Source organism: Chryseobacterium gallinarum, from assembly GCF_001021975.1.
GTDB lineage: Bacteria > Bacteroidota > Bacteroidia > Flavobacteriales > Weeksellaceae > Chryseobacterium > Chryseobacterium gallinarum.
On record NZ_CP009928.1, the window covers coordinates 3,052,058 to 3,167,400 of the forward strand.

At 38.2% G+C, this 115,343-nt stretch carries 95 protein-coding genes, 1 pseudogene and 1 riboswitch (2 of these 97 running past the window's edge); of the genes and pseudogenes, 46 read left to right on the plus strand and 50 right to left on the minus strand.

All coding sequences use genetic code 11. The features are described 5' to 3' along the window. Window positions 1–574: the 5' portion of a nucleotidyltransferase domain-containing protein gene (locus OK18_RS13720; protein WP_053328343.1), read on the minus strand. Its footprint begins 179 nt before the window's first position; 574 of the gene's 753 nt are visible here — the first part of the coding sequence; it begins with the start codon at window positions 572–574; the stop codon falls past the left edge of the window. A gap of 246 nt (window positions 575–820) precedes the next feature. On the opposite strand from OK18_RS13720, the gene cobT reads away from it, so the two are divergent. The 3 genes from cobT to cobC are packed head-to-tail and all read left to right on the plus strand — an operon-like array spanning window position 821 to window position 3,147. Further along, window positions 821–1,825 carry a nicotinate-nucleotide--dimethylbenzimidazole phosphoribosyltransferase gene (gene cobT / locus OK18_RS13725; protein ID WP_050021524.1) on the plus strand — a complete coding sequence of 335 codons (1,005 nt, stop codon included), beginning with the start codon at window positions 821–823 and terminating at the stop codon, window positions 1,823–1,825. Further along, entirely contained in the window at window positions 1,826–2,608 is a 783-nt protein-coding gene (locus OK18_RS13730) for an adenosylcobinamide-GDP ribazoletransferase (protein ID WP_053328344.1), read from the plus strand. Further along, window positions 2,593–3,147, plus strand: a complete 555-nt coding sequence (gene cobC, locus OK18_RS13735) for an alpha-ribazole phosphatase family protein (protein WP_050021522.1) — start codon at window positions 2,593–2,595, stop codon at window positions 3,145–3,147. The genes OK18_RS13730 and cobC overlap by 16 nt, the downstream gene beginning before the upstream one ends. Before the next feature lie 63 nt (window positions 3,148–3,210). Here cobC and OK18_RS13740 read toward each other — a convergent pair whose 3' ends face one another. Together OK18_RS13740 and OK18_RS13745 are read right to left on the minus strand one after the other, a co-directional pair. Continuing rightward, window positions 3,211–4,419: a hypothetical protein gene (locus tag OK18_RS13740; RefSeq protein WP_053328345.1), complete on the minus strand. Its 1,209-nt coding sequence runs from the start codon at window positions 4,417–4,419 to the stop codon at window positions 3,211–3,213. 255 nt (window positions 4,420–4,674) lie between these two features. Beyond that, entirely contained in the window at window positions 4,675–6,057 is a 1,383-nt protein-coding gene (locus OK18_RS13745; RefSeq protein ID WP_053328346.1) for an RtcB family protein, read from the minus strand. 151 nt (window positions 6,058–6,208) lie between these two features. Between OK18_RS13745 and OK18_RS13750 the strand changes: the two genes are divergently transcribed. Both OK18_RS13750 and OK18_RS13755 read left to right on the plus strand, forming a co-directional pair. Then, window positions 6,209–6,544, plus strand: coding sequence for a HopJ type III effector protein (locus OK18_RS13750; protein WP_050021519.1), 336 nt, complete (start codon window positions 6,209–6,211; stop codon window positions 6,542–6,544). Between the two features lie 4 nt (window positions 6,545–6,548). Then, complete coding sequence (locus tag OK18_RS13755) at window positions 6,549–7,568, plus strand: helix-turn-helix transcriptional regulator (protein ID WP_050021518.1); 1,020 nt, start codon at window positions 6,549–6,551, stop codon at window positions 7,566–7,568. 102 nt (window positions 7,569–7,670) lie between these two features. Here the strand turns inward: OK18_RS13755 and OK18_RS21480 are convergent, their stop codons facing one another. The 3 genes from OK18_RS21480 to OK18_RS13765 form a co-directional block, all read right to left on the minus strand. Further along, the gene (locus tag OK18_RS21480) at window positions 7,671–7,808 is read right to left on the minus strand and encodes a hypothetical protein (RefSeq protein ID WP_167336364.1); all 138 of its coding nucleotides are present in this window, start codon (window positions 7,806–7,808) and stop codon (window positions 7,671–7,673) included. 160 nt (window positions 7,809–7,968) lie between these two features. Continuing rightward, window positions 7,969–9,153: a DUF1501 domain-containing protein gene (locus tag OK18_RS13760; RefSeq protein ID WP_053328347.1), complete on the minus strand. Its 1,185-nt coding sequence runs from the start codon at window positions 9,151–9,153 to the stop codon at window positions 7,969–7,971. Window positions 9,154–9,224: 71 nt separating this feature from the next. Further along, window positions 9,225–10,604, minus strand: a complete 1,380-nt coding sequence (locus OK18_RS13765; protein ID WP_053328348.1) for a DUF1800 domain-containing protein — start codon at window positions 10,602–10,604, stop codon at window positions 9,225–9,227. Window positions 10,605–10,942: 338 nt separating this feature from the next. Between OK18_RS13765 and OK18_RS13770 the strand changes: the two genes are divergently transcribed. The 7 genes and pseudogenes from OK18_RS13770 (at window position 10,943) to OK18_RS13800 (ending at window position 17,935) form a co-directional block, all read left to right on the plus strand. Then, the gene (locus OK18_RS13770) at window positions 10,943–11,506 is read left to right on the plus strand and encodes a hypothetical protein (protein ID WP_050021517.1); all 564 of its coding nucleotides are present in this window, start codon (window positions 10,943–10,945) and stop codon (window positions 11,504–11,506) included. Window positions 11,507–11,619: 113 nt separating this feature from the next. Then, a pseudogene (locus tag OK18_RS13775) lies at window positions 11,620–12,668 on the plus strand (glucokinase). Window positions 12,669–12,812: 144 nt separating this feature from the next. After that, window positions 12,813–13,379: a YceI family protein gene (locus OK18_RS13780; RefSeq protein ID WP_053328349.1), complete on the plus strand. Its 567-nt coding sequence runs from the start codon at window positions 12,813–12,815 to the stop codon at window positions 13,377–13,379. Between the two features lie 78 nt (window positions 13,380–13,457). After that, a complete protein-coding gene (locus OK18_RS13785; RefSeq protein ID WP_050021515.1) occupies window positions 13,458–14,087 on the plus strand; it encodes a YceI family protein in 630 nt (209 codons plus the stop codon). A 183-nt stretch (window positions 14,088–14,270) separates the two neighbouring features. After that, a complete protein-coding gene (locus OK18_RS13790) occupies window positions 14,271–14,918 on the plus strand; it encodes an alpha/beta hydrolase (RefSeq protein ID WP_050021514.1) in 648 nt (215 codons plus the stop codon). A gap of 101 nt (window positions 14,919–15,019) precedes the next feature. Continuing rightward, window positions 15,020–16,366 carry an ammonium transporter gene (locus tag OK18_RS13795; protein WP_050021513.1) on the plus strand — a complete coding sequence of 449 codons (1,347 nt, stop codon included), beginning with the start codon at window positions 15,020–15,022 and terminating at the stop codon, window positions 16,364–16,366. 150 nt (window positions 16,367–16,516) lie between these two features. Continuing rightward, window positions 16,517–17,935, plus strand: a complete 1,419-nt coding sequence (locus tag OK18_RS13800) for an L-serine ammonia-lyase (protein WP_053328350.1) — start codon at window positions 16,517–16,519, stop codon at window positions 17,933–17,935. A gap of 62 nt (window positions 17,936–17,997) precedes the next feature. Here OK18_RS13800 and OK18_RS13805 read toward each other — a convergent pair whose 3' ends face one another. The 11 genes from OK18_RS13805 to tsaE form a co-directional block, all read right to left on the minus strand. After that, window positions 17,998–18,840, minus strand: a complete 843-nt coding sequence (locus OK18_RS13805; RefSeq protein ID WP_050021512.1) for a prephenate dehydrogenase — start codon at window positions 18,838–18,840, stop codon at window positions 17,998–18,000. A 175-nt stretch (window positions 18,841–19,015) separates the two neighbouring features. Further along, a complete protein-coding gene (locus OK18_RS13810) occupies window positions 19,016–19,651 on the minus strand; it encodes a hypothetical protein (protein WP_053328351.1) in 636 nt (211 codons plus the stop codon). Next, window positions 19,644–20,066, minus strand: a complete 423-nt coding sequence (locus OK18_RS13815; protein ID WP_053328352.1) for a hypothetical protein — start codon at window positions 20,064–20,066, stop codon at window positions 19,644–19,646. The genes OK18_RS13810 and OK18_RS13815 overlap by 8 nt, the downstream gene beginning before the upstream one ends. Then, window positions 20,066–20,590 (minus strand): hypothetical protein, encoded by a 525-nt coding sequence (locus tag OK18_RS13820; RefSeq protein ID WP_316932797.1) that lies wholly within the window; start codon window positions 20,588–20,590, stop codon window positions 20,066–20,068. The genes OK18_RS13815 and OK18_RS13820 overlap by 1 nt, the downstream gene beginning before the upstream one ends. 39 nt (window positions 20,591–20,629) lie before the next feature. Then, the gene (locus OK18_RS21705; RefSeq protein ID WP_228377617.1) at window positions 20,630–20,884 is read right to left on the minus strand and encodes a hypothetical protein; all 255 of its coding nucleotides are present in this window, start codon (window positions 20,882–20,884) and stop codon (window positions 20,630–20,632) included. Window positions 20,885–21,214: 330 nt separating this feature from the next. Further along, window positions 21,215–23,497, minus strand: coding sequence for a cation:proton antiporter (locus OK18_RS13830; protein WP_053328354.1), 2,283 nt, complete (start codon window positions 23,495–23,497; stop codon window positions 21,215–21,217). A gap of 317 nt (window positions 23,498–23,814) precedes the next feature. Further along, window positions 23,815–24,522 carry a LytR/AlgR family response regulator transcription factor gene (locus OK18_RS13835; RefSeq protein ID WP_050021505.1) on the minus strand — a complete coding sequence of 236 codons (708 nt, stop codon included), beginning with the start codon at window positions 24,520–24,522 and terminating at the stop codon, window positions 23,815–23,817. Then, on the minus strand, window positions 24,497–25,270 hold the full coding sequence (locus OK18_RS13840) for a histidine kinase (RefSeq protein WP_082129196.1): 774 nt from the start codon (window positions 25,268–25,270) through the stop codon (window positions 24,497–24,499). Before OK18_RS13840 ends, OK18_RS13835 begins: the two co-directional genes overlap by 26 nt. Window positions 25,271–25,293: 23 nt before the next feature. Continuing rightward, window positions 25,294–25,665 (minus strand): hypothetical protein, encoded by a 372-nt coding sequence (locus OK18_RS13845; protein WP_050021504.1) that lies wholly within the window; start codon window positions 25,663–25,665, stop codon window positions 25,294–25,296. Beyond that, window positions 25,665–26,855 (minus strand): alanine dehydrogenase, encoded by a 1,191-nt coding sequence (locus tag OK18_RS13850; RefSeq protein WP_053328355.1) that lies wholly within the window; start codon window positions 26,853–26,855, stop codon window positions 25,665–25,667. Before OK18_RS13850 ends, OK18_RS13845 begins: the two co-directional genes overlap by 1 nt. Before the next feature lie 68 nt (window positions 26,856–26,923). Next, entirely contained in the window at window positions 26,924–27,331 is a 408-nt protein-coding gene (gene tsaE, locus OK18_RS13855; protein ID WP_053328356.1) for a tRNA (adenosine(37)-N6)-threonylcarbamoyltransferase complex ATPase subunit type 1 TsaE, read from the minus strand. A gap of 229 nt (window positions 27,332–27,560) precedes the next feature. Here tsaE and dnaG point away from each other — a divergent pair, with 229 nt between their 5' ends. Next, window positions 27,561–29,543, plus strand: coding sequence for a DNA primase (gene dnaG / locus OK18_RS13860; protein ID WP_050021503.1), 1,983 nt, complete (start codon window positions 27,561–27,563; stop codon window positions 29,541–29,543). A 114-nt stretch (window positions 29,544–29,657) separates the two neighbouring features. After that, window positions 29,658–30,344, plus strand: a complete 687-nt coding sequence (gene clpP / locus OK18_RS13865) for an ATP-dependent Clp endopeptidase proteolytic subunit ClpP (protein WP_050021502.1) — start codon at window positions 29,658–29,660, stop codon at window positions 30,342–30,344. 56 nt (window positions 30,345–30,400) lie between these two features. On the opposite strand, the gene OK18_RS13870 is transcribed toward clpP, so the two are convergent. Both OK18_RS13870 and OK18_RS13875 read right to left on the minus strand, forming a co-directional pair. Continuing rightward, window positions 30,401–31,525 carry a T9SS type A sorting domain-containing protein gene (locus tag OK18_RS13870; RefSeq protein WP_053328357.1) on the minus strand — a complete coding sequence of 375 codons (1,125 nt, stop codon included), beginning with the start codon at window positions 31,523–31,525 and terminating at the stop codon, window positions 30,401–30,403. A gap of 8 nt (window positions 31,526–31,533) precedes the next feature. Next, window positions 31,534–32,814, minus strand: coding sequence for a YncE family protein (locus OK18_RS13875; RefSeq protein WP_053328358.1), 1,281 nt, complete (start codon window positions 32,812–32,814; stop codon window positions 31,534–31,536). A 53-nt stretch (window positions 32,815–32,867) separates the two neighbouring features. Next, window positions 32,868–33,055: riboswitch (cobalamin riboswitch) on the minus strand. 256 nt (window positions 33,056–33,311) lie between these two features. On the opposite strand from OK18_RS13875, the gene OK18_RS13880 reads away from it, so the two are divergent. Further along, a complete protein-coding gene (locus OK18_RS13880; RefSeq protein WP_053328359.1) occupies window positions 33,312–34,577 on the plus strand; it encodes an esterase-like activity of phytase family protein in 1,266 nt (421 codons plus the stop codon). A gap of 203 nt (window positions 34,578–34,780) precedes the next feature. Here the strand turns inward: OK18_RS13880 and tpiA are convergent, their stop codons facing one another. The 7 genes from tpiA to OK18_RS13915 form a co-directional block, all read right to left on the minus strand. Next, the gene (gene tpiA / locus OK18_RS13885) at window positions 34,781–35,539 is read right to left on the minus strand and encodes a triose-phosphate isomerase (protein ID WP_050021499.1); all 759 of its coding nucleotides are present in this window, start codon (window positions 35,537–35,539) and stop codon (window positions 34,781–34,783) included. Window positions 35,540–35,646: 107 nt separating this feature from the next. Next, window positions 35,647–36,024 (minus strand): GxxExxY protein, encoded by a 378-nt coding sequence (locus OK18_RS13890; protein WP_053328360.1) that lies wholly within the window; start codon window positions 36,022–36,024, stop codon window positions 35,647–35,649. Between the two features lie 48 nt (window positions 36,025–36,072). Further along, entirely contained in the window at window positions 36,073–38,199 is a 2,127-nt protein-coding gene (locus OK18_RS13895; RefSeq protein ID WP_053328361.1) for a S9 family peptidase, read from the minus strand. Window positions 38,200–38,230: 31 nt separating this feature from the next. Then, complete coding sequence (locus tag OK18_RS13900; protein WP_050021497.1) at window positions 38,231–38,578, minus strand: TerB family tellurite resistance protein; 348 nt, start codon at window positions 38,576–38,578, stop codon at window positions 38,231–38,233. Between the two features lie 7 nt (window positions 38,579–38,585). Further along, a complete protein-coding gene (locus tag OK18_RS13905; RefSeq protein ID WP_128572408.1) occupies window positions 38,586–39,266 on the minus strand; it encodes a DUF6058 family natural product biosynthesis protein in 681 nt (226 codons plus the stop codon). A 9-nt stretch (window positions 39,267–39,275) separates the two neighbouring features. Then, entirely contained in the window at window positions 39,276–40,391 is a 1,116-nt protein-coding gene (locus tag OK18_RS13910) for a BT_3928 family protein (RefSeq protein WP_053328362.1), read from the minus strand. Between the two features lies 1 nt (window position 40,392). After that, window positions 40,393–40,959 carry a DUF1599 domain-containing protein gene (locus tag OK18_RS13915; protein WP_053328363.1) on the minus strand — a complete coding sequence of 189 codons (567 nt, stop codon included), beginning with the start codon at window positions 40,957–40,959 and terminating at the stop codon, window positions 40,393–40,395. Between the two features lie 237 nt (window positions 40,960–41,196). On the opposite strand from OK18_RS13915, the gene folP reads away from it, so the two are divergent. The 7 genes from folP (at window position 41,197) to ilvA (ending at window position 49,859) form a co-directional block, all read left to right on the plus strand. Next, window positions 41,197–42,045, plus strand: coding sequence for a dihydropteroate synthase (folP, locus tag OK18_RS13920; RefSeq protein ID WP_053329376.1), 849 nt, complete (start codon window positions 41,197–41,199; stop codon window positions 42,043–42,045). A 358-nt stretch (window positions 42,046–42,403) separates the two neighbouring features. Further along, window positions 42,404–43,276 carry a branched-chain-amino-acid transaminase gene (gene ilvE, locus OK18_RS13925; protein WP_053328364.1) on the plus strand — a complete coding sequence of 291 codons (873 nt, stop codon included), beginning with the start codon at window positions 42,404–42,406 and terminating at the stop codon, window positions 43,274–43,276. Window positions 43,277–43,642: 366 nt separating this feature from the next. Beyond that, window positions 43,643–45,322 (plus strand): dihydroxy-acid dehydratase, encoded by a 1,680-nt coding sequence (ilvD, locus tag OK18_RS13930; RefSeq protein ID WP_053328365.1) that lies wholly within the window; start codon window positions 43,643–43,645, stop codon window positions 45,320–45,322. 8 nt (window positions 45,323–45,330) lie between these two features. Next, window positions 45,331–47,055: a biosynthetic-type acetolactate synthase large subunit gene (gene ilvB, locus OK18_RS13935; protein ID WP_053328366.1), complete on the plus strand. Its 1,725-nt coding sequence runs from the start codon at window positions 45,331–45,333 to the stop codon at window positions 47,053–47,055. A 16-nt stretch (window positions 47,056–47,071) separates the two neighbouring features. Next, window positions 47,072–47,353, plus strand: coding sequence for an ACT domain-containing protein (locus OK18_RS13940; protein WP_053328367.1), 282 nt, complete (start codon window positions 47,072–47,074; stop codon window positions 47,351–47,353). 186 nt (window positions 47,354–47,539) lie between these two features. Further along, window positions 47,540–48,586, plus strand: coding sequence for a ketol-acid reductoisomerase (gene ilvC / locus OK18_RS13945; protein ID WP_053328368.1), 1,047 nt, complete (start codon window positions 47,540–47,542; stop codon window positions 48,584–48,586). A gap of 10 nt (window positions 48,587–48,596) precedes the next feature. Further along, entirely contained in the window at window positions 48,597–49,859 is a 1,263-nt protein-coding gene (gene ilvA / locus OK18_RS13950; protein WP_053328369.1) for a threonine ammonia-lyase, read from the plus strand. A 186-nt stretch (window positions 49,860–50,045) separates the two neighbouring features. On the opposite strand, the gene OK18_RS13955 is transcribed toward ilvA, so the two are convergent. The 6 genes from OK18_RS13955 to alaS all read right to left on the minus strand — a co-directional run bounded on the left by OK18_RS13955 (window position 50,046) and on the right by alaS (window position 60,681). After that, window positions 50,046–51,515 (minus strand): M20/M25/M40 family metallo-hydrolase, encoded by a 1,470-nt coding sequence (locus OK18_RS13955; RefSeq protein ID WP_053328370.1) that lies wholly within the window; start codon window positions 51,513–51,515, stop codon window positions 50,046–50,048. A 9-nt stretch (window positions 51,516–51,524) separates the two neighbouring features. Next, a complete protein-coding gene (locus OK18_RS13960) occupies window positions 51,525–51,761 on the minus strand; it encodes a hypothetical protein (protein ID WP_050021486.1) in 237 nt (78 codons plus the stop codon). A gap of 75 nt (window positions 51,762–51,836) precedes the next feature. After that, window positions 51,837–54,233, minus strand: coding sequence for a peptidase associated and DUF5686 domain-containing protein (locus OK18_RS13965; protein WP_053328371.1), 2,397 nt, complete (start codon window positions 54,231–54,233; stop codon window positions 51,837–51,839). A gap of 212 nt (window positions 54,234–54,445) precedes the next feature. Further along, complete coding sequence (locus tag OK18_RS13970; RefSeq protein WP_053328372.1) at window positions 54,446–56,260, minus strand: cytochrome-c peroxidase; 1,815 nt, start codon at window positions 56,258–56,260, stop codon at window positions 54,446–54,448. 66 nt (window positions 56,261–56,326) lie between these two features. Continuing rightward, entirely contained in the window at window positions 56,327–57,805 is a 1,479-nt protein-coding gene (locus OK18_RS13975; protein WP_053328373.1) for an alkaline phosphatase PhoX, read from the minus strand. Window positions 57,806–58,077: 272 nt separating this feature from the next. Continuing rightward, on the minus strand, window positions 58,078–60,681 hold the full coding sequence (gene alaS, locus OK18_RS13980; protein WP_053328374.1) for an alanine--tRNA ligase: 2,604 nt from the start codon (window positions 60,679–60,681) through the stop codon (window positions 58,078–58,080). Between the two features lie 313 nt (window positions 60,682–60,994). Here alaS and OK18_RS13985 point away from each other — a divergent pair, with 313 nt between their 5' ends. The 3 genes from OK18_RS13985 (at window position 60,995) to msrB (ending at window position 63,466) form a co-directional block, all read left to right on the plus strand. Beyond that, window positions 60,995–61,546: a sigma-70 family RNA polymerase sigma factor gene (locus OK18_RS13985; protein WP_174441961.1), complete on the plus strand. Its 552-nt coding sequence runs from the start codon at window positions 60,995–60,997 to the stop codon at window positions 61,544–61,546. Between the two features lie 358 nt (window positions 61,547–61,904). Then, window positions 61,905–62,354, plus strand: coding sequence for a DUF417 family protein (locus tag OK18_RS13995; protein ID WP_053328376.1), 450 nt, complete (start codon window positions 61,905–61,907; stop codon window positions 62,352–62,354). A 14-nt stretch (window positions 62,355–62,368) separates the two neighbouring features. Continuing rightward, window positions 62,369–63,466 (plus strand): peptide-methionine (R)-S-oxide reductase MsrB, encoded by a 1,098-nt coding sequence (msrB, locus tag OK18_RS14000; RefSeq protein ID WP_053329378.1) that lies wholly within the window; start codon window positions 62,369–62,371, stop codon window positions 63,464–63,466. A gap of 122 nt (window positions 63,467–63,588) precedes the next feature. Here msrB and OK18_RS14005 read toward each other — a convergent pair whose 3' ends face one another. Both OK18_RS14005 and OK18_RS14010 read right to left on the minus strand, forming a co-directional pair. Continuing rightward, complete coding sequence (locus OK18_RS14005) at window positions 63,589–64,434, minus strand: ABC transporter permease (protein WP_050021479.1); 846 nt, start codon at window positions 64,432–64,434, stop codon at window positions 63,589–63,591. Between the two features lie 2 nt (window positions 64,435–64,436). Beyond that, complete coding sequence (locus OK18_RS14010; protein ID WP_050021478.1) at window positions 64,437–65,339, minus strand: ABC transporter ATP-binding protein; 903 nt, start codon at window positions 65,337–65,339, stop codon at window positions 64,437–64,439. Window positions 65,340–65,456: 117 nt separating this feature from the next. Here OK18_RS14010 and OK18_RS14015 point away from each other — a divergent pair, with 117 nt between their 5' ends. The 3 genes from OK18_RS14015 (at window position 65,457) to OK18_RS14025 (ending at window position 68,907) form a co-directional block, all read left to right on the plus strand. Continuing rightward, the gene (locus OK18_RS14015; RefSeq protein ID WP_053328377.1) at window positions 65,457–66,809 is read left to right on the plus strand and encodes an ATP-binding protein; all 1,353 of its coding nucleotides are present in this window, start codon (window positions 65,457–65,459) and stop codon (window positions 66,807–66,809) included. Between the two features lie 204 nt (window positions 66,810–67,013). Then, window positions 67,014–68,126 (plus strand): peptide chain release factor 2, encoded by a 1,113-nt coding sequence (prfB, locus tag OK18_RS14020; protein ID WP_050021477.1) that lies wholly within the window; start codon window positions 67,014–67,016, stop codon window positions 68,124–68,126. Between the two features lie 85 nt (window positions 68,127–68,211). Further along, window positions 68,212–68,907 (plus strand): DedA family protein, encoded by a 696-nt coding sequence (locus OK18_RS14025; protein WP_050021476.1) that lies wholly within the window; start codon window positions 68,212–68,214, stop codon window positions 68,905–68,907. A gap of 39 nt (window positions 68,908–68,946) precedes the next feature. Here OK18_RS14025 and OK18_RS14030 read toward each other — a convergent pair whose 3' ends face one another. Next, window positions 68,947–69,816 (minus strand): alpha/beta hydrolase, encoded by an 870-nt coding sequence (locus OK18_RS14030; RefSeq protein ID WP_053328378.1) that lies wholly within the window; start codon window positions 69,814–69,816, stop codon window positions 68,947–68,949. A gap of 343 nt (window positions 69,817–70,159) precedes the next feature. Here OK18_RS14030 and OK18_RS14035 point away from each other — a divergent pair, with 343 nt between their 5' ends. Continuing rightward, the gene (locus tag OK18_RS14035; protein WP_053328379.1) at window positions 70,160–71,041 is read left to right on the plus strand and encodes a DUF808 family protein; all 882 of its coding nucleotides are present in this window, start codon (window positions 70,160–70,162) and stop codon (window positions 71,039–71,041) included. A gap of 97 nt (window positions 71,042–71,138) precedes the next feature. Here OK18_RS14035 and dnaJ read toward each other — a convergent pair whose 3' ends face one another. The 5 genes from dnaJ to proS all read right to left on the minus strand — a co-directional run bounded on the left by dnaJ (window position 71,139) and on the right by proS (window position 77,451). Further along, complete coding sequence (dnaJ, locus tag OK18_RS14040; protein WP_050021473.1) at window positions 71,139–72,254, minus strand: molecular chaperone DnaJ; 1,116 nt, start codon at window positions 72,252–72,254, stop codon at window positions 71,139–71,141. A gap of 109 nt (window positions 72,255–72,363) precedes the next feature. Next, window positions 72,364–72,900 (minus strand): nucleotide exchange factor GrpE, encoded by a 537-nt coding sequence (locus tag OK18_RS14045; protein WP_053328380.1) that lies wholly within the window; start codon window positions 72,898–72,900, stop codon window positions 72,364–72,366. 176 nt (window positions 72,901–73,076) lie between these two features. Next, window positions 73,077–74,414 (minus strand): Nramp family divalent metal transporter, encoded by a 1,338-nt coding sequence (locus OK18_RS14050; protein WP_050021472.1) that lies wholly within the window; start codon window positions 74,412–74,414, stop codon window positions 73,077–73,079. A 110-nt stretch (window positions 74,415–74,524) separates the two neighbouring features. Then, the gene (locus OK18_RS14055; RefSeq protein WP_053328381.1) at window positions 74,525–75,856 is read right to left on the minus strand and encodes an OmpA family protein; all 1,332 of its coding nucleotides are present in this window, start codon (window positions 75,854–75,856) and stop codon (window positions 74,525–74,527) included. A gap of 119 nt (window positions 75,857–75,975) precedes the next feature. Further along, window positions 75,976–77,451, minus strand: coding sequence for a proline--tRNA ligase (gene proS / locus OK18_RS14060; RefSeq protein WP_053328382.1), 1,476 nt, complete (start codon window positions 77,449–77,451; stop codon window positions 75,976–75,978). Between the two features lie 144 nt (window positions 77,452–77,595). On the opposite strand from proS, the gene OK18_RS14065 reads away from it, so the two are divergent. Next, window positions 77,596–78,711 carry a prolyl-tRNA synthetase gene (locus OK18_RS14065; protein ID WP_082129197.1) on the plus strand — a complete coding sequence of 372 codons (1,116 nt, stop codon included), beginning with the start codon at window positions 77,596–77,598 and terminating at the stop codon, window positions 78,709–78,711. Between the two features lie 29 nt (window positions 78,712–78,740). Then, the gene (locus OK18_RS14070) at window positions 78,741–80,141 is read left to right on the plus strand and encodes an OmpP1/FadL family transporter (protein WP_050021469.1); all 1,401 of its coding nucleotides are present in this window, start codon (window positions 78,741–78,743) and stop codon (window positions 80,139–80,141) included. 62 nt (window positions 80,142–80,203) lie between these two features. Here OK18_RS14070 and OK18_RS14075 read toward each other — a convergent pair whose 3' ends face one another. Both OK18_RS14075 and OK18_RS14080 read right to left on the minus strand, forming a co-directional pair. Then, on the minus strand, window positions 80,204–80,908 hold the full coding sequence (locus OK18_RS14075; RefSeq protein ID WP_050021581.1) for a ZIP family metal transporter: 705 nt from the start codon (window positions 80,906–80,908) through the stop codon (window positions 80,204–80,206). 2 nt (window positions 80,909–80,910) lie between these two features. Further along, window positions 80,911–81,636: a class I SAM-dependent DNA methyltransferase gene (locus OK18_RS14080; RefSeq protein WP_050021468.1), complete on the minus strand. Its 726-nt coding sequence runs from the start codon at window positions 81,634–81,636 to the stop codon at window positions 80,911–80,913. A gap of 137 nt (window positions 81,637–81,773) precedes the next feature. On the opposite strand from OK18_RS14080, the gene OK18_RS14085 reads away from it, so the two are divergent. The 3 genes from OK18_RS14085 (at window position 81,774) to OK18_RS14090 (ending at window position 84,355) form a co-directional block, all read left to right on the plus strand. Next, entirely contained in the window at window positions 81,774–82,940 is a 1,167-nt protein-coding gene (locus OK18_RS14085; protein WP_053328383.1) for a THUMP domain-containing class I SAM-dependent RNA methyltransferase, read from the plus strand. A 20-nt stretch (window positions 82,941–82,960) separates the two neighbouring features. Then, entirely contained in the window at window positions 82,961–83,119 is a 159-nt protein-coding gene (locus OK18_RS21275; protein ID WP_156173290.1) for a hypothetical protein, read from the plus strand. Between the two features lie 231 nt (window positions 83,120–83,350). Beyond that, window positions 83,351–84,355 (plus strand): glycosyltransferase, encoded by a 1,005-nt coding sequence (locus tag OK18_RS14090; protein WP_053328384.1) that lies wholly within the window; start codon window positions 83,351–83,353, stop codon window positions 84,353–84,355. A gap of 132 nt (window positions 84,356–84,487) precedes the next feature. On the opposite strand, the gene OK18_RS14095 is transcribed toward OK18_RS14090, so the two are convergent. After that, window positions 84,488–85,714 carry an aminotransferase class I/II-fold pyridoxal phosphate-dependent enzyme gene (locus tag OK18_RS14095; RefSeq protein ID WP_053329380.1) on the minus strand — a complete coding sequence of 409 codons (1,227 nt, stop codon included), beginning with the start codon at window positions 85,712–85,714 and terminating at the stop codon, window positions 84,488–84,490. Between the two features lie 157 nt (window positions 85,715–85,871). Between OK18_RS14095 and OK18_RS14100 the strand changes: the two genes are divergently transcribed. Beyond that, the gene (locus tag OK18_RS14100; protein ID WP_050021465.1) at window positions 85,872–86,330 is read left to right on the plus strand and encodes an Lrp/AsnC family transcriptional regulator; all 459 of its coding nucleotides are present in this window, start codon (window positions 85,872–85,874) and stop codon (window positions 86,328–86,330) included. Window positions 86,331–86,383: 53 nt separating this feature from the next. Here the strand turns inward: OK18_RS14100 and OK18_RS14105 are convergent, their stop codons facing one another. The 3 genes from OK18_RS14105 to OK18_RS14115 form a co-directional block, all read right to left on the minus strand. Continuing rightward, complete coding sequence (locus OK18_RS14105) at window positions 86,384–87,415, minus strand: bestrophin family protein (protein WP_053328385.1); 1,032 nt, start codon at window positions 87,413–87,415, stop codon at window positions 86,384–86,386. A gap of 206 nt (window positions 87,416–87,621) precedes the next feature. Next, entirely contained in the window at window positions 87,622–89,694 is a 2,073-nt protein-coding gene (locus tag OK18_RS14110; protein WP_053328386.1) for an alpha-ketoacid dehydrogenase subunit alpha/beta, read from the minus strand. 75 nt (window positions 89,695–89,769) lie between these two features. Further along, window positions 89,770–91,896, minus strand: coding sequence for a S8 family peptidase (locus tag OK18_RS14115; protein ID WP_053328387.1), 2,127 nt, complete (start codon window positions 91,894–91,896; stop codon window positions 89,770–89,772). A 267-nt stretch (window positions 91,897–92,163) separates the two neighbouring features. On the opposite strand from OK18_RS14115, the gene dnaE reads away from it, so the two are divergent. The 3 genes from dnaE (at window position 92,164) to OK18_RS14130 (ending at window position 102,464) form a co-directional block, all read left to right on the plus strand. Beyond that, window positions 92,164–96,831, plus strand: coding sequence for a DNA polymerase III subunit alpha (gene dnaE / locus OK18_RS14120; protein WP_053328388.1), 4,668 nt, complete (start codon window positions 92,164–92,166; stop codon window positions 96,829–96,831). Window positions 96,832–97,150: 319 nt separating this feature from the next. Then, the gene (locus OK18_RS14125; protein WP_053328389.1) at window positions 97,151–100,696 is read left to right on the plus strand and encodes a T9SS type A sorting domain-containing protein; all 3,546 of its coding nucleotides are present in this window, start codon (window positions 97,151–97,153) and stop codon (window positions 100,694–100,696) included. A gap of 187 nt (window positions 100,697–100,883) precedes the next feature. Next, entirely contained in the window at window positions 100,884–102,464 is a 1,581-nt protein-coding gene (locus tag OK18_RS14130; protein WP_053328390.1) for a GEVED domain-containing protein, read from the plus strand. A 258-nt stretch (window positions 102,465–102,722) separates the two neighbouring features. Here the strand turns inward: OK18_RS14130 and OK18_RS14135 are convergent, their stop codons facing one another. Then, entirely contained in the window at window positions 102,723–103,550 is an 828-nt protein-coding gene (locus tag OK18_RS14135; RefSeq protein WP_050021459.1) for an ion transporter, read from the minus strand. Between the two features lie 61 nt (window positions 103,551–103,611). Between OK18_RS14135 and OK18_RS14140 the strand changes: the two genes are divergently transcribed. Beyond that, window positions 103,612–104,709, plus strand: coding sequence for a Nif3-like dinuclear metal center hexameric protein (locus OK18_RS14140; RefSeq protein WP_053328391.1), 1,098 nt, complete (start codon window positions 103,612–103,614; stop codon window positions 104,707–104,709). Window positions 104,710–104,711: 2 nt separating this feature from the next. Then, window positions 104,712–105,488, plus strand: coding sequence for a zinc ribbon domain-containing protein (locus tag OK18_RS14145; protein WP_050021458.1), 777 nt, complete (start codon window positions 104,712–104,714; stop codon window positions 105,486–105,488). 147 nt (window positions 105,489–105,635) lie between these two features. On the opposite strand, the gene OK18_RS14150 is transcribed toward OK18_RS14145, so the two are convergent. Further along, the gene (locus OK18_RS14150; protein ID WP_053328392.1) at window positions 105,636–107,414 is read right to left on the minus strand and encodes an AMP-dependent synthetase/ligase; all 1,779 of its coding nucleotides are present in this window, start codon (window positions 107,412–107,414) and stop codon (window positions 105,636–105,638) included. Between the two features lie 198 nt (window positions 107,415–107,612). Here OK18_RS14150 and OK18_RS14155 point away from each other — a divergent pair, with 198 nt between their 5' ends. Continuing rightward, on the plus strand, window positions 107,613–108,752 hold the full coding sequence (locus tag OK18_RS14155) for an acyl-CoA dehydrogenase (protein WP_053328393.1): 1,140 nt from the start codon (window positions 107,613–107,615) through the stop codon (window positions 108,750–108,752). Window positions 108,753–108,776: 24 nt separating this feature from the next. Beyond that, on the plus strand, window positions 108,777–109,142 hold the full coding sequence (locus OK18_RS14160) for a hypothetical protein (protein WP_050021455.1): 366 nt from the start codon (window positions 108,777–108,779) through the stop codon (window positions 109,140–109,142). A gap of 289 nt (window positions 109,143–109,431) precedes the next feature. Here the strand turns inward: OK18_RS14160 and OK18_RS14165 are convergent, their stop codons facing one another. Both OK18_RS14165 and OK18_RS14170 read right to left on the minus strand, forming a co-directional pair. Beyond that, window positions 109,432–110,379, minus strand: coding sequence for a DUF4349 domain-containing protein (locus tag OK18_RS14165; RefSeq protein ID WP_053329381.1), 948 nt, complete (start codon window positions 110,377–110,379; stop codon window positions 109,432–109,434). 331 nt (window positions 110,380–110,710) lie between these two features. Continuing rightward, window positions 110,711–112,306, minus strand: coding sequence for a peptide chain release factor 3 (locus OK18_RS14170; RefSeq protein WP_053328394.1), 1,596 nt, complete (start codon window positions 112,304–112,306; stop codon window positions 110,711–110,713). 221 nt (window positions 112,307–112,527) lie between these two features. On the opposite strand from OK18_RS14170, the gene OK18_RS14175 reads away from it, so the two are divergent. The 4 genes from OK18_RS14175 to OK18_RS14190 form a co-directional block, all read left to right on the plus strand. After that, window positions 112,528–113,358, plus strand: a complete 831-nt coding sequence (locus OK18_RS14175; RefSeq protein ID WP_053328395.1) for a CPBP family intramembrane glutamic endopeptidase — start codon at window positions 112,528–112,530, stop codon at window positions 113,356–113,358. A 42-nt stretch (window positions 113,359–113,400) separates the two neighbouring features. Next, window positions 113,401–113,976 carry an RdgB/HAM1 family non-canonical purine NTP pyrophosphatase gene (gene rdgB, locus OK18_RS14180; protein ID WP_394331959.1) on the plus strand — a complete coding sequence of 192 codons (576 nt, stop codon included), beginning with the start codon at window positions 113,401–113,403 and terminating at the stop codon, window positions 113,974–113,976. A gap of 68 nt (window positions 113,977–114,044) precedes the next feature. Further along, window positions 114,045–114,959, plus strand: coding sequence for a ribonuclease Z (locus OK18_RS14185; RefSeq protein WP_050021450.1), 915 nt, complete (start codon window positions 114,045–114,047; stop codon window positions 114,957–114,959). A gap of 7 nt (window positions 114,960–114,966) precedes the next feature. Further along, window positions 114,967–115,343, plus strand: partial view of a TIGR02757 family protein gene (locus tag OK18_RS14190; protein WP_053329383.1) — the beginning only. It continues 394 nt past the right edge of the window; the window shows 377 of its 771 coding nt (coding positions 1–377); its start codon is at window positions 114,967–114,969; the stop codon falls past the right edge of the window.

Consider the following 115,343-nt stretch of genomic DNA (forward strand, 5'->3'; position numbering starts at 1 on the left):
GATCTTCTATTTTTCGCCTGATTGTATCATCTGTCAGAACAAGCAGATCACTGAACAAAACCGGTGGAACGGTTCCTTTTTCTATGATCCATTTTCCAGTGAGTGTGGTTCTCAGGCAATAAAAATAACTTTTTAATTTAACTTCATCACTTCTGCAGGCTTCAAGGTATTTTTTACTCATGCTTAAATAATGATAGGAAACGGCTATCGGAGAAAAGCAGGCATCAGCCAATGGCCTGAAAAGCGCTGTGAATTTTGTGTTTTCCTTGTATACGACAGGAGAATAAAACCAACTCAATAAGGCTGCGTTCGATTTCAGTAAAAGATGAAAAGTCTTGCGGAGATCCCATCCCGAACCATCCAGATCATCTTCCGTTATGAATTCTATCGTTTCATCTTTATCCCATGGGGAAAGATACCAGTCTTTTTCATGCCGGTATATGGACCGTATATCATAATCGCTGTCAGGAGAAGCAAAACCCCACGCCCTGCTCCCGGATTCAACGGCAAGAAGTACTTCTACTCCCCGTATTTCTTCTACTTCTTTTATCTTTTTCAGTATTGTTGGTGACATTGTTTTTTTTATTGATAATGCAAAGTAATGATGAAAGTGCGCGATGTTTTTGCGTAGATTTTATATTTTGTAAGGTCTGAAAGTTCCAGAGGTAAGAGGTAGCATTGCAATATTGTATTTTAAGCTTCAGGTCTCTCGTTTATGATTATCTATCTATTCCCTTCATATTTTCCATGAATCCTTTGTATGAAAATCCCTATTTCACTAATATTGCACTTTCTCTATCCACATAACTATTTTACATTCATGTTATCATCAGAATTACAGCACAAAATTGATTTCAAAACAAAACCTTTAGGAGCATTGGGACAGCTTGAATATCTGGCCCACAAAATCGGAATGGTTCAGAAGACCACTTCACCCGGATTGGTAAAACCCCATATGGTTGTTTTTGCAGCCGACCATGGAATTGCTACAGCGGGAGTGAGTGCCTATCCGCAGGAAGTAACATACCAGATGGTGATGAATTTTTTGAGTGGTGGAGCAGCGATTAATGTTTTCTGTAAACAAAACGGTATTGAAATTACAATTGTAGATGCCGGAGTTAATTTTGATTTTCCTCAGGGACTGCCTTTACAAGATAAAAAAGTAAGAAAATCCAGTCGTAACATTCTAGAAGAACCTGCCATGACTTCTGAAGAATATCTTCAGTCCCTTGAAAATGGCCGGCAGGTAGTGAGAGAAATTGCAGGAAGTGGTTGTAATATTATTGGCTTTGGAGAGATGGGGATCGGGAATACTTCCGCTTCTTCACTGATGATGAGTCAATTGTTTAACCTGCCTATAGTGAGCTGTATCGGGCGTGGTACCGGGTTGAATGATGATCAGTTACAGAATAAAATCAATATTTTAACGGCGGCGATAGAAAAGTATCCGGATCTAGCAGCTCCAGATGAAATTGCCAGGACTTTTGGCGGGCTTGAAATTGCCCAGATGATCGGTGCAATGGAAGAGGCCTTTCATCAGGATATGCTGATAATGGTAGACGGTTTTATTGCAACCATTGCGATTGCTACTGCATGGAAAAAGAATTCTCAAATCCTTAATAACTGTATTTTCTGCCATGTAAGCGATGAAAATGCCCATCTTCAGCTGATAGAACTGCTGGGACAGAAAGCTTTACTCAATCTGAATTTGCGTTTGGGAGAAGGAACAGGCTGTGCACTGGCGTATCCGTTACTTCAAAGTGCTGTTAATTTCCTGAATGAAATGTCAAGTTTTGAAGATGCCCATGTTTCAAATAAAGAATAGATGAAAACCATAAAGAATGAATTGATTTACTTTGCGACAGCATTAATGTTTTTCACCAGAATTCCGGTTCCGTTTACCATTCCGTATTCCGGTGAAATCATGAATAAATCTCAAAAATATTTTGCCTGGGTCGGATTATTGGTCGGATTGATCAATGCGGTATTTCTTTATCTTTTTACGCAGCTTTTTAACCTGGAAATAGGGATTGTGCTAATGATGATTAGTAGTGTTTTACTGACGGGGGCATTCCACGAAGATGGCTTCACAGATATGTGCGACAGCTTTGGAGGCGGATACGGGAAAGAAAAAATTCTTACCATTATGAAAGATAGCAGGGTAGGAGCTTACGGAACCATTGGAATTATCCTGTTGTTTGCTTTGAAATTTTTCAGTATTCAGGCTCTGGGAACGGTTGATCTGATGAAGACTCTGTCAATTGTTATCCTGGCACATACTTCAAGCCGTTTTATTTCAGGAACGATGATTTATACCCACCAGTATGTGACGGATATAGATGTCAGCAAATCAAAACCTTTGGCGAATAAACCATTGGATGGGATGGCATTACTGGTTGGCTTTATCAGTGTTTTAATTTCTTTTGTCCTGATCCCTGACTGGCGCTTGGTGCTGGCTTTCGCACTCGCTTATTTGGGGAAGATGAGCATGGGCTGGTATTTTAAAAAGCATATCGGTGGCTATACCGGAGACTGCCTGGGGTCGGTACAGCAGGTGTGCGAAGTTTTATTTTATCTCGGAACAATTATCGCATGGAAATTCATCTGATTCGGCATACAGCTGTAGATAATCCTGAAAACCTCTGTTATGGTTTTGCTGAAATGCCTTTGCGTGGAAACTATACTAAAGATTGTGAAAAGCTTGACCTGGATGAAGAGTTTGATCTTGTCATTTCAAGTCCTTCGCTGCGGTGCCGCCTTCTTGCTGATTATTTCAAATTTGATTATACGACAGATGCTCGGTTGAGGGAGATGAACTTCGGAAACTGGGAGCTGAAAAAATGGACTGAAATCCCTGAAGAAGAAATCAATCCCTGGTATCAGGACTTTGTTAATGTAAAAGCTTCGGGAGGAGAAAATTTGCTTGAAATGCAGACCCGTGTGCTTAGCTTTTGGAATGAATTGATTAAGAAAAAGAATACCGGGAAAGTCCTGATTATTACCCATGCAGGGGCCATCCGCCTGATACTTCAGTCAATTTTGCAATTTCCGCTCGAAAATATGTTCAGCATACAGATTGATTATGGAAAGAAGGTAATTATTAAAGCAGAAGGATCGTTATTTTCAGTTTATAAAGTAAATAGTTAGACTGTTCAACACTTAAAATAAAAAACCACCGGCATACCGGCGGTTTCATAATATAAAGTATTTTTAGAACCTTCTGAAAGGCCTTACCCTGACCATGTTGTAATCTTTGGAATAATTCCAGATATGGCCCACATACCCATCCAGAATTCTGGCTTCATTGATGCCCGGCATTTCTGTAGAGCTCCAGTAGTATTTTTGTGACACATCATTCCATGGATTTGATGCAATATTGTAGACGTTTTTGGAACTTTTATAGAATGCCATTAATTCCTCTTCTGATGGCAAGAACCAGCCTGTGAGGCCGTTTATAGTATAATTAGCACATAACCTTGCCGCGCAGTTTGCATCTGAACACTGGGAAATAATTCTTGCTGTATTAGCAGGACCTGATCCCATTACTGCCTGGGTCTGATTAACAACATCAAACGGGCACCCCCATTTGATTTTATCTGATCCGTTATAAGTGAGATTGGCAGGAGCAGCCTCAAGATATCTCCATCCATCTGTAAATTCTCCTTTGTCATAAAAAACATATCCACCCGAAGCTCCTATGGCTCCTGCAGTTTTAAATGTTTTTTCAGGTGAATAATATACCTGCGCTCCCTCTTTTACATAAGATTTTACGTAATAGGTAGTGTTGGGCTGTAATGCTGTCGCTTCCAGTTCATATGCCGAATACGTATTCGGATTTGATATTTTAATGGTTTGTCCGTTTGTGATATCTACGCCGGCACTGGTTCTGTAGCAGAATCCTTTTTCATCAGGAAGGAAAGCTTCAAGATAATGTACGGCAATATTTTCTGTAACCAGGGTAGCAGAGGTTGTGTACACGTTTTTGGCCATTTTAAATGTAATGTCCATTTTTGCAGGTGTAACAAACGATACATTATCTCCGTAAATAACATCTCCATTATAAGCCTGAACATAAGCCCTTACATAATACGTAGTTGATTTGTCAAAATCTGTACTGTATGTTGCCATAAGAAGATAATCTCCTGTAGTATTGGTATACTCCTCAATATATTTGGAATTACCAATGGTAGGGTTGATATTCTTACTCCAGCAAAACCCGCGTTTTGAATATCCGGATCCGGCAGAAGTGACTGTTCCTGTAAATTTAAATTCTGCGTTGGCGATAATAGGAGTACCCGTTACAACTTTTGGCGCTGCATTGACATTGTTGTTGGTACCATTGTCATTATCTCTGTTGCCGTCCGAACCGCATGAAGCGAGTGTAAGAACTGATAGAAATATGAAAAATATTTTCTTCATGATTAAAGTTTTTAGTTTTATAAATAAGGTCGGCAAATATAAAGAAAAAGATCATTACTTTTTTAAATATTTGATAGACTTATTATTAGATTTGCTGAAATACCGGAGATCATAAAATAAAAACGCCATTCAATTGAATTAAATGGCGGGATACTATTTGAAAAATCCTGGTAAAACTATTCCTTTTACCTATAATTTTTAATAACTCAGCAGGTTTTCAGGAGCCTGCAAGGTTCATATAAAATCAGAATTATATTATGCTTTTCTATATTTCTTCTTTTTCTTCCATGGTGCGTTTTTCTGAACATCACCAGCCATAATGCATCCGTAAGGCATTACTTCATCCAGGACTTCACACAATCCGTATTCCTCAATCTGTGCTCTTACGTTTTTTGCGCTTTTATAAGCACTCGGCAGTTCGGAAATATCAATTTCATTGGAATAGAAACGGATATCAAGTCCTTGCGTTTCTTCATTGAAGATTTCCTCAGTCGTTTTATGAGCCAGTGACTTCTTATGCTGGCTTCTGCTGAAATTTCTTCCAGCACCATGGGGAGCAAATCCAAGGTTTCTCTCATTGGTTGTCCCCCGGACAATTAATACCGGTTCTGCCATATTCAATGGAATCAATCTAGGCCCTGTAATATCAGGCATAAACTTATCATCCAGCGGAGTAGCTCCTTTAGCGTGATAAAACAAATCCCCGTCTTTGAAAACAAAGTTATGTTCATTCCAATACCTGTTTTCTTTTACCATATCAAGCCTGGTCAGCACGGCATCATGAATAGAAGTATGATTCTCTTTGGTCCATTTTCTTATCAGCTGAAGGGCCTCCCAATAGGATTGTCCCTCTTCCGTATCATAAGGAATCCAGGCATTTTCTTTCAGGGTTTCCGGAGAAATATCTCTCCTGAAACGGTTTGCAACTTTCATCCCTTTATCATAAAGAGCTGCACCCGGAGCTCTGGAACCATGATGGGTAACCAGCATGGTATTTCCTGTGTTTCTGGAAATCCCTACAAACAGGAAATGATTCCCGTCTCCCTGTGTTCCCATATGTGAACGCGCAATACTGATCAGCTTTTCATCATTTAAAAAATCATTTTTCCTGAAGGCATCCATAAGCTCCTGAGACATTGGCATCTGTTCACCTCTTGGTCTTCCGCCGTATCCGAAATGAGTCACTGAATGGGCGGCGTCCAGAACGTCTTTAGGATCAGCTTTTCCAAAATCAGTCAGCATAACGGAACAGCAGATATCTGCACTATGGAAACCCGGGTGGATGGCATTTTTTGCAATGACCACACCTCCTACCGGGATCTGACCTTCAGGTCCTGTAGGACATGCATCCGGCATAACTGCTCCCCCCATCAATGTAGGGGTTTTCATCAGGACTTCCATTGTTTTGATTACCTTTTCCACATTATCATGCTCAGATTCATGTTCAGCTCTGATATTGATGACAAAATCTTTAGCGGTTTCATGAAGAGGGATAAGTTCCGGTTGCCTGAACTGTTCAAGATACTCTTTGACCTGAATCTCATCCAGATTATTTTCATTGATATAGGTAATGGCATCTTTAAACCATTTATCTGGTCTATATCCCAATTCGATTAAGTGATTTCCATTAAATTCCATTTGTTTTCATTTTTGATGATGCAAAGTAAAAAGCTTGTTGCGCAATAGTTTTGCGTAGTTTGTTATTTTTTGATTATTTTTACAAAAAATAAAGCAAAGTAGATTATTTGCTGATTTTAACGATAAACAATACCATATAAGATCAACACCTATGCAATTATTAGAACAAGTAAAGCATTTCCCTGAAACCGTTCAGTTCCATGATGTCATCGCTTATATTGATTCTCATTTTGACTTTACCCCGGCAGCATTTAAAAATGGAAATATCAGAAATGAAGAAGGGCAGAACAGCGGATCATGTAAGATTTTTGGCTTCGCTTCATACTATGGACTTCCTGAAGATCAGACCCTGCATCTTTTCGGAGAATTTTACAGGGAAGACGTATTAAAACACCCTAATGGAAACGATCATCAGAATATCAGAAACTTTATGGAATTTGGTTGGGATGGTGTAATTTTTGAAAGTGACCCGCTGAAAGAGAAATAATCACATGTCATCCAATAAAAATGCCCTGATTCGCTATAAAACATTAGATAAATGCCTGAAAAACAAATACCGGAAATATACCCTGGAAGATCTTATTGATGAATGTTCTGAAGCTTTATTTGAATTTGAGGGAAAAGAATCTTATGTAAGCAAGCGTACAATCCAGCTCGATCTTCAGAATATGCGCAGTGAAAAATTCGGGTACGAGGCTCCTATAGAGGTATATGAAAGAAAATATTACCGCTATAGCGATCCGGACTATAGTATTCATAATATTTCGGTGAACGAAAGTGACCTGAAGGCGATGAACAATGCTATTCAGATTTTAAAACAGTTTAAAGATTTTTCGATGTTTAAAGAAATGAATGGAGTAATCCAGAAACTGGAAGATTCTATTCATTCTACCAGCCAGAAATCTATTATCCATCTGGACAAAAATGAGCAGCTGAGAGGTTTGGAGCATATTGATATTCTTTATGAAAGTATCGTCAATAAAAAGGTTTTAAAAATCCTCTATAAAAGCTTTACCGCAAGAGAGTCCAATATATATACCGTTCATCCCCAGTTGCTGAAGGAGTATAACAACCGCTGGTTTCTGATCTGCCTTTATAAACAGAAAATGTATAATCTTGCGCTGGACAGGATGGAAAGCATCGAGGTGGATGAGAGTCTCTCTTATATAGATAAAGAACTGGATGGCGATGAATATTTTAAAGATATTGTAGGCGTTACTGTCTCGGATTCATTGGCTCCAAGAAATGTTGTTTTCTTTGTAGATGCAGCCAATGCTCCTTATATTAAAACCAAGCCTTTACATAAAAGCCAGGAAATTATACATGAAACAAAACAGGGGACCCTGTTTAAAGTCTGTGTGCAGATTAATTTTGAATTAGAAAGATTATTGCTGGGCTTCGGGGATGCTCTTACCGTTCACAAACCCCGTAAGCTGCGATTAAGAATGGAGGAAAAATTCAAAATGGGGTTTGAAAATTATCAGAACCTTGAAATTCCGGATGTCCATTAATGTAAATATTAATTTGTATTCTTCAATTTCAGAAAAGAAAAAGAGACGGCCTCATTATGGGCTGTCTCTTTTCACTAATTTTAAATCTAACTACTTTTACGTTTATGCAGTAATCTGCTTTTTTTCTTTTTCCTTTTCATCTACTTTTTTGTCTATCTTTTCAGATATTTTTTTTACGATATATTCTATCGCCAGTGGTGCTATAATTGCAATTAGTGCTTTAAATATTCTTGATTTCATAGTGTGATTTTATAAAATATATACAATTTCCAAGCCAAGATAAACGGACGGATTAATCAGAAAAGAAAAATTCTTTTTTTTCTTTCCGTAAAAGGATTAAAACAATATCGATAAATTTACTGTTTCATGGCACCGGCGAAAAATTTTTATGCCAATGGGTTTAAATAAAGTCATAGATCCCGTTTTTCCATCCCAGTACTTTAGAAGAATCGGCTTTAAGCCAGTTTTTTAAAATAGTAGCATATACTTTTCGGAAATCTTCAGTATACACAAGGTCACCCTCGTTGAGGTTCCGGAGATCGGGAAGGGCATTTAAGAGACCTTTCTTTTTAAGGTTTCCGCTGATGAAAAACATCTGATTGGCGGTACCATGATCGGTACCGTTGCTGGCATTCTGGGCCACACGCCGGCCAAATTCGGAAAAAGTCATCAGAAGGATGTTTTTAAACAGCCCATTACTTTTCATATCGGCTACAAAAGACTTTACAGCTTCATTAATATCGCTGAATAATTTCTTTTGTCGTTCATTCTGGTTAACGTGCGTATCAAAGCTTCCGACAGAAAGGTAATACACCTGGGTATTAATGTCGGATTTTATTAAAGAAGCCACTGTTTTGAAGTCTTTTCCTAATTGAGAATTAGGATAGGCCTGTTCTGTTTTCTTTGCTTTGCTTTTTTCAAAAATATAACCGGCATTATTGATAGTGGAACCGAGTGTCTGATAAAGATAAGATACGGTCTCATCATCATGATGGTGATCATAAAGAGATTTAAAGTACTTTTCCTGGCTGGTCTGATACAGTCTTTTAGGATCTTTAAAAGCAAACGCTTTATTATTTTCTCCCTTGAGAGCGAGACTGAGCATGTCGTCTACTTCCAGGGCCTGGGTGGGATGTTCACAACGATAACATTCCTCATCCAGAAAACGGCCAAGCCAGCCTGTTTCCAGAAATTCATCACTCCGGCTTGCAGATTGCCAGATATCCATGCTCCGGAAATGGGATTTGTCAGGGTTGGGATACCCCACATTGTTCATAACAGAAAGTTCTCCGTTATCAAAAAGCTCTTTGAAATAGGAAAGGGAAGGATTGATACCGGCTTCATCACTAAGGGATAATGAATCCTGGATGGCCAGGGTTTTTCTTTCCCTGAAATAAATATCATTTTTGGCGGGAATAATGGTATTCAATCCATCATTTCCTCCTGTAAACTGAAGAACGATCAGTATATTCTGGCTTGGACCCAGAGCATCATCCAATGCCATGGCTTTTAGAAAATTAGGCATCAACAGGGAAGCGGTGGCCAGCGAACTTATTTTAAGGAATTCTCTTCTTTTAATTAACATAGTTTGAAGGTTTTGGGTTGCATATAATGATAAAGCAGTATTCAGGAGAGCTGCGATCTGTTATTTATATTTTACATCAGCTGGTATTCCGGGGTAGACATGAGATTGATAATGGTCATTTTTGTACTTTTATCCGAGAAGTTTTTTACCGAATTGATGTCTAGTGTCTGGGTGTTCTGAATAAGATAATCTTCAGTCTTTTTATTTTCAAAAATTTTTTCTACCCGATTCCAGTCGATGGTGATATTCGGGTTTTTAAAACTTTTGTTCAACGCTGTTTCCGGAGACTTCATCCCCATATCGATATCATCGTCCTGCCGGGGGCTGTATTCCAGCGGCCTGAGCCCGGACCAGATCTGAGGAACCTGGAGCCTCAGCATCAATGTAGAACTGTCAATCCATGATCTTCCGTTCGGCCAGCCCGATACATTGGGAGGATACAGCAACATTTGTCCCAGCAATTTTTGGTATACAATAAGGTTTTCCGGATTCTGGATATGCATGGGAAGAATGCGCATGATTCCTGCCATCAGCTCTATAGGAGATTTTATCCGGTTTCCAATGTTTTTCTGGTCGTAAAACCATGTACTGGAAAATATTCCAGTCATAAGCTTTTTGATATCGTAACCGGAATTGTAAAAATTATTGCTTAATGTATCAATAATATCCTGGTCTGTTTTTTCATTGACAAAAAACTTATACACCTTGGTGGTAATGAACCGGGACGTAGCTTTTTGTTCCAGAATAAGATTAAGGATATCAGCGCCTGAAAAGTTTCCTGTCTTCCCTAAAAAAGTTTTGGAGCCTTCATCATGCAGGTTTTTTCTTTCTTTAAAATTTCCTTCTTTATCATATCCCCAGCCTGTAAAAGCCCTGGCTGCTTCCCTGACATCCTTTTCCGTATAGTTTCCTCTTCCCATGGTAAACAGTTCCATAACCTCCCGGGCAAAATTTTCATTAGGATGGTCTTTTTTATTCTGTTGGTTATTGAGAAAGCCCAGCATGGCAGGGGCCTGGCTCACTTCAAAGAGCAGGTCCCTGAAATTTCCCAATGCATTTTTCCGTATTGTATTTAAAAGCTGTTTGTTGAACCTGGGGTTAACCACCCTGGAAGCAAAATGTCCATGCCAGAAAAAGGCCATCTTTTCTCTCATTTGCTCTTTGCTGTTGACCATTTTATCCAGAAAATTGAGGTTAAGCTCGTTATTTTGTTCCCTGTTAATCCGTTGCATTTCTTTTTTTTTATCGGCAGGGGATGAGCTGTTCATATAAGCTGCTGCAGGATCTATATCAGGCGTATCATAAGTAATTTCCGTAAAGGGATCTTCTTTAAATAATTCATTGAGGAGCGTTCTGGTGTTATTATTTTTCAGGTCGGTAACCTGATTGATTCCCACACCGAAGCCCGCACGCCAAAGGAGATGTTTGTTTTTTAATAATGAATCAGCCATAGGTTTATTTTTTTGATATCTTTATAGGAATAAGGTTAAAATAACAACAGGTTAAGAATTGTTAATAGTATCAAAGAGGGCTGATAAGAGATAAAAGTAGAAGTCATATCCTGAAAAATTTAATTTTCATTTTAAAATATAAGGTTCATTTTTACCTTAATTCACTTTTTAAGATTCTTTTTACATAAATTTTGTTAAACAAACATTTAAATTTTGTTAAAAATAATTCATTGGAAATCATTTGTTTATGGTTTCTGTAAATGTTAAAAACAATCAATTAGCCTTGCTTGGCACGATTTTTACATCTTATTAGCTTAGTAAAATTAAAAATTAGAGTTATGAAAATGTTTAAACAGGCAATAGTGCTGGCTGGAATTTTAACAGCAGGTATAGCAAGCGCTCAAAGTGCACAAATGAACAATATGATCAAAGTAGGCGCAAATGTTGGTTTAGCAGTTCCCGCAGATAACCTTTCTGCAGCCGTTGGAGTAGATGTTGCTTATCAGAACCTTATTACTCCCGGATTTGGATTAGGTATCGCTTCAGGATATACTCATTATTTCGGAAAAGAAAACAATGGTTATAAAAACAATGATGTAGGAGTGGTTCCTGTAGCTGCCTTAATCAGGATTTATCCTAAACAGACAGGTTTCTATTTCGGGACAGATTTAGGATACGGATTCCTGGTAGGTGACAAGCAGGTGGCTTCCAACACGAATGTGGAAAGAGCTGGCGGAGGATTTTACCTGAAACCGGAAATCGGATACCACAACAGAGACTGGAACTTTTTCGTACAATACCAGAAGGTTTTTGTAGGAACAAAAGGTGATTTGCCAGGACAGGACTATAATGTGGGGAATATCGGAGTTGGATTCGGTTATAATATTCCATTAGGAAAGTAGTTAGATTTAATATAAACAATTATTAACCAAACCTTTTCACGAAAGTGGAAAGGTTTTTTTCTTCTCTGCAGGATTTACAAAAACAATTATTATATTTGGTAAAATTTGAGGTTATGATTCTGAATCCAAAATTTCCACTTTATTTACCAGGAGTAGAGAACAGTAATAATGATAATGTTTCTATCATTGGAGCAAGTCTCCGTGAAGACACCACAATCTTGGGCTATTTTGTTTCCGGTAACAAAGGTCTTGAGATAAAAATCCAAAATACATATAATACCAAAGAATATTCTTCTTTTGCTGATATTTTAAGGAAGTTTATTCAGGATAATCAGCTGGAAAATGTAAAACGTCTGGGAATGGCCGTGCCGGGTCCGGTTCTTAACGGAAAAAGCAGCCCTGCACGATTAGGCTGGAATTTAGATATCGAAGAGTATAAAAAAGATTTCGGGTTTGAGAAAGCAGATATGCTGAATGACCTTGAAGCTTCTGCCTATGGAATGGCTCTTCTGGAAGATAATGATCTTGAAGCCATTTATACCAGTGGCCACCTGGAAAAAGGAAATGTGGCTATTCTTGCCCCGGGGAACGGGCTTGGAGAAGCAGGGTATTTCTTCGACGGAAAAAATTTAAGGCCTTTTGCTACAGAAGGAGGGCATTCTGAGTTTTCACCGAGAACCAATGTAGAAGTTGAATTTTACCAGTTTCTGAATAATATCTACGGAATTGTAAGCTGGAAAATGTACTTTCAAAATCAGGATTGTTTAATATCTATAGATTTTTAAGAGACGTAAAAAGACATCCTGAGCCTGAATGGCTGGGAGAGCGTCTTGCCGGCGGAAATTTCGCAGAAGAACTTTACAAGGCTGCTGTAGAAGAAAATGTATTGATCTGTAAAATTGCATTGGACACTTTCCTTGAATTCTTAGCAAGAGAAGCAAATAACCTGACATTGAAGCTAAAAGCCACCGGAGGTCTGCTGATTGCAGGAGATATCCCTCAGTTGGTCATCCAATACATTGATAAGGATAAATTCTATGAAAAATTCAAGATCAGTGACAAAATGGAAGAAATGCTGAAAAATATTCCGATATATCTGGTGAAACAAAACCATACCGCATTAAAAGGAGTGGCGCTCTATACGGCTTACTACCAAGATTAGCATACAAACTCCGGTTTATCCGGAGTTTTTTTATGACCTGATATTATTCATAAAAATAATTGAAATTCTTGATATACATCAATGAAATCTATTGTGTAAGTTGGCTACCTTTGTGTTGTTAAAATAAATAAACAATTCTATTCAATGAAAAAAATATTTTTACTGGCAGTGTTAGCTGGTGGTTTAGCTTTCGGACAGACTAAAAAAGTGGTAGCATCTGATATTCACTGGTGGGGATACAAAGTAGCAAAATCTGAGGCAAGCTCTCATGACGGAACTATTAAAGTAAAATCAGGAGACATGGTGATGAAAGGAAATCAATTAGTAGGGGGAAGCTTTGTTTTGGATATGACTTCTATCAATGCAACTGACCTTACAGGGGAATATCAGCAAAAATTAAACGGGCACCTTAAAAACGGTGATTTCTTTGAAGTGGAGAAGTACCCGACTGCTACTTTCAAAATTACCGGTGTAAAGAAAAACAACGATAAGACCTATAATTCTTTAGTAACAGGAAACCTTACCGTAAAAGGAAAAACAAATCCAGTTACTTTCCCTGCAAAAATTGCTTACAGCAAAGGAGTAGTAAGTTTAGTATCCAACAAATTCTCTTTCGACAGACAGAAATTTGATGTAGCATACAAGTCTACTATGCAGGATGTTTTTGTGAAAGATGATATTGATATGGTAGTAAAGGTGACTGCTCAATAAATTAATCAAAAAAAGATTGTTAAAAGTGTAGAAGTTCTACACTTTTTTTTATTTTTGTTGAATTGTAAATAAAAAAGAATGAAAAGATTACTATTGTTTGCTATGGTGTGCGCAAGCATATCATTTGTTTCTGCACAAAAGAAATTTGATAAAGTTTCAAAAGTGACTTCATCAGAGATCAGATGGTGGGGATACAAAGTTGTAAAAACCGAAGCCTCATCCCATTCAGGAACGGTAAAGCTTAAGAGTGGAAAATTCAACTTTGATAAAACTGTTTTGGTGGACGGAGAGTTTGTAATAGATATGAGAAGCCTGATGGCGGGCGATGTTTCTGATGAAGACCAGATCAAGCTTACTAATGACCTGAAGAGTACCAACTTTTTTGAAGTGAAAAAATTCCCGGTTGCCAAATTCCATTTGACTAAAATTATTCCTTTAGCAAACAGTGAATATAATTCTACCGTATATGGAGACCTTACACTTAAAGGGGTGAGAAAAACAATTTCTTTCCCTGCCAATGTTTATGTTACTCAGTTTACGGTAGTGATTGAATCTGCAAAGTTCTCCCTAAACAGAAGGGATTTTAAAGTATTCTATCAATCTTCGCTGAAAGATTATTTCATTAAAAATGAAATGGATATTCAATTTAAAGTTTCTACCGAGACTTTGGATAATGATAACAGGATTCCGGTAAAGAAAAAGAAATAAGAGTATACACATACTATAGATATGGAAAGAGCAGTTCAGATGGACTGTTCTTTTTTTATGAAAAAAATGATCAATAATTGAACGTTACAATAAAAGAGAATGTTAGTGTTCATAGCATATGCAATCTGAAATTCTATAGGTTTTATTAAATGCCTGTTTTGATATTTTTTTTAAATTAGTCCTATGAAAATTTATATCGTAAGCGGTCTTGGAGCAGATTTTAAAGTCCTTGAAAGACTGGAGTTTCCCAGGCACTGTGAATTGATTTTTATAGATTGGCTTATTCCGGAAAAAAATGAACCTTTTCATAAGTACGTGGAAAGAATGGCAGAAAAGGTGGATGATTCGGAGCCGTTCTGTTTATTAGGGTATTCTTTTGGCGGGATTATGGTACAGGAAATCAACCGGCTGAAACCTGCCGAAAAAGTCGTGATCCTGGGAAGCATAAAATCTGATAAAGAAAAATCCAGGTTTATCAAAACTGGAGAAGTTACCAAAATCCCACGATTACTTCCGGTAGGGTTATTTAATGATAAAGCCACCAATTTATACGCCAGCCTCAGAAAACTTTTTGATCCTAAAAATCCCAGGCTCCTTCAGTATTTCAGGGTAAAAGATCCATATTACCTGAAATGGTCTGTAGAAAAAGTCGCTGAATGGAAGTTTGAGGAAAATCCTAATGTTATTCAGATCCTGGGAGACAAGGATATTGTATTTCCGATCCGTTATTCAAAGCCCGATTATGTCATTAAAGGAGGAACCCATTTATTTCCAGCTACCAAATACAAAGAGGTCTCCAAAATATTATCTGAAATATTCAATGATAAATAGAAATATTATTATTTGGTAGTATTTTTATAGGGGTATTTGTAATAAAAATATGTTTTTATTGTATTTATGTTTAAATTTGATAGGGTTTAAATGTAAATTATATGAAAACAGGACTTAAGTGGATTGTCTCTTTCTGTATAATCAGTCTTGTGGCAGTCGGTGGTTTATTCTGGAATCCTTCCGTTACTGAGGATTCTTTTACCGGAGATTTCCTTGGTGAAGATAAAATTGTAGGAGCAGATGTTGCCTGGATTCTTGCGGCGGCAGGTCTGGTGCTTCTTATGACGCCCGGGCTTTCTTTCTTTTACGGGGGAATGGTAGGAAGGAAAAATATAATTTCCACTATGCTGCAAAGCTTTATTGCATTAGGGGTCATCTCTATTCTGTGGGTTGTTGTAGGTTTTTCATTATCTTTTGGGGAATCATTAGGAATTACAATTTCCGGAAAACATTATGGAATCATCGGAAATCCGCTGACTTATCCGTTTTTTAAAGGAGTAGGAGGTTTGCCGCACCGGATGATGGCTTCTACAATTCCTTTTATTCTGTTTGCTCTATTCCAGATGAAATTTGCCGTTATAACCCCGGCCATTATTACAGGCTCTTTTGCAGAGCGGGTCCGTTTTATCTCTTATCTTTTATTCATTATTCTATTCTGTATTTTTATTTATACGCCGCTTTGTCACATGGTGTGGCATCCTGATGGTCTTCTGAATACATATTTCGGTGTAAAAGACTTTGCAGGAGGAACTGTAGTGCATATGAGTGCCGGGTTTGCAGCGTTAGCCGGGGCTTTGGTATTAGGCAATCGGAAAAATCCCCACCATGAGCCGTCAAACATTCCTTATGTTCTCCTGGGAACAGGGATGCTGTGGTTCGGATGGTTTGGATTCAATGCCGGTTCAGCATTAAGTGCTTCTGCTTCCGCGGCGTCAGCATTTGGTACCACCACAATTGCTTCCGCTTCCGCAATGATGACATGGATTTTTTTCGACAGAATCAATGGAAGAAGTATATCAGCACTGGGCGCCTGTATCGGTGCTGTTGTTGGATTGGTGGCTATTACTCCTGGCTGTGGTTTTGTCAGCATTCAGGAAAGTCTTTTTATAGGGTTTATTTCAGCAATAGTTTCCAATATGATGGTCAATTGGAAGGCTTTAAAAAAGATCGATGATACCCTGGACGTATTCGCATGCCATGGAGTAGGAGGAATTATGGGAATGATCCTGACGGCTGTTTTTGCACATGGTGAGAAAGCAAGTCTTCTTCATGGAGGAATAGAGGTTTTTCTTCATCATATGATTGCTTTGGCTTTAGTATCTGTCTTTACGTTTTCCGGTTCATTGCTTTTATATAAAATTACAGATTCTATCATCCCGTTACGGGTATCAGAAGAATCAGAAAACAAAGGGCTTGACCTTTCACAGCATGGAGAGCGCTTTAATTGAGATCCAGAAATGAAAGTTGTGACGAATTGCACAAATACTTATTATAAACTCACCGTAATGGTTATAAAAGTTAATCAATCTAGCATCTAATACGCTTTTTATTAAGATTTATCATGTATCTTTGTTTTTGAGGAAAATGACGAATCATTTATGGAATCAATATCGGTTTTTGAGATTATTAAAGTTGGAATAGGACCATCCAGTTCGCACACGATGGGACCATGGAATGCTGCTTCTGCATTCATCAGGATTATAAAAAGGGAGAGGTCAATAGAAGAGGTAAAAGAGGTTTTCCTTGAGTTTTTTGGTTCTTTAGCTAAAACCGGAATCGGACACGGAACAGATATCGCCGGGATGCTGGGACTGAATGGTGAAGATTTTAAAACTATTGACACATCAAAAATTGATGAGAAAATAGAAAACATAAAAAGAAACCAGATCATTAACCTTGGAGGTGAGAAGGAGATTCCTTTTGTCTACGGGTACCATCTTGTTTTAAATATGCAGAAATCTCTTGATTTTCATCCTAACGGAATGATTTTCAGGGCTGTTTTTGAAGATGGAACTGAGCTGGTTCAGGATTTTTATTCCGTAGGCGGAGGGTTTATTGCCAGCCAGGAGAAAAATTCCATACAAAAACATTGTATACGTACCTTATATCCTTGCCATCACGGATCAGATATTGCAAAATATTGCCAGAAATTAGGGTTCAACAAAATTTCGGATTTGATTTTAATTAATGAAGAAAGCTGGAGAACGCAGGAAGAAACGAGACAGGAGGCGCTTTACATCTGGCAGCAAATCAAAGAATGTATTTATAAAGGTGTAAATAAAGAAGGTATCCTTCCGGGAGGACTGAATGTTTCCAGAAGAGCAGCAGGGCTGAACAAAAAGCTTTTAGGAGATAAGATTTATAAAAATATTGATGAATGGTTCAGGCTTGTTGTAGATGCAGAGGAAAACTTCACGAATATCAATAAATGGATAGCGTGTTTTGCCCTGGCAGTGAATGAAGAGAATGCAAGCTTCGGGAGAATCATTACAGCCCCTACCAATGGAGCCAGTGGTGTGATTCCGGCAGTTCTGATGTATTCCCAGGCCTTTACAGATGCTGTAAGTGATGATGATATTGTACGTTTCCTTCTGGTAGCAGGAGAAATCGGAACGTTATTCAAGAAAAATGCAACCATTTCAGCTGCAATGGGAGGCTGTCAGGCTGAAATAGGAGTATCTTCAGCAATGGCAGCTGCCGGTCTTACGGAAATCCTGGGAGGCAATGTAGGTCAGGTATTGATGGCTGCAGAAATAGCGATGGAACACCATCTTGGGCTGACCTGTGATCCTATCAAAGGACTTGTGCAGATTCCTTGTATTGAAAGGAATACAATGGGAGCTATCAAAGCAATCACGGCCGCGAATATCGCTTTGGAAAGTGATCCTTCCAAAGCAAAAGTAACATTAGATGAAGTTATTCAGACCATGTGGGAAACGGCACAATCCATGAGTGACCGCTTTAAGGAAACCTCCGAAGGGGGACTGGCTATCGCCGTGAATGTTCCTGAGTGCTAATGAGATATATTCTTAACAATACAAAACCCCCGGACCGCAGGTCCGGGGGTTTTTCTCTAGTCTTATCTTAATATTCCCCTGATCCTGTTGGCATTGGTGATCAACTCTTCAAGATATTCATAATTCTCTTTTTCCAAAGCGGATTTGAATTTTCTGAGCTGGGTAATGTGTTCATTTAAAACATCCAGTACATTTTCTTTATTCTGTTTAAAGATCGGTACCCACATTTCAGGATGGGATTTTGCCAGACGTACAGTACTGGAAAATCCTGAACTTGCCAGCTGGAAGATTGTTTCTTCTTCACGTTCCTTTTCAAGGACAGTGTTGGCCAGGGCATAAGAGGTAATATGTGAAATATGTGAAATATAAGCGGTATGGATGTCGTGGTCTTCTGCATTCATATAAATCTGATGCATGTCCAGGGCAGCCACAATTTTTTCAACGGTATTCAATGCGTCCTCAGCAGATTCTTCTTTATTACAAATGACTCCTGCTTTTCCGGAGAAGCTCTCGGAAATGGCAGACTTTGGACCGCTGTTTTCTGTCCCCCACATCGGATGGAAGGCTACAAACCTTGAGCGTTTCGGATGGTCTTTGACGGCGCCCACAATTCCGGCCTTTGTAGATCCGGCATCCATCACGGTTTGTTGATCTGATACAAGATTTAAAACATCCGGTAATAATTTTCTGGCTGCATCTACCGGAATAGCCATGATGATCAGGTCCGAGTTTTTGATTCCCTGATGCAGATCGGCTTCTGCATCAATGATTTTTAAATCTAAAGCCTCTTTAATATGCTGTTGGTTCTGGTCAATTCCATAAACAAAATCGGCAATGCCTTTTTCCCTTAATTTTAAAGCCATCGAGCCTCCGATTAATCCTACTCCTATAATACTTATTTTCATTTTTTAAATTTTTATAATAAAAAAACCCCGTCCAGGACGAGGTTTTAAGTTATATTCATAAGAATCCCTATCCCAGATCTGAGCTAAAAATTCTATAATAATATGTTCCTTTATTAAAATTCACAAAGCGAAGGTATAAAATATTTTTGAAATCCGAAGATTTTCTTATCTAAATTTAATCGGCACTGTGAATAATGGTTCTTTTCACTTTACCTCCCTGCTGTTCCAGTTCTAAAGTGGTCACTCCGCCTGCAAACAGGAATTCAATTTCAATTTTTTCCGGAGCCACCTTGTAGTGGATAGATTCCAGGCCATCCTGATTGATTGTTTTTTCTACAGTGTGTCCGGGCAAATCCGGAAGCAACAGTTCTGCCTTTTCTATTTCATTTTCTTTAATGGTTTTTTGATATACTTCTTTAATGGTAGATTCCGGGAAAAAACATTCCTGCTCACTTCCATATTCAATGGTCTTTTCTGTACATTCCTTCAGAGCAGGTATTTCTTTGTTTTCAGGAGTCTTATATTCTGCAGCAGAAACTTTTGCAAGGCTACTGTCTTTTTTTTCGGAAGCTGTGGTTTTGCTTATAGTTTGTTTTGGATCGTTCTTGCATCCTGTTACCAGCAACAAAGCAAGAGCGATGAAACTCAATTTTTTCATGAAGATTGAAATGTATGTTTTAAATTCTGAATTATTAATTACAGTCCTGTTTTTCGACTGGTTGGTAAAGATAAATGTTTTGTTTTTATTGATAGGGACTTTTAGAGGGGGCACAGGATATTTTCCTGCGAATGCTTCAGTTGGCTTAGCCATAAGGATTACCATTCAATTTCAAAAATTTCCGGTAATAGTCATCCAGATATAATGAAAACTGTTCCTCAAAAGTCTGATCTTCCCAGTTTTTATTGATAATTACCGGGCTTTCTATACGGAATATAATTTCTTCCAGCTCCTCAGAAGTCAGATCATTTATTTTTACGGGATCAGGTAAAGCAATACGGAATGCCAATACTTCAGCGCCTTCTTCCTCCCACCATTCCATACTGAACCGGGAAATATCTTTTTGAGTAATCTGATGTAATGCCGTTTCAAGATGCTGGTAATTGATGAGGTTTTTGTCTCCGGCAAGGTCTGTATGGGATGTATAATCCAGGATTAACTTTAAAATTTCCGGATAGCGGTTTTCCGCAGTTTTCAGGTCAGGCTCTATATCTGATCTCAGTTCCATTATTGCTTTGAATTTCGGATTAAGGTAAGACGTTCTTCCAATTCTTTAATTTTATTGATCCAGTAGTTGATTCCTTCCTGGTTGGTAACGGTTTCCCTGAAAGCATTGTTGCTCACGGCTCTTAAATGTCCGCCATTTTTCTGATATTCAAGCTCCCGTTCTTTCTTGTTTTCAGGTTCAACACGGTATCTCCAGAATACCAGAGCACGCATATATTCCGCCCGGATTTTTTCCAGATAGGAAATAATGGCTTTACGGTCTTGTGGAATATATCCGGGGCCGGAGCAACCACAGGAATGGAAGGTGATGCCCACGGTGTACAGATTGCGGATATGTGCCCATTGTTTATCATCATTCTTTGCCGGGGACTCAAAATCAAGCCCCATATTGGCCATCAGGTTTCCACATTCGGGACATTTGGCGTCCACTGAAACAGAAGCGTTTCTGTCCACATCTTTTAAAGTGTGGCGTTTGAATGTTTTCTGACAGTTAAAACAGGCGTAATGACTTTTGTAAATCATCATAGCATATCGGCACATATTAGAATCTTGTTCTTTTGGTTATTAATTTTTAGCAATATTTTTTTCATCATAGCTGATTCCCATCAGGCTGCTGGCACTTCGTGGATCATAAACCGACCATATATTACCCCAGGAAAACCTGAAAAAGACACCGGGATAGGGTGTTTTCCTTTTCCAAGTGGGAGATATTCCCAACAGAAGTGTCAGAAATCTGTTATTGCGATGAAAAACCTGTATTTCCTTCTCTTCCGTCCACCCGTTCCAATCTTTAGTATCGCTGCTTTCCCATGTATTCATATGGAGACTGTGCAATCTATCTTCAAAGAAACATGGGCTGAGGTACAATTGGTAACCTTTACCTCTGTTGTTTTAAAGTAATACCAAAAATACCCGGTTTTTACATTCCACATATTGTGATAATTTACTTTGTAAAAATCAGTCTCCTTCAGCTGATTGAGTGGCATCCCTTTATACAGCCGGGTAGCAAAGGGTTCCAGCTCAATACTTCCATTTTCACTGTTAATCAGCATTCCTGTAAAAAAATTGAAGCTATAAATATACCCGTTTTTTCTTTACAGACAACGAATAATATTTACAGCTTCGGTAGAAATAGAAATATCGGCAGGTTTATGGATTAGAAATAATTAATGTGGAAGGAATATCAGAAAGCCATAAACTTTTTGTATCGATGAGATTTTTCCAGCTTTTACTGCTGATGAGCATCAGATCCTGTGCATTCAGGAACTCTTTCTCAATTTTCTTTTCGTTGTACAGTGTAATGTGGTTAGGAGCTACCTGTTCTATACTCCTGATCAGCTCTTTTACTTCAATATTATTACGGATCTGGCCTGCAGCGTCCAGAATAATGATCTGAGAATTGTTATTGTTGATTAACCTTTTGGCGTATTCAAGAAGATAAAAATCGCTGAGGTTAAAAATGGGTACAAATACCTTGTCTGCGGTTTTGAAACCTTTTTCCACCAAAACTCCTACAGGAATATTGGTTTTATCCAGGATTTGCAGGGTAAAATCATCAAAAGGAGAGTTGTTGAAAATATTTCCTTTCCCTTTTACCGTATTCAAAAGCTTCTCAGGATTGATGATTTTCGTGGTAAAGCCCAATAGTCTTCCCAATAAGCTTCCTTCATACATAGATTTTCCAAGCATGATCAACAGGAGGTCATAATTTCCTTTGTTGGAAATGCTGGTGAGGTCGCTTTCTATATCGGTAGAAGCTTTGAAAAGGGTGGTGACTTCAAGTTTCAGCTCATGCGATGTCTCAATCACGTTCTGGAACTGGGAATTTTCATATTCGTTGATATCATAAGCGTGCATTTCATCCACCGGAGCAATATTCATGGCTGTAATACTTTTATTGCCATTCATTTTATGGGTGAAGTCATGGGCTAACCTGAGCAGGGTACTTCCCGATTCAGGTTTGTCAAAAGACAGGAGAACACGATATTTAGAATCATTTTTATCATAAAGCTCTTCATTGTTTTCCTTTTTGGATTTAAAAATAAAATTAATAAAGTCTAAGGCCGGCCCCGTCATAAAAGTGGTAAATAATGCCATAATTACCAGCATGGCAAAAATCTCGGGTCCCAATACACCAAGGTCATAGCCGATATTGAGTACAATAAGCTCCATTAAACCTCTTGTATTCATAAGGGCTCCGATCGTTAAACTTTCTTTCCAGTTGATTCCGACGAATCTGGCAGTCAGGGCACTGCCTGCAAACTTACCAAGAACGGCCGTTAAAATAATAAACCCAGCCGTCATCCACAGTTGTCCATCATTCAGCAATCCGATCTGGGTACGCAAACCCGTAAAAACGAAAAACAGCGGGAGAAGAAGTACCAATGCCACATCCTCTACCTTGTCAATAAACAGGGTACGGAACTTAGCGTTTTCCGGCATAATAGCTCCTGCCATAAATGCCCCGAACAAAGCATGGATTCCTATTACTTCCGTAGCATAAGATGACAAGATCAGGGTCAGGAAGAAAATGGCCACCATAGGTTTGCTGATGCTGTTCTTTCCTGCCTGAAGATCACCAATTCTTTTAAGGAAGGGTCTTACGATTTTAATCATTAAAAATACATAAGCAATAGCCATAAGAATAACATAAATGGAACTGGTAAAAGAACCGGCTTTTACAATGGCAATTACAGCAGCCAGAATACACCATGCCGTAATGTCATCAGCCGCTGCACAGGTAATCACAATAGTTCCCAACTTGGTTTTCTGAAGATTCCTTTCCTGTACAATTCTTGCCAATACCGGAAAAGCGGTAATACTCATGGATATGGCTATGAATAAAGCAAAAGAGGTAAATTGAATACCATCAGGCGCAAATTTCTGATAAATAAAATAAGAGAGACCGATTCCCAAAGCAAAAGGGATAATGATACTGGCATGGCTGATGACCACAGCGTCGTGAGCTTTTTTTCTTAGAACGCTCAGGTCCAGCTCCATGCCCACAATGTACATGAAAAGAATAAGCCCGATCTGACTGAGAAATTGCAGGTTACCCAGGGATTCTTTAGGAAAAAGAAATGCAGAAAATTCAGGGAAATACATTCCCACCAATGAAGGCCCCAATACAATACCTGCAATCATTTCCCCGATTACGGTAGGCTGCCTGATCTTCATACAGATCCATCCGAAAAGCCGGGCCGTCAGAATAATGGTAACAATCTGCGCCAGTAATAAAGCCAATGGATGATGAAGATTGGTTTTAAAAGACTCCATGAAATTTTCCCAGGTAGAACCGCTACTGGTTTGGGCAATCATATTTTCCTTTACTTCCAGTGTCTGCCCTTCCACAATAAAGAAGTACATCAGGCACGAAAAGACGGCTATAGTTGTAATGTAGAAAATTAAATTCCTGTATTTTCCCCAATTCATGATTCCAATATTTTATTGCAAAATTGATAAGAATATAGTTATGTTAAATACTGTTTTTCTTAAAATGTAATGAATGTTTCAAAAAATGTAACAAAATGTACTTTGAAAGAATATCCGGGACGGGTTTTTTCTGGTTTCGACCCCGGATTTAGGCTATAAAGACAGGTAGCACAGTCCCGGATAAAGTTCCGCAGCATAAGGAGATTTTCATTAGTAATCATTTAATTATAGCAAAAATAAGCAGACCCTGAGTTTTAAAAACAGGGGCGTAATGAAGCGGATGCTTTCTGTAATGAAACTGGAAATCTTTGAAAAATCTATTTTCCAAAAAGCTCCATGAGTGAACTTTTATAGGCTTCTCCAATCTGAAGTTTAAGAAAATGTTCTCCTTCAGGAAGGGTTGTGATAATTTCGTTGGTAGTAAACACCTTAATGGAAGAAAGGGAAATGATTTCTTTTTTATTGACCTGGGCAAAGTCTTTAGCCGGAAGCATCTCCAGGAGATTTTTGAAGTTGAGGTTTTTCAGCACAATCATTGTTCCGTCATTCAGGATGATATCTTTATCACGGCTGTCGATCTCTGAGGTTTTGATATAGGCAATCTGTTCTGCCAGAATAACGGTTTTACCAATATTGGTGTTCCATTCGATAAAGGTCTTTTTCCGGGAAGTACTGATCTGTTCCTTTGCTTTTTCAAAAGCCTGGATCAACCGCTCTTTTCTGATAGGTTTTCGTACATAATCCACCACATTCAGGTCAAAAGCTTCTGCTGCATATTCTTTATAGGCTGTTGTGAAAATGATTTTTTTTGAACCTGAAATCAGTTCTGCCACCTGAAGTCCTGTCATTCCGGGCATTTCAATGTCCAATACACATAGATTGCAGTCGAGGGTATCAATTTCACTCAGAAAGACTTTAGGATCATTAAATGCTTTGACGACTTCTACATCATCAATCTGTTCGCATAGAAGTTTTAAATAGCTGATGGCTAATAGTTCATCATCGAGAATAACGCATTTTATCATAGAAATCTCCTAAATTGATTTTTAATTCTGCGGTGAAGATACCGTTTTTAGAACTTTTTTCAAGCTGATAGTGGGTGTTGTAGATCATCTGGAGCCTTTGGTCTAAAGACTGGCTGCCGAAACCGCTTTTCTCTTTTGCCAGTATATTTTTCAAAGAAGCTTTATTGCTTACTTTCATAGTAAAAATTCCGTTCTCAAGCTCCATATAAATGGAAATAAAAGAATCCTGGGCCAGAAAGTCGGTATGTTTGAAAGCATTTTCAATCAGGTCTACAGAGATCAGCGGAGCAAAGACTTTTTCCTCATACACAGCGTCAGACTTATTAATCCTGGATTTAATTCTGAAATCAAAAAGAGGATTTATTTTAATCTTGTTTATTTCAATCAGGCTTAAGGCAAAATTCAATTCTTCCTTCGGGCTTACAAATTTGTTGTTACTTTCATATAAAATATAATCCAGAACATTGGCCAGTTTGTCCAGGGACATATAGGTCTGATAAGCGTGAGACTGCACTGAATTAAGAATGTTTTTGAATAAATGCGGATTGAGTTTGGTGCCGATATGTTCCAGCCGGACTTCATTCAGCCGCTGCTCAATCATTCTGTTGGTTTCTGACAGCCTGATATTTCTCTGCTTGAACTTCTGATATTGGCTGAACAGATAAATACTTGTAGTCAGAAAAAAGAGAATGGCAAAAACTCCAATGAAGATCAGATAATCATGAATCATGTAGTAATTGCCGTCCATACAATAAGGTTACAGGATGAAAATTATTTCAGCTTTTTGAGGCTGTTTAAAGTCACACTTTCCTCACATTTTTCAAAAGTGATTTCATATCTCGGATTCTTTTCAGGATAGGTTAAAAGATAGTCCGGGCATGGTTTCTTTTGCGCATGGCTCCTGTCAAAGTCAACTTTTCCTTTGGTAATGATACTGTCTTTAATAAATTTCTCATCTATCCTGTATGTATACATTTCATTTTTAAAGTTATCGGAATAGGTGAATTCCTTGGACAGGGTTTCAGCAATAACGCGGCTGTTGGGTAAATAACCGCTGCAGCTGGCTCCTTTTTTGTTTAAAATAAAAAATACAATCAAAAGCCCCGGAATGAAGCCTATGGCATAAAATTTCAGTTTTTTCATTAGAAGATTAAAAGATTGATATCGTGGTACGTAAGGCCGAAACGGTCACAGATGATCTTTTTGGTATGTCTGCCCTTGTACATATATAAGCTCTGCTTCATTTCATTTTTGCGGATCAGCATGTTTTCAAATCCGCCCTCTTCGTCATAATTCAGGATATAGGAAAGGAAGAAATTTGAAATAGCCTTTGTAGTGGTTCTCGGCATTCTTGAGGTAAGGTTGGGAAGCCCGCAATGGATCACCCCGTGTTTGATGATATAAGGATCTTCCATGGTAGTCAGTTCTGACGTCTCGATTACTTTACCATTGTCTATGGTGATATCGATAATGACGCTGCCCTTTTTCATTTTCATGACCATATCCTCAGTGACAATAGGGGTCATATTTAATCTTGGAAGCGCCCCGATGACTACGTCGGCACGTCTCAGGCTTTTGCTGAGCTCCTTAGGATCAATAATGGAAGTAGGCACACGGCTGTCAACCATAGTGTGAAGCCTTCTCAGTTTAGACAAAGAGTTGTCGAAAACTTTTATGCTGGCTCCTAAACCTATGGCTGCCTTTGTCGCAAATTCACCCACGATCCCGGCCCCGAGAATTACGACTTCAGCAGGTCTTACTCCCGTAATGCCTCCCAGCATTAAGCCATTTGATAAGGCTAATAATTCTGATGCATATAAAATAGAAACGGTTCCTGCAATTTCTCCGATGAGCCTTACCAACGCCAGCTGTTTATATTCATCAACAATAAATTCAAAAGCAATGGCATTTATTTTTTTCTCTGCAAGTTTTAAAAAGTATTCCTTATCCCTGAGATTGATCTGAAGTGCAGAAACCAGATAGGTATTAGGTTTCATATAATCAATCTCCTCTTGTGTAGGCGGGTTTATTTTTAAGATCAGATCCTGTCCGAAAGCTTCTTTAGGATCAGTCGTAATCCTGGCTCCCGATTCGGAATACTGTAAATCTGTAAAAAATGAGCCTTCTCCGGCCCCTGATTCTATAATGATCTCATGGCCATGCTCTACCAATACTTGTACCGCGTCAGGAGTAATACAGGTTCTCCTTTCGTTGAGACAGGTTTCTTTAGGAATCCCAATACTGAACTGTTTTCCTTTCTTAATAACCTCCAGTTTTTCTTCTTTCGGCATCAATTCTTCTTCTGTGAAAGGAGTAAAAATATTTGTGCTCATCCTTAAATTGTATTATGTCTTACAGATTATTTTTTAACACTGAATTAGTAAGCAAAGATACATAATATTTACTCGAATGAAATTTCTCTGCTTTCACCCGTGTTCATAATGTTCATTGTGTGGTATTTAAGGCCGTACAGCTCCTCTTCATAAACCTCAGGCCACTCGATAATGCATAAAAAGAAATTATCAAGGTATTCTTCTATCCCGATATCATAGACTTCTTCAATGTTTTTCAGGCGGTAAAGGTCAAAATGATATACTTTTCCTTTCGGAGTATTGTATTCATTCACAATAGAATAGGTAGGAGAGCTGACTTCATCTTCACTTCCCAGTTTTTTAAGTAAAAACTGTGTGAAAGTAGTTTTTCCTGCTCCCAGGTTTCCTTTTAGTAAAAATATATGGTGTTGTAATTCAGGAATAATGGTATCAACAATTTCCTGCCAGTCTTCAATTTTATTTATAGTGAACTGCATAAGCTAATTTATTGCAAAAATAATGAAATTTAAGAAGCGGGAAATTGAGAATTTGAGAAGTCCACAACAAACAAAGTTGTTCATAGGGAAATTAATATATCAATAATGATGGATTAGCCCGTCAAATAATCAGTACAATGCAATCGGCTTACCACCTTACCATCTCCGACGGCTTAATTCTCCCACCCAAAATCTTCCATGTTCTACGCAAAATACTTAATTTTACAGCATGATATCCAAGCAGACGATAGATAAAATTTTTTCAACAATACGGGTAGAAGAGATTGTAGGAGAATACGTGCAGCTGAAAAGAGCAGGGTCTAATTATAAAGGACTCAGCCCTTTTCATGATGAAAAAACTCCGAGTTTTGTCGTTTCTGCCAGTAAACAGATCTGGAAAGATTTCTCTACCGGAAAAGGAGGTACTGCAATCTCTTTCCTTATGGAAATTGAAAACTTTACTTATCCTGAGGCGCTTCGTCATGCCGCCAAGAAATATGGGATTGAAATTGAAGAGGATCAGCGCGAAATTTCTGAAGAAGCAAAAAATGCCCAAACAGAGAAGGACCTGCTGTATAAAATTCATGAAGTAGCCAATAATTACTTCCAGGAAATCCTTTGGGATGACCAGGAGGGAAGAAGTATCGGGCTGGCTTATTTCAAAGAGCGTGAGCTTAGGGATGATATCATTAAAAAGTTCCAGCTGGGATATTCCCCGGAAAAGAAAAATGCTTTTACGGAATATGCTCTGGAAAAAGGCTATTCCAAAGAGATCCTGGAGAAATCCGGACTTTCCATTTTTCCGGAAAATGCTCCTGCAGGAATAGACAGGTTCCGGGAAAGGGTTATTTTCCCAATACACAGTTTTTCAGGAAGAGTTTTAGGATTTGGTGCCCGGATTCTAAAAAGCAATGTTAAAACAGCGAAATACCTCAACTCACCGGAGACGGAGATCTATCATAAATCAAATGTTCTCTACGGGCTAAATCAAAGTAAGCAGGCTATTTCAAGAAAGAATGCCTGTCTTTTGGTGGAAGGTTATATGGATGTGATTTCGCTTCATATGTCCGGAATTGAAAACGTAGTGGCAAGTTCCGGAACTTCACTGACTACCGAGCAGATCAAATTGATCAAAAGGCTTACAGAAAATGTAACCATTCTTTTCGATGGGGATAATGCCGGGATCAAAGCCAGTTTCAGAAGCATTGATATGCTGCTGACAGAGGGAATGAATATCAGGGTGCTATTATTCCCTGACGGAGATGATCCGGACTCTTTTGCCAGAAAACATCCGCAGGATTATGTTGAAAAATACATCGAAAATGAAGCGATGGATTTTATCGACTTTAAAGCAGAAATCCTCCTTAGGGATGTTGAAAATGATCCCATTAAAAAGGCAGAAGCCATACGTGATATTGTAAAATCGGTTTCTTTTGTACAAAATGCGCTGAAAAGGGAAGTATACCTGAAAGAAGTTTCAAATAAATTCGGGCTTTCCGAGCAGAGCCTTTTCAATGAACTTGATGTCCAGAAGCAGATTACCCAGAACCAGACCCACCATGTTCAGCAGCAGAAGGAAAAAACGCCTCCGAAAATGGAGATTGTTCCGGTGGATCACGAGAAAGAAGATCCTTTTCTCTATGATGTTTTGTTTATGGAAAATAAATTGGTGGACCATATGCTGATGTTTGGAGATATTGTACTGAAAAGAAGAAATGAGAACAATGAAGAGTACCAGATCACGGTTATTGAAGAGATCCTCCATCATTTTGAAGAAGAACAGTACAAGTTTTTAGTCAAGGAAAATGAGATTATCATCAATCAGGTAAAAGAAGGAATCCGGAAAGATGAGCTCAGAAGCGGAAACTTTTTTGTATCTTTTATGGATGAAGAAATTACCACGAAGGTTGTAGATGCCCTGATTCCGTTAGATGAACTTGAAAACTGGGCTTCCAGGAATATTTATCCGCCTAATTACGGGGATAAGGTCGCAGATCAGGTTAAGGGCGATATCTTATTGCACAAATACCGGTACATCGATTATCTCATCAAAGAAACAGCCAGGGAACTGGATCAGTACAGCAATACGGATGAGGTAAGATATTTTGATCTGATCAAAAAAATCACCCTGCTGAAACAAGCTTCCATACGATTGAGCAATATCATCGAATACTCGCCGATTAAAGGAATTTATGCGGGGAGAAGAAGATAATGTACAGACAGGTTTTTGTATTCTGTGACAAAAAGTCTGATAAAATTTTAGGAATAAATATTGTAATTTACATTCCGAGAATATTTGTTTAAAAAAATAATACATAATAGAAATATGGACATTAAAAAGGAATTCAGAGATTTCTCTGTAAAACATTTAGGAAATAACGGTCTGGTTACCGATCAGTATATGGGAATGTATGGTCCGACGAACCTTACCCCTTACATTATGGAAGAGAGAAGACTGAACGTTGCTCAGATGGACGTTTTCTCCCGTTTGATGATGGACAGGATTATCTTCCTGGGAACAGGAATTGATGACCAGGTGGCAAACATCGTTACTGCTCAGCTCTTATTCCTGGAAAGTGCCGACCCGTCAAAGGATATCCAGATTTATATCAACTCGCCGGGTGGTAGTGTGTATGCAGGATTAGGAATTTATGACACCATGCAGATCATTAAGCCTGATGTAGCAACAATCTGTACAGGTATGGCCGCTTCCATGGGAGCTGTATTACTGGTGGCCGGAGAGAAAGGGAAACGTTCTGCGCTTAAACATTCAAGGGTAATGATTCACCAGCCTTCAGGCGGAGCCCAGGGAGTGGCTTCTGATATGGAAATCAACCTGAGAGAGATGCTGAAACTAAAGCAGGAGCTTTATGAAATTATCGCTCACCATTCAGGACAAACATACGAGTGGGTTGAGAAATCTTCTGACAGAGATTACTGGATGACTTCTGAAGAAGCTAAAGGCTATGGAATGGTAGATGAAGTTTTACAGAGATCTACAGAGAAAAAATAATTGATCCCGAGATTATATTGAAAGAGGCTGTCCCATTTTTTGAGACAGCCTCTTTTCTATTTTTTAACAATCTTACGGATAACTGACTGACCTGAAGTTTTAATTTCTACAAAATAAATTCCCGGGCTTAAAGATTGAATATTAATCCTGGAATTCCCTGATGTCATTACTTTTTGGCCTGAAGAAGAATATATATTCACTTCTTTCATACTCTCCTGGGTATTGATATGAATATAATCAGTTGCAGGATTAGGATAGATACCCACTGTTCTTTTACTGACAGAAGAAGTTCCAAGTGTGGATTGAGGAGCTTCTGTGGGCGTAAAGGGCCTTCTCTGTCCGAAACTTAATCCAAGCCATTCACCGTTATGTAAAGTAATGGATGAAAGGTCGTTATGAATTTTCCAGTTTGACAAATTAGTTCCTTTGTATAATTTCCAGGAGTTGGACCCGTTCGGGATGCCTGAAAAAGAATTCAGGGATAAAGAAGAAACCTGATTGGCAGCTGACGTATAATTAAATGTGCTTACCTGGGTATCAATCAATTGTAAAGCCTGCTCTGCGGTAATGGTTCCGTTATATTGAATTCCAAAAACAAATGAATCAGCATTTCCGTTAGAATTATCAGTTCCGAAGTCAATAACCACTAAGCTTTTATCAGAACCTGTACCGATCCAATTGGTAATCTGAGACGAATTGTACCATAGGGAACTATAGGCAGGAAGCGGAGTAGAAGGCGCTTCTGCTGTGGGATTGCTGAACCCATAGGAAGCACCATACCATTTTCCGGCTGAGATGGTCCCGTTGTTCATCCACCCTACGGCAGACCAGCTGTTGGTATCATTCCCACGCCATAAACTCCAATAGTCCGGCCCGGATTGTTGTGAATGATCATTGAAGCTTAGCTCATCAAGGAAACCATTATTGAAGGTCAGAAAATAATCAAAGGCGGGTTCTGCATTTTTGATCATCTGAAGCATCTGAGGTCCGGTGATATTTTGCCCCGGATCGAACCGCACTCCCCAGGCATAAGACCTGTCATTGGTTCCGTCTTTAAAGTCTGCTACAAAATAGGCAGTCTGAGAGCCTGTTCCTACGAAAAACTTTATGTCGTTTGCAGTAAACTGTGCGCAACAAAAAACTACGATAAAACTGCATATAAAACTTAATATCTTTTGCATCCGGATTCTTATTTGATGATTAGTTTTTCAGTGAAGTTAGTGCTCTTATCGGTAATTTTTACAATATAAGTACCTTTAGGAAGTGTGTTTATATCAATTCCGTTTTGGGTATATTGTGCGTTGATGACCTTTCTTCCGTTAGCATCATACACCTGAATATTTCCGCTGTTTAAACCTTGTACAAAGAATTTGCTGTTTGCCGGATTGGGATATAAAGACAATTTAGAAGCTTTTGTATTTTCCACTGTTGAAAGTGACGGCGGTGCACTGTTGTTGTAGGCAATGATTTGATTAGGCAGCATGGTCACTGTGAAAGTGTTTTGTAAGGTTCCCTGTAAATCATATGTATAAATTTTTCCCGGTGCAATATATCCTTTAGGATCAGCTACATAAATCGTATTGTTGACAATATTAAATCCGTAAGCAGCACCATAGCCGGTTACAGTAATAGGTGCCGTTGCAATGGGTGTCGTTGAAAAAGACGGTGTTGCAATAGGTGTTTTATAGATTGAAGCATCTTTCATGTAATAAATATTCGTTCCGTCTGTATCCATAAAAGAAGGTTTTGTTCCTGCCGGAAATGCAGTACTTGAAACGGTACTTTGAGTTACTGTATTATAGACTGTAAATGTTCCAGAAGAGTTTGAGGTGTAGGGATTTCCGAAACTCATGATATAAAGAAACTGATCTTTTTCAAAAATGCTGTGTGGAAAATCACCAACGTTTACCTGGGATTCAACTGTATTGGTAGAAGTATTGATCACATCCATAAATTGGTTGATTCCAAAACCTCCTTTTAGCAAAACATATAATCTGTTGTCTTTGCTGTAAATTTTTTCGGGTCCGCTTCCAACCGGAATATTGGTTTCATGCGTGTAGGTATTGAGGTCATAAACGGCTACATAATTTTCTGTAGAACCGGAACCTCCCCAGTTGGTTACATAAAATTTGTTTCCGCTGAAGGCAATATATCTCGGATTATCCAGATTGGCAGAGATTGTGGTGATCAAAGAAAAGTCAGACTTATTGATGACTTTTATCTGATTGGAAATATTCAGGACCACAAAAATTCTGTCACCATAAATTTTAATGTCCTGTGCCGTATCCCCCAATGCAGCATTATTGTTGTGGGTTTTAAAATAGTTATTGGTAACTGATTGATTGGAGATCAGCGATATTTCGGCATTATTACTGCCGGCACCACCTTCATTAAGCACTAAAACGGCTTCAGTTTGAGCATTTGCAAAAAAAATGACAAATGCAAGAATAAGAAAATAGATTTTCTTCATGATATTATTAATTAAAGTTTTATTCCCGAAACTTACTTTCAGAGAGAAAAATTCTTCTGAATTGTATTAAGGCAGGTCTCCTGGCTTACATCCTATAGCGGCCTTCCCGGATCCGGATCCAGTGGCATCTTATGCTATAGGTGGAATAGTCTACAGTTGCGGGTACAGCTCAAGCATTGAATAAATTCTCACTTGATTCCCTATTAATGAACTATGTTCAACCTTAAAACGCTGCAAATATATCATATAAATTCCTGATTTACGTGTGGTAAATAACTTATCTTTTGTGTATTAAGTGTTTTATAAGCTCTTAGCTATAACGTGTTTTTTGAAATTAATAAAAAATGTGACCGATGGTTTTGTTTTTATAAATTTAACGGCAGGTATAGCTGTTTATATTGAATTCATTTTACAGGTTTCATTGTTAAAATACAATTATCATTGAATTAAAGATTAATTTACAATCGATTTATACTTTCGCAGCCATAAAAGTGAATATGAAAAGATTACTATTATCTGTTTTGATGTTAACGGTATTGGTTTCTTGTAACAAAGATGACGAAACTGCCCATAACCAGGATATTAATTACTCTAAACTTCCTCAGGAGTTTCCTTTTTCAAAATTAGCAACGGTAAATGGTGTGGATGTCATTAATGGAGGTTTTGGATCAGGTGCGGCTGCACACCCTACAAGAAAAGGGGAATTTTATGTCATTACAGACAGAGGACCTAATACGGATTACCTGAACGGGAAAAAGTTTTTGGCTCCCAATTTCAGTCCAACAATCATGCATTTTAAAATTAATGCCGAAGGAAATATTGAGGTGATCAAATATATTAAGCTTAAAAATCCATCAGGACAACCTATCACAGGTCTACCCAACCCTGTAGGAATGGGGAGTACAGGTGAAACGGCTTACGATGCTTCAGGAAATGTACTGGGAACAGACAATTATGGTCTCGACAGTGAAAGTATTGTTGCAGCAGCAGACGGTACCTTCTGGGTTTCCGATGAGTATGGCCCTCACATTGTACATTATAGTGCAGAGGGTGTAGAGATAGAAAGAATAAGTCCGATAGGCGTTAATACAGGAACAAGAAAACTTCCCGCTGTGCTGGCAAAAAGAAGGGCCAACAGGGGAATGGAAGGGCTTTGTATAACTCCTGACGGTACTACTTTAGTGGGAGCCATGCAGTCTATGATGCATGTTCCAAGCAAGGCTTTGGCTAAAAATACTACCTTAACCAGAATTGTCACTTTTGATATTGCTACAGGGAAGACCAGACAATTTTTATATAAACAGGACGGGGGAGCCTCTGATTCAGTTTGTGACATTACTGCAATAAGTAATAATGAATTCCTGGTGATTGAGAGAGACGGAAACTTCGGGTCACAGGGCGGAATAAAAAAAGTATACAGAATAAACCTGAGCGGAGCAACAGATGTAAACGGACCGGATATTGCCGCTGTTGACGGAATGAAAATCAATAATAAAGCTTTGGAAGAGTGTAGTTGGGATGAAATTACCAACGCCGGGATTAAAACGGTTTCTAAAACATTAGCTGTAGATCTGGTTGCCAGGTTAGGATATGAACATGATAAATTTGAAGGAATTGTTTATTTAGGAAATAATAAACTCGCTGTTTTCAATGATGATGATTTCGGGGTAGTAGATGATGGAAACGGTAACCCTAAAGCAAAAATACTACCTAAAACAGGCAAGGTAGATAAAGGAACAATGTACGTAGTCGATATTCAATAATTAGATTTTTTTTACGAAAAACGGCGGGGATTATCTCCGCCGTTTTTATTGGTTAAAAAATTGGTACACCGTTCAATGAAACGGGCTTTAGCCCGTTTAAAGATAAATAGCATTCCACTGGCTTTAGCCGAAACATATCATATTGAACCCTCTCTACAATCAGTAAAGAGGGTCCGGAAAAATATAATGTTCTGTAAAATTAATTAATTGAATGCCTCAATAATTTTAGAGAAATCTTCCAGCTTTAATGCTGCCCCTCCAATAAGGCCACCGTCAATATCCGGCTGAGAAAATATTTCTTTGGCATTATCCGGTTTTACGGAACCTCCATACAGGATAGATACTTCATCAGCTACTTCCTGTCCGTATTTTGTTGCAATAATATTTCTGATGTGGGCATGGATTTCCTGAGCCTGTTCCGGACTTGCGGTTTCTCCTGTTCCGATTGCCCAAACCGGTTCGTAAGCAATTACTACTTTTTTGATTTCTTCAGCCGAAAGAGTAAACAAAGCTACTTCAGTTTGGTTTTTTACGACTTCCAGATGCTGCCCTGCTTTTCTTTGCTCAAGGGTTTCTCCGTTGCAATAGATAGGAGTAAGCCCTTTGTCTAATGCCAACTTGATTTTTCTGTTGCAGTGTGAATCTGTTTCTCCGTGATATTGTCTTCTTTCAGAGTGGCCGATCAATGAACCGTTTACATCAATAGATTCCAGCATATCTGCAGAAATTTCTCCGGTGTAAGCACCACTTTCATGCTCGCTCATATCCTGGGAAAATACCCCGATTTCATCATTTTCAAAAATGTCTTTCGCCATCATCAGGTATAAAGAAGGCGGAGCAATCCACACTTCGCAGTTGGTAGCATTATTGTTTTTATAGCTTAGTAACTGAATCATCAATTGTTGGGCATCAATTACATTTTTGTTCATTTTCCAGTTTCCTGCTACGATCTTTCTTCTCATAGATTTATTATATTGATTTATTTTTACTTTTAATTTTTTACTCTAATGAATCTGCGAACTTAATATTTTCTCACGCTGATTTGTTTGATTGAGCAGATTAATTGTCATTATAAGTTATTTACAACTCTTTTTATATTGTCTAAAATATTGGAAGTATTAAAGTTAATTAACAGTCCCAATTTTTTATTTGATAACTTTAAATAAGTGTATAGCTGCTTATAATGAACGTTATCCAGCTCCTTTATTGATTTTAATTCTAAGATCACTTTGTCTTCTACTAAGATGTCAATTTTAAAATTAATATCAAACTTTTTGTTATCATAATATACTGGTAGTATTACCTCAGATTTAACATCTAAGCCATTTTCTTCTAATTCATAAATCAGGATTTTTTGATATACAGATTCAAGTAAACCAGGGCCTAATTGGTTATAAACATTGAAAACACACTTTCTTACGATATATGAAATTTCATTTTCTGTCATTAGAAAAATCTGCGAAATCTGCAAAATCTGCGAGCTGATATTCTTATATTACTGATTTATCCCTTCCAGTTTAAACATGAACGCATACACCAAAGCAATATCCTTCAGGTAATCAAACCTTCCGGAAGCCCCGCCATGACCATAATCCATATCGGTTTTTAATAATAATACATTGTTGTCGGTTTTCATATCCCGTAATTTGGCAACCCATTTGGCCGGCTCAAAATACTGTACCTGGGAATCATGCAGACCTGTTGTTACCAATAGATTGGGGTAATTCTTTTTCTCTATATTTTCATAAGGAGAATAAGACTTCATATAGAAATAAGCCTCTTTGTTACCGGGATTTCCCCACTCATCATACTCGTTGGTTGTTAATGGAATACTGGCATCCAGCATGGTATTCACAACATCCACAAAAGGGACCTGTGAGATTACCCCATTCCAAAGATCAGGACTCATATTGATTATTGCTCCCATTAAAAGGCCTCCGGCGCTTCCTCCTTGGGCATACAAATGTTTTGGAGAAGTATATTTTTCTTTAACCAGATATTCCCCGGCATCAATGAAATCAGTAAAAGTATTTTTCTTTTTCATCATTTTACCGTCTTCATACCACTGCCTTCCCATTTCCTGACCTCCGCGGATATGGGCAATGGCATAGGCAAAGCCCCGGTCCAGCAGACTGAGCCTGTTACTGTTGAATGTAGCATCCATTGAACTTCCGTATGAGCCGTAAGCATACAGCAATAACGGGCTGTTACCATCCTTTTTGAATCCTTTCTTGTAAACGATTGAAATAGGAATCCGGGTTCCGTCTTTCGCTGTGGCAAAAAGTCTTTCAGTGGTATAATTGGTTCTATTATAACCTCCCAGAACTTCCTGCTGCTTCAAAAGGGTTCTTTTTCCCGTTTTTAAATCCTGTTCAAATTGTGAACTGGGAGTAATCATGGAAGTATAGCCGAAACGGAAGTTGTCTGTATTGTATTCAGGGTTACCGGATGGATATACGGTATATGTAGGTTCATCAAACTTTAAAAATTCTTTTTTTCCCGTTTTCCTGTCATAAATCACCAATTGGGAAAGACCGTTTTGTCTTTCACTGAATACCAGGTAATTCTTAAATTCAGAAATCCCCTGTATCAGAACATCTTTTCTGTGTGGAATAAAATCCTTCCAGTTTTCAACTTCTGTTTTGTTTAATGGGGCTTCCACAACCTTAAAATTAAGGGCATCCTTATTGGTGGTGATTAAAAATTTATCCTCCAATGGAGTCACTTCATAAAGGACATCCTTCATTCTCGGCTGAAAAACCTTGAAAGTCCCGTTGGGATCATCAGCGTCCAGATATCTTGTTTCAGAAGAAGTGGTAGACTGCGAATCAATCATGATGAATTTCTGATTCTTGGATTTGCCAACTCCAATATAATTGGTTTTGTCTTTTTCTTCGTACACAAGAACATCTTTAGCAGCATCCGTTCCTAGAGTGTGTCTGAAAATCTTTTCCGTTAAGAGGGTTTCAGGATTTTTAGAGGTATAGAAGATGGTTTTATTATCATTGGCCCATGTTGCAGATCCTGTAGTATTTTTAATTCCAAGGTCCGTTGTTTTCCCGGTGGACAAATCTTTTAAAAATAGTTTATATTGCCTCCTTGAAACGTCATCCACGCCATAGATCATTTTGGTATTGTCCGGGCTGATGCTGAATCCTGATGCGGAATAATAAGGATGTCCTTCAGCCAGTTGATCCACGTCCAGCAAAATTTCTTCCGGTGCGGTAAGGCTTCCTTTTTTTCTGCAGTACTTGAAATATTGTTTTCCCGCTTCTGTCCTGCTGTAATAATAATACCCGTTTTTAAATACAGGAACAGATTCATCCTTTTCCTTGATTCTGGCTTTCATCTCCTGGAAAAGCTTTTCCCTGAAAGACTCGGTATCTTTCATCATGGCCTCCCAATACTTGTTTTCTGCCTTTAAATACTCAACGACTTTAGTAGAGTCTCTTCCTTTTTTGAAATAATCAATCATCCAGTAATAAGGATCATTGACCTTATCACCGTGTATATCCCTTATATGTTCCTGCTTTTCTGCAACAGGAGCTTTCAGATCCGGAAATTTCTGAGACTGGAATGTAGCTGTACTCATTACTAATAATCCTAAATAAATTTTTTTCATGGTAGAGAGTTTAGTGATTTGGGATGGCTGATTATAATCCCCACAGATTTTTCAGAAGAACATAAAAAGTATGTTCTTCCTCAGTTACTTTATGATCTGCTTTGATTAATGATTTCGCAAATTTTACAAATTTTACGCGTTCCTCTTCCGTAGAATCATCATGGAAACATCTGGCGTGAAATTCAAAATGATCTTTCCATTCCTCAGGTTGTAGTAAAGCAAGGATTTCCAGCTCATTATCAAGATTCATTCGGAATGGAAATTCATCCGCTAAATATTGTTGTACCAGCATTCCTTCTTCAGGGGCAAATTCTCCGTCTACGGAAGAAAGGATCATTAACAGGTGATAGCCGGCGATAGATTTATTTGATTTTTGCATAATTGTTTTAATATTTCTTTACTAAATAATCTAAATTATTGTTTTCTAATATTTTATCAAGATATTTTCCTCTGCTGCTTGAATCTCTCTGATAAGGGGCAAATCGGTTGGCCACTTCATTGAATTCATCATTCAGCCTGAGTAATTCTTCAATTTCGTTTGTATTAAGAGGTTTTTGAGAAAATTCGGTATTGAATTGCATCAGTTTTTTTACAGCAATTTCCTTTTTTACAATTTCTTCCTCGGTTGAGTTCAGAGTACAGATTCCATATATTCCTTCACAATAGGCATTCCATTCGCTTTCAAAAACTTCATTGAGCTTTTCCTGGTCCGGAGATTCATTGCTGAAAATATTGTGATAAGCAAAATTCTTATCAGGATGGCGCATTAAAAGCTGGCTGAATTTTTCTTTAAATTCTGCCTTATATTGCCGGCTGTCTTTTAACTCCTTATTCTTTTCAACTATTGAAATGCAGCTTTTGCTGAAGTACCTTTCTGCTATTTCACTCTGAAATTCATCCTTAAGAGGAGAAGTGATCTTTATACTGCGGGTAACGGTATAGGAAGCGTCGGGAACCAGTTGATTTTGGATAAGTCCTGATAGATCATCTTTTGTGATGCCTGTTATGCTGCATAATTTTTCTTCCGTAATATAATTCTTATTAATATATTCAAAATTTTGTTCCATACCTTTCATCTATTTGACATAATCTTTTGCAGGTTGCTTATCTACAATTTTTCCATTTTCCAGGATCAGTACAAAAGGGTTACTTCGCGCAATGGTTTTAATACCGGTCCCGTCCATCATTGCATTTTTGATGGTTTTAAAGGTGTTCGGATCCGTTGAAACTCCATAGATCAGTGCTCCTTTTTGGGCATTAACTTTTGCCTCTACTTTTTGAAGCAGGTCAGCAGGTACCTCTTTAGGATGGTAGGAGAATACAACGATAGCTTTGGGAGCATTAATAATTGATTCCGTAATTTCCGCTCCCGAAGGATCTTCAATTTTGAATTTCACAATCTCCGATTTGTAACCTTCTTTTACAAGGACAGATTCATTTTTCCCTTCCTCAATTTTCCATGGAGAGCCTTCTTCCCAATATTGGGTCTCTTTGATGTAATCATCCTGATTAACCTTTACAACTTCTCCTGTTTTCTGGTTTTTAAGAGAATAGAAGGTTTTATATTCGGAAGGATTTTTATTGATTTTTTCCTTTTCCGTTTTCAGATTGGTACCAATTTTATAATCCCGGAAGTCAATCAATGGCTCATGCATAATTCCCCGAGTCATAATGTAAATCATTACAAGAGAAAAAGCCCCTAAAATATAATATTTAAACTTCCCTGAAGATTCCTTTCTGTCATTGTTATATCCATATGAATCCTTTTTACGGAATTCTTTTTTGTAGAGTATAAACAAAATAATAAGTCCGGCCAGAAGAACAATATCCTTGATGAAGCTTTGCCATGGAGTAAATTTAATAGCATCACCAAAACATCCGCAATCAGTAACTACATTGAAGTAAGCAGAATAGAAGGTGAGGAACCCAAAGAAAATACAAAGCACGATTAAGGCTGATAAGGTAAATTTAAGCTTTAATTTAAGCAGCAGCATAAATCCAAGGAAAAGTTCCAACATAACAACAATAATTGAAAACAGCAGCGCAAATTTTTCAAAAAATGGCATATTGAAAACAGCAGGCGAAAAATATTCTTCCATTTTGAAAGAAAAACCTACCAGATCCACAGCTTTTACAAAGCCGGACAGGATAAAAATAACTGCAATAATAAAGCGTAATAAACCTTTGATCATATTAAATAGTTTTGGGTTCGAATTGGTTTTCTTTTTCAGAGAACTTGATCAGGCAGAAAACAGCGTAATTCAGCATATCGAAATAGTTGGCATCCAGGCCTTCAGAAACAATTGCCTGCCCCTGGTTGTCTTCAATCTGTTTCGTTCTCAATACTTTTTGATAAATAAGATCAGTAATGGAAGATATTCTCATATCTCTCCATGCCTCACCATAATCATGATTTTTTCTTTCCATTAAAGCTTTTGCTTCGCTGGCATATTTATCGTAAAGGACTAAAATTTCCTCCTTATTTTCATTAAAATCATTGGAAAAGCCTTTCTCAAGTTGGATAAGCCCGATAATAGAATAGTTGACAATGGCAATAAATTCATCTTCTTCACTTTCATCCACCATCTTTTTATCGGTCATCTGAAGGGTACGGATTCTATTGACTTTGATATAAATCTGGTCCGTAATGGAACTGGGCCTCAACACCCTCCATGCTGCCCCATAATCCTGCAGCTTTTTACTGAAAAGATCACGGCACTGACTGATAATTTTCTCGAATTGTACTGACGTTTTTAGCATAAAATTTCTTAATCTTCCAAATATACGAATTAGGTTTTAGATTTTTAAATTTTTAGAGTTATAGGAATAGGAGAGCATATCTGACGAGTTTCCTCCCATAATTATGAGGCTTCAAAGCGAAAAAATAAAATGGTGGATGATCTTGAAATATGTTGTGCAGAAATACATCGTACAAATTCTTAATTTTGCAGTACATAAACATTCACCTATTATAACCTAATGCTGTCAGACACTCAAATGCTAACTCGTTCAAATGCTCCTGCGTATTCCATCAACTGTAATGGCAGGCTGGTACAACTTGATATTCCGAAAATCATGGGAATCCTTAATCTGACTCCGGATTCGTTCTCCGATGGTGGAAAATTCAACAATGAGAATTCAGCGTTGAAACATGCAGAAAAACTGGTGAAAGAGGGTGCAGAAATTATTGATATCGGACCACAGTCTACACGCCCTCATGCTGAATTTTTAAGCAGCAGGGAAGAGATAAGAAGAATAGGAAACACCATCTCCCGGATTAAAAAAGAATTTCCGGAAATATTGATTTCCCTGGATACTTTTTATGCTGAAACAGTAAGATTCGGATATAACGAAGGAGTTGATATAATCAACGATATTTCAGGAGGGCAATATGACGAAAAAATGTTTGATACAGCAGCAGAAACAAAACTTCCTTACATTTTAATGCATATAAATCCGTCCTATGAAACCATGCATGATAAAATCAGATTTGAGGATATTACTTTGGAAGTTAACCGCTATTTTTCCAAAAAGGTACATGATCTCTTACAGAAGGGAGTAAAAGATATCATCCTTGACCCTGGTTTCGGGTTTGGAAAAACAGTTGAAGACCAGATGAAAATGATTCATGAAGTTGAATATCTTGGTTTTGAAAGATTTCCTTTATTAATAGGAATTTCCAGAAAATCATTTATCTATAAACCTCTTGGAAAATCTCCTTTGGATATCAACGAAGAGACACAAAAACTCCATATGAAAGTTTTGGAACAAGGCGCTAAGATTGTAAGAGTTCATGATGTAGCTGAAGCCAGGGAAACTCTCATGCGATTTTTGCAGAAAAAATAAAAAGTGTTAAAAAAACTTGTGAGTAATTAAAAAGTTTATACATTTGCAACATGAATTTTGTAAATCAAAAAAATATTGTCATTTCTATTATTGCTGTTGTCATTAACAACAGTAAGGAAACGGCATTTTAAAATAGATTTTAATTTAAATTATATACAGGCCGTTTCATTTTGAAACGGCTTTTTTTGTCTTAACTTTTATACAGTAATTATGTTTCAGATATTAGCAGTAATTATTATCGTCATTATTATTCCCTTGCGTCTGTGAGAAGGAATGTGTATGACTGTACATATATGAGCCCTCTCACAGCGTGAGAGGGCTTTTTTTATTCATTTTTAATTTATTAAACCACTATAATATGTATTACAACGACGACACGGTCATCTATTTTGATGGAAATTTTATGAAGGCAAAAGAAGCCGGGATGGATCTTTACGGGCAATCTCTTCATTACGGATATTCCGTTTTTGAAGGAATAAAATCTTACAGTACAGATCATGGAACCAGAATTTTTAAGGCTAAAGAACATTATGAAAGATTAAAAAGATCAGCCGAACTAATGCATATTCCGTTTGATTATTCGGTGGAAGAACTTACTGGCCTTACCTACGATTTGTTGGAACGAAACGGGTTATCAGATGCTTACATTCGTCCGTTAGTTACTTGCTCACCCAATATGTCCCTTTCAAAAGGGCAAAAGTCTTATCTCTCTTTACTCGCCTGGGAATGGAATAACGGTTATCTGGCTGATAAAATGAAGGTCATGACTTCAGAATTCCAGCGGCCTAATCCTAAAGCTTTTAAGGTGGAAGCCAAAGTAGGAGGACATTATGTGAATTCTATCCTGGCCTGTCAGGATGCCAGGGACAAAGGCTATGATGAAGCTTTGGTACTGGATGAAAACGGAAATGTTGCAGAGAGTTCGGGAGCCAATGTTTTCTATGAAAAAGACGGTGTCTTATTCACCCCGGACAAAGGGAGCATCCTTCCGGGTATCACAAGGCAAACGGTTATGGAAATCTGCGATCAGCTTGGTATTCCTGTAAAAGAAACATTTTTTAAGCCGGAGGAAATGCGTGGTGCTGATGCTGGCTTTTTCTGTGGTACAGCTGCCGAAATCGTTGCACTGGAGTCCCTGGATGATGTTCCTTTTACCAGAAACTGGGAAGATACAGCAAGCAGAAAAGTCCAACAGGCGTATTTGAAACTTGTAAGAGTTTTGTCATTGTAAATTTTAATTATTTAAATAATTGATTATCAGTATAATGTAATCCTTTTTTGAACGATTGGATATTGTAATTTTCAGAAATGTTGAAAATAAAAAAATATTACAAGCTGTAGTTTTGAACCAGAATTAAACCATAGGCTTCATTTATAAGTCCGGAAATTAAATATTTAATATTCCATTGAAGGATGGAAATTGTTTTCCGGAAATAAATTCAATACTAAAAAAGAACTGATTATTGTTAAAGCATATGATGAGCTAGGGATTGGAAATATTGATTGAATGTATGATTTTCCATCACAAACAGAATTTTAGGGATAACAATACCCGTAAACAGGATTAAAAAAATGAGAATAAAAAAAGAAGGATAATATGTTAAATAAATATTCAAAAACATTTACCCAAAACAGAGAACAACCCGCAGCAAAAGCAATGTTGTATGGGATAGGCTTTACAGAAGAAGATATGCATAAAGCCCAGATCGGGATTGCCAGCATGGGATATGACGGGAATACATGCAATATGCACCTGAATGATTTAGCTAAAGTAGTAAAAAGAGGAACCTGGGATCACGGACTGGCTGGATTAATCTTCAATACCATTGGTGTAAGTGACGGAATGAGCAACGGAACAGACGGGATGCGGTATTCCCTGGTAAGCCGTGACGTGATAGCAGACAGTATTGAAGCCATCTGCGAAGCTCAATATTATGATGGAGTGATCGCTTTGCCGGGATGTGATAAAAATATGCCCGGAACCATTATCGCGATGGGCAGGCTGAACAGACCGTCGATCATGGTATATGGCGGAACCATAGCTCCGGGATGCTATAAAGGAGAATCCCTCAATATTGTTTCAGCTTTCGAGGCGTTGGGAAAGAAGATTGCAGGGGAAATTTCAGAAGAAGACTTTGATGGAGTGATTAAAAATTCCTGTCCCGGAGCCGGAGCCTGCGGCGGAATGTATACAGCCAATACAATGGCTTCAGCAATAGAGGCATTGGGAATGAGTCTGCCATACTCTTCATCCAATCCTGCACTAAGCAAAGAAAAAGAAAATGAATGCCTGGAAGCAGGAAAATATCTGAAAATTTTGCTGGAAAAGGATATTAAGCCATCAGATATTATGACCCGGAAAGCATTTGAAAATGCCCTTCGCCTGATTATCATTCTCGGAGGAAGTACCAACGCCGTTCTCCATTTTATAGCAATGGCTAAAAGTGTAGGAGTTTCTGTAACCCAGGATGATTTTCAAAAAATGAGTGACTGTACTCCGGTACTGGCAGATCTGAAACCCAGCGGAAAGTACCTGATGCAGGATTTGCATGAACATGGCGGTACACCTGCTGTAATGAAGTATTTACTGGAACAGGGATTACTACATGGAGATTGTCTGACGGTTACCGGAAAGACACTGGCAGAAAACCTGAAAGATATCCCCAGCCTGGATTTCGAAAAACAAAAAATTATAAAACCTCTCTCGGAACCGGTAAAAGAAACAGGACACCTGAGAATATTATATGGAAACCTTGCGGAAAAAGGTAGTGTAGCCAAAATAACCGGTAAAGAAGGAGAGCGGTTTGTAGGAAAAGCCCGAGTATTTGACGGAGAGAAAAATCTGATCAGGGGAATTCAGGATGGTACCGTACAGCATGGAGATGTAATTGTTATCCGCCATGAAGGCCCCAAAGGAGCTCCGGGAATGCCGGAAATGCTGAAGCCCACCAGTGCCCTGATAGGTGCCGGATTAGGAAGCAGTGTTGCTTTAATTACCGATGGTCGCTTTAGTGGAGGAACGCATGGTTTTGTAGTGGGACATATTACTCCCGAAGCCCACGAAGGCGGACTGATAGCTTTTGTGAAAGACAATGATCTTATTGAAATAGATGCTGTGAACAATACCATACAGCTAAAGGTTTCAGATGAAGAAATTACAAAAAGAAAAAAAGGATGGCAGAAACCTGATCTTAAGGTGAAAAAAGGACTGCTGTACAAATATGCAATGACCGTATCATCAGCCGCTGAAGGCTGTGTAACAGACGAAATCACTTAATAAAATATATGGAGAATCTGAATTTATCAGCAGAAAGAGAGCTTAGCGGGAGTAGGATCATCCTTGAATCCTTCCTGCAGGAAGGTGTTAAAACGGTTTTCGGATATCCCGGAGGTGCCATTATCCCTATTTATGATGCCCTTTATGATTACCAGGGAAAGCTTGAACATATCCTGGTACGCCATGAGCAGGCAGCAGTACATGCAGCACAGGGATTGGCAAGAGCATCAGGAGAAGTAGGCGTTGTACTGGCCACCAGCGGACCCGGAGCAACAAATCTTGTAACAGGACTGGCAGATGCTTTACTGGATAATACCCCTCTGGTATGCATCACAGGCCAGGTTTTCGAGCACCTGCTGGGAACTGATGCCTTTCAGGAAATTGATGTGATAAATATTACAAGTCCCGTAACCAAATGGAATTACCAGGTAGCAGATGCCCATGAGCTACCTGAAGTTTTAGCCAAAGCATTTTATATAGCAAAATCCGGCCGTCCGGGTCCGGTATTGATTGATGTTACCAAAAATGCCCAGCTGCAGCATATTTTGTATCAGGGTTATAGGCCTTGCCATACACTGAGAAGCTATAAGCCGGATCCTGTTCCGGATATGGAAAGAATCAGCCAGGCAGCTGAGATGATTAACCGGGCGGGAAAACCATTCATTATTGCCGGGCAGGGAATTATGCTGGGAAAAGCAGAACAGGAATTTTTAGAATTTGCTGAAAAATCAGGGATTCCCGTTGCCTGGACGGTATTGGGAATGGGGGTAATCCCTACGGATCATCCACAGGCGGTTGGGATGGTAGGGATGCACGGAAATTATGGTCCCAATGTCCTTACCAATGAATGCGATGTCCTGATTGCAGTGGGAATGCGTTTCGATGACCGTGTTACGGGAAGGTTGGATGAATATGCTAAACAGGCAAAAATTATTCACCTGGATATTGATAAGGCTGAGATCAATAAGAATGTAAAGGCAGATGTGCCTGTCCTTGGGAATTGTAAGGAAACATTACCTCTGCTTACTCTTCTGATACAGGAAAAACAATACAGGTCCTGGCATCAAAAATTTAAAGAGTGTTTTGAAATTGAAAGTACAACCTTGATTAATAAAGAGTTATATCCGTTGGAGGGAGAGATTACCATGGGAGAAGTCATCCGGTATCTTAATGAGATAACAGCCGGTGAGGCTATTATTGTAACCGATGTAGGACAGCATCAGATGATCACCTGCAGATATTCCCGGTTTAATCATCCCCGGACTAATATTACCAGTGGGGGATTGGGAACGATGGGATTTTGCCTTCCGGCTGCCATAGGAGCTGCCTATGCTGTAAACAAGCGCCCCGTTATCGCAGTAATGGGAGATGGAGGAGCGCAGATGAATATCCAGGAGTTGGGAACCATTATGCAGTACCATTCTGATGTGAAAATTTTAATTCTTAATAATGGTTACCTGGGAATGGTAAGGCAATGGCAGGAGCTGTTTCATGAAGAAAGATATTCGTCTGTTGATATCCAGAGTCCGGATTTTGTTCAGGTAGCAAAGGGATATGAAATTCAGGGAAGGAAAGTAGCTCAGAGGGAAGAGCTGAAAGAGGCGCTTCATGAGATGCTTGATCATAAGGGAGCTTTTCTTCTGGAGGTAATGACAGGAAAAGAGCACAATGTGTTTCCAATGATTCCCCAGGGGAAAAGTGTTTCGGAAATTGTATTACAGCATAAAGTTTAAAACAAAAAAGAAAAAAATGAGAACAGAACATAAAGAATATACCATAACGGCATATACAGAAGATTATTTAGGTTTGATCGGCAGGATCAATGCTATTTTTTCAAGAAGAAGGATTTCTATGGTGAATTTCAATGTAGGTCCTTCCGAAATGGAGCGCATTAAAAAATTTGTAATTGTCATCAGGGAAACGGAAGAATCGGTTCAGAAGATTACCCGGCAAATGGAGAAACAGGTAGATGTACTGGAGGTTCATTATCATAAAAATCCCCATCTCACAACCATGGAATATGCCAGTTAAATGTAAAAATAAAACTGTTAGCAGAACCCTAAAAACATTAACATTTAAGATACAGTAAATAGCAGGTTTCATGGATGCCAGGCTTATGTGAGCTTGTTTGTTGTATGAGATCCTGACCTTAAAAGAATTAAGTGTTTTAAACAAAACTTACATAAAAAAATAATATAATAATTAAAATCAAGAAAGATGGCAAAATTGAATTTTGGCGGAGTTGAAGAAAACGTAGTAACAAGAGAAGAGTTTCCCCTGAAAAAAGCTCAGGAAGTGTTAAAAAATGAAGTAGTAGCCGTAATCGGATATGGAGTGCAGGGGCCTGGTCAGGCTCTTAACCAGAAAGACAACGGAATTAATGTCATTGTTGGACAGAGGAAAAACTCGAAATCCTGGGATAAAGCAGTAGCAGACGGATTTGTTCCCGGAGAAACTTTATTTGAAATTGAAGAGGCATTGGAGAAAGGAACAATCATCTGTTATCTGTTAAGTGATGCCGCACAAATTGAATACTGGCCTAAAGTAAAACAACATCTTAGCCCGGGAAAAGCTTTGTATTTTTCTCATGGTTTCGGAATTACGTTTAATGAGCGCACGGGAATTGTTCCTCCTGCGGATGTTGATGTTTTCCTGGTAGCCCCTAAAGGTTCAGGAACCTCGTTGAGAAGAATGTTTCTTCAGGATAGGGGGCTGAACAGCAGCTTTGCCGTGTACCAGGACGCTACGGGGAAAGCAAGAGAAAGAGTAACCGCTTTGGGAATTGCCATAGGAAGCGGATATTTATTTGAAACGGATTTCAAGAAAGAAGTATACAGCGATCTGGCAGGGGAAAGAGGAACGCTGATGGGCGCTGTACAGGGAATATTTGCAGCTCAGTATGATGTTTTGAGAAAAAACGGACACAGCCCTTCCGAAGCGTTTAATGAAACCGTAGAAGAGCTGACGCAATCATTAATGCCATTGGTTGCAGAGAACGGAATGGATTGGATGTATGCGAATTGCAGTACTACTGCCCAGCGAGGGGCATTAGACTGGTGGAAACGTTTTAGAGACGCTACTTCTCCTTTGTTTGAGGAACTTTATGACAATGTAGCGAAGGGAAATGAAGCCCAGCGGTCCATTGACAGCAATAGCAAACCGGATTACAGGGAAAAATTAGAAGCTGAGCTCGCAGAGCTAAGAGAAAGCGAAATGTGGCAGGCAGGCAAAACCGTCCGAAGCCTCAGACCCGAAAACAATTAATATACGGAAAATGGTGAAAGAGGAAATAGGAACATCTGTTCCGGAGGGTGTCTATCAGGCAGGGGAAAGGCTGAAAGGAGTTATTGTAAGAACTCCTTTGGCCGTTAATTATAATCTTTCTAATCTCTACAAAGCCAATATCAGCTTTAAAAGGGAAGATCTTCAGCAGGTAAGATCATATAAAATCAGGGGAGCTTATAATAAAATGGCTACCATGCCCCCAAAAGAACTTGAAAAAGGAGTGGTTTGTGCAAGTGCTGGAAATCACGCCCAGGGAGTAGCTTTCGCATGCAATAAGATGAAAGTGAAAGGGACTATTTTCATGCCTTTGCCTACTCCCGGCCAAAAACTGGAACAGGTGAAAATGTTTGGCGGCCATTATATTGATGTCGTACTGTATGGAGATACCTTTGATGAAGCTAAAGATGCTGCGATGAGGTTTTGCCAGGATCATAGCAGGGTGTTTATTCATCCCTTTGATGATCCTGCCATCATAGAAGGACAGGCTACTGTGGCCCTGGAAATACTGGAACAGGCTGTCCGGCCTGTAGATTATCTTTTTGTACCCGTAGGAGGAGGTGGCCTGGCTGCAGGAGTATGTTCGGTATTTAAGGAATTGTCTCCGGAAACAAAAATCATAGGAGTGGAACCTTCGGCAGCAGCTAGCATGAAAAAAGCCCTGGAAAAAGGAAAACCTGTCCTTCTGGAAAAAATAAGCCGGTTTGTGGATGGTGCAGCCGTCCAGAAAGTGGGAGATCTTACTTTTAATTCTTGCCGGAATGTATTATACGATATGGCTACTGTAGACGAAGGACTGGTGTGCGAAACCATCCTCTCGTTGTACAACAAAGATGCAATTGTGGTAGAGCCTGCAGGAGCGCTTTCTGTGGCTGTACTGAATAAATATAAGGAAGAAATCCAGGGGAAAAATGTAGTATGTATCATCAGTGGAAGCAATAATGATATTACCCGTATGGAAGAGATTAAAGAGAAAGCCCTTTTATATGCAGGATTGAAGCACTACTTCCTGGTCAGGTTTCCACAACGTCCCGGAGCTTTGAAAACTTTTGTAATGGATGTTCTGGGACCTGATGATGACATCACTTATTTTGAGTATACCCAGAAAAACTCAAAAGAAAAAGGAATTGCCGTTGTAGGAATTGCCCTGAAACAAAATAATGATTTCCCACCATTGATTGAGAAAATGAAAAAATATGATTTTTTTGTCAATTACCTGAATAATGATCCTTCTTTAATGAACCTTCTTATTTAGGATAGAAGACTGGAAGCAGAAGTTACTTTTTATTCTTTTGTTTCCAGATAAAAGTACATTTTTGTTAAACAGTCTTGCTGATCAAATAGATTACGATGATTTTTTAGTTTCAATCCGGTGAGTTTAGTTTTGATTCTGAAAACACAATGATGAAAAAGCTTCACAAATTTTTGTGAAGCTTTTTATTTATCGTTCAAGTGAAAAGTTGGCTATAACTTTCGGACGTCCGGTCTCGTTGGCTACTTTCCAGGATGTTCTGTACATCCATTCGGTCATTTTATACAGTTTTTTGTAGTTGATGTTTTCAGATTCATCCTGTGGGGTATGGTACTGGTCATGAAGTACGCTGGTGAAAAAGATAGCAGGGATACCCATTTTAGCATAAGGAAGATGATCACTTCTGAAATAAAAATACTCAGCATGGTTAGGGGAATCCCAATCCTTCAGGTATTTAAATTTTGTACTTTCATTATTAGCCTCTTCCGCCATTTTTACCAGTTCTTCTGAATTTTTATGAGGAGCGTTTCCTCCCAGTAAAGCTGCTTCATCATTATTGTTTCTTCCAATCATATCCCCATTCAGAACGGCTACAATTTTTTCCCTGGGTACTACAGGATGGGCGGCATGCCACCGCGACCCCAGTAAACCTCTTTCTTCAGCACCATGAAAAACGAACAGAATGCTTCTTTTACCCGGCTGCTTTTTATAAGCTCTTGCCATTGCCAGCATGGCTACACAAGTACTGGCATTATCATCAGCGCCATTATAGATCGTATCGTTTTTTACAGGATGTCTGATTCCGTCGTGATCCTGGTGTCCGCTAAGCAAAACATATTCATTTTTAAGGACGGGATCGGTTCCTTCTATTTTACCAATGATATTAACGGAAGGGTATTTATAAGTTTCGGTGGTCAGGGTCAGGGTAACTTTCGGATTATTTTTTACCCAATCTGTATTTTCCTTTTTGATCCACAGCACAGGAATATTGTTGGTGATTTTTTCTCTCAAACCTTCTACTCCGTAGCTGCCTCTTGTCATCTGGGGAAGCACTTCCGGCCAGCTTTTTTCAGAAATATCATCGGTAATGAAGATAATGGCTTTTGCTCCCAGTTCATAGGCTTTATTGTAGTATTTTGTCCGTACAAAACCGGGATACCTTCTTATAAAAAGGGTCATTTCCTTTTCGATATTTTTATCGGAAGCATTCACAGCAAGAACCTTTCCTTTGATATTGAGCTGGGATAGGTCTTCAGGTTCGGTATTTCCGGCATACACCACCTCTGCATCCACAGAAGCATTCACCGGTTCCGCAACAAGGAAATCTTTCCATAGCTTCAGATTATTATTTCCGATTTTCAGGCTGCTTTGGGGGGTAATCTGATGCCTGTACATTTCAAAAAACTGGAAAAAAGTACCATTATCACCAGCAGGTTGCATTCCGGCTTCTTTGGCTTTGTCAGCAAGCCACATCGAAACTTTTAATTCATCCAGTGTGCCGGCTTCCCTTCCCCAGAACTGGTCTGCTGCAAGCTCATACATATCTTTCCGCAGATCGGCCTCCTTAATGGCAGAAACCAAAGGTTTTTTATAGTTTTGGGCATTTCCGAAACTGAATAAAAGAAAACTCAGCAGCGAAAAAATATAGTGTTTATTCATCAGAAATTTTTAATTAAAGTTAGCCAACTTTTCTGAAAATTGTTTTGAAAACTCTTTCCGGTCTTCTTCCAGCTTTTCAGTAGTGGAAGGTAAAATATAATTGAAAAGGATTTTTTCCTCATGATCTAAAAAAATGATTTCTTTTTCATTTCCGTCGATCATTTGTGAGAAAATTGCCCACATGGAAGTATCTTTCAACTTTAATAACTCAAAAAATTGTTCTGCTTTTATTTCGATTTTCTGCATTTTATTATATTTTATCGTTGATTTTAAAAATGGTTTTAAACTGGATCTTTTTTATTTCTCTGGAAAAATCAGAGCTTAAAATTCTAAAAATTTCAATTTAAACTGGATGGCAAAATTTTGTTTGAAATTAGGGGTAGTATAATAACCTACCCTGTAAAACAACCCTAGATTGAAATAGCTCGAAAGGAAATTATTCCATTCCAGACCGACTTCCTGATAAAGATGGTTGAGCGGTTTGAACCTGAACTGATGGTACTCCGGATATTTCATATCTCCAATTGTTCCCCGCAATACAAAGTCGAAACTCGAAACATTATGGCCAAAGCTTTTGAAATACCATGGTAGCTTGTGGGTGAAATAGTAGGCCACAAATTTATCATTGTAGTATTTTCCGCCTTCCAGTGTTGCAAATCCCAGGAATGAAGTAAGGTTGAAATTGAAATCTTTACCGGGAGATGCCAGTCCGTTCATGGTAAAGTTTTTCCAGATCGGGGCCTCTCCGAATACCATTCCTCCATACAATCTGAATCCGGTTATTCCAAGCGGGGTTTTAAAGTTGTGAACAAAAAGGGCATCAAAACGTGAGTAATTGAAATTACCACCTAAAGTCCTGTAACTCTGTTCATAATTAAAATACAATTCCGGGTATTTCTGGTCAATCAGGGATTTTCCCTGCGGAGTCATAATATTGGTAGAATTCGGGGAATATTTTAAGGTAAACAGCGTATTGAAGTTTTTAAACGATGAACCTTCATCTTTAAACTGATAATCGAATTCCGCTTCCTCAATATTCCTTCTCAGGGCGAAAGCTAAGGTAAGCCCGTTGGTTACGTCATTCAGGTATGATAGCGAGGCTCCTTTAAAATGATAATACCGGTCATTATTAAGGTTATTCCCAAAATTGGCCATTCTCATTTTAAAATTCCAGAGTCTTCTGTAAAATTCACCGGAGGCCGTTACATCGTCGTAAAAATCAAATCTGAAAAACGAATTCTTTTCCAGAGTAGTTTTGATGTCTATTCCCATACCATATTTCCATCTCCGGTCTTTCACCCCGTAAGCAAAATAATAATCCGGAGAAAAATAAGGATTGAAATTTTCATTCACCTTAGCTTTTAATCCTAATCTGAATCCTTCGTAAGAGTTGTAATTAACTACTTCATCCACTGCAAAATCTACGGAGCCTACCCTGATTTGTCCATTCAGCAAACCGGAGAGTATCTGGGCTTTATTATCGATTTTATATTTTTTGCCTAAGCTGTCAATCGTTGTATAGGTATTGCGTTCCCTTTCGGTAAGCGGATCAGTCCTGTAATGTTCCAGAGAATGCCCGTCAATGCTCTTTACGGAAAAAGTATAGCCTTTGAAGTCCTTAGAACTTACCTCAATCGGAGATTCGAAGTCAAAGTATTTTGAAGTGAGGAAAGCGTAGGTGCCAAAGCTTTTTTTGTCTTTTTTGTTGAAACGGTCTTTGTCATCCATGGCCATTTTACCCATTTTAAGCTTTGCTTTCTCATGAGCAAGAAACCATTTATTATTGTAAAATATCCAGGTACTGGTGATAATTCCGTCGTTTTTGTTTTTACTGAAATTTTCAATTTTTTTGACTCCAAAGGTTTCGGTATCCACATAGATGGCACCATTGTATTTTCTTTTTCTGTCAGGGTTTTTATAATTCACTTCACGGAAACGGATGACAAAATTTTTCCTTCCGTCAAGTTCAACGGTATCAGAAAGAAAATAACGGTAAAGTCCCCTGTTTTCCTGTTTGATCTGTTCAGGAACAACATCCCTGTTACTTTGCTGCAGGGCAATCATTTCATAGATGGGTTGTTTCAGACCCGAAATTCTGTTGTCCAGGATATTAATTTTTTCACCATATTTTTTAGAATACAGGAATTCCTGGGCTCTTTCCCAAAGGAATAATTTACTTTTAGCGAAGATTTTTCTTGCAGTAATGTTGTTGAGTGAATCTTTTTCTCTCTTTTTCTTGAAAATGTTTAAATCATTAAAATATTCTTTGAACTGGGAAATGCTGTCCTCATCAATATCCAGAGAGATCTTCTCATAGGATTTGTATGAATATGAAGCTAAGCTTTTCGGAGAATTTTCTTTAAATAGCTGATTTACTTTCTTTAAAATTTCAAGAGCCCTGGGATCACTTTTATCTTCGATGACAACTGCTTCAATAGCCGTAGTTTTTGAAGTTTTTCTGAGCAGGGATATTTCCATACTGCTTTCTACATTGGCTGTTTCTTTCTGATAAGATTCAGCTTCAATAGTGATGGCTGTACAGGCAGCTTTAAATTCCAGAGTACCCTGAGCATTTGTATAGCCGAGAACCTTATTGTCACAAGACACTTTAGCATTGGGGACAGGCTTTTGGCTGACGTCATCAACAATTTTAATTTTTAATTGTGAATACCCCAGAAAAGATATCAAAAATAATAATAGCAGTAAACCCCTTTTCATGTAAAAAAACTAGGTCAAAATTAATGATATTTATTGTTTTGGAAAAGTTTTTTAACAGAGTATAACATTGATCTGACCTGATAATGAAGAAGTGGGACAAGGTTGGAAGCATGAAGCTGGGAGCGGGAAGATTATTACCCGCTTAAATAGCTGGTAAATTATCTTTGGCACCTGTTGCTGAAAATAACTTTCAGTTTTTTTCTCCCTGTTTTTTATCTGTCATCCAGAGCTTTCATAAACTCAATGATATCGTCAATTTCCTGGTTGGTAAGTTGTAAAGAAGTATCGGAGAGGGTTTGATTTTCAATTGTAAAACCTATACCTTTTCCACCACCTTTGTTATAAAAATCCATTACTTCCCTCAGGGTTTTATAGCCTCCGTTGTGCATGTAAGGTGCTGTTTTATTGATGTTTCTTAACGTTGGAGTTTTAAAGGAATGCTGTAATGAAGCCACCGTCTCATGAAACTTTCCTCTTCCCGGATCTTCATCAAATGTTTTGTTTTCCCCATTGACGGCCACGCCAAGCACTTCCTGTTCTGTTTTTTTGAAAACAGGAGGGACAGTTCCGTTAAACAAGGGAACAAAATGACAAATGGCACATTGCGCTTTTCCTACAAAAAGATTGAATCCCCGCTTCTGGCTTTCATTCATGGCAGATTTATTCCCCCGCATATAATGGTCAAAATCAGAATTGAATCCCGCTAATGAACGGATATAGCTCGCCAGCACATTCTGAAGCTGCCATACTTCGGTTTTCGGAGAGTGGTAGATCTTTTCAAAGGCTGATTGATATTCTTTATGCTGATTAATTTTTGCCAGGATCAGATTGAGGTCACCATGCATTTCTTCTTTATTGGAAATAACATCAGAGCTTTGCCCCTCAAGGTCATCTTTCCTCATATCCCAAAACTGCCCATGCTGGAATCCAGCATAATTCAGGGAAGGAGCATTTCGGGAAAGTTCTGAATTTTCCAGAGACATGGATTTAGGGAGACCGTCAGTAAAGGCTTTTTCAGGAATATGGCAGGTAGCACAGCTCCTGGTGTTGTTATTGGAAAGGATCTTGTCATTAAAAAGTTTCTTGCCAAGGGCGGCCTTTTCTTCAGAATATGCATATTCTTTTCCGGGAGTAAAAGCATCAGGATTGAATGCATTGATGGCAAAAAAAGTAGGTGCATTTTTATTCAAAGCAGTAGTCACTTCCACGTCCGGGATCTTTTCCTGTTTCTTGAATTCCAGGAGAAGGAATGTTATTTTGTTGAGATGATCAGGAATAAAATTGACGTAATCAAATGTATTTTTATCTGTGTTTTTCTTCAAAACGCCAATGGCTGAATTGATTTCTGAAATAATGCTTTTTAAGGCTTTATCTTTTGATTGTTCTGTGGAGATTTGCTGTAAAGTTTGCTTTACTCCTTCGAGGGAATAAGGCATTTCTTTTAAAAAAGTTCCTGAAACCGGAGTGTCAAATCCCGAAATTCCTAAGCTTGAGATCCGGAAAACTTCCAGCCTTAGGGCATCAAAAACCTGGTCTTTGCTGACCGTAATAGCTTCAAAATTAGTTTTGATCGTATTGCTTTTATTGATCAGTTTATTCAGGAATCTTATCACCTCTTCCTTATTGGTTTTATCATAAGGATAAAGCATTTCTTCCAGCACCTGTAATCCTTCCGCTTCTATCTCGGTATGTTCATCCATTTCTATTTCGGGAAGTGCAGGACCATTGATAAACCGGGCAGAGTGGGGAAGAAAGTACTCTACCGCCCATTCCATTTTTTTATAGGTTTTCCTTAACTCTTCAAATTTTTCCTGGAGGATCTTTTCATCCGTATTTTTTGATACGAGTGCAATCAGCCCTTTGATCTGTTTTTCAAACTCAGTATTGTTTCTGAGAATTTCATTTTTTACAGAACCCAGATCTTCGTAAACAGGCGAATATTTGTCACTTTTACAGTAAGAAAGAACAAAAAGAGCAATAGCAGAGTATAAAAACAGGAGAATAGGGTATTTTGAAAGCTTTTTCATGGGTATGAAAAAGTACCAACAGAAGTTTTTCTATTGATACTTTTGATTTTTATGGAGTAATTAAAATTATTTTTCTACGTTTCTGATAATAACAATCTGTCCTCCTTCTTTATTGGTATTGATACCCGATCCGTCAGGATTTTTGAATTTATCCGATTGCCATGTATGAGAATGGATATTTACCGAAAAAGTATTAGGAACACCAATGATATCTGAAATATCAACCATGGCCCCAAATTCCCATGAACCGAATTTCTGTAGGTCCCCGGACTGGTTATAAGCCGTCTGCCAGGCAGCATCATTTCTGTTGTGTTTCATGTTCAGCCACGGTTTATATTGTTTGGTTGCAATATTCAGCTGCCAGATGTAAGAATCATGGGCTGCCGCTTTGTAATATGAATCCCCGTCTTCCTGAATATAAACATAGTTTTCAGTAACACATAAATTATCCGGATTGATAAGATTGTGTCCCGGATTGGAATCTCCTTCAGCAACTACTTCAAGTTTTCCTGTCAGCATATTATTGGCATTAAGCACAAGCTTATAGACCCTTCCCCACATGGTTAAACCCGGTTTCGGATTCATTCCGTCAGAAGATTCTCCTGTAGCCGTAAAATAAATTTCCCTGCCTTTTCCTGCTCCTTTTCTGTAGTCAACATCTTCAACTCTTGAGAAGCGGATTGCATTATTATTGATGTTGGCCTGGTTGATCTGGGCTCCTGTAAGGTTTTTAGCATTTGGGATCTCAACAAACTCCACATCATAACTGTTTCCTTTCGTCATATCAGTTTCTGTATAATTATTGTTGGTTCTCTTCAAAGCGTATAATTTCCCGTTATCTAAATCTCCCTGTGTATTGGCAACATACATGATCAATTGTCCGGCAGACTGATGAGAAGAAGAATAAGATTGGTCTTCCCCGATAATGATATAAGATTTCCCGTTGGACACATCCTTAGGAAGCGGAACTGCATTTTCCATAGATGCCTTTCCTAAAGCCGGTTTTACCCTTGTTTTATCTGAAGCCTGGGAAACCGGAGCTAAAGGATTTAAAGCATGAACCATACTTTCTTCTCCTGATTCACCCGCTGTAAGAAAAGCACTGAAACCATGAATCTCGGGAGTAGCTAGTGTAGCAGAACATAACCTGGTCATTCCTCCCGTACCGTTAAGGATATATTCTCCTTTTACAGGTCTGAATGTTTTATCTAAATATACTCTTGATACCGATTGCTTGATCTCATGATTAGTGATCATCAGGTATCCGTCAGAGTTCGGATCTTTCATAATTCCCATCCCGTCCGGCTGACCTCCGAAAACAAAATCAGGAGATCCGGAAAGAACATCGGAGCTTGAAATAAGGGTGGTGATATTCAGGTTTTCAAAACCGGGCATTCCAAAAACGAAAGCCGGTTCTTTAGAAAAGTTTTCAAGCTTGATTTTATCATTAACCGGGTTGCTGCTGTCACCGTTATTATCATCATTACAGCCCTGAAAAAGGACAGTTGCAAATAATAAAGCACCAATAGTTTTGTTAATTTTCATAATTGTTTTTTTGAATTTCGATTAAGGCAAAACTAAAGGTCTAGTATTAACTGGGTTTTAATAAGACAAAACAAATAGTTTAAGATTAAGAGATGATTGTTAAGATAAGATCAATAATTAGAATGAATATAAATAAAAATCATTTTTAGTATATAAACAAAGCTCCGAAGATGTTGTAAAGACACATGGACACCCAAGGTTACATTTGTATTTAAAAAAAAATCAGCGGTCAGATGAGACCGCTGATTTTGAAATGCTTAATGATAGTAATCTTAAATATTCAATGCTTTTTGGTATGCATTTTCCAATCCTGCAAGGTTTTTACCTCCCGCAGTGGCAAAACCAGGATTTCCGCCACCACCACCTTGAATTTCTTTAGCAAGATCTTTTACAATAGCTCCGGCCTGATAATCTGCAGCAAGGTCATCCGACACACCTACAGTAATCATTGGTTTTCCGTCTGCATCAGAAAGAATGACCGTTACAGAAGCCGGAATTTCTCTTTTCAGCTGGAATACGATATCTTTCACAGAACCGGCATCCAAAGAAGTTTTCTTGACTAAAAGCTGCTTATTGCCTTTCTGTTCGTAAGCATTTTTCCAATCACTGATTTCTCCTTTTGCCTTTTCTTTTTTAAGAGCATCCACTTCAGCTTTTAACGATGTGTTTTCTTCAATTAATTTTTCAATAGATCTTACAACATCCTTAGATTTTAACAACTGGGAAAGTTCAATGATCTGTTTTTCCAGATTGTTGAAATATTCTTCAGACTTATCACCGGAAATCGCTTCAATCCTTCTGATTCCTGCCGCAGCAGAACCTTCGGAAGTAATTTTGAAATGACCGATTTCGCTGGTATTTTTAACGTGAGTTCCCCCGCAAAGTTCTTTGGAACTTCCAAACTGGATCATTCTCACATTGTCACCATATTTTTCCCCAAACAAAGCCATTGCCCCTTTGTCCAGAGCCTCCTGAATAGGAATGCTTCTGAATTCCTGTAACGCAATGCTTTCTTTGATCTTTTTGTTTACTTTTTCTTCAATCAGTGCTAGTTCTTCCTCTGTCATTTTATTGAAGTGGGAAAAGTCGAAACGCAGATAATCCGGTCCCACATAAGATCCTTTTTGCTCTACGTGAGTTCCTAAAACTTCTCTTAAGGCTTCATGTAAAAGGTGCGTTACAGAGTGGTTCGCCTGAGAATTCTTTCTGTCGGCAGCGTTTACTTTAGCATAGAAAAGAGCACCTGCATCTTTAGGCAGACCATTGATTAAAGAAATGATCAGTCCGTTTTCTTTTTTAGTTTCTAAAACTTCAAAGCTTTCAGAAGCATTTTCCAGAACTCCTTTATCTCCAACCTGTCCACCTCCTTCAGGGTAGAATGGAGAGCTGCTTAATACCACCTGGTAAAATTCCCCGTCTTTGTTTTCTACTTTTCTGTATCTTGTAATATAGGTTTCAGATTCAATCTGATCATACCCTACGAAGTTTTCCGGCTTTTCTTCCAAAACAACCCAGTCATACACTTTCTGTGCAGAATCAGACTTGGAACGTTGTTTTTGTTTTTCCATTTCAGCTTTAAATCCGGCCTCATCAATTGTTAACCCTTTTTCCTCAGCAATAATTCTCGTCAGGTCATCAGGAAAACCATAGGTATCATATAATTCAAAGACTTCCTCGCTAGGTAATATTTTTGAATTCCCGGCAATCGTCTGCTGGATCAGCTTTTCTACCCTGATCAGACCGTTTTCAATTGTTTTTAAGAATGATTCTTCCTCACTTTTGATGACTTCGCCTACTAATTTTCCCTGTTTTTCAATTTCAGGGAAGAATTGTCCCATTTGTTCCTGAAGTACAGGAACCAGTTTATAAAGGAAAGGCTCTTTCATACCAAGGAATCTGTAAGCATAGGAAATAGCTCTTCTTAAGATTCTTCTGATAACGTATCCTGCACCACCGTTAGAAGGTAACTGGCCATCAGCAATAGCAAAAGAAACAGCCCTGATGTGGTCTACCACCACACGGATGGCAATATCTTTTTCATCCTCCAGGATACCGGTATATTTCTTACCTGAAAGCTCTTCCACTTTAGAAATCAACGGAGTGAAAACATCCGTATCATAGTTGGAGGATTTTCCCTGAAGCGCCATACATAAACGCTCGAAGCCCATTCCCGTATCCACATGCTGGGCAGGAAGTTTTTCTAAAGACTTATCTGCTTTTCTGTTGAATTCCATGAAAACCAGGTTCCATACTTCCACCACTTGTGGATGATCCTGATTTACCAGGGTAATCCCCGGAACAGCTGCTTTTTCTTCAGGGGTTCTCAGGTCGATATGAATCTCTGAACATGGGCCGCAAGGTCCGCTTTCACCCATTTCCCAGAAATTGTCTTTTTTATTTCCATTGATGATCCGGTCTTCAGCAATATGAGATTTCCAGAAATCAAAAGCATCCTGATCTCTCTCTAAATTTTCAGAAGCATCACCTTCAAAAATAGTTACATATAAATTCTCTTTTGGAATTCCATAAACTTCAGTCAGTAATTCCCAGGCAAAAGCAATAGCCTCTTTTTTAAAATAATCTCCAAAAGACCAGTTTCCTAACATCTCGAACATGGTGTGGTGGTAAGTATCTCTACCTACATCATCCAGGTCATTATGCTTTCCTGAAACTCTCAGACATTTCTGTGTATCGGCAATTCTAGGGGCGGTAGGTGTTTTGTAGCCTAAGAAAAAATCTTTGAACTGCGTCATTCCTGAGTTGGAAAACATAAGGGTAGGGTCGTCTTTCAGCACAATAGGAGCTGAAGGAACAATAAGGTGATCCTTACTTTTAAAATAATCTAAAAATTTTTGACGTATCTCTTGTGATGTCATAGTATTGCTTTTGCTTTTTTTAATATCAAATTTTGATAAGATGCAAATTTAAGGTTTTTAGGTGATTTTATATCAAATATTAGATATTTTCAAGCCATTTTATCAAATGGTTGACATAAACAATGAATCATGGTTTTTAATGGATCTGGTAATTTACCCTGGTAAGCAGATTCTTTCGCCTATTTAAACCTAACATGCTTTCAAAACCTGTTAGGCTTATGAAGTTGGAGATAACACTGATGAATTATAGCAAGTTTTGCTCACTTTAACTGCACAATTAAAAAAATCTTATCTTCGTTTAAATTAACTCGCAATGATGAAAAATGAGATTTTGAAAAGCTGGATAGAACAGTATTCTGCACCGCTTTTGAAGAAAGCTGTGTATATGCTTTCCAATAAAGAAGATGCTCAGGATGTAGTCCAGGAAGTTTTCCTTGCTGCATTTTCTTCTTATGATTCTTTTGAAGGAAAAAGTCAGCCTCTGACTTGGCTCATGTCCATTTTACAACGGAAAATTGCTGATTTCTACCGAAAAAAATACAAATCAGAACCGAACGTAAGACTCGATCACTTTTTTGACGAAACAGGCTCATGGAAAAATAATGATGTTTTGAATGACTGGGATGTATCCGCCAGAGAACCTGAGCTGCTAGATAATATAGATTTTAATAAAACATTAGAAGAATGTATCGAAGAATTGCCTTCCAGATGGAAAATTTTGTTAAAAATGTACTACATTGAAGAAAAAAAAGCACCCGAAGTGAGTCAGGAATTAGAGGTTTCTACGACTAACCTTTGGAAGATCTTACAAAGAGCCCGGATGCAGCTTAGAGAATGTCTGGAGATGAACTGGTTTTCAAAATAATAAATGACTGAAATGTTAAAAAAAATTGTACACCTGCTTTTTTTGTCATGTAGTGAGGCTACTTTACTGATGGAAAAGCGCAATGCCCAATCTATTTCTGCCGGAGAGAACAGAAAACTCAGTATACACCTGATAATTTGCAAATGGTGCAGGATGTATAATAAAAAACTGGCTTTTTTGGATCACATATTCCGAAAAATTTTTTCTAAAAGAGAAAGTGAAATTAATGAATCTGATATTCAGGATTTTAAAAATAAAATGTTCGAAAAATTAGATTTTTAAGAAAATTTTGTCAGGATTTTGAAACGTTGCCGACTATACTTCTGAACAATAAGTATAATTCAAAATCTTACAACACATGATCGCAACAACATCTGAATCTGCCAATCATTCAACGTACAAATCAGGATATTATGTTTCTCTTTTCGGCGCAGCCCTGATTCTGCTCTGGATTGGTATCTTCAAATTTACTCCTACTGAAGCCGCTGCAATAAAGCCTTTGGTTGAAAACCATTTTCTAACTTTTTTCGTATACAAAATAATGAGTGTTCAGACAGTGTCAAACCTGATCGGAACGATAGAAATTATCATTGCCTTACTGTTGGTATTTAGTGCGAAATTTGCTGTACTGAAAAGATATGCCGGAATAGGGATGATTGTAACGTTTCTGGTAACATTGAGTTATCTGTTTACAACGCCGGGAATATGGAAAATAGTAGATGGAATTCCGGTTACAGATTTTTTCATCTTAAAAGATCTTATGTTTTTAGGATTTGGATTGATGGTATTTCAAAGTAATACAAAATGAATAAAAAGCTAGATATGAAAAATATATTAATAGTACTCGGGATAGTTCTGGGTATTGCAGTCTTTGCTGCAGGCTCCGGGTTTTTCAGACATGCAAAACCTAAAGTAGTAATAAAAGAAAAAGAAAATCAGGAAATTATGGATAATAAAAATGTCAGAGAAGTTTATTTTGCAGGAGGGTGTTTTTGGGGTACAGAACATTTCTTCCAACAGATTCGTGGGGTAGTAGGAACGGAAGTAGGATATGCCAACGGTAATACCCAAAATCCTACCTATGAAGAAGTAGTAAGTCACACCACAGGTTTTGCAGAAACGGTAAAAGTGAAATATGATCCTGAACAAGTAGATCTGAAATTGCTGATTGATCTGTATTTCAAGACAATTGATCCTACAAGTATAGACAAACAGGGAAATGACAGGGGGAACCAATACAGAACCGGGATTTATTTTACCAATAAAGAAGATGAAGCCGTGATCAAAGGAGAAGTTCAGAAACTGGCAAAAAACTATAGTAAACCGGTAGTGGTGGAGACCATTCCTTTGAAAAACTTCTATAAAGCAGAGGACTATCACCAGGATTATCTGGATAAAAATCCGGGGGGCTATTGTCATATTGAGCCCGGTCTTTTTGAAATGGCCAAAAAAGCAAACCCGCTTCCTGAAACAACCTATCAGAAACAGGATAAAAAGATTTTAAAAGAAAAACTTACCGCAGAACAGTACAACGTTACCCAGGAAAATGGTACGGAAAGACCTTTCCAAAATGAATACTGGAATGAAACCCGCGAAGGAATCTATGTAGATATTACAACAGGAGAACCTTTGTTTGTTTCAACGGATAAATTCGAATCAGGTTGTGGATGGCCAAGCTTTTCAAAACCTATTACCAAAAGCCTGATTGAAGAAAAACTGGACCGTTCTCACGGTATGGACAGGGTGGAGGTAAGAAGCAAAACAGGAGATGCCCACCTTGGACATGTTTTTACAGATGGTCCGCAGGACAAAGGAGGACTCCGCTATTGTATCAACAGTGCTTCACTGAAATTTATTCCAAAAGCGGAAATGGAAAAAAAAGGGTACGGAAAATACCTTCCGTTGTTAGATAAAAAGTAAGATGAAAAAAAGGCTGCCAACAGGCAGTCTTTTTTTGATAATACTTCAAAAACTTAAACCAAAAAAAAGTGATCCGGAACGAATCACTTTAAAAACAATTTTAGTAATGGTTTATGAAAAGTTTACCAATCTCTTTTTTTCAGAATCCAATACGATCCGAAAATGAAAACAGCACTCCAGACCAGACAGGCGATAAGGCTTTCTGCAGGGTAATGGAATTCATATTTTACCCCCATCATTTTAGCCATATTTAATCGCATCATCGGATTAGGAATAAGGCTGGACATACTTTCCAACGGTAAAAGATGGGTTATAAAAAAATCATGTTGCAGCACCTCGTTTCTTTGTGGGCCCTGCATTCCTTTTACTTTATAAAAAACTTCTAAAGCCGTTAAAATGCTTTCCACAATCCAGAAAACAAAAAAAGCAAGGAATACAAAAATTGATTTTCTCAGCAAAACGGAAAGAAACAGTAGAAAACAAAAGAAAGTAAACAGTTTAACAAAGTAATTTCCAATGAAAAAAATCTCTCCGAAAACTTTAGCAGATTCTGTCGTTTTTGAATATTGATATCCCAGAAACATTGTAATCCCAAATACAATGAGAGTAGAGGTAATGGTAAAAATACTGATGGTCAATAATTTTGAAGTAATGAATTCTTTCCGGCTTAATCCGTCAATAGTATTCTGCTTAAACATCCGGTTGCTGAATTCCTGTGAAATGGAGAATACAATAATCAATCCCAGGAAAATTTTCAATAAAGCTACAATCCATGTGGTAAAGTTCCATATTTCAGGAAAATTATAGATGCCTTCCTCTTTTAAATTAACGGTGCCGCCAAAAAGGTCAAAATCTACCAATCCAATAAAAAGCAAGGCAATAAGAATAGCAAAATAAAGGATGCTAAAAACTTTGAATGGCTTATAGTTCAGGTTTTTATAGTACTCCAGTTTTAGTAATTTGATCATGATTAATTTGTGTTTTTTACAAGTTCAAGGAATTGAGATTCAAGAGACAGTTTTTTCCTGGTTAAATGGGATAGGAAAATTCCCTTTTCAACCAGCTTTTGATTCAATGCAGATGCCGAAATTGAAGCGTCATCACGGATCTGTGCCTTGATAAGATCCCCATCCTGTTTGATGGAAGTGAACCATTGAAATTCGTTCAGTATGTTTAAAAGCAAGGTGTTATTGTCTGCCTTAAGCTCAAAATATCCATTATTGGAAGTCATCTCATCCACTCTTCCACAATAGATGGAATTTCCTTCCTTTAGCACAATAACATGACTGCATATTTTTTCAATTTCATCCAGAAGATGACTGGCAATAATGATCGTAATACCTTGTTTTGCAATATTGTTAATGATCTCCCTGATCTGAATAATGCCTTCCGGATCCAGGCCGTTTGTGGGTTCATCCAGAATCAGAACTTCCGGATTGTTCAGCATAGCCGAAGCAATGGCAAGGCGCTGCTTCATTCCCAGGGAATATGTTCTAAAAGGATCTTTTCGCCTTTCAAATAAATTGACCGTTTGTAAAACCTCTTCAATTCTTGAATACGGCGTCCCCTTAATTTCAGCAACAATTTTAAGGTTGGTTTCAGCACTCAGGTATGGATAAAAATTGGGTTGCTCGATAATGGCTCCAATTTTCTTTAAAGTTTCGGAATCTGTTCCTTTCCTGCCAAACCAATACCAGTCTCCACTTGTAGGATTAATGGTGGAAAGAAGCATTCCGAACGTTGTTGATTTTCCGCTTCCGTTGGGGCCCAGGAGCCCATATACATTACCTTTTTCGACATCAAAAGAAATGTTGTTAACAACCACTCTTTTGAATTTTTTCGTCAGATTCTTTACGGATAAAATTTTTTCCATGTAATTTGTTTTACATAGTAGTAGTCTATATTAATTATAAAATGTTACACAATTATCATAAATCAATTTACTTTTAATAGTAAATACATTAAATTTGATTGAATTAATGAAGACTTTATGAAATTAATTGAACTTGCAGAAGAATTACAGGTTACTGCAGAAGCCATTAAACAATTTATACAGGATTTTGACCTTGAACTGGTGGATTGTATCAGCACTAACTTTGAAGTAAAAGGAGATTTTGAAAAATTTGCCCGTGAAAATGTAGATTTTTTAAGGTTGTATGAAAAAGACCTGGATAAAAACAAAACAGTGGAACAGATTGCTGAGGTGATTAATCAGCCCAAAGATAAGATTGAAAAAGCCATAAAGGATCACACCCCGAATATTTTTGACAATGGACTTTTTAAATCTTCCATTTCAAGCTATGGAATTGATAATAAATTGGGCGGAAACTATCAGTTTGTCTACGATTATTTCGGGCATAAAACCAGTTTGCAGAAAAGAGACTTTATAGGTTACCGGGACTTATTCTTTTACATATCCTCAGTTTTGGAGCCTTTCCTTAATCCACAGCAGATAAAAGACTGGGGGATCAACAGACCTGCCGGAATTATTGTATATGGGCCACCGGGAAGCGGTAAAATTTTCTGGGCTAATAAAATTGCTGAAATCATAGGCTACCAGTTTAAAGAAGTTAAAAAACATTATCTGGGAACTTCCTTGGTTGACGGTAATGAAGTCAACTTCAACGATTTTCTGGTTTCGATGATGAGCGAAAATAAAATGCTGCTTTTCCTTGATGATTTTGATGAAATTATGATGCAGAGAAAAGCTGAAACGGATATAGCATCCTGTAACCTTGAAGCGCAGGAACTGATCCTTCATTATATAGGGAAATTTGAAAAAGAAGGAGTTCTTATGGTGGGTTCTGCCAATTCTGTTTCGGAAATTGATGAAGAAGTGCTGGCACCGGGTAGGTTTGATGTGATGATTCCTATATTTCCTCCTAATGCCGGAGAACGTTCTGAAATTATTTTATATGCCATGACAAAAGGACTTGAAGAAGACTCTTTACTGTATAAAATACTCAAAAACAATAAGGCGGATAAAGTTCCCTTCTGGCATGATGTATCTTCCAAAATGAAAGCTTTTAGCAATACTATGCTGATCGATTTTACACAAAGTCTGAAAAAAAGGATTAAAAACCTTTACCAGAGAACCAGGAATGAAAAACTTAAGATTGATCAGAATCTGCTCAATGCCGCATTAAGAGATGCTGCAGGAAAACTCACAGAGGAATATCTTGATCAGGTAGCGCGTTTTCTGGCAGACGTTATTATCAATAATCTGGATGAATTCCGGTTTAGAATCCAGGCCCTGAGAAATGAGCTGGAAACCTATAAAGTGGTGGAAAAACCGCAAAGAGCGATTGGGTTCCAGCACAATGGAGAAGAAGACAAAGGATAAGTTTCAGGCTGGGAGTTTGAAAAATAAAGAGCTGGGAAGCGATAGAATATAAAATTACTAATTGACGGAGTTCGAAAATTAAATATAAAAAGCCGGAAGTTACTTTCAGTTTAATTTTATTTGAAGTTATATCCCGGCTCTAACTCCTCATTCAATCTCTTTCTACTCTCAAAGAATTCCTTATTTTTGCAAAAAGAAAAATTCGTGATTAACAGCGATCAGATAAAAGAAATTCAATCCAGGATTGAAGATTTACACAGATACCTTCAGATTGAAAAAAAGAAAATAGAAATTGCCAATGATGATGAAAAAACGGCAGCCCCTGAGTTCTGGGATAACCCTAAAGCAGCTGAAGCATTTTTAAAACAGCTCCGCTCCAAGAAAAAATGGGTGGAAAGCTATGATGAAATTCAGGCACAGTTTGAAGATTTGCAGGTTCTAGCCGATTTTGCCAAAGAAGATCCCGATTCTGAAAAAGAATTGGACGAAACCTTTCCGTTATTGGTAGAAAAAATAGAAGACCTGGAGTTTAAAAACATGCTTTCCAATGAAGGGGATGAGCTTTCTGCCGTACTTCAGATCACTGCCGGGGCCGGAGGAACGGAAAGCTGTGACTGGGCTTCTATGCTGATGAGAATGTATACCATGTGGGCAGAAAAACAAGGCTATAAAATCCGTGAACTGAACTTCCAGGAAGGGGATGTGGCAGGAGTAAAAACCGTTACCCTGGAGATTGAAGGAGAATATGCTTTCGGATACCTGAAAGGAGAAAACGGAGTACACCGGTTGGTAAGGATTTCACCGTTTGACAGCAATGCAAAACGCCACACAAGCTTTGTTTCCGTATATGTTTATCCATTGGTAGATGATACCATAGAGATCAACATTAACCCGGCTGATATCAGCTTTGAAACAATGAGAGCTTCGGGAGCCGGAGGACAGAACGTAAACAAAGTGGAAACTGCTGTACGTCTTCGCCACGCACCTACAGGAATTATTATTGAAAACTCGGAATCCCGCTCACAGCTCCAGAATAAAGAAAAGGCCATGCAGCTCCTTCGTTCAAGATTATACGAAATGGAACTGGAAGAGCGGATGAAAGCCAGAAATGAAATCGAAGCCAATAAAATGAAAATCGAATGGGGCAGCCAGATCAGGAATTACGTAATGCATCCTTATAAATTGGTAAAAGATGTACGCTCAGGCCATGAAACATCAGATGTGGATGCTGTAATGAATGGTAATATCACTCCGTTTTTAAAAGCATTCCTAATGGCTGATGGAACGGCCGTTTCCGATGATGACCTGAACCTATAAATATCATGCCTGATTTTAGTTAAAATCTTATAATTAATTTTTGTTTCAGACATTTTAGACTTATTTTTGTTGTACATCGATATATATGGAAGATTTCAATAGCTGGAAGGATTTATTAAACCCGGAGTTTTATATTAAAATGGGAGGGTTTTGGCTTATTTTATTTATAGTTTTTGCTGAAACAGGTCTTTTTGTAGGATTTTTTCTACCTGGAGACTCTTTATTGTTTGTTTCGGGAATTTATGCCGTTGAAATCATCAAAGAGACTTTTGGCTCCACAGGGAGCGATTTTTTGGATACAACCCTTTTAGCATCAGGAGTAGCAATTGCAGCTATTATAGGAAATGAAGTAGGATATTATTTTGGAAGAAAAACGGGTCCTGCTTTGTATAAAAGACCGGATTCTATGCTCTTTAAGAAAAAGTACCTGTACCAGGCGCATGATTTTTTTGAAAAACATGGTGCGCTGGCAATCATTATGGCAAGATTTTTACCGGTGGTAAGAACATTTACTCCCATAGTTGCGGGTATTGTAAAAATGGATAAAAAAGAATTTTTGAGAGACAATGTCATTGGAGCAGTCCTATGGTCTTTTATTTTGATCTTCGCAGGCCACTACCTGGACAAATTATTTATGGAACAGTTTGGTGTCAATCTTAAAGAAAAGCTGGAGTATATCATCATTGTTATTGTATTGATTACAACACTTCCGGTGATTATCAAATTTATGTTCGGTAAAAAGGATGATTTATCCAAATACGAAAACAAAGATTTTGAATAAAAGTTATATAAAATATATAGATAGCCTGCTTAAAGCGGGCTATTTTTTTATCCATTCCAGAATATTCGGATAGATAATGCTGTCTCTTTTTCTTTTATTGAAGATCCTTGGAACATGGCCCGTTCTTTCCATAAAGACAAACTTATGCGGTACATTCAGTCGGGTAAGCGCAGAATCCATGGCAATTCCCTGATGCTGGCTCACCAAAATATCCTGATTTCCCTGGAATAAAAGGGTAGGAACATCAGTAATATTGGCGATAGGACTGGCTTCTTTAAAAGCTTCGGAAATCTTTTTACGGTCAAATGGAATTCCCACCATTTTCTGAATGGTAGGTGATGTATATCTGGAGTAAAAGGAATTTAAGTAGTCAGGACTGTAAAAATCTGTAGGCCCGCTTAACGAAATGATTTTCTTAATCTGGTCAGGATGTTGATATCCATATAACAGCGCCAGATGTCCTCCGGCACTTTCGCCAAGGATAATATAATTATTGGGGAGAAGCTCTGCCTTTTCGGTTAAAGAATTAAACTGCTCAATAGCCAGGGCTATATCGTCAAGCTGCTCTTTATAGGTTATTTTCTTTTTCCTGGATACCAATCTGTAGTTCATGTTAATGCTCGGAATATTATTCTTGAAAAGCATTTTCTGAATCTGGATCATGTGTTCTTTTTTCCCCAATGTCCATGCACCTCCATGCACGATGAGAAGGACAGGTGAATCTGACGGGTAATTCTTAGGGAGAAAAATATCCATTTTCTGCCTTTTATGCTTACCGTATTTCAAATTATAAATTTTCTGCTGACCTTCCGGGCCTACCCAGACTCTGAATTTCGTATTGCAGGATTGCAACAGGAAACCGATGCATCCCATAGCGAAAAAATGATACCTGAGAATGAGTCTTTTCATTAATTAAATATACTGAAATTCGATTGATTATGGATCAGATTTTCTCCTTTTTTGAAAACAAAAGAGATTTCAGCATCATCATCCTGCAGTAAAAATAGGCCCTCTTTTCAGCCAGCATTTTACCTTAGAACGGTTATCATTCCGGATAACATAAAAATATCCTAAAGCAAATACATGATTGGTGCCACGTAATATCAGGTCAAATCAGTAAAAAGAAGTAGGCTTTTGCTCATATCCACATACTGCGTCGAAAATATTTTAAATTAATAGCCAGAAATAAATAAAAATAGATTTTAATATTTATTTTTGCTGAACTTAACAGAGATTAAAAAAATATTAAAATATGGCATCAGGCTTTTTTGCAATTTTAGATGATATTGCAGCATTGATGGATGATGTTGCCGTTACCAGTAAAATAGCAACACAGAAAACGGCAGGAATATTAGGTGATGATTTAGCGGTAAATGCAGAGAAAGCTACGGGCTTTCTTTCTTCCAGAGAGATTCCGGTTTTATGGGCTATTACGAAAGGATCATTTATCAATAAGCTGATTATTCTTCCTATTGCTTTCCTGTTGAACTGGCTTTACAAACCGGCTATTGAAATAATCCTTATTTTGGGAGGAATATATCTGGCTTTTGAAGGAGTGGAAAAAATCATTGAATTTCTATTTCATCGTTCCAAAAAAGGGCACGAAGTTATAGAAGAAAGTAAAATAGAAGAGAACTCGGAAGTGTCCGAGAAAGCCAAAATCAATTCTGCTATCAGAACAGATTTTATTCTTTCTATTGAAATTGTGATTATCGCTTTGGGAACGGTAATTCAAGAGAATCATCCGCTATTAACCCAGATTCTTACGGTAACTTTCGTGTCATTTATAGCTACTGTAGGGGTATATGGAATTGTAGCCCTTATTGTAAGAATGGATGATGCTGGTTTTAGCCTAATCAGAAAAAGTCATGATAAAGGTTTCTTTTCAAAACTGGGTCATTTACTGGTAAAAGCATTACCTGTAATTATTAAATTATTGGGAATTGTAGGAACCATTGCCCTTATCCTGGTTTCAGGAGGTATTTTTTCACACAATATTCATTATCTGCATGACTTGCTTCCAACCTGGCCATCAATGCTTAAAGAATTTACTTTCGGAATTATAGGCGGACTGGCTGCAGTAGCTGTTTTTACCGTTGGGAAGGCAGTATATTCATTAGCTACGAAGAAATAGAATTTTACATCGAAATAAAAAAACATCCTGTACTCAGAAAAAGTACAGGATATTTTTTTATAACTTTTAAATAAAAAGAGACCCTAAGGCCTCTATATTAGTTGAATAAATCTTTCACTTTATCAAAAAAAGTTTTTTCCTTGCCTGAAGGTTCTGCAACCATTTCCCCGCTGGACATCTGCTTTTCAAAGAAATCTTTCTGTTCCTTCGTAAGCTTTTGTGGAGTCCATACATTAATGTGGATAAACATATCTCCTTTTCCGTAACTGTCGATGCTCGGCAGCCCTTTTCCGGCAAGCCTTAAAATCTTTCCGGATTGTGTTCCCGGGTCAACGGTGATTTTTACTTTTCCACCTACGGTAGGAACCTCTTTTTTAGTTCCTAATGCTGCTTCAGCAAAAGATACGTATAATTCCTGGTGAAGATTGTCGCCTTCTCTTTTGATGGTTGGATCTACTTCTTCTTCAATGATAACCAATAAGTCACCCGGAGTTCCACCAAATGGAGCATCATTTCCTTTTCCTCGCACGTTTAGCTGGATTCCGTCTCTGGCACCGGCAGGAATGTTAATGCTGATTTCTTCTTCATCTTTGATAAGACCCTGTGCATTGGCACCGGCAGGAATTTTATCAGCAACCTTTCCGATTCCCTGACAAGTACCACAAGTGGTTTGAGTCTGCATCTGGCCAAACATCGTGTTCATTACTTTAATCTGAACACCGGAACCGTTACAGGTAGGGCATGTTTTTGATGTGGCACCTTCCGCCATCTTCATTTTTTTTACTTTGATGGTCTTCTGGGTTCCGTTTACCATTTCCTCAAGGTTCAGCTTGATTCTGATTCTTAAATTAGAACCTTTCACCTGCTGACGGCCGCCGCCGCCTCCAAAGCCTCCGAAACCACCACCGAAAATATCCCCGAACTGGCTGAAAATGTCTTCCATATTCATTCCGCCTCCGAAGCCTCCGCCTCCGAAACCACCATTTCCTCCCAATCCGGCATGACCGAACTGATCATATCTGGCGCGCTTCTGGTCGTCACTTAATACTTCATATGCTTCAGCAGCTTCTTTAAATTTTTCTTCAGCCTGTTTATCCCCGGGATTTTTATCCGGGTGATATTTAATGGCCATTTTTCGGTATGCTTTTTTTATTTCGTCGGCCGATGCAGACTTGCTGATCTCGAGGACCTCGTAATAATCTCTTTTTGACATGACTTTCTATTCTATAATCGATGATTGATAAATGATAAAAGATATTAAAATTCAAGTAATAAAGGATTATTATCCATCAATTATCACTCATCATTTATCATTTATAATACTAGTTTCCTGTTACTACCTTTGCAAAACGGATTACTTTATCATTTAAAGTGTATCCTGTTTCAATAACATCTACAATTTTACCTTTCAGATCTTCTGACGGAGCAGGGATCTGGGTAATGGCTTCGTGGAAGTCTACATTGAAATTATCTCCTGCCTTTACCTCCATGGTTTTCAACCCTTTTTCGCCAAGTTTATTTTTAAATTTCTGGTAGATTAACTCTACTCCCTGTAAGTCAGCCGGATTACCATTTTTAGCGATTTCCTTTAATGCTCTTTCAAAATCATCCAAAACACCCAGCATAGATACCATCATGTCCTGATTGGCATATTGGAAGAATTCCATTTTTTCTTTTGCCGTTCTTTTTTTATAGTTTTCGAATTCGGCATATAATCTGATATAACGGTCCTTTTCTTCTGCCAAAAGGTCTTCTGCAGAAGGAGTATCTGTCACATTGTCCTCAGACGTTGTGGAGTTCTGAACTTTGTTTTCTTCCTGATTATTGATGCTTTCTTCGTTAATATCCTGATTTTCCATAATTCAATATTTATTTACACAATTGTTTGACAAAGAGTCTGCCAAATAAAAAAATCAGGACATTAAGGCAGAAAAAGGAGGGAGGGTAGAATTGAAAGTAAAAAGCTGAATGTAAATGTCAAGTGATTTTGTTACTACTGTGGTAATTTTCAGCTTTTCCATTATTTAGATCTCATTTATTGTTCCCCCGTTAATGTCTGGTATAGCAGATATACATTCAGAACAATGATGATCCCCGAAATGATCCAGGCACCTACTTTTAAAAATGGTTTGTTGACAAACTCTCCCATTTTAGCTTTATCATTGGTAAACATTACCAAAGGGACTACCGCAAAACTTAATTGCATGGATAAAATCACCTGGCTCAGCACCAATAAATCAGTTGTTCCCTGTTCTCCATAAAGAATAGCCACGATAAGGGCCGGAATAACGGCAATAAGTCTGGTAATGAGCCTTCTCAACCAAGGTTTTAACCGGATATTTAAGAATCCTTCCATTACGATTTGCCCGGCAAGCGTCCCGGTAAGCGTTGAATTTTGCCCTGATGCCAGTAATGCAATAGCAAATGCAATACTTGCCATTGAAGCTCCTAAAATAGGAGTTAACATTTTATAGGCGTCATGAATATCTGCAACATGCTCATTACCGGTGGTATGGAACGTAGCAGCAGCCAGGATAAGAATGGCCCCATTGATGAAAAAAGCAAGCATCAGAGATACCGTACTGTCTAAAGTAGCAAATTTTATAGCTTCTTTTTTTCCCTCTGTGTCACGAGTGTAATCACGGGTTTGGATAATACTGCTGTGAAGGTACAGGTTATGAGGCATAACGGTTGCCCCCAATATTCCGATGGCTATATAAAGCATGGCCGGATTCTGAATAATTTCTTTCTGAGGAACTAATCCCCCCAGAATTTCAGTAAAAGCAGGCTGGGAAATAATAATTTCATAAATAAAGCATGCGAGAATAACGAAAATAAGTCCGCCTACAATGCTTTCAATCCAGCGGAAGCCTTTGGCCTGAAGCAAAAGAATAATCAGTACATCTATGGTGGTGATGACAATACCCCAGGTGAGCGGTATATGAAATAACAGATTGAGGGCAATTGCCGATCCTATTACCTCAGCGAGATCACAGGCAGCAATGGCTATTTCACAGAATACCCAAAGGATAAAATTGGTTGCAGGACTAAAATGGTCCCTACAGGCTTGTGCCAGGTCCCTTTCAGTAGCTACTCCCAATTTCAGGGATAAATGCTGAAGAACCATGGCGAAAATATTGGAAATAAGAATTACCGAAAGCAAAGTATATCCAAACTGTGCTCCGCCGGCAATATCGGTTGCCCAGTTCCCCGGATCCATATAGCCGACAGCAATCATTAATCCGGGGCCCGTAAAAGCCAGATACTTTCTCCAGAAAGAACCTTTTTTAGGTACTTTTATTGAAGAATAAACTTCCGGTAATGAATGGGCTGTTTTATCTTTTCGCCAGGCGCTCTTTAATTTTAAATTCATGAATGTTAGAAATGACTAACAAATTTAATTAAATAAATGTAAACAAAAAAATTAAGGGATAAAAAAATCCCGGAAATCACTTTCCGGGATCTAATTTATTCAGTCTAAGATTATTTTGCAAATCTTACTGCCATTTTTCTGTCAGAAGCTCTTTCAGCATCAGAAGCTTTTGCATCTACTTTAGCAAATTTACTTCCGTATCCTTCAGCCTCAAGCACCTGAGCGCCTACTCCGGCTTTTACTAAAGCAGCTTTGATGTATTCAGCTCTTTCCTTGGAAAGTTTAACATTAGCAGCCTCGTTACCTGTTTTATCTGTATAGCCTCCGATTTTGATTTTTGCATCTGGGAAAGCTTTTAAAATAGCGACCAGGTTATCCAATTGTCCCTGAGAACCTGCTTCCAGTTCTGTAGCGCTTCCCATTTTGAAATTGACATGGTCAAAGTCATACCATTTATCTTTCAGGGCAGCATCATCAGCGGCGTTTTTGTATCCGTCAGATTTCAGGAATGCAATCATCTGATCTTCCATTCCTCCTTTGTACCCTTTTAGAGTTACTCCGTTAAGATCAATATTTTCATCAGTTCTGGCCGGTGCGGTAGTCGGAGCAGTAGTATCTGTCGATGTCTGAACGGTAGCCGTGTCTGTAGCCATCCCTGTTGAGTCAGCTGATGTAGTGGTAGTAGTGGTATTTTGTTTTTTGTCGCACTGCTTCCATAAGAAATAGGCAGCTGCAATCAATAATAAAAGCGGAAGCAACCATTTCCAGATTGAACCTCCGCCTTGATTATTGTTATTATTATTAAATTGTTCTCTTATTTCTCTGGCTCCTTCAGAAACATTTTCCCTGGCTGTAGCTACACCTTCGGCAAGATTATCTTTAGCCGTGGATGCTACTGAAGAAACGTTTTCCTTAGCCTGTCCAAACCAATTCTCAGCTCCTAAACCAAAAGAAGCTAAAGAAAGACCTGCCGGCAATAACGAAGAGACAATGCCTTTTTGGTCATTCAGTAGACTGGAAATACCTGATGGGCCGAGATTATTATCTGCAGCGTATTTTCCGATAGTGCCTACCGTAGCTCCGGTCACCAGATTTAACAAAGAACCTGCAGAATTATTGCTGATTCCTGAAAAAGTGGCAATGGAGTTCACTAATCCGCCTATCTTGTCTCCAAAAATTGAAGATAATAAAGTGGTGATAATAGGGCTATTGGAAGTTCCTCCTAATAAATTCCCCAAAATCCCGCTTGAAGAGGCTTTCGTGATAGCATCCAAAACGCCAGGATTGTCTGCGTTATTGGCCAATCCACCTACTACTGCAGGCAATAAGCCGCCAATTGCTTTAGAAATACCAGATTCGCTTTCTCCAAATTGTGATGCAGCTTGTGTTACTAAAGCGGGACCTAATTGTCCTTTAATTAAATCAATGACATTTAAAGACATAATAATAAATTTTTTTAGATTAATGTTGTGATAAATTTAAACAAAAATCTGTCAAAATGCCACTTTTTTTTGAATATTTCTTTAAAATTTAACGAAGTTTTTTTAAATCGTTAAAAATTTTAATACGCTTTTGCGAATAACACACGTCTCTTAGAAGGTTTTCCGGAGATCAGTGAAATACCTTCTTCCACATCATCATCCAAAGGAATACATCTGATCGTTGCCTTAGTTTCCTCTTTGATCTGTTCTTCCTCTTCAGCCGTACCATCCCAGTGAGCATAAATAAAGCCTCCTTTTTCTTCCAGAACTTTTTTAAACTCCTCATAGCTGTCAACTTTTGTAATGTTGTCTTTCCTGAAGTTTAAGGCCTTGTTATAAATGTCTTTCTGGATAGTTTGCAGTAATTCTTCAATATATACATCTATCCCCTCAATAGAACGAACTTCTTTGGTAAGATTATCTCTTCTCGCAATTTCTACAGATTTGTTCTCGAGGTCTCTTGGTCCCATTGCGATTCTTACAGGCACTCCTTTCAACTCGTATTCAGCGAATTTCCAGCCTGGTTTGTTCTGGGTATCGTTATCAAATTTCACAGAAATTCCTTTCGCTCTTAATTTAGCCTGGATTTCCAGTGCAACTTCACTGATTTGTTCCAGTTGTTCTTCCCCTTTGAAAATAGGAACAATCACCACCTGGATCGGCGCTAAAGTTGGAGGCAATACCAATCCGAAATCATCAGAATGCGTCATAATCAATGCTCCCATCAATCGGGTAGAAGTCCCCCATGAAGTAGCCCAGGCATATTCTATTTTTCCTTCTTTATTGGTGAATTTTACGTCAAACGCTTTTGCGAAATTCTGCCCCAGGAAATGGGATGTTCCTGCCTGTAAAGCTTTTCCATCCTGCATTAATGCTTCAATACAATAGGTTTCATCAGCACCGGCAAACCTTTCAGAAGGTGTTTTAAGACCCTGGATAACAGGGATTGCCATAAAGTTTTCAGCAAAATCAGCATATACTTTGTTCATTTTTTCAGCTTCTTCCACAGCTTCTTCTCTTGTAGCGTGTGCCGTATGTCCTTCCTGCCATAAGAATTCTGCTGTCCTTAGGAACAGACGGGTTCTCATTTCCCAACGTACTACGTTCGCCCATTGGTTGATCAATATAGGTAAATCTCTATAGGATTGAATCCAGTTTTTATAAGTATTCCAGATGATTGCTTCAGAGGTAGGTCTTACAATAAGCTCTTCCTCAAGCTTTGCATCAGGGTCTACAATCAGTTTTGAAGGATTGTCAGGATCGGTTTTTAATCTGTAGTGGGTAACTACAGCACATTCTTTCGCAAAACCTTCTGCATTTTTTTCCTCAGCCTCAAATAAGCTCTTGGGCACAAAAAGTGGGAAGTATGCATTCACGTGACCTGTTTCCTTGAATTTTTTATCCATTTCATCACGCATTTTTTCCCAGATTGCATAGCCATACGGTTTGATTACCATGCATCCACGTACTCCTGAATTTTCAGCTAAATCAGCTTTTACCACCAGCTCATTATACCATTTGCTGTAATCTTCGCTTCTTGAGGTTAATTTTGCCATTATCTTTTAAAATTTTTTTAACTTTTGGACGTTATTGTTATCTAAAAATAAAAATCTATTTTTGATAGATTTTTTTTACCTGTATTTGGTACATTTTTGGTACAGATTGCAAATATAATTTAAATTAAAAATTTTTACGTTATCATGAAAAGAAATATACATAAAAATTTGCTTGGTCTGCTAAGATCCAAAGGGATTCTGGCTGTATCAGGCGGATTATTGCTTATGTCTTGTGGTGCTCAGATGGGAGGGTATAGCGAGACAGACGGGGTGTACTATGACCCTAACAAGGATACGCTACCTGAAGGAGTGATCATCAATGATGGCGGAAACAGAGTAGGAGAATACTATGACTATTATCAGGATTCTAATGTGATTCAGAATGCACAGATAAATTCGAGAGAACAGCAAAATAAATATAATGACTGGAGTGGTACTAATTGGAATACGAACGCAACGGATTCTGATTGGGGACTTTATGCAGGATTCCAAACCAATTATTACGATAATTCCTGGGGCTGGGGATATCCTTGGGGCTGGTACGGAGGATATAGTCCTTACTGGGGCTGGAACCGCGGCTGGGGCTGGGGGCTTGGACTGTCCTGGGGTTGGGGCGGATCATTCGGCTGGGGCTGGGGAGGCTCTTTTGGCTGGGGTAATCCCTATTGGGGTGGCTACTGGGGTGGTTACTATGATCCCTACTGGGGCGGTTACTATGGGTACCCGTACTGGGGAGGTGGTTACTGGGGTAACGGTTACAGAACTACCTACAGAAGAAGTGGTGCCAGCGGAGGCTTTGTTGGAAGTCCGGGGATAGGAAGCGCTGTATACAGAACAAACACAGCAAATACCGGTTCAGGGTTCAGAGACCATTCAGGAGGATTTAGAAACGGAAGTTCAGGAGGTTTCAGAGATGGAAACTCAGGAGGTTTCAGAAACGGTAATTCAAATGGCGGTTTCAGACAGGGGAATTCCGGTGGATTCAGAAATGGAAATTCTGGTGGATTCAGAGATGGTAATTCCGGAGGTTTCCGAAGTGGTAATTCTGGTGGATTCCGTAATTCTGTTCCGCAAACAAGACCTAACTATAATTATCAGCAACCATCCCAACCGCGATATAATAACGGAGGTTTCAGAGATGGTAATTCCGGAGGCTTCAGATCAAGCGGAGGTTTCAATTCCGGCGGCGGTGGAGGCTTTAGAGGCGGCTCCGGCGGTGGAGGCGGTATGAGATCCGGTGGCAGCGGTGGCTTCAGATAATTTTCAACTCAATAAACTATAAAAAAATAATGTTAAAAAAATCTTTAGTATTAATGAGTGTTTCTGCTGCATTTTTTGCGCAGGCACAGGATGTATCTGTGATAAGAAATACTGTTGATGTTTACTCAGGTTCTCCTATGGTGGGTTCTGCAAAGTTTAATGCAATGGCAGGTGCCAATGGTGCTTTAGGAGGTGATGCCAATTCTTTACTTACCAACCCTGCAGGGTTAGGAGTTGCTATTTCAGGGGAGATTTCGGGAACTTTATCTGTTATGGGAAATAAGAACAGCAGCTCTTGGGCTGGTACCACAGTAGATTATAATAAAACGAAAACCGATCTTGGAAACGTAGGGGGAATAATTGCTTTTCCTCTAATGACGGAGACTGCCTGGAAATTTATTAACATTGGTATCAATTACTCTAATCAGTCTCTTGATAATTATATAGAGTCAGGAGGAAATAATAACCTGATTTATGATTTTGATACGAATAAAAGTTCCTCTTTTGCAGGACATGCCTATAACAGATATGGACATCTATCAAAAATGAGCTTTGGTGTAGGTGCCAATTACAATCATAGTTTCTATGTAGGGGCAGGTCTGAACTTTTTCAGTGCTTCTATTGATCAGTATGATACTGCTGCTTTTCAGTCTCTTCAGAACAATTCTTTAGAGTATTTCAGTAAGCAGAATACACCTTATTTTGAAAGATCCTCAGGTTTTTCAGCTTCATTAGGGGTAATCGGGAAACTAAGTCCTAACTTCAGGTTGGGAGCATCTCTTGAAACTCCGACATTCTGGACTATAGACAGGGATTATACTTTTTATAATGATTCAAGCTTAGGAGATGGGGTAGCTTATGAAGGAAGAAAATTTACTTCACCGCTTAAAGCAACAGTAAGTGCTGCATTTGTAGCCAGCAAAAACTTCTCATTGAACGTAGATTATACATTAGGACTTACAAAACCTGACTATAAAGTATATGGACCGGCTGAAAGAGAATTGAATGACTTCTTTAAAGAGAATTATAAAAACCTTTCAGAAGTGAGGGTAGGTGCTGAATACAGAATACAGCAGTTTAGACTGAGAGGCGGTTATTCTTATGTTTCCAGTCCTTTTGATGCTCTTACAATCAACAGATATAATGATGCGGGAACTACGGGAGACCAGTCTTACAGCAATCTTATGCTGAATAACAGAAACCTGGTTTCGTTCGGTATTGGCTATGACTTTAAGTCATTCTATATTGATGCTTCATACCAGAACATTACTTCCAAATATAGTAATCCTTTTATGCGAGGAGTTCTCAACAATCAGATAGACTCTGCATATTACTCGGATAATAATATTGTACAAAGTGACGCATATGCTGTTTCTGATGTGAAGAATAACCGAAATAATTTCTTCCTTACCTTAGGATGGAAATTCTAATTTCGGTATAAATAATATCTATACAGTAAAAGCTCCGGAATTAACGGAGCTTTTATTGTATTTTAATGATGATGGAAGAGATGCATTATTAATGCCAGCGAAACTCCAAGGACCACCAATCCGATTTTAATCCAGTCAATATTATGGTTTTTATTGCTTTCAAAAATAATAACTGATGAAATGTGGAGAAAGATTCCTCCTACAATAGCCAGAAAATAAGGCTGAAGATCCGGATTGAAATAATTCCCCAGCAGCATTCCCATCGGCGATGCTAAGGCAAAAAGAGCTATAATCAGCAAGGAAGGGTATGAGGAGCTTTTGGAGTCCTTTTTTCCATTGAACAAAAATGCTCCTAAAATAAATGAAATAGGAAGGTTGTGAAATACAATTCCTAAAAGATAAGGGGATATCTCATGTTCCTCATTGGCAAGAGGGATTCCTTCGATAAAAGCATGAATAAACAACCCTATCATTAATGCTACCGGAAGGACATTGTGATCATTATGATGATGAAAGTGACCATGTTCAAAACCTTTGGTCAGGGCTTCCAGGATCATCTGCAAAAGAACACCGGCAATGACAAATACTCCAAGGCTGCTGCTTTCTGAAGCAGTGTAGACTTGCGGGAAAACTTCATTCAGACATATTGTAATCAAAAAACCGGCACTTAAAATCAAAAGATTTTTGGCCAGTTTTTCCTTTTTACCAAAGTGTTTTCCCAGGAATACTCCTGCGAGTACACTTAAGATCAGTAAAAGTACTGTTATCATTATTTTTTCTTAAATAAATTGATACACCGTGGAGAGTTTTCCTTATTAAATTCATTCAGCTGATAATCTCCCCATATTTTTATTCTTTCAAAACCATATTCAGAAGCATATGCATGGATTTCTTCCAGCGTGTGTAGTTTTACTCTTTCAAAGAAATGAAAAGGTTTGCCGTCTGCTTCAAAGCGGATATCTTTGATAACATGCCTCCCTTCAATTTTTTTCAAAATCTTAAAGTCAATATTCCCACGGGTGATTACCGTTTCAGGAACCAATGTCTTTCTCACATATTCTTCATTCAGATAATCCAGTACAAAATACCCGCCGGGTTTTAAGACATTATAAACGGATTGAAAAACTTTTTTATCATCATCTTCGCTGTCAAAATATCCGAAACTTGTAAATAAATTGAAAACAGCATCCATGGGATCTGCATCAATCGGGTTTCTCATATCATGAACTTCAAAAATCAGGGTCTGATTTTCAAATTGTTTATCAGACTCAATACTGTGTCTTGAAAGGTCTAATCCAAGCACATCGTAGCCTAATTTGTTAAGAAAAACAGAGTGTCTCCCTTTACCACAGGCTAGATCTATGATTTTAGACTGAGGCGGAAGCTGAAGCTCTGCAGTAAGCTTTGTGATGAAGTTTTCGGCTTCAGTATAGTCTCTGTTGCTATATAAAAGATGATAATAAGGGGTATCAAACCAAGATTCAAACCATTCCATAATGCAAAAATAACTAAATTTGTGCGGTTAAAAGCAAAGTATTTTACAACATTAAGAGATTGAAAAATTCAATTGGTCAATGCGTTGAATAGCTAATCTTTTAATTATTACTATTTTAAATCTTTTAATTATCATTTATGGACACAGAAAATCTACAAATACAGATCAAAACATTCTTCGGCCTGGAGCAGATTCTTGCGGAAGAAATTAAAAAACTAGGCGGAAGAAAGGTAGAGATCAAAAACAGGGCGGTGAATTGTGAAGGGGATCTTGGTTTTCTTTATAAGATCAATTATTCTGCAAGGACAGCCTTGAAAATATTGGTGCCTATTCATGAATTTAAGGCGTTTAATCAGCATCAGTTTTACGACAGGTTATTCAGGTTTGAATGGGATGAATTTATGGATGTGGACCAGTCTTTTTCCATTGATGCTACGGTGAATTCTGAAACTTTCAAGCATTCACAGTTTGTAACTTTGAAAATGAAGGATGCCATTGTGGATTATTTTCAGGAAAAGTATAAAAGACGTCCTAATGTTGAAACGAGAAATCCGGATATGAAATTCCATCTTCATATAGACAGGGAGTTGGTTATGATTTCTTTGGATTCTTCGGGAGACCCTTTATTTAAGAGAGGGTATAGAAGAGAACAAGGGGAGGCACCGATTAACGAAGTTCTGGCAAGTGGAATGCTGCAGCTTGCAGGCTGGGATGGGAAAGGTAATTTCCTTGATCCGATGTGCGGTTCGGGAACATTACTGATTGAAGCAGCAATGATCGCTATGGATCTTCCGGCCCAGATTTTCAGAAAGAGATTCGGATTTCAGAACTGGAAAAACTATGACGCGGAATTATTCTCAAAAATTAAAAAGTTTAGAATCAATAGGATACGGCAATTTGAAGGAAAGATTGTAGGGTATGATATTGATGCACGGATGCTGAATGCTGCAAGAATGAATGTAGAAGCTGCAGAAATGGAGGATGTCATTGAAATCAAAAAGCAGAATTTCTTTGATTCCAAAAAAGAACTTTTCCCGTTATTAATGGTATTCAACCCTCCATATGATGAGAGAATTGCTATCAATGATGATGACTTCTACAAAAAAATCGGAGATACTTTTAAAACAAATTATCCCAATACACTTGCATGGTTGATTTCGTCTGATCTGGAAGCTGTGAAAAAGATCGGTTTACGTCCTTCAAGAAAAATCAAACTTTTCAACGGGAAACTGGAAACAAGATTTTTACAGTACGAAATGTACGAAGGGACAAAAAAAGTACATAAACTGGAGGATAACAAGTAGGATTTAAAAACAATAAACTGATGTCCTGGAATTTTTTAGATGTATTTGACATCATTTTAGATATCCTGGATTTGTTTACCTCCGGTTCACGTTCATCTTCTGACAAAAAGAGTCTGAATTATGACGAAAAATCTAAAAAGGAGGATCCAAAAGATCCAGATGTTTTACAGAAAAAGTAAGTGCAGTGGCTCCTGGTATTCGCTGCATTTGACTTTATTGTTTTAAAGATTCTCAAAAATGCTTTTAAGTTGTTTATGGTTTGATCACTTTTTTTGTTTCATAGGTAATTATATATCTGTTTTAAATCAGGCATTTTTATTTGGGTTCACATAAAAGTTAATTTCTCCGAAGAAGCTGTTAAACTGTTTGCAGTTTGTTGCCTGAATAAGTAATTTTGAAAAATTTTAAATTTGAAGCCTAGTATTTCCATTGTTGTTGCCATTTACAACCGAAAAGACGAACTTTTTGAGTTGCTGAATTCCCTTACTCAGCAGACTGATAAAGAGTTTGAAATCATTATTGTAGATGATGGTTCCCTGATTGATCTGAAGCCTACCATTCATCATTTTGAAGGAATCCTAGATATTCAGTATTTCAGAAAAGATAATTCAGGGCCGGGATTAACAAGGAATTACGGGGCAGCAAGAGCAGCTAATGAATGGCTGATTTTTGTAGACAGTGATGTAATTGTTGAGAAAGACTATATTGAAAATATTAAAAATGACATTTTAACGATTCCATGCGATGCATTCGGAGGTGCTGATAAGGCTCATAAAGGCTTTAATCTGATGCAGAAAGCCATCTCCTATTCTATGACATCGGTTTTTACAACAGGTGGCATCAGAGGAAGCAAGAAAGCTGTTTCAAAGTTTCAACCCAGAAGTTTCAATATGGGAGTGAAAAAGGCAGTTTTCGAAAAAGTGGGTGGTTTTTCCGAAATGCGGATAGGAGAGGATCCGGATTTATCTATGACGCTTTGGGAAAATGGCTTTACAACAGCTTTTTTTGATGACATTGCAGTCTATCATAAGCGTAGGGTAGATTTTGGAAAATTCTCCAGACAGGTGTATCAGTTTGGGTGCGCACGGCCTATTCTTAACCAGAGACATCCCAACTATGTAAAAATATCATTTGCTTTTCCTACATTGTTTATGTTAGGATATATTATGGGCTTTTTTGAATACTTTCTATTGCACAGGGGAATTATCCTTGCTTTTTACGGGCTTTACACCTTTCTGGTATTTTTTCATGCAATGTTACTGACTAAAAATATAAGCATTGCCGGAATGGCGGTAATTTCTACCTATATCCAGATGTTTTCCTATGGTTACGGGTTTTTAAAGTCGTGGATCCTTTTAAATGTTTTCAGAATGAAACCTGAAGAGGCTTTCCCTCATCATTACTATAAAAAATAATAGAGTACCATATCCCTGCTTATTTTACTGATTGCACGGATATGTTCAGACCCCAATATAAATATCAGTTCGGGATTGCAATAAAACAAAAAGGCTGCTCATATTAGAGGCAGCCTTACTTGTACAATAAATTTAAGATATAGAAATGTTTTCATGGTTGAGGACACCTACTTTCAGCATACATTCTTTCATTTTATGGTAGGTTCTTTTGATATCATGATCCAGACCGATGGAGAATCTGATTAATCCGTCAGAAATTCCTATAGCGGCACGCTCATCTTCAGGGATTTCAGAGGAAGTGGATTTTCCTGAGCATGAGAATAATGTTTTATAAAAACCGAGACTTACGGCCAGATAACCGAGATTGGCTTCCTGCATCAGCTCCATCAGCTCATTGGCTTTTTCGGTTGTTCCGGCATCCAGGGTCAGTAACCCTCCATATCCGTATTCTTCATCAATCATGCTTTTCATTAGCTCATGATTCTTGTGAGACGGTAATCCGGGATAGGATACTTTTAAGCCATCTTTTTCAAATTTTTCAGCAAGATATAAGGCATTGTGGCTATGCTGTTTTATCCTGATATGCAGTGTTCTGAGATTTTTAAGAATACTTGATGATCTCAGGCTGTCCATAGTAGGCCCTAGAAGCATGCATGCTCCGGAATTTACATTTTTGGTATCATCAATAAATGCCTGTGTGCCGCAGTATACTCCGCCCACCGTATCACTGCTTCCGTTAATGAATTTCGTTAAACTGTGGATAACAATATCTGCTCCGAATAGCTGAGGAGAGATAGAAAGTGGTGAAAAAGTATTGTCAACCACTAATTTCAAATCATGTTTTTTACAAATTTCTGAAAGCTTTCTGAGGTCTGCCACTTCAAGGAGCGGATTGCTTACACTTTCACAATAGATAACTTTTGTATCCGGAGTAATTGCATTTTCTATAACCTCAAAGTTGTTGATGTCCACAAAAGTAGTGGCTACATTGAACTGGGGCAGAAAGTTTTTAAGAAAAGCATACGTTCCACCATAAATAGTCCTGCTTGAAATAATATGATCTCCACTTTTACAAAGCTGCATTAAAACAGAAGTAATAGCCCCCATTCCTGATGCTGTAACATTGGCAGATTCCGTATTTTCCATTTTGGCAAGAGCCTGGGCCAGATAAAGATTCATGGGAGATGAATGTCTGGAATATAAATAACATCCTTCTGCATTTCCTTCAAAAGTATCGAACATCGTTTTGGCAGAAAGAAATGTATAGGTAGAGCTGTCAGAAATAGAAGGATTTACTCCCCCGAATTCACCAAAGTACTGAAGGTCCTGGATCTCGTTGGCTGCATTAAATTTTTCCATAAACATTGTTTTTATTTTATCTGCCTAATTTGCATTATTTTCATAATTATTACAATGTAAATTTGAATATTTAGAATATAAAACTGTAAAATATTGTTTATATAGAAAATATATTTGGTATCTTCGAAAATATTAAGAATTCACCAAAAATTTATCTATGGAACTTGATGAAATTGATAAAAAACTGCTTCTTTTTTTGCAGGAAGATTGCAAACAAACCACCAAAGAACTGTCCGGAAAACTGGGTTTATCTGTTACTGCTGTTTATGAGAGGATAAAAAAGCTGGAAAATGCAGGCATTATTTCAAAGTACGTGGCATTGTTAGACAGGCAAAAGGTCAGGAAAAACTTTATGGTTTTATGTCATGTTAAACTGACGCAACATAAAAAAGAATTTGTATTGCAGTTTGAAAAAGAAGTCATGAATCTCCAGGAAGTTACCGAATGCTTTCATGTGAGCGGAGATTATGATTATATTTTAAAAATAGGAGTAAAAGATATTGAAGACTACCGCAGTTTTATGTTAAGCAAGCTTACTACACTTCAGCATATTGCAAGTACCCAGAGTTCATTTATGATTTCTGAAGTAAAAAATACAACTGCAATTACTTTATAATTGAATTTAAAGTGATTCCGGGACAGTGACATCACATGTTGTCCGCCTGAATATTACACCAATACACCGTTTTTAGAGGAAATAGGATCAGGAAGATCGGTTTCTCCACCCATCTGAAGCAGATCTATTTCAATAGTTCTGCAGATGGAAAGCATTGGAACATCAAACATAAGTCCTGCAAAGGGATTCTCAGAATAATCCCCCACCAGCTCCATGATGATGTAGATCCATCCGATAATGATACAGAAAGGGATGGAAGTCCAGATTCCCCAGTCTCCTAACTTGGCAAACTCATTCACTAATCCTAGAGGAAGCAGGGTAATAAACAAAATATTAAAAACAAAAGCAGTACTGGCAAACTGTCTTGGAGAAGGGAATTTTTTGATTCTTTCTGCCTGTCCCTGGAAGCCGTAAAATTCATTCAGGCTGTTTTGAAGCTGTGTCTGATTGAAATCTGTGATGGCATTCATGTTTTTCAGTTCATTGATATCTTTTGCCTGTTGGGAAATCAGGTAGGTGGCAAAGTTTTTATAGTGATTCTTAAGCTCATATTCTTCTTCGGAAAGGTATTTATGCAGGAAAATAGGAGCTCTTCCGTAATCAGGAAATCCCGCTTTGATTAATCTGTTTCTTCTCAGGTTGATATTTCCGAACTTCGTTTGGGTATTGCTGATGTGTTCCCATTCCGCAGGGATCAGCAGCTGCTCGCGGAAAGTATATAGCCATGCAATATGACGGTTGACAATCTTTTTTTTGCGGTCTTCAAGGTCAAAAACGCCTATTTCTTCATTTTTAGTGTCAAAAGCATACACCATCGAAGCAAATGAACGGCTGGAATTCACAATTCCACCCCATATTTTTCTGGCTTCCCAAAGCCTGTCATAAGCCTGGTTATTTTTAAAACCGACCAAAAATGCTTCTGCCGTACCGATCAGGGCTACGGGAACCCATGGGATAGTCATCCAATGCCAGTTGAAAAAATAAAATAGAACGGCAATCAGGGTACACCAGATAGAAATTAAAATAAGATGTACACCGGATAGATTGAGAACCTGCTTATAATTGACATATTTGGTTGTGATCATAAAGATGGATGTGTTTTGCGTGTACAGACAAAATAAGTACCAAACTGTATTACGGTTTGCTTTCCGGCAACTTCTGCTGAATAATTATTAAACTTTTCCTGCATTGTAAGAGTCTGCTTTTGAGTCTGTAATCTTAAATAAAAATAGTGAAAAAAATGCACAAAAAAACCTCTGAAAATTTTCAGAGGTTTAAAATTTATTGAGAATTAATATTTCAGCATTTCTTCTATCTTTTTAGAAAGCTTCTCCGCATTAGGCAGCATTTCTTTTTCCAGTACGAGATTAATAGGAACCGCAGGTACATCTAAAGACCCCATTGCTTCAACAGGGGCATCCAGATATCTGAAACAATTTTTAGAAATACGGTGAGCGAATGCTTCTGCAAAAGAGTTGTTGAGCTGTTCTTCTGTCAGAACAATACATTTTCCATGTGCTTTTACTCTTTCAAAAACAAGTTCCTCATCCAGTGGAATCAGAGTCCTTAAATCGATTACTTCAACTCTTCCCTGGAATTGTTTAGCCGCTTCTTTAGCCCAATAAACTCCCATTCCATAAGTTACTACGAGCAAAGTCCTTCCTTTTTCGATCTCATCCTTGCCGGCTTCGATGATTACTTTTCCTTTTCCAAACGGAAGAATATAGTCTTCTGCGGGTTCTATGGTTTTTGCATCTTCAGTGCCCGGAACTTTACTCCAGTAAAGCCCTTTATGTTCCAGCATGATAACCGGGTTGGGATCATAATAAGCCGCTTTTAGTAATCCTTTAAAATCAGCGGCATTACTTGGATAAGCAATTTTAATTCCTTTGATGTTGGCTAAAATACTTTCTACGCTTCCGCTGTGATAAGGGCCGCCACCGCCGTAGGCTCCGATAGGAACACGGATAATATTGCTAACCGGGAACTTTCCGCCGCTTAAGTAGCTGGACTTCGAAATTTCCGTGATCAGCTGATTGATTCCGGGATAAATATAATCTGCAAACTGAACTTCAACGATAGGTTTTAGCCCCACGGCACTCATTCCGGCTGTAGAACCAATGATATAGGCTTCCTGGATAGCAGTGTTGAAAACTCTTTTGTTTCCGAATTTTTTCCCTAATGTTACTGTTTCACGGAAAACACCTCCGATTCTTTCTCCCACATCCTGTCCGTAAAGTAAGGCTTCAGGGTGCTTCCACATCAGTTCCTGTATAGCATGAATGGCTGCATCCACCATAACGATCTTTTCTCCGTTGGCAGGTTCGCGGGTTCCGGTCTCTTCTGTGATTGGAGTAGGAGCGAACACGTGCTGCATGACTGTTTCAGGTTTTGGATCCTCTGCTTTTTTAGCTCGTTCAAAAGCTTCTTCCGCCTCAAGACGTGCTTTTTTGGTGATCTGTTTTAACAAATCTTCATCAATGCCGGCTTCCAGCAATTGTTTTCTGAGGATTTCCCCCGGATCCTTTGCCCTGTGTCTGGTTAAATCTTCTTCATCTCTATAGAATTCCCTTCTTACTCCGGAAGTATGGTGGCCGATCAGTACCGTTTTAGCGCAAACTACTAATGGTTTTCTTTCATTTCTTACAAAATCCACGGCTTTTTTCATAACTTCAAAGCTTTCTATGAAATCAGTTCCGTCCACTCTCATTCTGCTTAATCCTGTGAATCCTGCTACAAAATCATAAGCGTCGCAGGTTCTGGCTTCTTCCTTGGTAACGGAAATTCCCCATTCGTTATCCTGAACCAGAAATATAATAGGGAGCTGATGCAATGCCGCAAATTGTAACGCTTCACTTACTTCCCCTTCCGTTACGGAATTATCCCCAAGGCTACATACCACCACCGGGTTATTTTCAAAATTCTGAAGATTGAATTCCTGGATATATTTTATTCCCTGTGCCACTCCCGTGGTCGGGATAGTCTGCATTCCTGTAGCGGAACTTTGATGAATAATCTTTGGTTTATTTTCATCCCTGCTTGAAGGGTGAGAATAGTAAGACCTTCCTCCCGAAAAAGGATCTTCGGCTTTGGCTAATAGCTGAAGCATGAGTTGGTAAGGCTCGAAACCTATTCCTAAAAGAATACTTTCATCTCTGTAATAAGGAGAAACCCAGTCTTCTTTTTTCAATTGATATGCGGTTGCCAATTGGATAGCTTCATGACCTCTTGATGTACTATGAACGTATTTACAGATATTTCTATTTTCTTCATAAATATCAGCCATTGCTTTAGCCAGCATCATATGATTGTATGCTTTCAGCAAAATATCCTGAGAAACTTTTTCGTGAAGTGTATTTTCCATAGGAAGCAAATATACATAAAAAAACAAAATACTAACAACTGTTAGTATTTTGTAGAAAATCCGTGTATTTAAAGGTTATTCTTTAATCACTTTTTTAGAAATAACTTCTTTATTTGTTTTTATTTCAATGATATAGATTCCTTTTGTATAAGAAGATAAATCTACCGGTTCTTTATCATTATTGATGGTGCCGCTTTGCAGTTTTTTGCCGGAAAGATCATAAATGCTGAAAGTGGACTTCTTGGGAGCTTTCAATATATGGGTAATATCTTTTGTAATGCTAGGTGCGATTGCAATTCCATTTAGTGCTCCGAATCCGGTTTCCTGGGTTCCCAGCACTTCATTGAAGCCTGTTATTAATATAGAATAATCTTGTGGCGCAGTCACAGCCGGAACAGCGTTGTTTTTTAAAGTTGCCTTATGGGAAACTTCAATGCGATAAACAGTGCCTGGTGTAGGGTTATCTATGACTACCTGTTCAACATTGTCTACAATATTGTCGCCTTTTGTGGCCGGAGTCATCGGACTGTTGGCATCCAGTTTCCATGGGAAATACGTTGTATTGGTGGTCGTATTAATGATTCTTACATCTAAATCGTTAATCAGTCTGGAATTTCTGTTGTTATATAATTCTGACCATTGGTTGCTGACGGTAAACTCAGGATCAATCCATGATAAAGTTACTTTCAGAGGTTCACTTCCTGAAGCTTTAATTGTTTTAGTGTTAACTGTACCGTTGTTTAAGGTCTCATTATTGAATATAACTGTATTGTTGGATTTTCCTACAAGCAGCTCAGCGCCTTTTTTGGCGTTGATGAATCCCCATCCGTACCAAGGATCAGGGCCAATGTTTCCGGCTTCAAGAGCGGAATGTACCATTAGCGTTTTGGAGGCTGCTGCATTTAACTCTGCATTATTGAATAATGATTTATAAATCTGCATCCAAAGGCCTATGATCCCTGCAACCTGGGGAGCAGCCATTGATGTTCCGCTATTGATTTGCCAGGTTGTGCTTCCTGTGGTGTCCTCTGCTGTAGAGGCCATCCAGATGTTGGTGCCGGGAGCGGAAATATCAGGTTTGATACCTCCGTCGTCTCTTGGCCCTGCGTTGCTGTAGCTTGCTTTTACAACATCGGTTGATGTGGTATATCGGTTATTGTTGGAAGAGATTACATTGGTAGCCCCTACAACAATAATATTTTTTGCTAAAGAACCATAGCCGATACAATCATATCCCTGTGAGCAATTCGCTGCAGGAGCAGCACCGGCGGGATAAGGCGAAACACCGGTTGACGTAAAATAATAAGCGTTACTCGTTGTGCCATTATAACCCGGACCATAGGCGAAGTAATTACCTGCTGATTTTACAATGGTATAAGTAGGATTATTGTATACAATGGCATCATATTGTTTATCAGTAGTATAATAAGTTCCCATGAGGTCATAATTATTTCCTGAAATATAATTGCCATTCCAATACCATGCGTTGTAAGGATATCCGCTGGATGTGGTTCCGTATGTCCACCCTGGATTTACACCATACGAATGGTTGGAAATTTTAGGTTGTGCAATCAGGATTTTGCCAAAGATGTCTGTAGTTAAGCCTGAAGGTAAAGTCGTCTGGGCGAATCTGTAAGAATCCATTGTTGAATTAAGGGCAATACCTTTTGCGTTTCCTGATCCCGTGATATTTCCATTCTGGTCTCTGGTTTGTAACGGAGAGTCCATAGCGCCAAGAATACTGGCTACACCGGTAGAATGGCTGCTGTATTCATTGGTGTCTGTCTCCATATTCGTAATTCTGTTGGGAGCGTTGCTAAAAGCTATGTGAGGAGCATATATCCTTCCACCGTCGAATACAGTATATTTGATTCCCTCTCCTTTAAATGCCGTTGCAAGTCCAGTGATCCCTCCTGCGGTTGTTATGGCATCTACGTTATTGTTGAAGATTTGATTTTGATCATCAGTCTGATAAAAATTGGGAACATCCCCGCTGAAACCTGCAAGATTAGCTCTCATTTCCTGTATTAGCTTTTGTGTTTCAGGGCTTCTGTCACTGCCATATCTCCTGGCAACATAAGAGTCAAACCTTTCGTTGTTCTCTTTGTTTTGTCTTTCAAACTCTCTTTTTAATGCCTCATTGTTTTGTGCACTTATCAACGTAATGGCTAATGTGCTGATCAAAAGTAAATGTTTCTTCATTGTTGTTAGTAAAATATAAAAAAATGTAATGATCCAAATTTATATAAAATATTTAATTTATTGATTATTTTGATGGATATTTTATTTTCATTTACTTATTTAAATATAGATTCGATAATTTATCACTTGATATAGATTTAAATTTTAAATTCCATATATTTTGTTTTTTTGGAATTTTATTGATTGTTTGTATTGCTTCTATAAAGTAATATTTAGAAAAAATGAAGTAACTTTACATTCTCTTTCTATAAAAAGTTAGAAAATTATATGTATTTAATTTTTGACACAGAAACAACCGGTTTACCAAAAAATTTCAATGCACCGCTTTCGGATTCGGATAACTGGCCAAGAATGGTCCAGATAGCATGGCAGATTCATGATGATGATGGGAATTTAGTTGAAAACCAGGATTATATAATAAAACCTGAAGGGTATGATATTCCCTTTAATGCCGCCAGGATTCACGGGATTACTACGAAGATTGCCCATGAAGAAGGTAGAGATCTCCAGGAAGTATTGGAAGAATTTTCCAGGGCTCTTGAGAAGATCAGAGTAGTCTCAGGACATAATGTGGAGTTTGATTACAATATTGTAGGGGCGGAATTCTACAGAAAGAATTTAAAAGACAATTTACAGGAAAAGCCCAGAGCGGATACTATGATCTTAGGAACCGACTTCTGCCAGTTAGGCGGAGGAAAGGGAGGGAGATTTAAACCCCCGAAACTGGAGGAACTTTACGAAAAATTATACGGAAATAAATTTGATGAGGCCCATAACGCAGCAGCTGACGTAAATGCAACAGCAAGAGCGTTTTTCGAAATGGTCAGAATTGGAGTGGTTCCGGCTGATGTCCTGAAAATATCGGAAGATCAGCTGAGTTATTTCAAAAGCCTTTACCCGGATCCGATTAAACCTTTCAATATTGTTATCCGCAGACAGGTTGCCGATTTTCATAATAAGAAAAAACAGCAGGATTTCGGAAGTATTGATGAAATTGATCTTGGTAAATACTTCAATTTTGATAACCATAGTGTTTTCTCAACATTAACGGCGACTTCAAGCATTAATGACCTGATCAGGAAAGCTACTGAAGAGAATTTTCCGGCTGTTGGAATGGTGGACCTGGGAAATATGATGGGCGCCTTTAAGTTTGTGTCTGCAGTAGAAGCGGCCAATGGTGACAGAGCAAAGAAGCATAAAGAATATTTAGCGAAAAAGCAGGAAGCAGAAGAGAATGGTATAGAATTTAATGAAACAGAGCCTGTTTCAGAGCCCTTGATCCCTGTTGTGGGATGTGAGTTTTACATTTCAGACCGTTATGAGCAGAAGCAATTTACCAAAGATGACCCCGACAGAAGGACACAGGTGGTGCTTTTAGCTAAGGATTTTAACGGATATAAAAATTTAGCAAAGCTTTCGAGCATTGGTTTTCTGAAAGGATTTTATTTTGGTGTTCCCAGGGTGAGCCGTGAGCTGATAGCACAGTATAAAGAAGGGGTCATTGCTTTGACTTCAGGGATTCACGGAGATATTCCGGATGCTATTCTGAATACCGGTGAGCAGAAAGGAGAAGAGCTTTTCAAATGGTGGAAAGATACCTTTGGTGATGATTTCTATGTACAGCTTCAGAATCACAAACTGCCGGAAGAAGAACACCTGAATGAGGTGTTGCTATATTTTGCAGATAAATATGACGTTAAAATTTTAGCTCAGAATGAAACATTCTATACCAATAAAGACGACTCCAATATTCAGGATATTGTAAGTTGTATCAAAGACGGAGAAAAGCTTTCAACTCCTGTTGGTAAAGGTTTTGGTAAAAGAAGGGGGCTTGCTACAGGAGAGTATTATATCAAAAATTCCGATGAGATTAAAGAAGCATTCCTGGCATATCCTGATGCATTTGAAGCCTATGACGAATTTTTTGCAAAGTTTAAGCCTTATACGTTAAAAAGAGATGTGCTGCTTCCTAAATTTGATATTCCTGAAGAGTTTATCCATGCAGAAGATGAGGTAGACGGTGGAAAAAGAGGGGAAATGGCATACCTTACCCATTTGACTTATGAAGGAGCAAAACGAAGGTATGTGGATACGGGAATCACGGAAGAAATTAAGGAGCGACTTGACTTTGAATTGGAAGTAATTGCTAATACCGGATATCCGGGATATTTCCTTATTGTACAGGATTTTTGTAATGAAGCCCGTAAAATGGGAGTTTGGGTAGGTCCGGGAAGGGGATCTGCCGCGGGATCTGCAGTCGCTTACTGTATTGGGATTACCAATGTGGATCCTATTAAATACGATCTCCTTTTTGAGAGATTCCTGAATCCGGAAAGGATTTCTATGCCTGATATTGATATTGACTTTGATGATGAAGGAAGGGATAAAATTATCAAATGGGTAATTGATAAATATGGCCAGAATCAGGTAGCACAGATTATAACATACTCTGTTCTCGGAGGTAAATCTGCTATTAAAGATGCAGGGAGGGTGCTTGATGTCCCAATCCCTGATACCAATAATATTGCAAAGCTTATTCCTTCCACACCAGGAATGAATATCGCCAAAGCTTTGGCAAAATATGATAAACTGAAACCGGAGGAACAGATGCTTGTTGATGAAATGAGATATGTTCTGGATAGTCCTGGTGATGCCCGTCATGATGTGCTTGCAAGTGCGAAAAAAATGGAAGGTTGTATCAGGAATACCGGAATTCATGCCTGTGGTGTAATCATTACCCCGGAAGATGTGAGTAATCTGGTTCCGGTAACCATTGCTGCTAAAGATGCTGATATTCTGGTTTCTCAATTTGATAACTCGGTGGCGGAAAGTGCAGGTCTTCTGAAAATGGACTTTCTTGGTCTGAGGACCTTAACGATTATCAAAGACGCTTTGAAACTGGTGAAAGCAAGATATGGGATTGATATTGATCCGGATCTTATTCCATTGGATGATGCTAAGACTTACCAGCTGTTTAAAGAAGGAAGAACAATAGGGATTTTCCAATATGAAAGCCCCGGGATGCAGAAGTATATGAGGGAGCTTAAACCAACGGTTTTTGCCGATCTTATTGCCATGAACGCATTGTATCGTCCCGGTCCGATTAAATACATCCCGAACTTTATCAACAGGAAGCATGGAATTGAAGAAATTGTCTATGACCTGCCTGAAACCGAAGAGTATTTAAAAGAAACCTACGGAATTACCGTATATCAGGAGCAGGTAATGCTTCTGTCTCAAAAGCTGGCGAATTTTACAAAAGGTGAGGCAGATACCCTGAGAAAAGCTATGGGTAAAAAGCAGATTGATGTTCTTAACAAAATGTACCCGAAATTTATTGAAGGAGGACGTAAGAACAACCTGAACGAAGAAAGGCTGGAGAAAATCTGGAACGACTGGAAGGCCTTTGCAGAATATGCCTTTAATAAATCCCACTCCACTTGTTATGCATTTATCGCTTACCAGACGGCTTTCCTGAAGGCCAATTATCCTGCAGAATATATGGCGAGTGTAATGAGTAATAACATTAACAATACGGATTCAATCACTATGTTCATGGAAGACTGTAAAAGTATGGGAGTGGATGTTTTAGGTCCGGATGTAAATGAATCCCAATATAAATTTTCGGTAAACGAAAAAGGACAAATCCGCTTTGGCCTGGGAGCTATAAAAGGTATTGGTGAAGGGCCAAGTGAGGCTATTACCAGAGAAAGGGAAAATGGAAGATTTAAAAATGTCTATGATTTCTTTGAAAGGATTCTGCCTTCCCAAATGAATAAAAGAGTAGCGGAAAGTTTAGTGCTGGCAGGTGCTTTTGATGAATTAGGTTCCTTCCATAGAGGTCAGTATTTTGATATCGATATGAGCGGAAAAACAAACCTTGAAAGATTGATCAGATACGGACAAAGCTTCCAGGAGAGTAAAAATGAAATGGAAAATTCGCTGTTTGCTGACTTTGCCGAAGAAGTACAGATTGAACAGCCGAAATTAGCCCCTTGCCCTGAATGGCCGAATATGCACAAGCTTAATAAAGAAAAAGAAATTATCGGTTTCTACCTTTCCGCACACCCGTTGGATGAGTTTAAATACCAGTTTCAATTTATACAGGGACAGCTTTCTAAAAAGGCGGTTCTTGAAAAGGATAAAGAAGAAAAAGCAATTACTGATGAGGCTCCGGTTTTAGAGCAGGACGTACAAGATGAAACAATTGATCTTTCCGAAATTGTCTCCGATGAATTATCAGCGGGAGAGGAAGAGGTAATACAAGAAGTTGTTAAAAAAGCTGAGCCTAAAGGAAACTTCCTGTTTTTAAATCTTGATGAGGTGGATGCTTATAAAGAACAGGCTTTTTCCAATAAGCAGGAAGAATTGTTTGAAGAAAAAAAGAAAGATTGGAAAACACTTCAAAAGGAAAGAGAAAACGGAGGCGGCGGTAAAGAATATACTGTTGCAGGCTTGATTACCGAATATAGAGTTCAGGATGGCTTTAGAAGCGGTGAAAAAGTGGCTTTTGTTACGTTAGAAGATTATTCGGGATCTTATTCTTTCAGATTGGGTGACAGGGATTATATGAGATTGAAAGAAAAGCTGGAAGTTCAACGGTTTGTGATTTTTAAAATAAAATTTGCTCAGGTGAAGGACGGAAGGGTTTTTGTGAATGTAGTTGACGTAATAGAACTCCAGGAAGCCTTTGAAAGATTTGCTAAAAGTATTTCTCTGGTGATGGATGTAATGGATGTAAGGCCGGAAGACCTTGAATTTTTCAGGACGGTTCTGGAACGGAATAAAGGAAATCAGAAATTAAAATTCTTTATTAAAAATATTGATGATGATTCCCATATCGAAGTTCAGTCGATGAAGCATTCGGTAGATTTGAATGGAGATTTGATTAAAGAAATTCAATTATTAAATAAATACGAGTTTTATTTGAATTAAAAAATGAAATATAAATATCTGGAAAAGTGGCTTTTGCCACTTTTTTTTGTTATAATTTCTGAATTTTTTCAACTATTATTTTATGTTAAATAGGCAAACGGCTTTTATTTGATTTTTTATTTCAATTTCTTAACTATCTGAAATTTAATATCTTACAAAAAATCATCAATTGATGATAAATTATTAAAATTAAATATTTGTTTAATTTTAATTAATAATATGTTTATTTTATTGTTTTTAGTTTGTTAATTTTTAATAATTTTTTGGTTTAAGTTGAAATTTATTTACATTTATATTTCTAATTTTAACTTATTATTTTATGAAGAGATTATTACTATTATGTCTATTTTTAATAGCTTTCATTACAAATGCCCAGGTAACCCTGGGGAGTGGAACAACCCAGACTGGGTATGTTCCGATAGATGTCAACTTTGGATATAACTACACCCAGCAGATTGTAACCAAAAATGATATTAATGCCGTTGCTGCAGGTAATATTACCGGTTTAAAATTCTACCTTCCCAATAATGCTGATATTTCCAAATCAGTTGATTGGGTAGTGTATGTAGGGCATACTACTAAAACTTCTTTTTCAAGTAATTCCGATTGGGTTCCCGTATCAGGTTTGACTCAGGTTTTTGCCGGAACGATAAGTGCGGCAGGAGGAGAAGTAACTGTAAACTTCAGCTCACCTTTTGCTTATAATAATACAGATAACCTTCTGATTGCAATTGATGAGAATACCGCAGATTATACCGGAACAGCGAACAGGTTTTATACGTATTCGGGAACTTCCAATACATCACTTTATCTGAGAAGTGATGCAACAAATCCTGATCCTGCAACTCCAACTACAGGGGCAAGAACTGCGACAAAATCTGTAATGACTTTATTAGGACTTACGCCTGCGGTGGCACCTGGCTGTCCTGTCGTATCTGCTCCGGCGGCAGCTGCAACCAATGTTTCTGTATTACCTACAATTACCTGGGGTGCCGTGAATTATGCTTCCTCCTATAAAATTAGTATAGGGACCACACCCGGTGCATCAAATATTTTAAATATGCAGGACGTAGGAGTTGCCACTTCTTATACTTTAACCACTTCGCTTAGCTTTAACACCCAGTATTATTATACCGTGTATGCTGTGAATGCTGCAGGTGCTTCCACGGCATGTGCCGAAAGATCCTTCACAACAGCAAGCACATTGAGCTGCCCGGCCGTGAGTGCACCTACCACTGCCCAGATAGGCCTTCCTGTTAAAACTACCTTTTCATGGTCTGCTTCCAGTGGGGCATTGGGCTATAGGTTGAATATCGGAACTGCTCCGGGATCATACAATATTCTCAACAATTTCGATGTAGGGAATGTTACTACATATACACTTACTGCTGCACAACAGCTAAGTCCTACAACACAATATTATTATACCATAACAGCGTACAACGGAAGTGTTGTATCGACAGGTTGTACAGAAAGGAACTTTACCACTACGGTAGCAGCTCCGGCAAACGATGACTGTTCCGGTGCTGTAAGTTTAACAGTGAACCCATCATTTGCCTGTACGGCCAGCACTCCGGGTAACACACTGGGGTCAACAGAATCTATGGCAGCCGGAACTTGTAGCGGAAATCCAAATGATGATGTGTGGTATAAGTTTGTAGCAACTTCAGCCAGTCATATCATTGCCTTATCCAATATTGTTTCTACAGGAAGCACCAGTGGGGTTACTGACATGTATTTCCAGGTACTGTCCGGAAGTTGCGGAACTTTAACAAGTGTTTTATGCTCTGATCCTGAAATGAACATTGTGAGCGGCCTTACTCCTGGCGAAACGTATTATGTAAGAGTGTACACTTATTCATCTTCGATTACTGGCAATGCAAGTTTCAATATTTGTGTAAGCACACCTCCGCCGCCGCCAGTAAACGATGATTGTGCAAATGCTGTAACCGTTACAGTAAACCCGGACACGAACTGCGGAAATGTAACGTCCGGAACCACAGTAGGAGCTACCAGTTCGGGTGTTGCTCTTGGTACATGTTCAGGAACGGCAGATGATGATGTTTGGTATAAATTTACTGCGACAGCTGCTACCCATACCTTACAATTGAAAAATATTGTTTCTGCAGGAACATCATCTTCTACTTCATTATATTCACAGGTATTCAGCGGAGCTTGCGGGGCTTTGGTAAGCACCAAATGTATCAGCTCAAATACCAACCTTACTCTTTTAAGTGGTCTTACTCCGGGACAGACTTACTATGTGAGAGTTTATAATTATGAAGCGAACTCAGGAGCTAATTTTTATGCAAATACATTTGATATTTGTATAGGAACGATTCCGGCAGCTCCTGCCAATGACGATTGTTCAGGTGCTGTGGATTTACAGGTTAGCCAAACTTTAACCTGTGCTTCACCAACATCAGGAACTACTTTAGGAGCAACGGATTCCGGTCTGGCAGTAAGCCCTTGTACCGGTACGGCAGACGATGATGTCTGGTATAAATTTACTGCAACAAGTGCCAATCATGTTGTTATGCTTTCAGGAGTAGTAAGTGCAGGAAGCTCTTCATCTACAAGTTTATATACTCAAGTGTTCAGTGGGGTATGCGGAACCCTGACAAGTGTTAAATGTGGTACAACAGTCAATACATCACTTACAGGACTTACTCCGGGACAAATATATTATGTGAGGGTTTATAACTCAAATACCAATGGGACTTCATTATATGCTAATAACTTTAATATCTGTATCGGCACACCGCCACCGCCACCTGTAAACGATGACTGTGCTAATGCTACTTCTCTTACAGTAAGCAGTAATAATGTTATGAGCCCGGTAAACGGTACTACGGTAAGTGCTACTCAAAGTACTGGTGTTACTGCTCCTACATGTAGTGCAACAGGTATCAATGATGATGTATGGTATACATTTACAGCAACAGCTTCCACTCACCTGGTACATGTTTTATATACTGATAATGCCACAACTACACAGGTGTATTCGGGAACATGTGGTGCTTTAACGGCTATGACTTGCTTTGACGGTAATTATGGAAACTCTAATGTGTTGTTGCAAAACCTTATTGTGGGACAAACGTATTACGTAAGAGTATTCTCATCTACCAGTACAGCAACTACAGCATCTAATTTCCAGATTGCTGTCACTACACCTTCTGCGGTGTCTAATGATACATGCGATACCGCTACGGCAATTGCTTGTAACGGAACAGTACAGGGAGTAAATGCATTAGCTACTGATGATACTCTGCCTTCTTCAGCTTGCGGTGCTTCAAGCACAACGGCAACTTATAAAGGTGTTTGGTTTACGGTAACTGCTACAGAGAACGGGCCTATTACTGTAGATGCTTGTGGTACACAGTATGATGCTTACCTGAGAGTGTATACCGGTGCTTGCGGTTCGCTTACCTGCTTCAGTGATACTTCCGGAGTAGGATATGCTGATTCAGGTTGTTCAGTTACTCTTAATAATGCTCCGACCTTAACATTTACAGGTGTTGCAGGAACTACATATTATATATTGCTTACAGGTTACACTTCTGCCAGAATTGGTAATTATAGTGTCTCTGTTACACAAGGATGTGCCGGTCTTGCCACGGCTGAGGTTGAAAAGAAAAAGAATGAAATTAAAGCGTATCCTAATCCGTTTACAGATGTTCTTTCTATTTCAGACGCAGCTAAGGTAAAATCAGTTTCTATTGTTGATGCTTCCGGAAGAGTGGCAAAAATAATAGAAAACCCTTCTTCCGCACTTCATTTGGAAGATCTGAGACAAGGAATGTACCTGGTAGTATTGAATATGAAAGATGGATCTAAACAAACCATAAAAGCTATAAAAAAATAATGTGTTTAATTTCTGATTAACAGCGAAAGCTGAAACTGATGGCCGGAATTCATTCCGGCCATTTTTTAGACAATAAAGACATGGATTAAATTGATATAATAATCTTTATTGTGTTTTAATATGAAATTATTAATGTTTTTAATTGATTTTTAGTAACTTGCTTTTACCAATTCAAATATTATATTATATGAAAAATTTTTTACTTGCTGGTTTCTTAACCATCTGGGCCTGGACTTTTGGCCAAACGTATTGCATCCCTGAATTTTCAGATGGATGTGATGAGGGAGATCAAATTGACAATTTCGAAATCCCTTTAATAGGATTTAGTCATCTCGGAACGGGGTGCTCCTCTGGCGCTTATGGAGATTTTACCTCTCAAACAATTAACCTTAATGCCGGAGTAGCTTATCCTTTCACTATTACTCATGGATATGAAAATGAATATGTAAGGATCTGGATTGATTTTAATAACGATGGTACCTTTGATGAAACCACCGAATTGGTAGCATCTTCCATAAGCGTTGAAGATACCAATGGCTCAATTACGAACAGCACAATTGTCATTCCGCTTACAGTAACTCCCGGAACATACCGGATGAGGGTAGCAGACAAATATGATGAAAATCCTGTCCCGTGTAATATAGATGGCTATGGGGAAGCACACGATTATACCGTGGTTATAGGAGCAGCTCCAAGCTGTCTTGCACCATCGGCTTTAACTTTGAATTCCCTTGCATCAAATGCTGCTGAAATTTCATGGACAGCTCCTGCAAGTACAGTAGGGGTGGGATATGAATATTATCTGTCTACATCAGCTACTCCTCCTTTGCCAGCCGCTGTAGCTACCGGAAGTGTAAATGCCCAGGCTACTTCAGCTCAGTTACCCAGTCTTTCGCCAACAACTCTTTATTATGTATGGGTTCGGTCCGTGTGCAGTGCTTCAGATAAAAGCATGTGGTCTTTAGGCTTTACATTTTATACTCCTTGTACGGCCACAACCCCAACTTATACCAATGATTTCTCAACATATCCGGTTGATTGCTGGACTCAGGCTTCTGACGGAACCCCGGCTACCGGACCTACAGGAGTTGATGAATATTGGTATGAAAAAGATTTTCTGAACTCAGGAGCCGGCAATAGCTCTGTAAGAATGAACGTATATTCTGAAAACAGGATAGGGTGGCTGAAAACCATCCCTTTCAACTTGTCAGCCGGAGGATACAAAGTATCGTTCGATTATGGTGTTACTGATTATAACAATGCAAATCCTTCCGGAATGGGATCTGATGACACGGTACAGTTTTTAGTGTCTGTCAATGGTGGAGTCAGCTGGACTGTTCTCCAAACATGGAATGCTGCTAATGCTCCGTCTAATACTTCTACAAACTATTCTTATGATCTTTCATCCTATACAGGAAATAATACTGTATTTGCCTTTTACGGTTCGTCCGGAACTGTTGATGACGATGAAGATTATGAATTTTTTGTAGATAATTTTACCGTAGAATCTTCATTGGCTGTTTCTGAAATCAACAAAGAGAAATATGATATTAAGATACATCCTAATCCATTCACGGAAATACTGAATATTACAAAAGTTGACCAGATCAGATCAATTTCGGTTTCGGATCTTTCCGGAAAACGGGTAAAAAGTTTTGAACAGCCTGTTCCGGTTCTTTATTTAGGAGATTTGAGCGCCGGAATTTACCTGATTACACTCCATATGAAAGATGGTTCCAAGCAGGTAATTAAAACCATTAAAAAATAAAACTACAGACTTAATCCAAAAAATGGGCGGAATATTCGCCCATTTTTTTATTACATATCACTTATCCGGTACTGGCTGTACATCTCCTGTATTCATAAGGTCAAAGACGGTTGGAAAGAACATTACTAGAATAAAATAAATGATAATCATCAGTACAATTAATACAAAAAGAATAATCACTAAACTATTCGGTTTGTTTTTCTTTTTTGGTTCCATGATTTTGTGGTGTTTTAGTAAATAATTAATCGATATCTGATATTAAGCTAATTTCTTGCCACACTGTTTACAGTACCTTGCGTCATCATCAATATCTTCATTGCCGCAACGGTCACATACCTTTTCCAGGTTTTGTCTTTTATTTCGCATTTCTGCCGTTACTATTCCGGTAGGAACAGCAATGATGGAATAACCGGCCAGCATTAATACTACTGCAAAAAACTTTCCTAAAGGAGTGATAGGAGATACATCACCATATCCCACAGTTGTTACGGTAACCACCGCCCAATAGATAGATTGTGGAATCGTTTCAAATCCGGGTCTTCCGCCTTCCACCATAAACATTAAAGAGCCGACAATCACTGAAAAGATAATCAGGAACAGGAGAAAAATATAAATTTTCCTGGAACTGTTTTTCAATGCCCGTACGATGAGGTAACCATCGTTCATAAAATCCAGTAAGTTGAAAATCCTGAAGATTCTCAGCATTCTCAGCATCCGGAAGATCAGAAAATATTTGGTAATAGGAAAGAAAAAACTAAGATAAAAAGGCACCAGGGCAAGAAAATCTATAATTCCGAAAAAACTGAAAATATAATGTCTCTTATTCTTTATCACAGCAATTCGCATAGAGTATTCGGCAGTGAAAAAAATGGAGATGATCCATTCAAGAATCAGGAAGGTGTAATGGAATCTTTTATCAAGCTGAGGTACACTTTCCATCATAATGATAGCGGTGCTGATAAGAATTAAAGACAGTAAAATGATGTCGAAAAGTTTTCCGAGCCTGGTATCGGAACGGTAGATGACCCTAAAAAGGTATCTTTGCCATAGCTTATCTTCAGGAACAAGATGATGCTCTCTTTCCATTTTTAATGTTTTTTAAAATTAACAAATTATCGTTATTTTCGTAGCAAACATACAGAATAAAATGACAATAAGCGAAGTAATTTCAGAAATAGAGCAGCGTATTCCTTTACAACAGGCGGAAGATTTTGATAATGTAGGACTGTTGTGTGGGATTCCGTCCCGCAATGTAAGCGGAATCCTGGTTTGCCATGATGCGCTGGAAAATGTGGTGGATGAAGCTATTCAGAAGAATTGTAATCTTATCGTATGTTTTCATCCTATTATTTTTTCAGGGTTAAAATCTTTAACGGGAAAAAATTATGTAGAAAGAGCCGTTTTAAAAGCTATTGAAAATAAAATTGCCATTTATGCCATTCATACGGCTTTCGATAATGACTTTTTTGGAGTCAACCGGGGAATTTGTAATGCATTGGGATTAAAAGACCAGCAGATACTGCAGCCTAAAAAAAATAACTTAAAACAATTAACGGTTTTTGTTCCAAAAGATTATTCTGAGCGGGTAAAAGAATCTCTTTTTGCTGCGGGGGCAGGAAATATAGGCTTTTACGATGAATGCAGCTTTACTTTGAATGGGAATGGTACTTTCAGGCCTATAGAAGGGTCTAAACCATTCTCAGGAGAGCAAAATGTCCGTGAAAATGCTGATGAAGATATGATTTCTGTGATTTTTGAAGCTTATAAACAGGGAGGGATCATAGCAGCTATGAAATCAGCTCATCCTTATGAAGAAGTGGCCTATCAGGTTTATAATCTGGATAATGAAAATCAATATTCGGGATTGGGGATGTATGGTGAGCTGGAAGAAGCGATGGAAGAAAAAGACTTCCTAAGAATGGTGAAAGAAAAGTTTAATCTTGAAGTGATTAAACATTCCTCCTTTAATGATAAAAAAATTAAAAGAGTAGGAGTACTTGGAGGCTCCGGAGCCAGTGGAATAAAAGCTGCACTTTCTAAAAAATGTGATGCTTATCTTACCGGAGATATCAAATATCACGATTATTTTTTAGCCGAGTCTAAAATGCTGATCTGTGATATAGGGCACTATGAATCAGAACAATTTGTAACCCAACAATTATTTGAAATTTTATCACAAAAATTTAGTACATTTGCAATTTCAAAATCTATTGAAAAAACCAACCCAGTAAATTATTTCATTTAAATATGGCAAAAACCAACGATATTTCAGTTGAAGAAAAATTAAGAGCTTTATACGATTTACAGATCATTGATTCAAGATTGGATGAAATCCGAAATACTAGAGGAGAATTGCCAATTGAAGTTGAAGATCTTGAAATTGAGATTGAAGGCCTTGAAAAAAGAGCTGAAAAATTTCATGCAGATATCAAAGATCAGGAAGATCAGATCAAAACAAAGCATGAAGTGATTAACCATGCAAAAACCTTAATTGAGAAATACAAATCTCAGCAGGATAATGTAAGAAACAATAAAGAGTTTGAAGCATTAAGCAAAGAGATTGAATTCCAGGATCTGGAAATTCAGCTTGCAGAAAAAAGAATTAAGGAATTCGGAGCTAAAATTGCTCACAAAAACGAAACCCTGGCTGAACTCAATGCAAAAATTGAGGATCTGAAAAATCACCTGAAGTTTAAAAAAGAAGAACTGGACGGTCTTATTTCTGAAACTCAAAAAGAAGAAGAATACTTACTGGAGCAGTCTAAAGAATTTGCTGCTAAAATTGATGAAAGATTGCTGGCTTCTTACAACAGAATCAGAACAAACTCTATCAACGGTCTTGCAGTAGTAGGTTTAGAGAGAGGAGCTCCTAAGGGGTCATTCTTCACGATTCCTCCTCAAAAGCAAATGGAAATTGCCCAGAGAAAGAAAATCATTATTGATGAGCATTCAGGTAAAATCCTTGTTGATGATGAGTTGGTAATGGAAGAAAACGAAAAAATGAAATCTGTAATTAAATTCTAATTATTGATTTACTCATATGAAAAGCTGTTTCAATCTGAAGCAGCTTTTTTTGTATTATTATTCAAATAATATCTTAGGCTTAAATATAATTAAACATAGTAACAGGAACAACAAAAAAGCCGCTTCAAATGAAGCGGCTGTATTCTATTATTCCTGATGTTCGTACATCTTATTGTAAAGATCGATAAATTTCTCTTTTACGGCTTTTCTTTTCAGTTTAAGAGTCGGGGTCAGAAGTCCGGTTTCAATGCTCCATACTTCAGGAGTCAGTTCAATTTTCTTGATTTTTTCCCAGTTCCCCAAATGTTCATTGATTCCGTCAATCTCTTTTTCAATTCTTTGTTTCAGTTCAGCACTTTTTGCTATCTCTTCAGGAGTGGAGCCGATACTTATATTATTCCTCATGGCCCAGCTCTTTGCAAATTCAAAATCCGGCTGTACCAAAGCGCAAGGCATTTTCTCACCGTCACCTACCACCATGATCTGTTCAATGAATTTAGAAGCTTTTGCAAGGTTTTCAATAGTCTGGGGGGCAATATATTTTCCGCCTGAAGTTTTAAACATTTCTTTTTTACGGTCGGTAATCTGTAAAAATCCGTCACTGTCTATATGACCGATATCTCCGGTTTTAAAATAACCCTCTTCGGTGAAAGCTTCGCGGGTCATTTCCTCATTTTTGAAGTATCCCTTGAAAACAGATGGCCCTTTTACTGTAATTTCACCATCTTCCTGGATTTTTACTTTTAAATTATCCAATGGAATTCCTACAGTTCCTACTTTCATTTTTTCAAAACTGTTTACTGAAATTACCGGTGAAGTCTCCGTTAAACCATATCCTTCCAATATAGGAATTCCTGCATTCTGGAACATCAGGTTCAGTCGTGTGGATAATGCAGCCGATCCTGAGACCAAAGTGATAATTTCACCACCCAGTCCCTCTCTCCATTTTGAAAATACCAGTTTGTCGGCAATGATTTCCTGCAATCCGGAAGGCTTTGAAATTTCTTTCTTTTTGGTAATTAAATTGAGGGCCCAGAAGAATATTTTTGATTTCAATCCGCCAGCGGAAGAACCTGTATTGTAAATCTTATCATATACTTTTTCTACCAATCTTGGTACTACCGTCATGTAGTGAGGTTTCACCTCTTTCACGTTTTCACCCATTTTCTCGATACTTTCGGCAAAATAAAGAGAAAAGCCGTTATACTGGTACAGGTAAAAAAGCATCCTTTCGAAAATATGACAAATAGGAAGGAAGCTCAATGCCCTGGTTTCTTTATAATCCAGGCTTTTTTTCTTGGGAATTCTTGGAATGGAGCCCAAAACATTGGATACAATATTATTATGGGTCAGCATAACGCCCTTAGGTCTTCCGGTAGTTCCTGAAGTATAAATAATAGTGGCGAGATCTTCGGTATTAATGGCATTGGAAAGATCTTCCACCTCAATCTGTGTGGATTCATCCTTTCCCAGATCCAGGATTTCTCTCCAGTTAGCCGCTCCGCTTACATTATCAAAAGTGAAAATACCCTGAAGGCTGGGAATATTATGTTTCACCTTCATCACTTTGTTGAGAAGGTCTTTATCGGAAACAAAACAGTATTGAATTTCGGCATTATTGAATATAAATTCATAATCTTCCGGTGAAATACTCGGATAAACCGGTACGGAAACCACACCTATCTGAGAAATCCCAAAATCCATTATAGCCCATTCTGTACGGGAATTGGTAGTGATCAGAGCGATCTTGTCACCCGGTTTTATGCCTAGCTTTAATAGTCCTCTGGATATCTTATTTCCCTCATTAATAAACTCCTGGGTAGAAGTTTTTTTCCATTCACCATGATACTTCGTCACAAACATATCCATTTTAGGATATTTTTCTAAAGCGTAGTGTGGAATATCGAATAATCTCTTGATCGTCATGATTTTTTAAGTAATTTATAAAGAAATCTAAATATAAGCATTTTTTTTAATTGTAGACATCCGATTGTAATAATTGGGAATAAGTTCAATGTGTGCCATAATATGTGGCATCAGAACCTCTGCATTTTACGGTTTCTAATTTCTTTTTCCTTATTTGCTCAAAAAGTGTAAATTTACGGCTATCTAATTAATTTTTTTATGGACTTTAATTTATCGGAAGAACAGCTGATGATTCAGCAGGCTGCAAGAGATTTTGCACAAAACGAACTATTACCTGGAGTTATTGAAAGAGACCGCGATCAGAAATTCCCTGCAGAACAGGTTAAGAAAATGGGAGAAATGGGACTTTTAGGAATGATGGTTGATCCAAAATACGGGGGTGCAGGTATGGACAGTGTGTCTTACGTTTTGGCCATGGAGGAGATCGCAAAAATAGATGCTTCTGCAGCAGTTGTAATGTCCGTAAACAACTCATTGGTTTGTGCCGGTCTTGAAAAATTTGCTTCTGAAGAGCAAAAAGTAAAATACCTTACTCCTCTGGCAAGCGGAAAGGTAATCGGAGCTTTTGCATTGTCTGAGCCTGAAGCAGGTTCTGATGCAACATCTCAGAAAACAACCGCAGAAGATAAAGGAGACTATTACCTTTTGAACGGGATCAAGAACTGGATTACCAATGGAGGTACGGCTTCTTATTATATTGTAATTGCACAAACGGATCCTGAAAAAAAGCATAAAGGAATCAACGCTTTCATCGTAGAAAGAGGATGGGAAGGTTTTGAAATAGGACCCAAAGAAGACAAATTGGGAATCAGAGGAAGTGATACCCACTCTTTAATTTTCAATAACGTAAAAGTTCCGAAGGAAAACAGAATCGGAGCAGACGGGTTTGGTTTCAATTTTGCAATGGCTGTACTGAACGGAGGTAGAATAGGGATCGCTTCCCAGGCTTTAGGAATTGCTTCCGGGGCTTACGAACTGGCATTGAAATATGCAAAGACAAGAAAAGCGTTCAAAACTGAAATTATCAACCATCAGGCGATTGCTTTCAAATTAGCTGATATGGCTACTCAGATTACTGCAGCAAGAATGTTGTGCTTCAAGGCAGCATGTGAAAAAGATGCAGGAAAAGATATTTCTGAAAGCGGAGCGATGGCAAAACTATATGCTTCTCAGGTAGCAATGGATACCACTATTGAAGCTGTACAAATCCATGGCGGATACGGATACGTGAAAGAATACCACGTAGAAAGATTAATGAGAGATGCCAAGATCACTCAGATCTATGAAGGAACTTCTGAAATCCAGAAAATTGTGATCTCAAGAAGTATCGCAAAATAAAAATATAATAAAACACACTTACCTATGAAAAAATCTTTGTGGATTACCCTCGGTGTCGTACTGCTATTATTAGGAGTATTTGTATGGTATAAGTATTTCTTCGTTTTCGGAGAAGGAGTGAAGTCCGGATATCTGAACTATGCCATGAAAAAAGGCTATATCTTCAAAACCTATGAAGGTAAACTGATTCAGGAGGGTTTCGGGAAAGGAAAAACAGGAACCATTACAAGTTATGAGTTCGAATTTTCTGTAGATGACCCTGAAGTTTTCAAACAACTGGAAACCAACAGTGGCAAAACCTTTGACCTGCACTACAAAGAATATAATGGCGCTCTTCCCTGGAGAGGAAACACAAAATTTGTCGTAGACAAAGTAGTGAACATGAAATAATTAAAAGGCTTCCGTTTTGGAGGCCTTTTCTTTTTAGGAGCTTTTCCCGCTATCCACTCATACTCCTCGCGCCAGGCTGAGTCTAATCATGCTGCGGGGTAACCGTTACTATCGGGCTATTTTAATAAGTAACAAGGAAGTAATGAATTGTGTTTTTTTTACATCATAGCTTTGTATCTTAACTTATCTTAAAAACTTCCCATTCTCTTATACATAAAAAGATCTGTGAAAATCCGTGCCATTTATGACTTAAAATAAAAAATCCATCACAAGGATGGATTTTGAAATTCTAGTGAGAATCCTGATCAGGAATATTATTGTTTTTCTTCTTTTTATAAAAATAGTATCCAATACCGCCAACCAGAAACACCGGCCATAAGGGAAGAAGAAAAAGAACGATGGAAGTAACCACATCCCAGCCGGATTCAATAGCGGCTAATGATTTTCCGCCAAAAGTATCAGGTTCCTTTTCAGCTTCAGTTTTACCTGTGATATTAACATCAATGCTGCAGATGGTGTTATCTGTATAATTACGTCCTGTAACCTGAATGTCTCTGGTTTCAATATCTCCAATATTGCTGTTTAAAGCTTCCATTAATCCATCAAAATGCTGAATAGGAACTTTGATATTCAAACTGTAAACTTTTTGATTTTTATCACGTGGATTAGCCGGTTCAATATAAGACTGGTTTTCACTTTTAACATATCCATTGTTTTTGATGGCTTCTTCTCTGATGATTTCTTTTACCGTTTCAGCATTATCAGCTCTTACCACAAGATAGCCTGTTTTTACCATTTTATCTTTCGGTATATTCAGTTCATAGCTGTCGTTTTTAGGTTTTTCTTTGTAAATGATTTTGGTTTCTTTAATCATTTTAGGTGCTTGAACGTTTGTCGCAACCTTCTCAGATTGCTTCGCTGCAGAATCTTTTTTCTCAATTTTTGACTCCAGTTTTGTAGATGTAATTTTATCAGATAGAGAATCTACCATTTTGGATGTGCTTTCTATTTTCTCCTGAATATCATTTTTAGCTCCTTCAATATCTTTTATTCTGATACTTGCAGAATCAAGGACATTATTGGCTGTTTTACCGGCATTATCAATAGCGTCTGAAGCAACAGAAGCTGTACTGTCTATACTGTTGGCAGCTTCTTCCAATTTAGATTGCGAAATCCCACCTTTTTTACAGGCAATAAAAGAACCTGAAATAGCAATGAGTAATATGAACTTTTTCATAATATTATTTTTTGATGAAGTAAAATTAGTCATGAAGCTTCTTAAGCACTTGTAAATGAAATGTATTCTAATCGTAAAATTGTAACTGTATTATTTTCAGTATTTTGTATTTGTTTTACAAGAGATTTACAAATGTTTTATACCAGATATTAGATTTTGAACATTCCAATAATAACAAATACCATAATTGAATATGTGATAATTCCCTTTCTCCGGAGGATGTCAAAAATTCTTTGAATTTTTGATGGTTAAGTATGATCAAAAAAAATCCGCAGAACAATTTCCGCGGATATATCTTTTAACATTTGCCCTTTCGCAAATTCACTTTTAATTAGTTTTCCCTGAATTCACTGATAAAATGAAGTTTCACATTCGGGAATTTTTCCTGGGTCATATGAATAGTAAACGAAGAATCAGCAAGGAATACCAGTTGATTATACTTATCTCTGGCAAGAAACCTCTGCTTTAATCTTGCAAATTCTTTGAATTCCTCTGACTTTTCATCGGCTTCCACCCAACATGCCTTATGCACGGAAAGTGGTTCATAAGTACATTTAGCACCATATTCATGCTCAAGACGGTACTGGATCACTTCGTACTGAAGCGCCCCTACGGTACCGATGATCTTTCTTCCGTTCATTTCCAGGGTAAATAGCTGTGCAACCCCTTCATCCATAAGCTGGTCAATACCTTTTGCCAGTTGTTTGGCTTTCAATGGATCACTGTTATTGATATAACGGAAGTGTTCAGGAGAGAAGCTAGGAATCCCTTTAAAGCTAAGCTTTTCACCGGCAGTAAGCGTATCACCGATTCTGAAGCTTCCTGTATCATGAAGACCTACAATATCCCCCGGAAAACTTTCCTCTACCACCTCCTTTTTATCGGCAAAGAACGCATTGGGCGAAGAGAATTTCATCTTTTTACCTTCCCTTACCAGCAGATAGTTTTCATTTCTTTTGAATGTTCCGGAAACAATTTTCACGAAAGCCAGTCTGTCCCTGTGCTTAGGATCCATATTAGCATGGATTTTAAAAACAAACCCCGTGAAAGCATTTTCTTCTGGCTTTACCAGACGGGTATCACTTTCTTTTGGCTGTGGCATCGGAGCAATATCAATAAAGGCATCCAGTAATTCACGAACTCCAAAATTATTTAAAGCAGAACCGAAGAAAACCGGCTGCAAATTACCTTTCATATAATCTTCACGATTGAATTCAGGGTAAACGGATTGGACCAGGTCCAGTTCTTCCCTTAAAGTATTAGCGGCTTTTTCACCAATCACTTCATCAATTGAAGGATCATTAATATCATCAAACTTAATAGAATCTCCAACTTTCTGTTTTTTCTCTTCTAAAAATAACTGAATATTGTTTTCCCAGATATTATAAATTCCCTGAAAATCATTTCCCATACCAATTGGTAAAGAAAGCGGACAAACTGTTAAGCCTAATTTTTGTTCCACTTCATCCAGCAGATCAAAGGCATCCTTACCTTCACGGTCAAGCTTATTGATGAATACCAGCATCGGAATGTTTCTCATCCGGCATACCTGAACCAGTTTTTCAGTCTGTTCTTCCACCCCTTTTGCAACGTCAATAACAACAATTACCGAATCTACAGCCGTTAAAGTCCTGTAGGTATCCTCAGCAAAATCTTTGTGCCCGGGAGTATCAAGGATGTTTATTTTGTGATCTCTATATTCAAAAGCCAATACGGACGTTGCTACAGAGATCCCTCTCTGTCTTTCAATTTCCATAAAGTCGGAAGTAGCTCCTTTTTTTATTTTATTGGATTTTACCGCACCCGCTTCCTGGATGGCCCCTCCGAAAAGAAGTAGCTTTTCAGTAAGGGTTGTCTTTCCTGCATCCGGGTGAGAGATGATTCCAAAAGTTTTTCTTTTTTGTATTTCTTTGATTAAGTCTGACATATCGTATTTTGAAGTTGCAAAAATCGTGATTTTTTGTGAGGTTTTCAAATTTAAATTGCGACAATGCTTACCAGATAGGAGAGCAGTGGGTAGAATCGTTAAAACTAAACGATGGAAAGCAGCAGGGTAATTTTAGTTTGGCAATCTAAGTATTTCCTTTTTTAGTTGTCTGTAGCTATCAAAAAAATTATCTTTGTTTCCATAAATTTTTACAGAAAAGAATGGAAAATAGCAGATATCCGAAGTTTACCTTCACGTGGTTAGGCGCTGTTACTTTAGTGGTGGGTTTATTTGTAGGAACTATGGCCGTTTCCCTATTCAGTACTTTTTGGAAAGTGATTTTCAAGGAGAATCTGGAGCTCAAAGAATGGTTCCTTATGGTGGCTAATTCTGTAGGATTTCTTACGGCAATTGCATTTTTCGATTTTTTTATTGTAAGGCGTACTACCCATATGAAGCTGAATTTCAATTTCTCTTCTGTTAATTTTTATACTTACCTTCTTGTATTTCCTATGATGGCCGGGATGATGTTTATTTCAGAATTTATTACGGCTCAGATTCCTACAACGGGACCTTTTTGGGGAGACTTTTATGAGTATTTTGTACGGCTTATGGATCAGCTGACGGATGACCCTGTTGTAATGCTTATTATGACAGTAGTTATGGCTTCTGTTTTTGAAGAAATTATCTTCAGGGGAATTATCCAGAAGGGACTGATCAATAAAGGTATTGCTCCATGGAAGGCTATTGTATATGCTTCGGTAATCTTTGGAGTGGTTCACGGAAATCCATGGCAGTTTATCAGTGCTGTATTGCTGGGATGTGTCCTGGGTTTGGTATATTATAAAACAAAATCCCTGCTGATCCCGATGTTACTGCATGGATTTAATAATCTGACCCTTTCATTATTGGTTATTTACGGTAAAAACGAAAGCTTTGCGCAAGCTTTTAAGGTATCAGAATGGTTGATATTAGCTATAGGGCTTGTACTTTTTTCTTTATTTTATTATCTGTTTATGAAAAAATACAAAGTACATTACATTGAAATGTAGCCAGCCGAATTAAAAAAAGTAAAATTGAAAATGAATATAGAAATGGAATTATTAGTAGCCACTCACAACGAACATAAAAAAGAAGAGATCCAGCAGATTCTGGGGCATGATTGTAGGGTGAAAAGCCTTACGGATTATAACATTCATGAAGAAATTGTAGAGGATGGAGATTCTTTTCATGCCAATGCCCTGATTAAAGCAAAATATTGCTTTGAAAAAACAGGAATTCCCAGTCTGGGAGATGACAGCGGTTTGGTAGTGGAAGCACTGGACGGAAGACCGGGAATATTCTCCGCCCGTTATGCCGGAGATCATGATTTTGCCAGGAACATTGAAAAAGTGTTGGAAGAAATGCAGGGGATAGAAAACAGAAAAGCATACTTTATTACTGTTTTATGCTATTATGATGAAAATGGGGCCCAATATTTTGAGGGAAGGGTATATGGAAATTTGCTGACTGAAAATAAAGGACTTAAAGGATTCGGGTATGACCCTATTTTCGTGCCTGAAGGCTATGAAAAAACTTTTGCAGAAATGAATCCGGAAGACAAAAACAAAATCAGCCACCGTAAACAGGCATTAGACTTATTGATGGATTTTTTAAAAGTGACAGATTAATTTTAATTATATAGATCAACTATCCATTTATATTTTCTGTTGTACATTTGTTATCATAAACTATTGATTTGAGCACTTATTTAACGATATTAGGTTTTAATTCAGCAATCCCGACCATCAATTCTTCCCCTACGGCACAGCTGCTGGAAATGGAAGAAAGACACTTCCTGATTGATTGTGGAGAAGGCACCCAGGTTCAGCTGAGAAAAGCAAAAGCAAGATTTTCAAAAATCAACCATATTTTCATTTCCCATCTTCACGGGGATCATTGCTTCGGGCTTCCCGGGCTTATTGCGTCGTTCCGTCTTTTAGGAAGAGAAAACCCGTTGCATGTTTACGGGCCTAAAGGAATTAAAAAGATGCTCGAAACCATTTTTCAGATTACTGAAACACATCGCGGTTTTGAAGTAGTGTATCATGAACTGGACAAAGAGTATTCAGAAAAAATTTATGAAGATAACAGGGTGGAAGTCTATACGATTCCCTTAGATCACAGGATTTATTGTAACGGTTACCTTTTTAAGGAAAAACCCAAAGAAAGGCATCTTAATATGAAAGAGATTGCCAAGTACAGTGAAATAGAAACCTGTGACTATCATCATATAAAAGCAGGAAAAGATTTTGTTCTGAGTGATGGCTATGTACTTAAAAATGAGATTTTAACAATTGATCCCGCTCCACCGGTATCATATGCATTTTGCAGTGATTCCCGTTATCTCGAAAGTATTATTCCAATTATTAAAAATGTAACGGTGCTGTATCATGAGTCCACATTTTTGCATGATCTGAAAGAAATGGCAGATTATACAGGGCATTCCACCGCGCTGGAGGCAGCAATGATTGCCCAGAAAGCACAGGCGGGAAAACTGATACTGGGACATTTTTCCAACAGATATGCCGATTTGACTGTATTTACAGATGAAGCAAGAAACATTTTTCCGAATACATTTTTGCCCAAGGCGTTGGAAAGTGTAAAAATTTAAGATGGATATGCTGAATTTTGAAGAATTAAAAAACTTCCTGGATGAAAAGGCAGATCAGTATAATGCTCCTGGTTTTATTGAAAATGATCCGATTCAGATTCCACATCGCTTTTCTATAAAACAGGATATAGAAATTGCCGGGTTTCTGGCAGCAACAATTTCCTGGGGAAACAGAAAAGCTATTATCAGATCGGCAGAGAAAATCCTTGATATTATGGGAAATTCTCCTTACGATTTTGTAATGAATTATTCTGGGAAAGATCTGGAAAGTGTTCAGGATAAAAGCATTCACAGGACTTTTAACGGAGAGGACTTTGTTTATTTTATCAAACAGTTCAATAGAATATACAGGGAAAATGAAAGCCTGGAAAATCTGTTTATAAT

Coding starts and splice junctions, on each gene's coding strand:
- OK18_RS14105 (WP_053328385.1), bottom strand. CDS start 87,415: ATGATCACAACCAAATATGTCAATTATAAGCAGGTTCTCAATCTATCC.
- OK18_RS13755 (WP_050021518.1), top strand. CDS start 6,549: ATGTCATCCAATAAAAATGCCCTGATTCGCTATAAAACATTAGATAAA.
- OK18_RS14110 (WP_053328386.1), bottom strand. CDS start 89,694: ATGGAAAATACACTTCACGAAAAAGTTTCTCAGGATATTTTGCTGAAA.
- rdgB (WP_394331959.1), top strand. CDS start 113,401: ATGGAATTATTAGTAGCCACTCACAACGAACATAAAAAAGAAGAGATC.
- OK18_RS13805 (WP_050021512.1), bottom strand. CDS start 18,840: ATGAAAATAAGTATTATAGGAGTAGGATTAATCGGAGGCTCGATGGCT.
- OK18_RS14005 (WP_050021479.1), bottom strand. CDS start 64,434: ATGATCAAATTACTAAAACTGGAGTACTATAAAAACCTGAACTATAAG.
- OK18_RS14050 (WP_050021472.1), bottom strand. CDS start 74,414: ATGAATTTAAAATTAAAGAGCGCCTGGCGAAAAGATAAAACAGCCCAT.
- OK18_RS14010 (WP_050021478.1), bottom strand. CDS start 65,339: ATGGAAAAAATTTTATCCGTAAAGAATCTGACGAAAAAATTCAAAAGA.
- tpiA (WP_050021499.1), bottom strand. CDS start 35,539: ATGAGAAGAAAGATCGTAGCAGGAAACTGGAAAATGAACAAAAATGTA.
- OK18_RS14140 (WP_053328391.1), top strand. CDS start 103,612: ATGACAATAAGCGAAGTAATTTCAGAAATAGAGCAGCGTATTCCTTTA.
- OK18_RS13760 (WP_053328347.1), bottom strand. CDS start 9,153: ATGTTAATTAAAAGAAGAGAATTCCTTAAAATAAGTTCGCTGGCCACC.
- OK18_RS13750 (WP_050021519.1), top strand. CDS start 6,209: ATGCAATTATTAGAACAAGTAAAGCATTTCCCTGAAACCGTTCAGTTC.
- OK18_RS14025 (WP_050021476.1), top strand. CDS start 68,212: ATGGAAGATTTCAATAGCTGGAAGGATTTATTAAACCCGGAGTTTTAT.
- OK18_RS13740 (WP_053328345.1), bottom strand. CDS start 4,419: ATGAAGAAAATATTTTTCATATTTCTATCAGTTCTTACACTCGCTTCA.
- OK18_RS13880 (WP_053328359.1), top strand. CDS start 33,312: ATGAAAAGATTACTATTATCTGTTTTGATGTTAACGGTATTGGTTTCT.
- OK18_RS13970 (WP_053328372.1), bottom strand. CDS start 56,260: ATGAAAAAGCTTTCAAAATACCCTATTCTCCTGTTTTTATACTCTGCT.
- clpP (WP_050021502.1), top strand. CDS start 29,658: ATGGACATTAAAAAGGAATTCAGAGATTTCTCTGTAAAACATTTAGGA.
- OK18_RS13895 (WP_053328361.1), bottom strand. CDS start 38,199: ATGAAAAAAATTTATTTAGGATTATTAGTAATGAGTACAGCTACATTC.
- OK18_RS13820 (WP_316932797.1), bottom strand. CDS start 20,590: ATGATGATTTACAAAAGTCATTACGCCTGTTTTAACTGTCAGAAAACA.
- dnaJ (WP_050021473.1), bottom strand. CDS start 72,254: ATGTCAAAAAGAGATTATTACGAGGTCCTCGAGATCAGCAAGTCTGCA.
- alaS (WP_053328374.1), bottom strand. CDS start 60,681: ATGACATCACAAGAGATACGTCAAAAATTTTTAGATTATTTTAAAAGT.
- OK18_RS13810 (WP_053328351.1), bottom strand. CDS start 19,651: ATGGCTAAGCCAACTGAAGCATTCGCAGGAAAATATCCTGTGCCCCCT.
- OK18_RS13730 (WP_053328344.1), top strand. CDS start 1,826: ATGAAAACCATAAAGAATGAATTGATTTACTTTGCGACAGCATTAATG.
- OK18_RS13785 (WP_050021515.1), top strand. CDS start 13,458: ATGAAAAGATTACTATTGTTTGCTATGGTGTGCGCAAGCATATCATTT.
- OK18_RS13795 (WP_050021513.1), top strand. CDS start 15,020: ATGAAAACAGGACTTAAGTGGATTGTCTCTTTCTGTATAATCAGTCTT.
- OK18_RS13955 (WP_053328370.1), bottom strand. CDS start 51,515: ATGAATAAACACTATATTTTTTCGCTGCTGAGTTTTCTTTTATTCAGT.
- OK18_RS14055 (WP_053328381.1), bottom strand. CDS start 75,856: ATGTCTTTAAATGTCATTGATTTAATTAAAGGACAATTAGGTCCCGCT.
- ilvC (WP_053328368.1), top strand. CDS start 47,540: ATGGCAAAATTGAATTTTGGCGGAGTTGAAGAAAACGTAGTAACAAGA.
- OK18_RS14165 (WP_053329381.1), bottom strand. CDS start 110,379: ATGAAAAAGTTCATATTACTCATTGCTATTTCAGGTTCTTTTATTGCC.
- OK18_RS14145 (WP_050021458.1), top strand. CDS start 104,712: ATGGCAAAAACCAACGATATTTCAGTTGAAGAAAAATTAAGAGCTTTA.
- OK18_RS13960 (WP_050021486.1), bottom strand. CDS start 51,761: ATGCAGAAAATCGAAATAAAAGCAGAACAATTTTTTGAGTTATTAAAG.
- OK18_RS13965 (WP_053328371.1), bottom strand. CDS start 54,233: ATGAAAAGGGGTTTACTGCTATTATTATTTTTGATATCTTTTCTGGGG.
- ilvE (WP_053328364.1), top strand. CDS start 42,404: ATGTATTACAACGACGACACGGTCATCTATTTTGATGGAAATTTTATG.
- OK18_RS13875 (WP_053328358.1), bottom strand. CDS start 32,814: ATGAAGAAAATCTATTTTCTTATTCTTGCATTTGTCATTTTTTTTGCA.
- OK18_RS21705 (WP_228377617.1), bottom strand. CDS start 20,884: ATGAATACATGGGAAAGCAGCGATACTAAAGATTGGAACGGGTGGACG.
- OK18_RS13765 (WP_053328348.1), bottom strand. CDS start 10,604: ATGGCTGATTCATTATTAAAAAACAAACATCTCCTTTGGCGTGCGGGC.
- OK18_RS14100 (WP_050021465.1), top strand. CDS start 85,872: ATGGAACTTGATGAAATTGATAAAAAACTGCTTCTTTTTTTGCAGGAA.
- ilvB (WP_053328366.1), top strand. CDS start 45,331: ATGGAGAATCTGAATTTATCAGCAGAAAGAGAGCTTAGCGGGAGTAGG.
- OK18_RS13910 (WP_053328362.1), bottom strand. CDS start 40,391: ATGATCAAAGGTTTATTACGCTTTATTATTGCAGTTATTTTTATCCTG.
- OK18_RS13975 (WP_053328373.1), bottom strand. CDS start 57,805: ATGAAAATTAACAAAACTATTGGTGCTTTATTATTTGCAACTGTCCTT.
- OK18_RS14095 (WP_053329380.1), bottom strand. CDS start 85,714: ATGGAAAAATTTAATGCAGCCAACGAGATCCAGGACCTTCAGTACTTT.
- OK18_RS14085 (WP_053328383.1), top strand. CDS start 81,774: ATGGACACAGAAAATCTACAAATACAGATCAAAACATTCTTCGGCCTG.
- OK18_RS13915 (WP_053328363.1), bottom strand. CDS start 40,959: ATGCTAAAAACGTCAGTACAATTCGAGAAAATTATCAGTCAGTGCCGT.
- tsaE (WP_053328356.1), bottom strand. CDS start 27,331: ATGCAGTTCACTATAAATAAAATTGAAGACTGGCAGGAAATTGTTGAT.
- OK18_RS13780 (WP_053328349.1), top strand. CDS start 12,813: ATGAAAAAAATATTTTTACTGGCAGTGTTAGCTGGTGGTTTAGCTTTC.
- OK18_RS13770 (WP_050021517.1), top strand. CDS start 10,943: ATGAAAATGTTTAAACAGGCAATAGTGCTGGCTGGAATTTTAACAGCA.
- OK18_RS14130 (WP_053328390.1), top strand. CDS start 100,884: ATGAAAAATTTTTTACTTGCTGGTTTCTTAACCATCTGGGCCTGGACT.
- OK18_RS13745 (WP_053328346.1), bottom strand. CDS start 6,057: ATGGAATTTAATGGAAATCACTTAATCGAATTGGGATATAGACCAGAT.
- ilvA (WP_053328369.1), top strand. CDS start 48,597: ATGGTGAAAGAGGAAATAGGAACATCTGTTCCGGAGGGTGTCTATCAG.
- OK18_RS14030 (WP_053328378.1), bottom strand. CDS start 69,816: ATGAAAAGACTCATTCTCAGGTATCATTTTTTCGCTATGGGATGCATC.
- OK18_RS14115 (WP_053328387.1), bottom strand. CDS start 91,896: ATGAAGAAACATTTACTTTTGATCAGCACATTAGCCATTACGTTGATA.
- OK18_RS14135 (WP_050021459.1), bottom strand. CDS start 103,550: ATGGAAAGAGAGCATCATCTTGTTCCTGAAGATAAGCTATGGCAAAGA.
- OK18_RS14150 (WP_053328392.1), bottom strand. CDS start 107,414: ATGACGATCAAGAGATTATTCGATATTCCACACTACGCTTTAGAAAAA.
- OK18_RS14045 (WP_053328380.1), bottom strand. CDS start 72,900: ATGGAAAATCAGGATATTAACGAAGAAAGCATCAATAATCAGGAAGAA.
- OK18_RS14175 (WP_053328395.1), top strand. CDS start 112,528: ATGGAAAATAGCAGATATCCGAAGTTTACCTTCACGTGGTTAGGCGCT.
- OK18_RS13800 (WP_053328350.1), top strand. CDS start 16,517: ATGGAATCAATATCGGTTTTTGAGATTATTAAAGTTGGAATAGGACCA.
- OK18_RS13840 (WP_082129196.1), bottom strand. CDS start 25,270: ATGGACGGCAATTACTACATGATTCATGATTATCTGATCTTCATTGGA.
- OK18_RS13815 (WP_053328352.1), bottom strand. CDS start 20,066: ATGGAACTGAGATCAGATATAGAGCCTGACCTGAAAACTGCGGAAAAC.
- OK18_RS14070 (WP_050021469.1), top strand. CDS start 78,741: ATGTTAAAAAAATCTTTAGTATTAATGAGTGTTTCTGCTGCATTTTTT.
- OK18_RS13985 (WP_174441961.1), top strand. CDS start 60,995: ATGATGAAAAATGAGATTTTGAAAAGCTGGATAGAACAGTATTCTGCA.
- OK18_RS13790 (WP_050021514.1), top strand. CDS start 14,271: ATGAAAATTTATATCGTAAGCGGTCTTGGAGCAGATTTTAAAGTCCTT.
- OK18_RS14065 (WP_082129197.1), top strand. CDS start 77,596: ATGAAAAGAAATATACATAAAAATTTGCTTGGTCTGCTAAGATCCAAA.
- OK18_RS13850 (WP_053328355.1), bottom strand. CDS start 26,855: ATGAGCACAAATATTTTTACTCCTTTCACAGAAGAAGAATTGATGCCG.
- cobC (WP_050021522.1), top strand. CDS start 2,593: ATGGAAATTCATCTGATTCGGCATACAGCTGTAGATAATCCTGAAAAC.
- folP (WP_053329376.1), top strand. CDS start 41,197: ATGCTAACTCGTTCAAATGCTCCTGCGTATTCCATCAACTGTAATGGC.
- msrB (WP_053329378.1), top strand. CDS start 62,369: ATGAAAAATATATTAATAGTACTCGGGATAGTTCTGGGTATTGCAGTC.
- OK18_RS13995 (WP_053328376.1), top strand. CDS start 61,905: ATGATCGCAACAACATCTGAATCTGCCAATCATTCAACGTACAAATCA.
- OK18_RS14155 (WP_053328393.1), top strand. CDS start 107,613: ATGGACTTTAATTTATCGGAAGAACAGCTGATGATTCAGCAGGCTGCA.
- OK18_RS13940 (WP_053328367.1), top strand. CDS start 47,072: ATGAGAACAGAACATAAAGAATATACCATAACGGCATATACAGAAGAT.
- dnaE (WP_053328388.1), top strand. CDS start 92,164: ATGTATTTAATTTTTGACACAGAAACAACCGGTTTACCAAAAAATTTC.
- ilvD (WP_053328365.1), top strand. CDS start 43,643: ATGTTAAATAAATATTCAAAAACATTTACCCAAAACAGAGAACAACCC.
- OK18_RS14125 (WP_053328389.1), top strand. CDS start 97,151: ATGAAGAGATTATTACTATTATGTCTATTTTTAATAGCTTTCATTACA.
- OK18_RS21275 (WP_156173290.1), top strand. CDS start 82,961: ATGTCCTGGAATTTTTTAGATGTATTTGACATCATTTTAGATATCCTG.
- OK18_RS13900 (WP_050021497.1), bottom strand. CDS start 38,578: ATGCAAAAATCAAATAAATCTATCGCCGGCTATCACCTGTTAATGATC.
- OK18_RS14160 (WP_050021455.1), top strand. CDS start 108,777: ATGAAAAAATCTTTGTGGATTACCCTCGGTGTCGTACTGCTATTATTA.
- OK18_RS14035 (WP_053328379.1), top strand. CDS start 70,160: ATGGCATCAGGCTTTTTTGCAATTTTAGATGATATTGCAGCATTGATG.
- OK18_RS14015 (WP_053328377.1), top strand. CDS start 65,457: ATGAAATTAATTGAACTTGCAGAAGAATTACAGGTTACTGCAGAAGCC.
- dnaG (WP_050021503.1), top strand. CDS start 27,561: ATGATATCCAAGCAGACGATAGATAAAATTTTTTCAACAATACGGGTA.
- OK18_RS14080 (WP_050021468.1), bottom strand. CDS start 81,636: ATGGAATGGTTTGAATCTTGGTTTGATACCCCTTATTATCATCTTTTA.
- OK18_RS21480 (WP_167336364.1), bottom strand. CDS start 7,808: ATGAAATCAAGAATATTTAAAGCACTAATTGCAATTATAGCACCACTG.
- OK18_RS13845 (WP_050021504.1), bottom strand. CDS start 25,665: ATGAAAAAACTGAAATTTTATGCCATAGGCTTCATTCCGGGGCTTTTG.
- OK18_RS14170 (WP_053328394.1), bottom strand. CDS start 112,306: ATGTCAGACTTAATCAAAGAAATACAAAAAAGAAAAACTTTTGGAATC.
- cobT (WP_050021524.1), top strand. CDS start 821: ATGTTATCATCAGAATTACAGCACAAAATTGATTTCAAAACAAAACCT.
- OK18_RS13835 (WP_050021505.1), bottom strand. CDS start 24,522: ATGATAAAATGCGTTATTCTCGATGATGAACTATTAGCCATCAGCTAT.
- proS (WP_053328382.1), bottom strand. CDS start 77,451: ATGGCAAAATTAACCTCAAGAAGCGAAGATTACAGCAAATGGTATAAT.
- OK18_RS13870 (WP_053328357.1), bottom strand. CDS start 31,525: ATGCAAAAGATATTAAGTTTTATATGCAGTTTTATCGTAGTTTTTTGT.
- OK18_RS13830 (WP_053328354.1), bottom strand. CDS start 23,497: ATGAATTGGGGAAAATACAGGAATTTAATTTTCTACATTACAACTATA.
- OK18_RS13890 (WP_053328360.1), bottom strand. CDS start 36,024: ATGACAGAAAATGAAATTTCATATATCGTAAGAAAGTGTGTTTTCAAT.
- OK18_RS13905 (WP_128572408.1), bottom strand. CDS start 39,266: ATGGAACAAAATTTTGAATATATTAATAAGAATTATATTACGGAAGAA.